This window comes from uncultured Cocleimonas sp. (assembly GCF_947495625.1).
GTDB lineage: Bacteria > Pseudomonadota > Gammaproteobacteria > Thiotrichales > Thiotrichaceae > Cocleimonas.
On record NZ_CANLZW010000021.1, the window covers coordinates 1 to 85,118 of the forward strand.

Genomic DNA, 85,118 nt, shown 5'->3' on the forward strand with positions numbered 1-85,118 from the left:
TATGGAAGCAAATCTATCCCTGTCAAAACGGTTGAATATTATTTTGCAAAAATGGAGGAGACCATATATGGGGGGTGTCATTAAAAGACTTATTGTTTATTAAATCCCTTCGCCAGTGCCTGCGCAATAAAGTCCGGCTTTACTCGGGTGTTTCTTAATTGCAAAGTAGACCAACTAGGTCTGATTTGGTATAATGCACCATATTTGAATTTAAAGGTATCTTATGATTATTAATATCTCCGAAGCTAAAACGAATCTATCCAAGCTTATTGATATGGTGTATCACGGTGAAAAAGTAACCATTGCTAAGAATAATCTTCCTATCGCTGATCTTGTGATTCATAAGTCTTTGGGTAAACGCAAGCTGGGCTTGCTTAAAGGGAAAGTGTCAATACCTGAAGATTTTAATAAGGAAGATGACTCGATTAATGATCTGTTTTATGGCTCTGAAAAATAATGAGAATCATAATTGATACTTACATATTTTTATGGGCGATATCAGATCCGTCTAAGCTTGATGACAAACAAAGATTAGAGATTGAGACGGCGGCAAATATTATTTACGTGAGTTCTGTTTCGATCACTGAGTTAATGATTAAGGCTTCCATAGGTAAATTAGTGGTTAATTATGATCCGATTGCTATAGCAAAAGAGAGTGGGTTTGAATTATTAGACTTTTCAGCAGAGGATGCGCTGGCTCTAAAAGAACTACCGTTTCATCATAAAGACCCTTTTGACAGAATGCTTGTCTCACAAGCACTGAATAGAAAGTATGCGCTAATGACTGATGATGGCAAAATGTCGCAATATGATTGTCGTTTAATTTGATTGTTTAAATCATTTATATTTGATGGTCTTTGCCTTATTGCTAATGAATTATTAGCCACCGAAAGTGAGGCTTTTTAAAAATATCCATCGCATTACACTCTGATGATTTAGCATAAGCTAATAAAGGAGTTGTAAGTAGGGGGGGCATCTAAATAGTTAGTAATTGTTACTAAACCCCTAAGCCAACGCCTGCGCAATATAGTCCGGTTTAACCCGAGTGCCACCAACCTGCTGATTCGTTTTGTCATCAAACCAGAATTGCATGGGCTGTTCGTAACCTAATCCGTGCATATAGTTATACAGCGCTTTCTTTAGTCCTTCTCCTAATAGATCATGATCGACATTTTCAGGGTCACTAAAGGCGACATCGTTATTGGCAAAGGTGATGTTTTTATTCGGGTGTAAGGTTATCTTATATTCATCAGGCTGTAAGCCTACAGGGCTGTGAATAGTGGCTGAGAATCGATGCCAGTATGCCGATTGGAAACAGCCATGAAACATTAACTGTCTGACGACTTCTAATGAGTCTACGGTTTCTTCTGCAGTTTGTGTGGGGAAGCCATACATAAGATAGGCATGAACGAGAATCCCCGCATCGGCAAAACCACGTGTGACGCGTGCGACTTTTTCGATGCTTACGCCTTTTTTCATTAGCGTTAATAGTCTGTCGGATGCGACTTCTAATCCACCACTAATTGCGATGCAGCCTGAGTCTGCCAGTAGCTGACACTTTTCGGGAGTAAAGGTTTTTTCAAAACGGATATTGCCCCACCAGGTAATGATGAGGTTTTTTTCAATCAATTTTTCTGCCATTGCAAACAGCACTTTGGGTGGTGCGGCTTCATCGACAAAGTGAAAGCCTGTTTGACCTGTTTCTGCTATTAACTGTTCGATACGTTCAACAATGATGTCAGCTCCGGCTTCGTCATAGCGACCAATATAATCCAGGCTGATATCGCAAAATGTACATTTGGACCAATAACAACCGTGTGCAACGGTCAGTTTATTCCAGCGACCATCACTCCAGATCCGATGCATGGGGTTGAGCATTTCACACAGTGATAAGTACTTATCTAGCGGTAGGCCGTCATAACATGGGGTACCAATATCTTTGTGGGGCACATCGGGTAATTGCTTATTATTGCTATAAACGAGTTCGCCTTTTTCTAAATGCTTGTTTTTCAGGTGATACGTCCTTACCAAGTCAGCTTCAGTCGCTTCCCCTTGCAAGTAATCAAGCAGACTCAATAATGGCTGTTCGCCATCGTCTAATAAAATGAAGTCGACATATTCAAACAAACGAATGTCTTTTAATGTGCGTAACTCTGTATTGACGTAACCTCCGCCCATCAGCACGGGCATGTCAGGTTTGATTTCTTTGCAGTATTTAGCGATCTGCAAAGCACCCAGCATATTCCCCGGAAATGGCACGGTAATGCCTACGACATCGGGTGATTCCTGCGCCAGATAATCATCCAGCAAGCAGCGGATATGTTCTTCTGTAAAGCTTATGTCGCCGTGCAAGGTTTCATATAAGTCATCGAAACTTGGGTTTGATGCGGCGAGGCGTTCACCGTAACGCGATACTTCAAAGTTAGGGTCTACGCCGTCATGAATAACTGCGACTAAGTCATCAATGTACAAACTTGCCAAATACTTGGCTTTATCTTGCGTGCCTAAATCACCGAAGGCCTGATGCAAAACATTCTCGGAAATCTCCTGCATCTCATTGAGGTTTTCGAATGTGGGCCCTTCAGGTAAAAACTGTCGGGACACTATACGAAGCGCCAAGCTAGGATCTTTACCCTGTAAGAAACGCAGCACAGGTCCTGTACAGCGACGGTAAGCATCCACATGAACGAGAAAATGATAGATCGAGTCAGGTAACTCATCGTCTTCAAAATCAGCGTAATTATCTTCAACTCTATCCAGTATCGTATCTATGCTTTCGGTTGTCAGCATCGACAACAACACCTCGATAGCCATGTCACGCTGAACTACGTCATAGCCTTCTTTACGCAAGAAGCCAGTGATGTAAGCGGTGGCAGGGTAGGCAGTATTCAACTGCGTCATTGGAGGAGTTAGGAAGAGGGATTTCATTTTTAGATTATAACGTGAAAGGCTAGAAGTGCTACAGTGGTACTGGTCTCTGAATAGTTATTTTTGCGAATAGGGTGTAGCTGGTTTGTAGTGCTAATTTCAGATCAAATTTCACCAATAATTTCATCTCCTAATAAGCCAGGAAAAACTGCCTAAAAGTAGGGGGGTGACAGTTGTTTGTTTTTACTTGTTTTTAATTAGAGTCGCAGCGTAGTTTGTTAGAATGTCAGTTCGTTATCTGGCATTATGTTGTCTAATTGCATCCTTTACTTCGTTCTTAACTACACACTTACTTCACTATCTTTCATATCAAAAACGAGCTCCTTAATTATGCCACTTGCTTCTCTGCTGAATACTGCTTTAGCTAAACGTGCTGACCTTATTGCTCAACTAAGTACAGCATCCTCTGATTCATTAAAAACGGATTCATCAAAAACAAATTGTTTTCGCGTATTTCATGGCACGGTTGAAGGTGTAAATGGACTGAATATTGATCGTTATGGTGATGCCTGGTTAATTCAAACGTTTCATCAGACGCTTACCGAAGATGAAATTGAGGTGATTCACAAAGAGTTGCTAGCGGTAGCTGATTTGCCGATTGTGTATAACGACCGTTCCAATAGAAACTCGCGCATTCTTAATGAGCTTGATGCTGAAACTGAAGCTTTTGCTCGATCAGAACAAGTGATTTCTGAGAATGGTATTTTATACACGAGCAAATTACGTCATGAAGGGCAAGACCCACTGCTGTTTTTAGATATGCGTGTTGGTCGAGAGTTTTTTAAAGCAAACAGCCATAAGAAGAGTGTGCTGAATCTATTTGCTTATACGTGTGGTATTGGAACGGCTGCTGCAGTCGGTGGTGCTAAGCGAGTTGTTAATGTTGATTTCTCATCATTTGCTTTAGAAGCTGGGAGAAAGAATGCAGAACTGAATGAGGTTGGATCTGTGTGTCAGTTTATACACAGTGATGCCTTTCCCGCACTGCGCCAATTAGCTGGTCTGAAAGTGACTGGCCGTAACCCTAAAAAACTCCCAAGTTACCCTAAAATGTCGGCATCGCAGTTTGATCTGGTATTTTTAGATCCGCCTCGGTTCGCTAAAAGTGCGTTTGGCACTGTCGATTTAATCAATGATTATCAAAGCTTATTTAAACCTGCGGTATTAGCGACGAAGCCCGGGGGTAAGGTTATCGCCTGTAATAATGTGGCGAAGGTTGATAGAGAAGACTGGTTCAATAGTTTAGTGCGTTGTGTTGAAAAACAGGGGCGCTCAGTCAGTGAGGCGACGTGGTTAGATTGTCACGATGACTTCCCTTCATTTGATGATAATCATCCTTTGAAAATAGTGTCTTTAACCATCGATTGATGAGTTTTAAAATAGATGTTTGAATGAGATAGATTTAAACCCATCTACAAAAGAAAAGAGATAGCCAACCATTATGTCAGACACATCTGAAGCACGATTAAGAATACTCAATAAAATAAGAGAGACTATTCCACTAAGCAACGCGATGCAGTTTTCTATATCGTTATTAGAAGCTGATTCAATCGTAGTGAGAGCACCCTTATCTGAAAATTTTAATCTCCATGGAACAGGCTTTGCAGGTAGCATTTATTCAACAGGAATTCTGGCTGGCTGGGCATTGTGTTACTACAATATGGAATTATTTGAAATGTCGGGTGATCTGGTAGTTGGTAAAGCCGAGATTATGTATAAGTCTCCCGTCACTGACGATATAGTCTGTAGCGCATCAGTTAACAGTGAAGAACGTCAAGCTTTTCATCAAAATTTTAAAGATAAAGGAAAAAGTACCATGCGTTTAACGATTAAGATTGGTGAGTCAGAAAATGCGATCTTAAAAGCACGTTATTTTGCCATTGCATCAAAATCTTAATGTTATCTGTTATCAATTAGGTACTCTTAAGTTGAAAGAAACTTGAAAAAAAAATCATAAGAAATGTGAAAGACAAAAACCTTATAATATTGACTCGTTATATCTATTGAGGCCGACCCCTTTTATTATGATCGTTTCGATTAAAACTCCTTAAGACAATAAGAGCATTTCATGCAGACTCTGGACCCAAGCTACAATCAGCAACCTAGCAACAATCAAAATCCCGCAACAGAAGTAGCGTTCAGTTCGGCTGCCAGTGATGAGAGTTTAAATATAGAAACGCTTAACGATCTTGCAAGTCTGGCAGATTATTCGCTGTTGAATACGCTCGATGCAGATCCTGATGCGAAAACAGACGGAGTCAACCAGTCGCCTCGTCAGGTGTTCTCGGGACACTATGTGCCGGTTACTCCGATGCAAATTGAAAATCCTGAATACGTCACGCATAGTAAAACCTTTTTTCGTGAACTGGGCTTCGCTGACAACATGGCGCAATCAGCTGACTTCAAGAGTATGTTCTCTGGTGATCTTTCAAATCTTCCACACCCGATGCGCAAGATAGGATGGTCAACGGGGTATGCGCTTTCTATTTACGGTAACGAATACACCCAGCAATGTCCTTTTAAAACGGGTAACGGCTACGGCGATGGACGCGCAGCGTCAGTGCTTGAGGCTGTTATTAAAGGCCAACGCTGGGAAATGCAACTCAAAGGAAGCGGACGCACGCCTTATTCTCGCGGTGCAGATGGTCGTGCGGTGTTGCGTTCTAGCGTGCGTGAGTTTTTGGCGCAGGAGCAGATGCATGCGCTGGGCGTTCCCACGTCACGATCTTTAAGTTTGTACGCATCGAAAACAGAAACGGTTAAGCGACCGTGGTATTCGGAAGGATCTCGACAGAAAGATCCGGATATTATGGTTTCCGATGCAGTGGCTATTTCGACTCGCGTTGCCCCATCATATATTCGCGTGGGTCAACTCGAACTCTTCGGACGTCGAGCGCGTGGTAATGAGCATCCACAGGCAATGGCAGAGTTAGAGAAGATTGTGTTGCACTTGATCGATCGTGAGTACGCTGATGTTATAGATCCGCAATTAACTCTTGATGACAAAGTCGTGTTGCTTGCACGCGAGTTTCGCTGTCGCCTGACGACACTGATCGCAAACTGGATTCGCGTCGGCTACTGCCAAGGCAACTTTAACAGTGATAATTGTGCTGCTGGTGGCTTCACGCTTGATTACGGCCCTTATGGATTTTGCGAATTGTTTGATCCACGTTTCCAGCCCTGGACGGGAGGTGGAGAGCACTACTCCTTCCTCAATCAACCAGTAGCAGCGGAAAAGAACTTTGGGAGTTTTTGTTCGGCTTTAAAGCCTTTACTGGCTTCGAATCCAGAGGCTTTGCAACAACTCAATGACATTGACGATGGTTTTGCACTTGAGATGCATACCGAAATGGAAAAGATGTGGGCTGCCAAACTTGGACTTTCAACATTTGACCCTGCGTTATTCAGAGAACTATTCAAAGAGCTGTTCACGTTGATGATGCAAACGTCTGTCGATTACACGATTTTCTTCCGCGAACTTTCAGGGATACCTGACAATATTGACCCACTCAAAAAGAGTTTCTACTCAAATTCGAACTCGAGCGCAAAAGAGTTGGATGAGCGCTGGTCAGCGTGGCTTACAAAGTGGAAAACGTTAATAAACGGTGACTCATCTTCTCAGTCAAATGAGGAAATTTCCAGACAGATGAAACGCGTTAATCCCAAATACATTTTGCGAGAGTGGTTCGTAGTGCCTGCTTATAAAAATGCTGCGATCGGGAACTACGATTTAATTCGTGAGCTACAAGATATCATGACGCAGCCTTACGCAGAACAGTCGAAGGAGATTGAGGAAAAATACTATAGACTGAAACCACCTCAGTTCTTTGAAGCGGGTGGTACGTCGCATTATAGTTGCTCGTCATAGCTTTTTGATTCGCTGGTTTATTCTTCAATGCCATGGGCCAAGAACATAAACGCGTATTCTTCAGCGTAATCTTTTAAACGGCCATAACGACCACTATTAGAAAAATGTCCGGCACCCATATTAATTCGCATCACTAATAGGTTCTCATCCGTTTTTAGTTCGCGCATTTTGGCTGTCCATTTTGCAGGCTCCCAGTAAGTCACTCGAGGGTCGTTAATACCACCACTCACAAACATGGGTGGATATTCACGTTTCTCGATATTGTCGTAAGGGGAATAGCTGGCGATCAAGTCATAATCTTCAGGACTTTCAATTGGATTTCCCCATTCTTTCCATTCCGGTGGCGTTAATGGCAGGCTGGCATCGAGCATGGTATTTAATACATCAACAAACGGCACACCCAGGTTAACTGAGCGCCATAACTCTGGTGCCTGAATGACCGCAGCACCCATTAATTCGCCACCCGCACTGCGTCCTGAAATTGAGATATTGCCAGCGCTTACGTATTTTTCATCCACCAAATGACGGGCGACATCAACAAAATCATTAAATGTGTTGGTGCGCTTCTTTAATTTACCGTCTAAATACCATTGGTAACTCATCATTGAGCCACCGCGAACATGCGCGATTGCATAGACAAAACCACGATCAAGCGCACTGAGTAATCCTGATGAAAACGAAGGTTCGATGGTAGCTGCGTATGCACCATAGCCATAAAGCCACATTGGATGGCTACCGTCTTGTTTGAAGCCTTTTTTATATACCAATGACACGGGAACCATCACGCCATCTCGTGCGGGAGCCATAATGCGCTTGGTTTCGTATTGGGATTTATCGTAACCCGATGGAATCTTTTGTACCTTACGGGTGCTTAATTCACGCTTGGTTAAATCGTAATCGAACACGGTATGCGGTGTGATCATCGACTCATAAGACAGACGAATAAAGCTTTGATCAAATTCAGGGTTAACGCCCAAACCAGCAGTAAATAATGGCTCAGGAAACTCGATAATATGTGCTTCTATATTTTTTGAGCTTGTATTGGACGTGACATCAGGCGAAACATCAGGCGAAACATAGGGCAGAACATGAATTTTTTCTAAACCCAGATCACGGGTTTTAAGCACAAAGAAATCTTTAAAGGTTTGTAGTCCCAATAAATAAGATGCATCAGAACCGTCAATAATCGTTTTCCAATTTTCTTTAACGGGGTTTTTATCACTGACTGTGGCTAAACGAAAGTTTGAGTGTGTATCGTTGGCAAGAATATAAAATTCACCATGCGCATGGTCAACTGACTGGGTAAAGCCTTCACTTCTGTCTACCAAGGTAACAAGCTCCCCAGAAAAATCAGCGCTTAAAACATGCGATTCTTCAACTTCGCCTTGTGAAGATACAATCACCATAAATTCTTCACTGCTGGTTTTATCGAAACCGATGTAAAAGCCATCGTCTTCTTCTGTATAGACGCTTATGTCGTCTTTCTGCTGTTCACCAATTGTGTGTACGTTTATGTTTTTAGAAAGCCAACGACCTTGCTCAAGCAAGGCATACATGAGTTTTGTGCCATCAGTATTGAACTCAAGTTCGCCTTGAACGTCATTCAATACGTCATCTAAATACTCATCAGTCTCAAGATCTTTGATACGAAGCTGATAGCGCTCGTCACCATCAGTATCGAATGTGTACGCTAAATAGCGATTATCAGGGCTGATATCCCAATCCCCAATAACAAAATAATCATGGTCTTTTGCTAAGGCAGTTTCGTCCAAAAATATGGCTTCTTCACCCGTTACTAAATTCTTGCGGGTTCGCGTGCGGTACTCTTCTCCCGCACGAAAATACCACTGATATTCATAACCGTTCGAGACGTATGGCACAGAGGTTTCTTGCTCATCGGTACGCCCTTTAAACTCCTGAAAGATAGTCTCGACTAAAGACTTATTAGGTTTCAAAAACGATTGGTAGTAAGCGTTTTCTTCTTCTAAATATCCGATAATTTTTTTATCATCAACCATTGGATAGTTCTGGTCTTTTAACCAATGATAAGGATCATCCAGGGTGCGAGAATGATGCGTTTCTTGATGTGGAATTTGCGTTGCAATGGGTGCCGCTTGGTCTAGTTGGCGCAAGCGCTGGTATTTATTTTCAGACATTTTAGATTCAAATGATAGCTAGAAGTGGCAGGAGTCTAACACAGTACTTTGTGGTAGATTTCTGTCTTTATTTAATCGAATTAAGAGTGAAAAAAAAGACACTCATTACATGATAATAGAGCTGAATGTAAATTCAGCACATATTCATTGCGGCTATGCCACTATAGATGCTAGATTTTGAATAGATACAATAAAGTTTATGAAAAACTCACTTAAAGCAGCTTTGCTCTCAGCGTTGGTTTTACCTGGCGCAGGTCATTTTATGCTTAAGCGGTATTTGTCTGGTGCTATTTATGCTGTGATTTCAGTGACCGCATTGGCTGTTATCGTAGCGAAAATCATCAAACTGTCTAGTGCAATAATTACTAAAATAAATAGCGGTGCTTTAGATCAGATGAGTAACGGATTGATCGGCATACTCTCTGACAGTATGGTCGAAACTAATACTGGTGTTATGAATACGGCATTTTTGATTTATTTGGCGGTGTGGATTCTGAGTATTCTTGATGCGTATCGTGTTGGTGATATTGCCGATAAAAAGCAGGACAAACAAAATTCGGCTAGTTTTAATTTTTCATAAAGAGATTTTCAATCTACTTATTATTACCAATCTTTATTCTGCCTAAATTAACAATAAAAAAAAACCCCGTACTCTTCGAGTAAAGGGCTTCTAAGGAGAGAGTTTTTTTACTTTTTACTGAGCTTTCGCTAGATCTTATTGACCTTCACCCTGTGGGAAAAGTTCTGCATCTAGTTCTGCACTGATAGTTGATTTATCTGCTGCAGAGTAATTCACTTTTTCCATCATTACTGATTGGCTTTTAGCAGATAATTCTGCGTAAACGCTGCCTTCTATATTTTGTCCAGCGATTGCAGATTGGCCTGCAAATACTGCTGTAAGAAGTGTGCTTGCGATGATTGCTTTAGTGTTCATGTCTTTGTTCCTCTAATTTTGTTTTAAAAATCGTTTTAGGTTATTTTCAAACGTTTTATTTAATGTTTTATCTGTTAAATATTTATTTATTTTCTGCCGCTTACTACAGTTTCTTCCTAATCAAATGTTGATGCGTCGTAGCGAACTTTGTCAGTCATTACTGATTCAGTTACTACAGTATTTGTTGCGAAAACACCTTGGTCATTATCTTGACCAGCGATTGCAGATTGGCCTGCAAAAAGTGCTGTTAAAAGTGTGCTTGCCAAGATTGCTTTTGTTTTAGTGTTCATAATAATTTCCTTTAAAATTTAGTTAATGTTTCCTGTTATTTTGCTTAAGACTTAATCGTCTGTGTCTTGGTTATAGAAACGCAGCATTATTTTTTTTGGATTCATTTATTTTTAAAATAATTATTTTATGAATGCTAAAAATATCTTAAAGAAATAGTTTTTCAAATTACAAAGATGCTATTTATAGAATAGTTAAGTTATTGTTTGTAATAAGAAATATTGATATATTTTTGTGAGTATGTATACGTATTAGAAGAGTAGAATTTTAAGATTAAATTAATTGAATAAAAATTAATTTAATTCATTTTAGCTCGTTTCAATCTATATTTTTGAAGGATTAACAAGCAAAAAACATGCTTAAAGTAGGGGGGTGACATAATATTGAATTTAAAAAGCCACTTGAATCAAAATGATGATCGCTAATACAAGTAATAGTCTTTTGAGTATTTTTTTGTATAGATCGGCCTCGATTCTTTTTTTGATTTTAATGCCAATAAAAAGGGCAAATGATGTGACCAAAATCATGATCAAAGAGTTTGTCAATTCGCTCTGATTAAACAGGCCGTATGATGAGAACAGGATGATCTGGATCAGCTTGCCAAACATAAAGCACAAATTATTTGCCTGAATAATCTGTTTTTTAGTATGGCGTGATTCTAAGGAATAGATGATTAGAACCGGCGCCATAACATTGGTCAAGCCACCGAGAAAGCCAGCAGATGTGCCGAAGATTAGTTTTGATAGTTGGGGTCGTTGCCTTATCCAGGATAAATTGAACTGGACTTTGTCGATGTATAAATAGATTAGGATAGCTATCCCTAATAGCGCTTTGAAAATGTCTGAATTCAGTGATATCAGTAATATCGTACCTAGCGAACTCCCAAGTAAGGCATATAAAGCCAGTGGTACATGTTGTTTTACCGCGGCCAAAGCGTTCCCTTCGCTGATAATGCTAACCAGATTAACTAGTACCGTTGGAATTAACGTTAGAATAATTGCAATCTGAAGGTCTGTAATTAACGCCAGCAGTGGTGTCGCGATCATGGGAAAGCCGGTGCCAATGCTGCCGTGGAATATGCCTGCAACGAAGAAAATAATCGCGGCAATGATTAGAAAATCTGGGCTCATTAGCATTAGGTTTCTAAACCCCTATCTAAATAAATATATCTGGTTTTATCTAAAGTCACCCCCCTACTTATAGCCCTTTTTTATTGCGAATGTATTCTCATTCGTTATTTAGCTCATTTTATTTTATTTATTTGTAATTATATTAACCGTTTATCTGGATTAAGCAATTTTTATGAACGAGGAGTAAAGTTAAGTAGACTGAATAGTGTTAGCTTGGCTTGCTAATTTAAAATCTAGAAATAAACTATTATCAATTAATATTTGTGCGCAATATAACACATTGATTATATTATATTTATTGTCTAATTTATGATAGGCTAAGCAAAAATTATAATAAAAAATAAAATACATAATGTATGGGGAACATTCAATTATGAAATTTACAAAAGTTTTACCTTGTTTATTACTTTCGTGGTCGTTATTCACGCCACAAACTTATGCGGTTGAAGGGCAAGACATCGCAAAAGTACAGAACCTAATAGAGGCTTTCAAAAGTAGAAACACGGCAAGTATTGCTAAACTTGTTTCATATCCATTAATGGCAAAAACAAATAGGCCAGCGATTAATAACGAGTACGAATTTGTCTCTCGCTTCGATGAGGTATTTGATCAAAACCTGTTTGAATCTATTGCCTCATCTGATGCACGTAAGGATTGGAATGCAGTTGGCTGGCGCGGCATTATGTTATTCGATGGCGATGTTTGGCTGGATCACGATGGAAATATTCTTTCACTGAAACAAACGTCTACTTATGTAAGCAATAATAAAAGCTCAAATAAGACATATACTTATCAACCAGTAAAATCACATGTTAAGCCACAAATGAAGCAGCAAGTGAAACCTCAAATATTGGCAAGAGGACGAAGTGCGCTACATAGAAGTGTGAGTAACTACGCACAATCGGTTTTAGAGTGGAAAACTAATCGTTACCATGTTCGTGTAGATGATATTGGAAATGGGCGCTTACGCTATGCTTCCTGGCCTGTAAATGTGAGTACAGCAGTTAAGCCAGATATCGTTTTATCAAACGGTCGTTTGGAAGTGGATAGAACAGGCAGAAATCATCGTTATGTATTCAATAACGGTAATTTCAGTTACCACCTGAATGTCAATGCGAAAGGAGATCAATCACCTGGTTTACTAGAAGTATTTAAAGGTAATCAGAGATTTCTGACAGATAATGTAAAAGAGATAATTAGACGTTAGTAAGTGTTTTTTTATTAGTAAATATGTGGTCTTAAGCGTTTAAAGACTAATCAATTTATAGAGTAGGGAGGTTAGGTCACCCCCCTACTTATGAATGATATTAGGTTTTTGTAGTTTAAAAACCTAAATAGAATTTATGCAGAGCTAAGCCTTTTTTTGTTAAAGACTTATTTTGATTCACCATATTACCTATAATTTTCTATATTGCCTATTTCCTCTATCCCACATAGGTATTTTCAAGCCGACCAATTCCATCAATATTAATTTCAATAGTCTGTCCAATTTGCATATCAATCGCACCGGAAGACGTTCCGCAGGCAATGACATCACCAGGAAGTAGTTTTATATCCTGAGAAATAATGCTGACGATCTCTTGTGGGCTAAAAATCATATCTGACACTGGATAATTCTGTTCTAACTTACCATCCAGTATCGCTTGAATGTTTAGCTTTGATGGATCAATATCGGTTTCTATAAAAGGGCCTAAAGGTCCAAACGTTGGGAAACTTTTTGAGCGACACCAATGTGTGAATCCTTCTTCTTCAAATAGAGTTTCTGGTGCGGTGACATCGTTGACACAGGTATATCCGAAAATATAATCATCAACGTCTTCTGTTGAAACTTGAAAACATTCTTTGCCAATCACTACACCTAGTTCAGCCTCAAATTTAACACGCTGATCATAACCTTTAGGAAGTGATATCTCGCTTTTATGACCCGTAATGCAGCTAGCAAGTTTGACGAAAATAAGCGGTGATTTCGGCATGAAAAGTTTGTCGAGAACACGCCGCTCGTGGAAGTTATTCCACAACCCTAAAAACTGTTTAGGATCACTGGGAGCTAGAAAATTTGCTTCTGCGATTGCAACGGTTAAACCGTTTTCTTGATGGTCAGAAAACAAATCGCCATCGTGCAAATGTAGCGTATCTCCTTTGACTTCAGCTATTGTCGGTTTACCTTGATAATCTATTCGAGCCCATTTTGACATTGATTTATTACCTTATTCATTTTAGATAACTCATCGTATAAGTTAGCAACGAATCAGACAAGTATTGATAGGATCTTTGTTATTAATCTGGCTCTTTGGCTTTCATCAAGAGAGGTAAATAAGTAATGAAAAAGGTGAGAAAAGCTAATATCCATAAGCCCTGAGATATTTCAATCCACAATACATAATGGCTGGAATCAATTAATGGCAAGAATACACGGACTATTGCGCCAAGAATCAGAATGCCAAAGGCAATACCTACCGCTTTAGGCGGGTTACTTACATCTCTACCAGAGTGACCTAAGCCAACTCGAGACATCATTCCTAATGTGATTGCGCCGATACCCGCATAAGAAAGTGCATGAATGGCAACAAATTTAGAAATGCCTAAAAAATAACTTAAACCGAACAGAAGAAATCCAACACAGATAAACCAGATAGCGATATATAAACTCCATAGTAATGGCTTTTTCCAAATGCCTGGTGTGTGCCAATTTACTAAACGAATTGCGTTAACGATAAACAACAAAATTGCACTATAGGCTGAAAACATAGGGCTGATATTGCCAAGTTCTAATACGACAAAAATCAAAAATAACGCGAGGCTAGAAAGGTCGAGATACCTGGAGTTTTTGAGTGTCACGGTTTCATCTACACCACGTTCTATAAAGAATGGGACAACGCGACGAGCCATCATGAGTATCAAGCCTATTACCATATATAGTCCACCATAGATGCCCCAATTGACACCTTGATCAAGTATTCCCATTGCGCCTAAATAGAATAGAGCGTTAGTGACGAGTAATAATAGCAGTTTCACCACAATAGCTAATTGCGACCACTGTTTGGTTTTAACGATTGGCGTGACAATAGCTTGTGAAAGCCACAAGGTAAAAAGTAAATCAAATAAAGCTGCCGCCATTATTTGCCCAGAGAACAGCGCGATACGAGCCGCTATCCATACACATGCAAGCGCAAATAGAGGTTTTCCATTTAATGTTTGGATGCCAGTCCAGTTCTTGGTTGCAGTTAACAAAAAACCAGCGATTACAGCAATGCTATAACCATAAATCATTTCATGGGCATGCCATTGCATACTTGAAATGGGTGATTGCGGCATTTGAAAACCCATCGAGTATACGAGTAACCAAATAAAAATTGATACCACCGCATATAACGCAGCGCCTAAGAAAAATGGTCTGAATCCCAGATCAAAAAAAGAAAATTTAGGCGGGTTACTGGGAGAGCTTAGGTTAAGAACTTGCATGGTCTAGTGAATCCATTGGTTTGTAACAATTTTGAGAAAGAATATCTCAATTAGGATTATTATGGCTTGATCACTATCAAGGAACTTAGAGCAAGTTGTCGATTTCTTTTGGGTAGTCAATGAAGTGGTTTCGAGTGCCCTGTAGGTCTTCGATAATATCGTTGCGGCGCTTTTCTTCTTTGCTGGGTTGGTCAAGTTTATTCCAGTAAGCGAGTGTTTTTGCTTGTTTGGAAAAGATCTTAAGTTTATAAGTTTCTGACATGTGAAACATGGCACGAGCTATTTCACCCTGACTTGCGGGCGCCGGTTCAACCATTCTTCTTTTGTTGTCTACTTTAAAATCGTAAGAGCCGAATAATCTGACTTCGCCTTTTATTGCTTTGTCTATTTTGTCTTGATTTGGCGAGTCTTTATGTTTGATCGAGCCAAAGCGATGACTGGCCCTTAGCATATTCAAATCACGCCTGCTGGGGAATAGGTTGTGCATATCCGATTCGATGAAATTAAATTTGGTCGAGTTACTGCGGCAGTCTCTGCGGTCACGGCATTTTAACGATTTGACTACCCATGCCATTGGAAAAACATGTTCTATATTAATCCAGTCTGGTTTAGTTGGTCCGAAGTGTTGTTGGCTATATAATGTTTTTCCGCCAGTCATGTATAGCTCTTTCCAGAAAAGTCTAATCGCTTGTTGGTAGCTACCCAAATGTGTTTGTGGTCTATTCATTGGCGCTAACTGTAGCATAGTAATTTCTCTGTCACATAAACAAAAACTGCCTTAAATGTGGGGGGGTGACAATAGAAATATAAGATTATTAATTAATTCTCTACTATTAATAGTAGGGTGATTTAGAAGTATTAGTTGGGCTTATAGATATGGATTCATTTTTAACACCTTTTTCTGGTGAATACCTTTACAGCATTGCAGCTGTTTTTAGCTTTGCAGCATATGTTTTTAGTAATATTTTCTGGTTAAGAGTTTTCTTAATTATTGCCGCCTTGTTATATATTGTTGCCGGTATCAGTTTGGGGTTAACCTCTATGGCTGGATGGAATGCGGCTTACTTGGTTATTAATTCATATCATGCAGCAATGATCTTGTTTAATCGAAGTACGGTGATGTTGCCAGATCAGATAAAGGGTATATACAAAGAAGCATTTACAACATTGACAACGCGCGAATTTAAAAAAATTATCACGACTAATCCCTATCATGTTTATAAGGCAGGAGAAAGAATTATGTCTGAAGGTGAGGATACTAATGAATTATTCTTATTATTGAGTGGGACTGCTTCTGTTATTTCTTCATTTAATGAAATTGCATCTATCACCAGTGGTGATTTTATTGGCGAGATGAGTTTTATGAGTAAGCAAACAGCATCCGCTGATGTGTTTGCTAAAAATGATGTGGTGGTTGCGTACTGGACGCATGCTGATTTGTATAAGCTCGAGCAAAAAAATATTAAAATTTATAATAAATTCTTAACGATTGTCGGGCGTGATCTAGTGAAAAAATTAAAAAGAAAGAATCAACAAATAGTCAAATCTGTATAGTTATGAGTATTGCAAAGACTCTATAGTTTGTGTAAGTATTAATAGTAATCGAGTATTACTATTAAAGTAGTATGATAGTAAACTAAAATGGCAAAGTAATAATCTGTATTAAATGTCTGATAGGATTTATACATTTGTAGGTATAAAAAGCTATTAAAAAGCTGGTATACTGTCCTGCCCTTTTTACCCCAAACCCCTAATTTCAAGGGCTTATTTGGGTGAGTCTTTAATTGAAAATAACATAATTAATAGACTTTTCTAGATGGATTTGTCGAGGAATTTTATGCGCACTAAAGCAACATCAGCTTCAAAAGCTAATAAATCGAAGTTAAACCTTAAGAATAATGCTTCAACTAATACGATAATAAAAGAGAGCATGAATATTCTTCCAGCCAAACAAGGTTTGTATGATCCTGCGAATGAGCATGATGCTTGTGGCGTGGGTTTTGTTGCTCATATTAAAGGCGAGAAAAGTCATAACATCGTTGAGCAAGGTCTTACAATACTCGAAAGAGTAACGCATCGTGGAGCTGTAGGTGCAGATTCAAAAGCGGGTGATGGTGCTGGCTTGTTGATGCAGATTCCTGATGAGTTTTTTCAGGGTGATGCGACAGATTTTAATTTACCAGAGTCAGGAAAATATGGCGTTGGTATGCTGTTTATGCCTAAAGATGGGCGTCAACGTGCTGAGCTTAAAGGGCTTGTTCAAAGTGTGATAAAAGAAATTGGCCAACGTTTCATTGGTTGGCGTCAAGTTCCGGTTGATTCTAGAGGCCTTGGTGAATCGGTAAAACCAACCGAACCAGCCGTGTTTCAGGTGTTTATAGCCTGGGGTGATGAAATTAAAGATCAGGACGAATTCGAGCGAAAGCTGTTCGTTATTCACAAAATTCTAACTGCAAGAGTTGATTCTGATGAGGTTGACGGTAGTCGATTCTTCTATATCTGTTCTATGTCTTCTAGAACTATTGTTTATAAAGGCATGCTTTTAGCGGAACAGGTGGGTGAGTACTATAAGGATCTAGTCGAGCCAAATGTTAAATCTGCTTTAGCACTGGTTCATCAACGTTTTTCAACGAATACCTTCCCAACGTGGAATTTGGCTCATCCATTTAGAATGATTGCGCATAATGGCGAAATCAACACTAATCGAGGTAATGTCAATTGGATGGCTGCACGTCAGTCTTCAATGAAATCAACACTATTAGGTGATGATTTAGAGAAAATATGGCCCGTTATTCCAGAAGGTCAATCTGATACAGCCTGTCTCGACAATGCATTAGAGCTTATGGTTGCCGGTGGTTATTCCTTAACTGAAGCCATGACTATGCTTATTCCAGAGGCATGGAAAGACAATGAGCATATGGACAAAGACCGGGTTGCTTATTATGAATATAACGCAGCATTGATGGAGCCATGGGATGGTCCTGCTGCTGTAGCTTTCAGTGATGGACGCCAAATTGGTGCAATGCTGGATCGAAATGGTTTACGACCTGCTCGTTATTTAATTACAGATGACGATCTTGTTGTTATGGCATCTGAAATGGGTGTTTTAGATATTCCCGAAAACAAGATAATTAAAAAGTGGCGTTTAGAGCCTGGCAAAATGTTCTTGATAGACATGGAGCAAGGTAGGATTATTTCTGATGATGAACTAAAAACAGATCTTGCTACATCTCATCCTTACAGTGAATGGCTGGATGAAAATCAGATAAAGGTGTGTGAGATTTTTGGTGATAGTGATATTCCTGAAGACCTGGATTCGGCTGAATTACTAAAACAGCAACAGGCTTTTGGTTATACACAGGAATATATCAAGTTCTTATTAGAACCTATGGTCAAAGATGGTATGGAAGCGACGGGTTCAATGGGTGTAGATAGCCCTGTTGCCGTTCTTTCTCATCGTGCACGACATTTATCAAACTATTTTAAACAGAATTTTGCTCAAGTAACGAATCCACCTATAGATCCGATTCGTGAAGAAATAGTTATGTCTTTAGTAAGTTTGATTGGTCCACGTCCTAATTTATTAGGACACAATAATCGTGGCACCAGTATGCGCCTCGAAATCAATCAACCGATTATGACTAATGAGCAGTTATCAACCGTTCGAAAAATTACTGATCATGCGGGTGATGACTTCAGAACCAAAACTCTTGATATGACTTATGACGCCGCACTAAGAGGCGGTGGCATGAAGGAAGCTCTAAGGTCTTTGTGTGACCAGGCGAAAGAAGCAGTTGATGGCGGACATTACAATATTTTGATTCTTTCAGACAGAAGTATGTCTGCTGAAAGAATGGCTATTCCTTCTTTACTGGCTACCTCTGCAGTACATCATCATTTAATTAAAAACGGTTTACGTACAAAAACAGGACTAGTTATTGAAACTGGTGCGGCACTAGAGATACATCACTTTGCAACACTTGCAGGTTATGGAGCGGAAGCGATTAATCCATGGCTTGCGCTGCAGACTGTTGACGATAACTATAGTAAGTTTGATTCAAAACTGGATAAAGTGACAGCGGAAAAGAATTATATAAAAGCCGTCGGTAAAGGCTTGAAAAAAGTCATGTCTAAAATGGGTATTTGTACTTATCAATCCTATTGTGGTGCGCAAATTTTTGATGCGGTTGGATTGTCGACAGACTTTATTGAGGAATTTTTCACTGGCACTTCTACGACTGTAGAAGGTGTTGGTTTGAAAGAAATATCTAGAGAAGCGCGCCGTTGTCATTCACGAGGTTATGGTGACAAGAAGCTATATGAGAAGCATCTAGATGTGGGTGGTGATTATGCCTATCGCGTTCGTGGTGAAAAGCATATCTGGACACCAGTTACTATTTCAAAGTTACAACATGCTGTTCGCGGAAATGATGCCAGTAGCTTTGCTGAATTCTCAAAAACAATTGATGAGCAGTCAGAAGGTTTGTTAACACTTCGTGGTTTAATGGATTTTAACTATTCAGAAAACCCGATTCCACTAGATGAGGTAGAGTCAGCAAAAGATATCGTAAAACGCTTTGCTACAGGTGCGATGTCATTTGGAAGTATTTCCTATGAAGCGCATTCAACTTTAGCGGTTGCAATGAATCAGATTGGTGGTAAATCAAATACGGGTGAAGGTGGTGAAGAAGCATCGCGTTTCAATCCCTTAGAAGATGGCTCAATGAATCCAGAGCGTTCTGCAATTAAGCAAATTGCATCAGGACGTTTTGGTGTAACGACTGAATACCTGGTTAATGCAGATGATTTGCAAATCAAAATGGCTCAGGGCGCCAAGCCTGGAGAAGGTGGTCAGTTACCGGGTCATAAAGTCAATGAACAAATAGGTCGTGTACGTCATTCTACACCAGGTGTAGGTTTGATCTCTCCACCGCCGCATCACGATATTTACTCAATCGAAGATTTGGCTCAATTAATTCATGATTTGAAGAATGTGAATCCTAAAGCACGTATTTCGGTGAAGTTAGTATCTGAAGTAGGTGTAGGTACAGTTGCTGCAGGTGTAACTAAATCTCATGCGGATCACGTTACAATTTCTGGATATGACGGGGGTACCGGTGCATCACCGCTGACTTCATTGCGTCATGCAGGTTCTCCTTGGGAAATTGGTTTGGCTGAAACCCATCAGACACTCGTTCTTAATAAACTACGTAGTCGCGTTTGTGTGCAGGCTGATGGTGGTTTGCGTACAGGAAGAGATGTTGTTATCGCTGCACTTTTAGGTGCTGACGAGTTCGGTTTTGCTACGGCTCCTTTGATTGCTGAAGGTTGTATTATGATGCGTAAGTGTCATTTAAATACCTGTCCAGTGGGCGTTGCAACTCAAGACCCAGAATTGCGTAAGAAATTTACGGGTAAGCCAGAGCATGTAATTAACTACTTCTTCTTTGTTGCTGAAGAGATGCGCCAACTTATGGCAAAACTTGGCTTCAGAACAATCTCAGAAATGGTTGGTCAGTCTGACAAGTTACGTATGAAATCTGCAATTGATCACTGGAAAGCTAAAGGTCTTGATTACAGCAAAATATTAACTAAACCAGTAGCTGCCACACATGCAGAAGAGCATCACACTATGGGACAAGACCATGGTATTGAAAAAGCTTTGGATAATGAGCTAATTGTTCAAGCAAAACCTGCTTTGGATGGCGGTGAAAAAGTAGTCATCAATATTGATATTCATAACCATAATCGTACTTTCGGTACGATGTTGTCAGGTCGTGTAGCAGAAAAGTATGGTCATGAAGGTTTGCCTGAAGACACTATTAGCATCAATGTGTCTGGTACGGCAGGTCAGTCATTTGGAGCCTGGGTAACTAAAGGTGTAACGATTAAGTTATCTGGTGAAGGAAATGACTATGTCGGTAAAGGTTTGTCTGGTGGCAAGATCATTATCCAGCCTCCGGCTGATTGTAAAATAGATAAGCATCAAGATAATATTATTGTGGGCAACACTGTTCTTTATGGTGCTATTTCTGGTGAAGCTTATTTCAATGGTTCTGGTGGCGAACGTTTCTGCGTACGTAACTCAGGGGCAACTGCTGTAGTAGAAGGTATTGGTGATCATGGTTGTGAATACATGACCGGTGGTGTTGTGGTTTGTTTAGGTAAAACAGGGCGTAACTTTGCAGCAGGTATGTCTGGCGGTATAGCTTATATTTTTGATGAGAATAATGAATTTTCCAGACGATGTAACACCGAAATGGTGGAGCTAGAAAACTTACGCCCAGATGGTGCTAATGTTAATACTGCTGACTTGTTACAAGCAGATGAAACACGTCTGAAGCAACTGGTTGAAAATCATCAAAAATATACGGGCTCTGAATTGGCTCAATCTATTTTGGATAACTGGGCAGAAAACTTACCAAAATTTATTAAAGTGATGCCTGTTGATTACCGCAAGGCGCTTGAAGGTCAAAGCGCTAAGAAAGTAGCGGCTTAAGTCATTCATATAATAGATTATTGAATATAGTTTAAAAAACCATTTCCAATAACCGTAGTAGAAACGATTAGATAGGTAGTTAAGAACCATGGGAAAAATCACAGGATTTAAAGAGTTTGCTCGTCATGATAGATCATACGAACCTGTAGAAGAGCGTATTATCAATTTTCAAGAATTTGTTATTCCACTAGATGATGAGGAATTGCAGACTCAGGGTGCTCGTTGCATGGATTGCGGTATTCCTTTTTGTCATGATGGTCCTGAAGGAGGTTGCCCGGTGAATAACCTGATTCCTGATTGGAATGACCAGGTATATCACGGTGAATGGCAAGATGCGCTTGAAACCTTGCATTCAACAAATAACTTCCCGGAAATAACAGGCAAAATTTGTCCAGCGCCTTGTCAGGAATCCTGTACGCTAAATATCAATGATGATTCTGTAACGATTAAAACAATCGAAGCAGCGATTATCGATAAAGGTTTTGAAAATGGTTGGGTTGTTCCTGAAATAGCCAAGAATAAAACAGGCATGAAAATCGCTGTCGTGGGATCTGGGCCTGCGGGTATGGCTGCTGCACAACAACTGGCCCGTGCGGGTCACGATATCGTCTTATTTGAAAAAGAATCACGTATTGGTGGTTTGATGCGTTTTGGTATTCCGGATTTTAAGCTTGATAAAAAAATCATCGACAGACGTATGAAGCAAATGTCTGCTGAAGGTGTTGAATTCAAAACCAATATTAATATAGGTGTTGATATTCCTGCAAAACAATTACTTGCCGAATTTGATGCCGTTGCATTGACTGGTGGTTCAGAAAAACCACGTGATCTTCCAATTCCCGGACGTGATTTGAAAGGCGTGCACTTTGCAATGGATTACTTAAAAGCAAACACCAAATGGGTTCAAGGTGTGCATGGAGAAGATCAGGTTATATCTTCAAAAGGTAAGCATGTTGTAGTTATCGGTGGTGGTGATACAGGATCTGACTGTATTGGAACCTCAATACGTCATCATGCTGCATCAGTTACTCAAATAGAGATTATGCCGCGTCCTCCTGAGAAAGAAGATAAAGGTCTGGTATGGCCAGATTGGCCAAATAAAATGCGTACTTCTTCTTCACAAGAAGAGGGCTGTGAAAGACTTTTCTCAGTTGCCACTAAAGAGTTTGTTGGTGATGATGAAGGTAATCTTAAAGCAATTAAATGTGTCAAAGTAGCTTGGGATAAAGACGAGAACGGATCTTGGTTAATGTCTGAAGTTGCTGGCTCTGAATTTGAATTAAAAGCCGATATTGCGACTTTGGCAATGGGGTTTGTTCATCCGGTTCACGAAGGTATGCTTGAAGAGCTAGAGTTGGAATTAGATGCTCGCGGCAATGTTAAAGGCGATACGGAAGGCTATCAGGCTTATTCTACATCTCTGGAGAAAGTGTTTGCTGCAGGCGATATGCGTCGTGGACAGTCCTTAGTGGTATGGGCTATCCGGGAAGGGCGACAGTGTGCGGTTTCTATTGATGAATACTTAATGGGTTATACCAGTTTATCCCGATAATTGTTTCTGATTTACAACGTTATTATTGAGCTATAATTAAAGAAACTTAACAAAGCTTTGATTTAAACCTTGCTGAATCTTTGCAAAAACCCCCTATAAGTAGGGGGGTGACTTTTAAATTTAACACATCTGAATATTCTTATTTTAGATGAGTAATCAAGAATCCTGACTATGGCATCTGGGCGTATTCCTCGTGAATTTATTGACGATCTTCTGACGCGTGCAGATATTGTTGATGTAATCAATGCAAGAGTACCACTCAAAAAGAAAGGCCGTGAATTTACTGCATGTTGTCCTTTTCATAATGAAAAAACTCCATCGTTTACCGTAAGCCCAAACAAGCAGTTTTATCACTGTTTCGGTTGTGGTGTACATGGATCTGCAATTTCATTTTTGATGGAGTATGAGCATTTAGATTTTGTTGAAGCCATAGAGTCACTGGCAGATTCAATGGGTGTTGCTGTTCCTCGTGAAAAAGGCGGGAAAGGTGCGCCGACCGAGGCACAACGACAGCGTAGCAAGGATTTGTATACGCTTCTGGATGATGCTAATCAGTATTACCAACTACAACTAAAAGGTTCACCCACTGCTATTGAATACCTAAAAGGTAGAGAACTTAGTGGTGAAATTAGTAAACGATTCAATATCGGTTACTCCTTGAGTGGTTGGGACCATTTACTGAATCATTTTAAAGGCTCGTATCAAGAGCAACAATTAGTAGATTCTGGTTTAGTCATCAAGAAAGACGATGGCAAAATTTACGATAGATATCGCGACCGGATCATGTTTCCAATTCGGAATCGCAAAGGTCAGGTGATTGGGTTTGGTGGGCGCGTTTTAGGTGATGATTTACCTAAATACATTAACTCTCCCGAGACTTCGGTTTTTCATAAAGGACGTGAGTTATATGGATTATACGAAGCCAGAATCAATACGCAAAAGCTCGATAGAATTATCGTTGTTGAAGGCTATATGGATGTCATCGCTTTAGCGCAATTTGGTGTCTCTTATGCAGTTGCGACATTAGGAACTGCCACTACAGAAGAGCATATAAAACAGTTGTTTAGAGCAGTTCCTGAAATTATTTTCTGTTTTGATGGTGATCGTGCTGGTAAAGAAGCGGCATGGCGAGCATTAGAAAATGCGATGCCTGTTATGCAGGATGGCAAAGAGATTAAATTTTTGTTCTTGCCCGACGGTGAGGATCCTGATACGCAGATCAGAAAAATTGGTAAGGATGCGTTTGAAGAAAATTATCAACAAGCAGATTCTCTTACCACTTACTTCGTTGATAATTTGCATTCGCAGTTTAATATTACTTCTGATGAGGGTAAAACACGTTTCTTGAAAGAAGCGGCGAAACTCTTGACCAAAATGCCAGATACTTTAATTAAGGATCAATTAGTGCAGCGTTTATCTGACATGACAAATGTTGATAAGAAAGTGCTATTTCAGCGTGAAATTACATCAAATAATTCTCTGAAAGATAATTCTACGAATGAACTAAACTCTAATAGATCTCGTCTAAATTATCGTAGCGTTAGTCTGACTCCCATACGATATGCTATTAGTTTATTGCTTTCTGAGCCATCATTAGTAAAACTTATTGAAAATATTGAAGAAATTGCGTTATCAAAACTGCCAGGTTCTGATTTATTGACTACACTCATTGAAGCAATCCAAGAGAGCCCAGAGATTAAACCAATAGTGCTGCTGGATAGATGGAAAGATACAGAATTTGAAGCCCCGCTAATACAGCTGATGAAATGGCAGCCAGAGTCTGATGACATAGCAATTCTGAGTGATGAATTTAAGGATTGTTTAAATAAAATATATGATAGGGCAGAGAAAATAAAGTTAGAAAACTTAATACATAAGGCGCAAGTACACGGTATGGACAGTCTTACTGATATGGAATTACAAATATTTCGTTCTATGTATCGTGGATAGTTTTAAGCTTCTGACTTTAAATTTCATTTTTTATCACAATATTTGACTGTAGATGAGTATCAAATAGTAATCATGAATATCCAAACTCTCTCAATATGGGTACATTGAAGAGCGTTTAACTGTGATATAATGTCCGACTGATTTTTTATATGTAATAGTTTTCAATATCAGCATTATAGACATCATTGATGTTTCGTATTGTTACATTAGGAAGAGCGTTAAAGGCGCGATAAAAATATATGAGTAAAGAAGAACTAAATAAAGAAAAACAGGCAGCAGAAGCTAGCAATAAAACTGATCAGTCAGTAGTAGCGCAAAGCCAGTCTGGTTTGAAAATGCTTATCCTTAAAGGTAAGGAGCAGGGCTACTTAACTTATGCAGAAGTCAATGATCACCTTCCAGATTCAATCGTAGACCCAGAGCAAATCGAAGAGATTGTTACAACAATCGGCGATATGGGTATCAAGGTTTACGAAAAAGCGCCAGATGAAGACAGTCTTGTACTAACTGAAGAAGCAACAGACGCTGATGATGATGCCGCTGAAGAAGCAGCTGCAGCACTAACAAGTGTTGATAATGACTTTGGTAGAACCACTGACCCAGTTCGTATGTACATGCGCGAAATGGGCACTGTTGAGCTATTAACACGTGAAGGTGAGATCGAAATTGCGATTCGTATTGAAGAAGGCCTATACGAAGTACTTACTGCATTATCTGAATTCCCGGCATCAACAGAATACTTATTGAATTTCTACAACAAAGTAGAGACTGAAGAGAAACGTCTTACTGATCTTATTTCAGACTTTGTTGATCCAAATGCTGAGCGTCATGTAATACCTGAACCAGCACCAATCGTCACACCAGAATCAAAAGAAGCTGCTGAGAAAAAAGCGGCTGAAGCTGCAGAGGCAGCAGAAGATAGTGATATAGACGATGAAGATGAAGAAGAAGTAGAACCAGAAGATACAGGTCCAGATCCAGAGATCGCTCAGGAGAAATTTACCGCACTTAATGAGCTTTATGTTCAGGCTTGTCAGGCTTGTGAGAATGATGATTACGAAGAGTATGAAAGAGTTCGTCAGGAACAGGCAAAAAAGATGCTGGAGTTTAAATTAACTCAACCAGTCATCGATGAAATCGGTAGTCAATTACACGCCATTATTGAGCGAATTCGTGGATACGAACGCCAGATAATGAAGTTATGTGTACAAAAAGCAGCAATGCCGAAAAAAGACTTCATAACTAGTTTTCCAAAGAGCGAAACAGATACAGATTGGCTTAATAAATATATCGAAAGCAAACCAAAATTTCAGGAGAGCTTAGAGCCATTTAAAGACGATATTATCTTCAATCAAATACAGTTACAGAAGATTGAGAAGGAAACTCGTCTTAGCATCACGCAAATAAAAGACATCAATCGCATTGTATCCGTAGGTGAAGCGAAAGCACGTCGTGCGAAGAAAGAAATGGTCGAAGCTAACTTGCGTTTGGTTATCTCTATTGCTAAAAAGTACACCAACCGTGGCTTACAGTTCCTTGATTTGATTCAGGAAGGTAATATCGGTTTGATGAAAGCGGTTGATAAGTTTGAATACCGTCGTGGTTACAAGTTCTCAACTTATGCTACATGGTGGATACGTCAGGCTATTACGCGTTCGATTGCGGATCAGGCTAGAACTATTCGTATTCCAGTGCATATGATTGAAACGATCAACAAACTTAATCGTATTTCTCGTAAACTTCTACAGGAAAAAGGCCGCGAAGGTACACCTGAAGAATTAGCGGTTGAAATGGAAATGCCTGAAGATAAGGTTCGTAAAGTGATGAAAATTGCTAAAGAGCCTATTTCAATGGAAACCCCTATTGGTGACGATGAAGATTCATCGTTAGGTGATTTTATTGAAGATGGCAATGTGCAATCTCCAATCGAGTCTGCAACATCGACTGGTTTGGGTGAAAGTACACGCGATGTCTTGAGTAGTTTAACCCCTCGTGAAGCTAAAGTACTTCGTATGCGTTTCGGTATTGATATGAATACGGATCACACCTTAGAAGAGGTGGGTAAACAGTTTGATGTAACGCGTGAGCGAATCAGACAAATTGAAGCAAAAGCATTAAGAAAATTGCGTCATCCAAGCCGATCAGATATGCTACGCAGCTTCCTTGAAATGGATAAAGATATAGGCGCATCTTAGCCTGTATCTTGCAGGTGCAAACCTGTTATTCATTGGATTCTTTTAAACTGATTTTTTATATGGATTTTTATAGAAGTTATCAGTAAAATCCTGAATCCACTGGGGGCCTGTAGCTCAGTTGGTTAGAGCAGTAGACTCATAATCTATTGGTCGGAGGTTCGAGTCCTCCCGGGCCCACCATTTACAATAAAAAAAGATCAATTAGTAATTAATTGATCTCTTTTTTCGCCTGCATTAATTAGATATCTAATTAAAAGACTAATTACATGTATAACTATAAAGTTAGTATTTAGGACTTTGGACCTGCAAAGAACCATACGATAAGACCTAGAACTGGTAAAAATACGATTATTAATGTCCATAGTAATTTACCTCCAGTACTTGTTCCGCTATTCATCACTTTTATTATTGCCAGAATATCCAAAATCAGTACGATTAAACCAAATATTCCACCTACTTCGATTCCCATTTGTTGCTCCTTATCATTTATTCAAAATGATTTTATATTTCAAAATTAATTACAGTTCTCGTTAAAGACGTTTTATCTACCAGTCTTTGCGTTTCTGTACTGTCATTTCTTTATCGTAGTCAGAAGCTAGATCAGCTTTTTCTTTGTCGGTGAGTACTTTTCCACCCATTTGAAAAACTTCATGCTCTTCCTCATCTAAGTGATGATGAATTTTATGTTGTAGTTTTTTTGCTTCTACTAACCAGGCAGATGAGCTGTAGTCAGTTTCTTCCAGTTTCTCAATCATTTCATCTATTTCATGGTGTTCTGCGACGCTGTGACGTGATTTTTCCTGGGTTAAGTCATGCTCCATAAGTGGAATATAAAAATGCCTTTCCTCAGCAGCAGCATGGGCTTTAAGTTCTATCTTCAATTTTGAAAACATCTCATCTCGTGACGCGGTATCTCCATGTGTTTGAATGAGTTCTTCTGCAATGTCACGTTGAACATCATGATCCTTTCTTAATGCTTCAAATATATTCATTTCTATACTCCTTAAAAATGTTGCTGATTACATTTTTGTATTTGTAAAAATATAAAATTAATTAATTTTTTTGATTTAAACGTAAGCTATTCGTATTCCCACATGACTGATTGATTCTTCTTTACGGCCATGTTGAGAAGCTCCACTAAGGGGAAGGCTCTGTTTTTAAAAGATACAGAATCATCTTTAGCTTTAGCATCTTCGGCAGTTACTGGCTGAACAGTTGAGATGCTACTTGCATGTTTAATAAGGTTAATGGCTGCAGGAATATCTTCAGGGTTCATTGCTCCTGGTATATTTCCACTCATTTCCATAACTTTGAGCATGCTTTGAGCATCTTTTTCAAACATGGATATTTTTTGTCCATTGATGTAACTGAAATTTACCAACATGATATTTTCCTTTTGTCTTGGAATAAAAACGGGTTACTTTTAGTTTTGTCTTAGTTGCTTTTATCTAGACCTCTAAGAAAATGCTTTTCTCATACGATCATAAGCATCAGTAAAGCCATCTTTTAGTGAATCCCATGCATCATCTGAAGCATCAGCTACTTTATTGAGCCATTCTTTCGCTTCATTTCGTTGCTCTTTTAATTCTTCAACCTTTTCTTTATATTCAATTTCAGCATCCGCTGAAGCCTGGTCTGCTTTAACCTGATATCTTTCAATGTTTGCTTCAAGTTCATCAAGTTGTGCTTTCATTTTATTAATGTATGCATGTTTGGTATCCATTTCAAAACTCCTTTTAATTAGATAATTAGTGACAAATAAAACTGGTTGAATCCACTTGAGCAATTTTTCCAGCCTCTTTCAAATTCACATTGATAGTGTCTATGTATCAACGTTATGAGAATGTTACATCTGTAAATGAATCAGGGAATTCAGTTAACTCTGTTAACACTGTAGGGATTTTGTTGGACTCTATGTAAGTCTTGTCTTACAACAGAAATTCTATCTGTCGCTGCTGCACATTGTGTAAGACGACACTTACATTTTTTACCGCATGTTCTGATTTTCGATGAAGCACTAAGGCTTTAAGGTTGAGATAGGCTAGGAATCAAGACTAGTCGTTTTTGATGCTCTAAATAAGATTGAAAGTTGAAGTACTTTTAATTGTTGCTGTCTCTTAACAGAAGATGTCTCTGAGTCGATATATTTGAGCAATAACCGAAAAAAATAAGGTAATCAATCACAAAAATTATGAAATATTATTCAATTACATATGCCGTACTTGCTATAGCATTTGGCTTGCTTGGGTTCTTCTTTCTGGAGAGTGGTAGCATGAAATATATCTTCAAAACCCTAGGTATTATTTTTACCATAATCGCAGTTATTGGCTTTGCTCTTGAGCATTATTTTTCTGATAGAGATAATTCTGAGTAATTGAGATTGGATTTTAAGTAGTATGAATCGATATAAAATTTTAAAAAACACAAAAGGAAAAGCGACTATAAAGTCGCTTTTCCTTTTTCGGGGTTATTCTAATTGGGTTGATTAATGTGGTCTTCGACCTGTAACAAACATTATCAATGACACAATTAAACCAACAACAAAAAGAATCCATGCAATGTTAGTCGCAGTACCTGCTATTCCACTAAGTCCCAGAAGGCCTGCGATAATTGCTACTATTAAAAATATTACGGCTAGATTAATCATGACTATCTCCTTTATTATATGAACAGATAAGTTCTATGACATCGTAAAGACTGACAATCGAACAACTTGTAAAATAAGTCGTATTTCCTGATACGCTTAAGACATATTATGAGAGTTTCTAAAAATGAAATATGTCAGCCAAGTCATAAGGTTTTGTAGTCTTTGTCTGGCAAACATAAGTGATATTCCACAAATGAATGTGATATCAGCAATCAAATATTTCCCAGAACGAATTTATAAATGGATAAGATGAAAAAGAATTTTCTACAAGACATGAGTCGCAACCGCCTTCATATATTGTTTAGTATTTTCAGTGCGATAATCATCATCCTATTCGTTTTCTTTTTAAAATTCGTATATGACTCAAAAGCCTCAATAAACTCGACGCGTATTAATGCACTGCATCTTGATTACAGTGATCGACTTTTGATTAATATGTTGAATATTCAAACGGGTGCAAGAGGGTATTTGTTATCAGATGACCCCGAATTCTTAGAGCCCTATAACGAAGGTATTAAAAACCTGGAAAACACCTTTGATTCAGTTGAAAAACATTGGCCAGATTATTTGAGTCAGCGAGAGATAGACGCCTTAGAATCAGAAGTGAAAAAAACCATTGTTCAGATATCTGATTTGGTGAGCCAAAAAGCACTTGATCAGAAAACCAGAATTTCAGAATTTGATGTTACAAAAAAACTGATGGATAGTTTACGCGACAGAATTTCTGAAATTAGGCAAACGATAAAAGAGAGTAATGCCAAGAATACTCAAGATAATTTAAATTCCTTAAATCTAATAAAGTGGTTATTGATACTACTCATTCTGATTGCATTTGGGTTGTTGTTTTTGTCTTTTGCGTTAACCGAACGCCAACAAAAAATGTTAAAAAATCACGCTGATGATATCGCTTTACGAAATAAAGAATTAGAAAAAACTGTCAATCAGAGGACTACAGATCTGGTTGATCTTGCGTCACATGTGACGACAACCAGTGAAAATGAAAAACAACGCCTTGCCAGAGAATTGCATGATGAATTGGGCGCACTTCTAACTGCTGCTCGTATGGACAGTACCTGGATCAGTCGCTCTATTAATGAAGACCAAAAAGAAAAATTTGAAACCCGATTTACACGATTGATTGATTCGATTGATAAAAGTATTGCGCTAAAACGTCATATAACAACCAGTCTGGTTCCCCCTTTACTTAGGGAGATGGGCTTACATGAAGCAATCATTGCGATGACAGAAAATGATCCTAATCAGCCGCCAGCCACCTACCATGTCAAAATTGAAGACTCTCTCCCTGAGCTAGATAAAGACAGAGAACTCGCACTGTACCGTATCTGTCAGGAATCAATTAATAATATCTGGAAATATGCGAATGCTACCGAGGTATTCATCGAACTTAGCGTAGAAGATGATTTTTACTATTTAACCATTAAGGATAATGGCGAAGGTTTTGATCAAGCTCAAATAAAGAAAGGAACCCATGGGCTAGCTGGAATTCGGGCACGAGCAGCAATGTTTAAAGGAACTATGGAAATTGAATCAGCACCGGGAAAAGGGACGATCGTTAAGAGTAAATTAACAGTTAGTTAAATTACTTTTTAGCCGCTTCTTCTATCCAGTCCATCATTTCGAATAACTGATAGGACTTATCGTAGAAGCCCTGAATATCTTGTTCCAGACACTTTTTCTTTAAATGCTTGGATGTATGATTGGTTAAAACCAGTTTCTCTGGTGTGCCATAAAGTTCCGGGTGATTATTGATTTCATTCAATACACCCAGACCATTGCCTTCATTTAATTCAAGATCGGCAATAACCAGATTGGGTTTATGCTCTTCAATCTCATTAAGTGCCTGAATTTGCCGGTCAGCTGTTGCGACTACATTCACTTGTTCAATACTGTCCAGATTCTCCAGGACAATATCTCTGAGTAATGGGTTGTCCTCGACAAGGACAATGGATAATTTTTCTGTGTTTAAAGCCATAATATTGCCAATGTATTCATGGGTTAATTTTATTTTTATAGGTCTAGTTCATTTTCTATTAAGCCGTGGTTTACGGCATAAATAGCTAATTCTGCGTTACTGTTCACACCCATTTTTTCCAGTAAACGCGAACGATAGGTACTGACGGTTTTAACGCTCAGATCGAGAATGTTAGCAATGTCAGAGACACTGGCACCTTCGCTGATACGCATAAATACCTGTAGCTCACGTTCTGATAAGTTTTTATGTGGTTCAGAGTCGTTTTCATTAAAGACCTCTCCAGCAAGTAATTCTGCTGTTTTGGAAGAGAGATAACGACGTCCCAGGGAAACGGTTCTTATTGCTTTGATTAAATCTTCCTGTTCGCAGTCCTTGCATAAATAACCATTTGCGCCATTTTTGATCATGGGTAGGGCGTATTGTTCTTCAGGGTGCCCGCTTAGTATAAGTACAGCTAGTTTTTCATAACGTTGACGAAGGTGTCTTAGTACATCCACGCCACTTTTATTTGGTAGTGAAATATCAAGCAACACAACATCGCAGGGATTATCTTTAAGATAATTAATGATATCTTCACCCGATGAAGCTTCGTACACAACATTAAAATCAACTTCATCTTGTAACATTTCATTGAAGCCACGTCTTACGATTTCATGATCATCAACAATTGCAATTTTTACCACATTATTTACCTACACCTCTGATTAATATCAAAAACTATTAACTGTACTTCATTCTGCTTACTTTTATTTATACCAGTTTTTAAATAGATTTCTAAAAGTTTCTATTTAAGTAGTTGTATATAAGTAGTCAAAAAAACAGCCTTAAAGTAGGGGGGTGTATTCCCTAATAATAAGATATTCCGTTTAACAGTTTTTAACAATAGGACAATTGAACATTTCATGTAGGACATGTCCTACAGTTCATTTTTGATAATTATACTCCATCGTCATCCTTTTATCGTTGTATCCAGTTGTGTAAGTCAAAGACTACATTCGAATGTGATTCTGCTGACAGCCAGCAATTGATAATTTTTAGAAGATAGATTCCAAGATGAAGTTTGAAAAAAGCTTCTCGTTTATTTTATAACTTTCTCGTTACTTTATCTGAACAAAAAAGTTAACGAAAAATTAAACAAAGAAAATTTAAACACCATCTATTAATTTTTTATCAAAAAAGGAAAATGTTATGACAAGGCAATCACTACTAAAAATAGCTATTTCAACGGCAATCGTTTCTGCAAGTTCAACAGCGGTTATGGCTGAACCATTGATTACAGATTATGAAAAAGCCACCTCAGCATACGAAGATGCTTATTTCTCAGGTAACTTGAATCTAGACAGTGGTAATCAGGATCAGACCAGCTACGATCTGGACTTATCTATCGATTATGAAAAAGTATTTAGCTCTAAGAACCGTAATACGAAATTGGACTTTTTAGGAACGGGAACGGTATCGAGAGGATCTAGTAGTGGTGATGATAGAGAAAGTACCTATCAGGCACTGGGTTCAGCAACTGTCGATAATTACTTTAATGCTGATAAGAGCAATGCATTCTGGTATGGCAAAGGTGAAGTAGGTGTTAAAAAAGGACAGGAAGATCCATTCACTAAAGCAACAGCTGGTGTTGGTTATGGTCGAGTAGTCAATGTCACTCCAATGGCGCGATCAATTCGTATCGTCCAGGAATTACGTGAAAATGGGTTTATAACGTCAGACCCTTCTAATGCGACCTATCAAAAGATTGCTCAAATCATCGAACGTGAAGCTGAGTATCGTTCTAAATACGGCTATGAGGATTATGAGCAATACTGGGTTCAGGATATTGAAACCGAACTTAAAGCTAGCGGTTTGACAAATGGTGCCACTGGTTTGAACGCTAGAGCAATATTAAAGTCGTATGATGTTCTAGTGAATGAGCGAATCTCAACACGTAAGAGCGGCTGGTTAGTGCGCGCAGGTGTTGGTGCGGTATTATCAGATTATGATGGCGAAGATGGCAAGCCAGCATTAGAAATAGGTGCTGAATACCACAAGCCTCTAAGTAATCGTACGCAGTTTTCTAACGAAGCTATTGCTACCGCAACACTTAAAGATGGCGATGACAGCTTTAACTTCAATAACGCTATGTCATTAACGCACGAATTAACTGACAAAATAGATTGGGAAAACAAGTGGACGCTGGATCATAATGAATCAGATACAGGTCCAGAACTTACAACCAACACGGTGGGTTCTACTTTCCTATATAGCTTGACTAACAAACTAGACTTTAGTGTTGAAGCAAGGTTGACTGACACTGATGATAGAATTGCCAATAACGGCAATGATGAATTGGATAAAAGTCTGACTATGGGTGTTAGATACCGTCTTAAGTAAAATCAATATAAGCGTCTAATGAGATGATGCTATTTATAATTATTAGATGCGAGTATTAGATCTATACATTAGATATATAAAGCACAACAATAAGGGCCTGTTATTAGCAGGTCTTTATTGTTTTTATTATTAAGCTTATTACTTTCATTGTTTATTTCAACAAGCATTAAGCGATATCAAATCAATTACTATAAATATGCGATAAGGTTATTTAGTCTATGAAAACACGAATACTTCATTTTCTTGGCAATATCAGCGCGAATTTCTGGATGATTCCGTTGTTTTCACTTTTTATCGGTGCTGGTTTGGCATTCCTTAATTTTTATCTCGATAAGACCTTGTTAGCCCGTCACATTGAATATCCTGACTTATATCTTTACTTCAATAATTCACAAAATATTCGCTCTTTGTTGAGCGTATCGGCAACCTCTTTTCTAGGAGTAGCCGGGGTTTCTTTTTCCATTACCATTGCTTCTCTTACACTAGCTTCACAACAATTTGGCCCACGCTTATTGCGCAACTTTATGTTAGATCGCTTCAATCAATTGGTGCTTGGTTGTTTCATTGGTACATTTTTATATTGTATTTTGCTTTTACAATTTACCAGTTCTATGGACCTTGAGAAAACTACCCCATTTGTATCGATGATTTTTTTATTGGTACTTATATTCATAAACTTACTAGTACTGGTTTTTTTCATTCATCACGTAGCCGTTGCCATACAAGCAGATACCGTTATCAGCGATGTAGATAAAGAATTGGTTGCTCAATTACTAAAACTTTTCCCTGATAAGGTGGAAACAGATGAGCAACCAATAAAATTAAAAGTACCTTCAAATATCGATCAGAAATTTGAGAAGCAAGGCAAAGAGGTTTTTGCCTATAACTCTGGATATCTACAGGCATTAGATATCGATGCGTTAATAAAATGTGGCAGTGATAATAAAATCGCATTAAAAATTATCGTGAAGCCCGGTGAGTTTATTATCAAAGACTCGTTGATCGGTTACTTTTTAAATAGGGATGAGTCTGATAACGAAGATGCCGTTAAAGATCAAATCAATTCTCAACTTATCATGGGTGTAAAACCAACGCCGGAGCAAGACCCTGAATTTGCTATCCGGCAATTAGTCGAAGTAGCGGTAAGAGCATTGTCGCCAGGAATCAATGATCCCTTTACTGCTATCAGTTGTATTGATAGATTAGCTGACAATATTGCGCTGTTAATGGGTAGACAATTCCCCAGCGATCAGCATGTAGATGATAGCGGTCATCTAGTATTGCAATTAAAGCCATTTACCATAAACGGCATCATCGAAGCGTCTTTTAACCAGATACGCCAACATGGCAAAAATGATATTGCAGTAACTATCCATTTACTACAAACACTGCATAAGTTGGCATTAATCAGCAATACATCCGAACAAGCGAAAGCCATCAACAAGCAAACCAGAGCCATCGTTTCAGAACAAAAAACGAAAGGACTTTCAGAATATGACAGTGAAGATATTAAGCACTGGGGAGACAAAGTCGAATCAGTATTGAAAGAGAAAATTTGAGCACTATATTTTTATTATAGTGATTTAATCAAACAATCAGTTTTTATATACAGTAATAAATAAATAGAAAGCAATCAATCAATAACAACGAGTAAAGGTGATATCGTGATTTTTAAACAACTATATGAACAAGATTCCAGCACTTACACATATCTCATTGCCTGTGAAGAAACGGGACAGTCAGTATTAATAGACCCTGTTATAGATACGGTTGAACGTGATATGTTGACTCTTAAAGAACTCGGATTGGGTTTAACCTACACGCTTGAAACTCACATGCATGCGGACCACCTCACCGGTGCGAAAAAATTAAAACAGTTTGCAGGGAGTAAAATTGTGGTTCCGGCAATGGAGCAATTAGCGTGTGCCGATTTAGGTGTTTCAGAAGGCACTCCATTTATGGTGGGTAATATTAAGTTAGAACCACTATTCACACCGGGTCATACCGGAAAACATCATGCCTATTTATTAGATAATGGCATGCAGAAAATTTTGTTTACCGGTGATGCTCTGTTGATTGAAGCCTGCGGCAGAACAGATTTCCAGTCAGGAGATCCCGTCAAATTATACGAAAGTATTACCCAGAAGTTTTTCACCTTGCCAGACGAGACTATTGTTTATCCTGCGCACGATTATGAAGGACGCCAGATAACAACCATTGGTCAGGAAAAGAACAGGAATCCACGTTTAGGCAATAATAAATCCCAAGACGAATTTGTGGATATCATGAATGGCCTTGATTTGCCTTACCCACGCAAGATTGATTTTGCCGTGCCTGGCAATGAAGCCTGTGGAGAATGTCCGGGTGATATTCCTGAAGAATATCGTGGTCCTTGCGATATCGTAGATTTACCGCAAGATTTGATACGCGCAGTTCGCGCAGGTGATCAGGGTTAAATTAACTATTATCGCTAGCAATATAAATGCTAGCGATAATAAAACACAATCCTACATTGTGAAGTTTAAGTTCTTTTAGTCATTTCAACTAACTAAATGAAAAAAGGCCTAAAAGTAGGGGGGGTGACCTAAATTAAAGATAATAGTCGTTAATTATCTTTGGCAGATAACACCCACAACCAAATTACCCCTAAGATGCCAGCTAATGCGGTCGCTAGCATAATACTCAGCTTCGCCTGAGTTAGCATTTCAGGATGGTTAGGAAAACTCAGTGATGCGATAAAAATCGACATCGTGAAGCCCATTCCCGCAAGTAATCCAACTCCAGTAATATGCTTCAGTGTTACATTCTCTGGTAGCTGTCCCCAATTCAGCTTTATAGCTATCCAGCTCATCAACACGATACCGATGGGTTTACCTAATACTAAACCAGCAATAATTCCCCAGCTGATGGTGGCGGGTATCATCGCATTAATGGTATCAAGTGAAATCACAATACCGGCGTTAAGAAACGCGAAAATGGGTATCACGAATAAACTCACAGGCCTTTCTAAGGTGGTTTCCCAGCTTCTTAAAGGTGTTTTCGTTTCTTTGGCACGTTCTTCAACTGATTCGACAACTTCATGATTGCTGGCCTCTGCCAGCATTTCAGTTTCTGGATTTTTATCTATTTGATCCATCTGTTTCGCGGCACTTCTCAGTTTTTTCGCTAAATTACGCGGATGAAGTCTAGGACGAGCAGGAATTGCGAAGGCAGCAAGCACACCAGCAACCGTAGCATGCACTCCAGATAATAACGTTGCGTACCACAGCAGAATGCTGACCAGCAAATAAGGCAGTGGTTTGCGAATACCTAAACGATTCATAATCAATAACAAAGCAAACAAACCGGCAGCGACAAACACCAATTGCAAATTAAGTTGCTCGGTATAGAACACCGCAATAACAATGATCGCGCCAATATCATCGACAATCGCTAGTGCAACCAGAAAGACTTTCAAACCACTGGGTACTCGTGAGCCGAGCAGAACTAAAGCACCCAACGCAAATGCAGCATCCGTCGCCATCGGTATTCCCCAGCCTGCAGCGCTTTCGCTATCGTAATTAAATGCAGCAAAGATTAAGGCAGGAACAATCATTCCACCAAACGCTGCCATAATTACCGTACTAGACTGGCTAAAAGATTGTAATTCACCCGCTATAAATTCGCGTTTGATCTCCAGACCCAGCAAAAAGAAAAACAGCACCATCAAACCATCATTGACCCAATGATGTAATGATTTACGAATTTCGTAGTCATTAAATACGAGGCCAAATTCAATATGTTCAAGCGCGTAGTAATAATCTTTCAGTGGACTGTTGACCACAATTAACGCCGCAAACGTTGCAAGGACCAGCAATAGCGCCCCGGATATCTGGTTACTTACAAAACGATTAAAAGGCTCGGTGAGTTTTTCAAACTGTATTTCAATGGGATTAGCAAGATCAGCTTTAGGCTGCTTATCACTCATTATTTAACGCTCCGTTTCTTATTTATTTGAGTTAATCGTTTGGTTTTGAATATCAATGGCAGATATGCCTTCTCATTAATTTAGTTCCATTAATTTAGGACTATTAATATAAAAAGACACTAAGAGAAATGCGTTCTAAATACAAACTAACACACTGTGAATATTGTTAATATATGTATAAAAAAATGCTGATTAAATTTGAGGTATTTTGTTGTAAATATTTAAAAATTAAGGACTATTTCCATAATACATACAACGCCAAAACTACTTCATTGAAAGCAGTTACGCCATGAATATCATTGGGGTGATTATAGATAACATCACCCGGCACTAATTTTTTGAAAACTTCTGAACCACCATAACGCCAGTCGGCCTCGCCAGATAAAACCAAATAAAGTTCCTGAGGTTGATGTTGGTGAAGAGGGTAGCTCTGATGCTTATCAAGCAATAATAATCCAACTACGATATCACCTAATTCAAACAATTCATTGAAAATGCCTAGTGCCATTTGTTCTCCTTTTTCGTCAGTTCGGGGAGAAGGTTTCCATACCAGTTCTGTCGCTATCTGTTGAAAATTAAAGGTAAAAGGTGTCGGTTTTATATGTTTTATTTGCTCTATAACAGGCAATAGCTGAGGGCTAAATTGCTTTACCCCGGGGGATTTGATTCTTTGACTAAAGGTTTCAGCGCCTTCTAATAAAATAGGATCACTAGTCTGCTTGCTTATAGCGTCAGCGCATTGTCTTAAAAAAGACAGGATTTGTTCAGATGTATTCATAGTTTCCGGTATTTTCTTCATCATATTTTTTAAGCCATTTTCAAACCAGTTCCAGACTATTGCACTCACTTAGGGCTAAGAGTTAACGGCTAACTAGTATGGTTAAGCAATTATTTCTAACATAATGATTATAGGTTTAACTTCTTACTTTTGTGTTCGAATGTTTGTTTGACCTTTATCAATAGTTACTTCAATTTTTCGTTTTTTAGTTCCAATTCTTGCATGACTATTGTTAGAAAGTAGTACTCTGTAGTGAGAAAAGGAATTGTTAGGTAAATTTACTGAGATGAGGAGCTTAATACCTAAATCAATAAATGCCGTTAGCAAAATGTTTATAACAAGGGAGAGTTTATTATGCTAAATCTACAAGATATTATTGGTATGTGTGATTGTACCGAAGAAGAAATTGCAGCAGTTGCTATGCACGAACATGTGCCGGATGCAGTAGCCTCTGAACTTGCTAATTACATTATTCATGGAGAGGATGGTATTCCTAAGCTACGAAGAATTATTAAAGATGATATCGAAGAAGCTAAAAGAAAAGGTCATGATGAACAAGCAGCTCATCTGAGAGAAGTGTTAAAGCACTTTATTGCTAACCATCCACTTTATCTGGAAAAAGGTAAAGGATAGAACGATAGAAATCATATCATCTGTCACTTCCTGCTTTGAGCTAAAAAAGTGGCTTAAAGTAGGGGGGTGACTAATAAAGTGGATTTACTTATCTAGGAATACGACGCTCATATTGGCTTGCGACCAGATCTTCCATTCACCATTTTCCTGTTTGAAAATCTGTAGCATATCTAGCTCATTGTTTTTAAATGCAGGTCCAGATACTTTCTTGGTAATTTGCTTTACTCGAACATAAGCAAGTTCTTCGTCGTGTGCGATAAATTTGATACTTTTTATATCGTAATCGAGTTCGTAAATATCGAATAGACGAGCAATCAAATTTTTACTACTTGCGTACAATGTTGATTGGCTATGGATAGTAGCCATTGTTCCTTCTATATTTTCAGCTTTCATTTGCTTGGCATTTTCTTGAATGACCTGGTACAAAGCTTTAGTAATTTCAGTATTTTCTGGAATCTTCACTTCCGCATTTGCGGTTGAACTTAGAACTAGTAGTGAAGAAAAGCTTAGATAGATAATTAGTAAGAATGATTTCATGATAAATCCTGTTGGATGGCTATTTAGATGATTATATAGCTGCTTTTATTTATAGTTTTATAATCACTTATATAAAAGTAGGATTAAATGACGCTTTAAGCAAAGAGAAAAGATGCTTAATCACAATACTATCGATTCTTAGAGTTATTCAACTTTAGTTGTGTCTTGCAGGGTGTCTTGCTCTTGCAGCTTTGCTTGTTCGGCTGCCTTCTTAAACCATTTAAGGGCCTGCTTTAAGTCTTTTTTTACACCTTGCCCACTTTCATAAAGTGAAGCCAGATTAAATTGAGCTTTGGGGTTACCTTGTTCTGCCGCTCTACGGTACCACTTCGCAGCTTGCTCCAGATTTTTCTCTACACCTGTTCCATTTTCGTATCGTAATCCAATTTCAAATTGTCTCGTTGCACTTACTTGTTGTTCTTTAGTAGGAACTATAAAGGGAGCTATAAATACTTTGTTTGTGGATGCTGGCTTTATCAAAGATTGAGTCTTTTGTTTCAGAATTTGTTTTTTTCTAACAGGAGACTTCTTTTTGACAGTAGTTTTCTTTCTGATAGTCGCTTTAGGGCGCTTCACTTTTTTGGTTTTTGCCTGTTTTTTGCCTGTTTTGACTCTGTTTTTAGTCTTACTTTTGTTTTTAACTGTTTTTATTTTTTTGGATAACGATAATTGTCTGGCAACCTCTTCAATAGTTAACTCTGGTTTCTTTAGTGCTGTCGCTGCAGGGCTTAGCAAGTAGTCATCATCATTTTGATCAAAAGGCGTTGTTGCAGGTTCTGCCGGCGTTGATGATGGAGATTTCATACCATGAGAATGATTAACCCCATTCACAGGGTAAGGATGCGTATGCGTTCTTCCATCATGTTTGTGACGATGAGGATGATTTAATCCAGAAGGAGGCAAAGGATGACTATGCCATCTACCACCGTGTTGATGTTTTACACTGTTAGGGTCAGGTTTCGTTTGTGGACTGTTGTGCGTATGTTTAAAACCAATTTCAGCAGAATAAGGATGAATATGACTGCGTCCATTATGCGAATGTCTGTGGAAGTGTTTGATGACAGAAGCAGGGAGAATGTGACTATGCACTCGGCCATTGTGAGAATGACTGATAGCTTTCCCTGATGCAGAGTTTGATGCAGTTGATATTGAGCCAGTTGAATTTGAACTTGCAGAAAATACAGGACTCGCTATCAATGAAAGAAATAGTAATGATAGCACTGTAATCGCCCGCATATCCCAACCTTAAATAAGTGTTCGTTGTTGAGTGTAAACTATTTTGCCAGTTCTGTTTATAGTCTCTTCAGTGATTCAGACTGTTTATTAAATGCTTTATTAAATAGTTTATTTAAAAAGGTGCTCTAAAGTAGGGGGGTGACTTAAAACCACCTACTTTATAAACAATTACTATTATCTTACTTCACAATCTCATAACACGGCGTATAAGCCACATCACTCGGTAATTTCATACGATCCTGTTTGATAAATGATTTAAGTAAATCATCCATCTTTTGCATGATTTCTGGATCGCCACTCAACTGAAACAGGCCGTGTTTCTCAATTGCACGAATTCCATCATCTTTTACATTACCCGCTACGATCCCGGAAAAAGCTCGTCGTAAATTAGCCGCGAGTACATGAGTTTCCAGGTCTTTGCTTAATTCAAGATTCGCCATATTTTCATGCGTTGGTATAAAGGTTTGCTGGAATTCATTATCAATTTTTAAACGCCAGTTAAAGTAATAGGCATCACTGTGCTGACGGCGGAAATCCCTAACTCTTTTAGTTCCTTTCTTGATTTTCTTCGCTACTTTGGCAGGATTATTGATAATTATTTCATACTGTTCCTGAGCTTTTTTACCCAGCGTTGCACCTATAAAATCATCTATTTTCTGAAAATAATCACGCGAACTTTCTGGTGCGGTAAAAATTAATGGAAACGGTAAAGGCTCGTTGTCTGGGTGTAATAATATACCGAGAATATACAGAATTTCTTCGGTCGTGCCTGCGCCTCCGGGAAACACAATAATCGCATGTCCGGTTCGTACAAACGCTTCCAGACGCTTTTCGATATCTGGCAGAATAACTAAATCATTCACTATGGGGTTTGGCGATTCGGCCGCGATTATTCCTGGCTCGGTAATACCTAAATATTGACCATCATTAATACGTTGCTTCGCGTGTCCGTATGTTGCACCTTTCATTGGGCCTTTCATGGCGCCAGGTCCACAGCCAGTGCAGATATCCATGCCGCGCAAACCTAATTCATAACCTGTTTCTTTGGTGTAATCATATTCAGTACGGGAGATGGAATGTCCGCCCCAGCAGACCACCAGCTGAGGTCTGGAACGTGGACGAAGATTGCCCGAGTTACGCATTATATGAAACACAGCATTGGTAATGCCGTCGCTATCAGTCAGGTCAAACTTTGGGTTGTCGATGATATCGTCGTGGGTATAGAGGATGTCTCGCATCACCGCGAATAAGTGTTCATTAATACCCTGAATCATTCTGCCATCAACAAAAGCTTCCGCGGGTGCGCCTTTTACCTCGAGCTTTATGCCGCGGTCTTGCTGGATAATGCGGATTTGAAACGCTTTGTGGCGCTCTAAAAGCTCCTTTGCGTCATCGGTATAATTACCGTGGGTTAGTACCGCTAATGCACATTGGCGAAATACCGGGTAAATTCCGGTATTTGAGGCGTCTAGTAATCTAGAAACTTCGAGTTGAGATAAAATATTGAGGTGTTGCGTAGGCGTAATACGCGCGCTTACTAATTGTTCAGACATGTATGTTTAATTCCATTGGATGTATTCAAAGGTCGCAATCAGATTGGATGTGTCATTTCTTATTGTGCCCATGATTGTTTTTGTTATTTAACTAACTAACTACTTAGATATAAATTTAGACGAGTTTAGATAAATTTAGACGAAATAGTGTAATAAGCCAATATTACACTATTATGAATTCCCCTCAAAAAATGCCTTAAAAGTAGGGGGGTGACTTAATTTATAATCAGTTTGCACATTTACCCTTAGTTAATCTTAAAACTATGAAGTGATAATGCGATAAATGGCTTCGAGTCCTTTTCTCAAGGTCGCTTCATCTTTCGCATAATTGATTCGGATACATTGATGTTTATGCGCCCAGTCATCTTCAATGCCAATAAAGAAGTTATGTCCGGGGATGATATAAACGTCTTCGCGTTTCAGGCGGGTATAAATTTCTTCACCTGTTATATCCATATCTTTAAACCACAGCCACATGAAAAAGGCACCTTCCAGCTTGTGCAGATAGACCGGCTGATCAGCAAAAACTTCATTGAATAAGCGCACAGCTGTCGCTGCTTTATCTTCATAAAACGGTCTGATTACATTACGGCATAGATTCAGTAATTCCTTGTCCTTAATCATTCGAGTCATTAAGGTTGGGCCAACACTGTTCGGCGCTAGAATCATAATGCCATTGATACGACTCAGAGAGCTGATGATTTCATGGTTGGCAATCACGATACCGGTTCTTAAACCCGGTAAACCCAATTTGGATAGCGACATGCACAGTATCGTATTCGGATTCCAGGTAAGTTCAGCATCGATGTAAATCGCCCCGGGAAAAGGATGACCATAAGCATTATCAATAATTAAAGGTATATTATATTGCTGCGCAAGCGTGTCGAGTCGCGATAATTCATCATCGGTAATGACATTGCCGGTAGGATTGGTAGGGCGGGAAACACAGATTGCACCAACGTTATTATGCGTTTCTGCCAATGTTTCTTCCAAGGCATCAAAATCTATTTCGTATTTAAACTGCTTAGCGTCATCCGCCGAATACTCTTCGAGTATATTGATGTTCGGCTTGATTGAGATGAACATATCATCGCTTAAACCCTGATCAGCATAACCGACATATTCGGGTGCTAGCGGGAATAGGATTTTGTTATTACTGCCGTCAGTCATCTCACCGGCAAGTAGATTAAACAAGCTAAAGAAGTTGCTTTGGCTACCATTACTCAGGGCAATATTATTCGCATCAAGTCCCCAGCCGTAACGGTCATTGAGCATATCCGCCAAGGCTTCTCTAAATTCGTCAAAACCCAACGGACCATCGTATAAACCTAGCATAGAATCGACTTTAGAACTGGAGATGAGCGCTTGCAACTCTTTAACAAAAAGCGCATTGGATTCTGGTATTAATGCAGGGTTGCCACCACCCAGCATAACGATATCAGGATTGCCGCTGTTATTCGCATTGCCAAGGTCTTCCATTAACTGGGTAATTCCAGTAGGTTGGGTAAATTTTTTGCCGAATTTAGATAAGTTCATCACAGTATTTGAGTAATTATATTTAGGTTAGCGTTACGTTAGTTTGGGCTAGGATATTAGTATGAAAGTTTGAATAAAATTGTGCTTAGGTCTAAAAAAGTTGTAATTATAACGCTTGTTAGAAATGCTGTGATGTTTAATTTTTGATGATAGTTTTCAATGTCACTTTAGGTTAAGTCTTTAAAAAGTGCCTAATCTCTGTATAAATTTTCATTTAAATAAATGATGTATCTTATTTAATTGATGTAAATTAAGAATTGTTAAATCTTCAAAATAATAAATCATTAATAATGTTAAGTTAATTACATAAAAGATACTTCTAAAACAAGCTGTCATTTCAAATGGCCATCATTTCTGATGAAGATTTACTAATAATGAATAACTCAAAAAATACACATGTTACGTCCACTTAAAGCGTTATTTTTCTCCTTATTGGGTAGCTTGCGTGATCTTTTTCCCATTATTATCGTCATCGGTTTTTTTCAACTCGTGGTTTTACAACAACCCATTCCTGATCTGGTGAGTCTACTCACTGGAATTCTGTTCGTGTTACTCGGCTTAACCTTTTTTATGTTCGGACTAGAAATGGGCCTGTTTCCGATTGGAGAATCGATGGCGCATGCCTTTGCGCAAAAAGGCAGTGTTGTGTGGTTATTGATATTCGCTTTTGCACTAGGTTTTGGCACGACAATCGCTGAACCTGCCTTAATAGCAGTGGCAGCAGAATCGGCACAGATAGCCGCAGAAGGTGGCGTGATTGATAAGACAGAAGCAGCCATGAAAAGTTATGCAACCGGCTTACGCTTGACGGTTGCCGTATCAGTCGGGTTAGCAATTCTAGTCGGAGTTCTTCGCATATTAAAAGGCTGGCCAATACATTATTTAATTATCGGGGGTTACATAGGGGTAATGATTATGACAACAATGGCGCCTAAATCGATTATCGGCATTGCCTATGATTCGGGTGGGGTAACCACATCAACAATAACCGTGCCGTTAGTGGCAGCTTTGGGTGTGGGACTCGCAAGTAGTATCAAAGGGCGTAACCCAATGGTGGATGGATTTGGTTTGATTGCATTCGCATCACTTACGCCGATGATTTTTGTCATGGCCTACGGCATGGTCATCAACTGATGGCGGGCTTATTACAATGGTTTAGTGATTTCGGTGGCGTGCTGCTTTCTACCGTAAGAGACGTATTGCCGATTATAGTCATCTTGCTTGGTTTTCAGATATTCGTCTTAAGAAAGGCAATACCTAATCTACGTCGTGTCATTATCGGTTTCGCCTATGTCATTGTGGGTCTGGCACTTTTTTTACAAGGCTTAGAACAGGCATTGTTCCCGCTAGGGAGATTGATGGCAGAACAGTTAACCAATCCAGAGTTTATATATAACGGTCTTGAAAACTTCAGTGGAACCATTCACTGGCAAGATTATAAATGGGTCTATGTATTTGCTGTCGCTATTGGTTTTAGTACCACGATTGCAGAACCTTCGCTGATGGCAGTTGCGATTAAAGCCAATGAAGTTTCAGGCGGAAGCATTGGTGTTTGGGGACTTCGTATTGCTGTTGCGATTGGTGTTGCTATCGGTATTGGTCTTGGCGCATTTCGTATTGTTACGGGTTATCCCTTGCACTGGTTTATTATCAGCGGCTATTTTGTGGTGGTGATTCAAACCTTTTTCGCACCGAAAATGATTGTGCCTTTGGCATATGATTCCGGTGGTGTAACTACATCCACAGTCACCGTTCCATTGGTAGCTGCATTGGGCTTGGGTCTGGCAGAAACTGTTCCGGGACGTAACCCATTAATGGACGGTTTTGGTCTTATCGCTTTTGCCAGTTTATTCCCAATTATCGCCGTGATGGCATACGCTCAGATTTCAGCATTTATGAGTAAACGAAAAGCCGCAAGAATCGACACTAGATCGGCCGAATTAAGCACCGCAAAAATTAATTTAAAGAGGTAAACCATGCATTTCAAATTGATTATCGCATTGGTAGAAGATGCTAAAACAAACACTATTCTCAATGCTGCCCGCGAGGCTGGGGCAACCGGTACCACTGTGATTAAAAGTGCCAGTGGCGAAGGAGCGGAAGAAAGCAAAACGTTTTTTGGACTAACCTTAGAAGCGCAGCGCGATGTGTTGTTGTTATTGGTAGAAGAACACTTGAGTCGCCACATTCTGGAAACGATTAAAACTGCCGGCGAATTTGAAACGCAAAAAGGCGCGGGTATCGCTTTCCAGATAGATGTGGAAGATGTGGTTGGCATTACTCATCAAATAGAAAAATTATCCGAAACGGTTGAGGAGAAGCTTTAATGGTAGATCAAACTAAACATCAATCAACCCTGAAAAAGCAGAAAATTCGCGTGAAGGAAGTGATGAAAAGTGACTTTAACCTTGCCGATGGACTAGATACGGTAAAATCTGCATTGCAGGAAATGGAGCATCACGAAAGTCATACACTGATTATTAATAAGCGCGATGAAGATGACGAGTACGGGATTGTATTACTCGCTGATATCGCAAAAAAAGTGATTGCTAAAGATCGTTCTCCAGAGCGGGTTAATCTGTATGAGATCATGTCTAAACCAGTAATCTGCGTACGAGCAAATATGGATATTCGCTATTGCGCGCGTTTGTTTAGTAACTTCGGTTTGAAGCTTGCGCCTGTAGTCGATGAAAAAACAGGCGAACTCGTTGGCACTGTGAGTTATAACGATATTGTTTTAAAAGGTCTGGTTAAATTGATGGATTAATATCAATTCAAACTTGTTTTATTTATAGCGAAATAGGTGCCTATAGCTAAAAAAAGTGCCCATAAGTAGGGGGGTGTGTTTCAAAATAGCATTCCCCACTACTAATTAATTTTTTACTTTAGAAAGCTATTTAGATACAGATCAATCAAATCAATGCCATCTCTTTCAAGATCTATCAGCTTAGTGGGTTCAAGATGCGAGTTTACCAAGCCATATAAATAAGAGAGTAATCCCGCTGCAATAGTATCTGCCGAGAGCTCTACTTTAAGCATGGATTGGTTTTTAAGATACCCTAAAGCTATAGCCATACTGCTGAAATAAGACGCATATTTATCCTGTAGATATGCGCGCAAGGGGGTTTCTTCATCGGTAATTTCAACACAATTCATTATAATCTTGAGCGACTGACTGAGCTTGGGATCATTCAATACAGCGGCAATCATGCTGTGTAATATTTCCCTAAACGCTACATCAGGTTTTTCAACATCGCTTAAGTGTTCTAGCGCATGCGTGATTTCTTGATTAAAGCCACCCGCGCCGTCTTCCCATAATGCGAGTATCAATGCATCTTTGTTTTCGAAATGCCAATATAACGCGCCCCGCGTCATGCCCGCTTCTTTAGCTATATGGTTCAAGGTCGTGTTAGCGATGCCTTGTTTAATAAAGAGACGCTGTGCTGCTTCAAGCAATGCCTGATAAGTTTTTTGTGCCTCTTCTTTGGTTTTTCTTGCCATTAATTAATCCCTAATTTTTGCGCATGCTATCATAAAATAAACTATACATACATGAATGTATGTATATAATATGCAACTTTATTTAATTTCTGAGTAATCGTGTTATGAACATCGATGCAAAAACAGGGAAAACCTTTTCTCTTTTCTTTATCTTTTTTTTGCTAAGTACTTTGGCAGCCTGTAAAGGTGAAGAAAAAGCAATGGCGGATGATGTCGTAAAAGAAGAGCTTGTTCGTCCTGCTATTATCTCGGAGGTTCTTGGTTTCGAAGGTACCAGTATTCGTACCTTTCCTGCATTGATTGAGGCTAATAAAAAATCTGATTTAGCCTTTAGAGTTCCCGGACAACTGGAAAAAGTAACCGTAAAGTCCGGCTCGCAAGTAAAGAAAGGGCAGTTGTTAGCGCAGATAGACAGCACTGATTATCAGAATGCTTATGATGATCGCATTGCAAAATTGAATCTCGCAAAGACCAAATACAAACAAACTACGACACTTTTCAAGAAACGTTATGCCTCTCAAGCTGAGGTTGATGCTGTGACGGCAGAGCTTAAAGCCGCTCAAGTTGCGGTAAAGCAGGCTAAAACCGATTTAACCTATACCAAGTTACGTGCACCTTTTACTGGCGCGATCTCACACGTCAATATCGAAAACTTTCAGTTTATTCAGCCACAGCAAACCATTGTTCAACTACAAAATACCAATCAACTGGATGTGCAGTTTGATATCCCCGAAACATTGATCAAAAGCTTGAAAAAGTCGGATAAATACAAGTCGATGTGCGGCAAGGTGAAGCTAGCTTCTGACAATAAAAATGAAATCAAAGCGTGCTACAAAGAACATGATTCTGTGCCAGACCAGGCGACACGTTCATATCCGGTTTTATTCAGCTTAAAAAATCCTGAAGACTACAACGTACTTCCCGGTATGAGTGTAGATATCGAATTGGATTTTGCCGCACTGGAGTTGGCTAATGACAACAAAGGCCTTTTGATTCCCGTAGAAGCAGTGTTTGATGAAAATGATAAGCAATGGGTATGGAAAGTCACCAATGATATGCGCGTCACTAAAACCGCTGTGAAAGTGATGGGAATCGTCAAAGATAATATTCAAATCATAGAGGGTTTGAGTGTTGGAGATAAAGTTATATCGGCTGGTGTAAGTTATCTTAAGGAAGGACAAAAGATACGTCCATTAACCAAAGAACGTGGTTTATAGAGCAGAATCTCGGGATAAAAATTTATGAATATCGCAGAACGTTCTATACGCCAAAAAACAGTGAGCTGGATGGTCATTGTGTTGTTAATTGCTGGTGGCATTTTAGCCTTTAATGGCCTGGGTCGTCTGGAAGATCCAAATTTCACTATTAAACAGGCGATGATAGTCACCTATTATCCGGGTGCGTCAGCCACAGAGGTAGAAGAAGAAATTACCCTGCCACTGGAAACGACACTGCAAACCTTATCGTATCTGGATAATGTGACGTCGACATCGAGTAATGGCATGTCGCAGATTATGGTGGAAATGAAAAGCACCTATCGTAAGGACGACTTAGCGCAAATCTGGGATGAGATGCGCAGTAAAATTTCAGACTTGACGTCACAGTTACCGGTGGGTTCAAATGCTCCGATTGTGAACACTGAATTTGGCGATGTATTTGGTTACTTCATGGCATTCACAGGTAAAGATTATAACTACGCCGACTTAAAAGACTATGTCGATTATCTCAAACGTGAGTTAGTGGTTGTCGATGGCGTAGGTAAAGTACAAGTAGGCGGCACTAGAAACGAAGAGTTGATTATCGAAATTAATCGTTCGCGGATGACGGCATTAGGATTAAACATCACTTCACTACAAGGCTTGTTACAAACTCAGAATCTGGTGAGTAATGCGGGCAAAATTAAAATCGGTTCTGAGTATGTTCGCATCAGTTCGACGGGTACGGTTTCATCGATTGAAGCAATGAAGAACTTAACGGTTGGACGTAATGGCGATCAATTAGTCTACCTTTCTGACATCGCAACAATCAGCAAACAGTTCGTTGATCCTGCCAGTCACATCTATCATTTCAATGGTGAAAATGCTTTAACCCTGGCGGTATCATTTGCATCGGGTGTTAACGTTGTTGAGGTAGGAAACGCGATTAAAGCACGTTTAGAAGAATTGGAATTCGCGCGTCCAGTGGGTATTGAGATCGGCGTCATTTACGATCAGCCAGGGCAGGTTGATGCATCGGTTAAGAATTTTGTCGTAAGTCTGGCGCAAGCGGTCGGCATTGTTATTGCCGTACTATTGATTGCGATGGGATTACGCCCAGGTATTCTGATGAGTATCGTATTGCTTCTGACGATTCTTGGTACGTTTATTATCATGAACATTCAGGGGATTGAGCTACATCGTATTTCTTTGGGTGCCTTGATTATTGCTCTCGGAATGTTGGTAGATAACGCCATCGTCATAACCGAGGGAATTATGATCGGTTTGAAACGCGGTTTGACCCGAATTGAAGCCGCAAACCGCATTGTTAAAAACACGGTCTGGCCATTATTGGGTGCTACGGTCATTGCGATTACCGCATTTGCGCCGATTGGATTATCGCCTGATGCCAGCGGCGAGTTCACGGGTAGCTTGTTCTGGGTGTTATTTATCTCGTTATTTTTAAGCTGGGTCTTAGCAATTACGATTACGCCATTTCTCTGCTATCTGATGTTCAAAGAAGAAATTATTGCGCAACACGATATGGCAGCTGATCCTTATAAAGGTGTTTTTTATGGTACATATCGCTGGTTGTTGCACGTTTTCTTGCGTTTCCGTTGGTTAACCCTTTTCGGCATTATTGGGTTGTTTGTATTTTCCATGATGAACTTTTCGAACGTTAAGCAGGCTTTCTTTCCTGCGAGTTCATTGCCGGTATTCATACTGGATTACTGGTTACCAGAAGGCAGTGATATTCGTGCGACTGAAAAAGATATCCGTGGCTTAGAAAACTACATCAAAGAGCAAGATGGCGTTGAGCAAGTAACGGCAACCATCGGCCGTGGTGCAGAACGATTCATGCTGACATATAGCCCAGAATTTAACTATCCCAGTTATGCCCAATTACTGGTACGTGCAGAGAGTTTTGAGCGCGTAGGAAGTCTTATGGGTGAAATTAAAACCTATACCGATGCCAATTATCCGCAGGCATTCACCAAATACGACCGTATGGCTATTGGCCCGAGTACCAAAGCTAAAATAGAAGCGCGATTTATTGGCCCTGATCCAAAAGTGTTGAGAAAACTAGGGGCACAAGCCGAGGAAATATTCCTCGCCGAAGAAGATGCAATCAATATTAAACAGGATTGGAGAGAACGCACAAAGCTGGTTCGACCTATATTTGATGATAATGCGGCACGACGTTTAGGGATTAGTAAGAAGGATCTTGATGATGCGATTGCATTAAATGTTTCTGGTTCAACCATTGGTATTTTCAGAAATGGATCGCAAATTTTACCGATTAAATTACGCCCACCAGAATCTGAGCGAAGCAGTTTTGATGAGTTAAAGAATATTGAAATATTCAGCCCGGCTAAGCAGGCGTATGTAAATATTGAGCAAGCTACCAATGGTATCAAAGTAGAGTGGGAAGACCCGCTGATTAAACGCCGTGACAGAAAGCGAACGCTTACCGTACTCGCTGATCCAAATCCTGCCACAGGCAGTATGCCAGTGCCGCTATTAGCTAAATTGCGTCCTTTAATTGAGGAAATAGAACTCCCGATAGGATATAGCTTAAAGTGGGGGGGTGAGTATGAAGCCCAGCAAAAAGCCAATAAAGCGGTGTTTGCGTTTGTTCCATTAGGTGCTTTGGTAATGCTGGTTATTACGATCTTTATGTTTAATTCGATTAAGCAAACATTAGCTGTCTGGATTACGGTGCCGTTAGCGATGATTGGTGTGACCTGGGGTTTACTCGTTACTGGCGCACCTTTCAGTTTCATGGCGTTACTGGCTATTTTGAGTTTAACCGGGATGCTGATAAAAAATGGCATAGTGCTGGTCGAGGAAATCAAACGCCTCAATGAAGAAGAGGGCGATGAAATGCTGCATGCGATTTCAAATGCATCGGTAAGTCGCTTGCGACCTGTAACCATGGCGATGATTACCACCGTATTGGGAATGATACCGTTGCTTTCTGATGTGTTCTTCCAGCCTATGGCGGTTACTATTATGTTTGGTTTGAGTTTCGCGACGGTGCTGACTTTGATTTTAGTGCCTGTACTATACGCTTTATTTTACGGTGTTAAATACAAGAGCTAGAATTTCAGTTTGGTTTGAGTATCGTAAAATTAAAAATCGATATCGAGTCTGATTAATATCAACTATAAGTAACCTGAATTAGTTGATAATGAGAGTATGGAACCCTTCTCATTTATATTGCTAGAGCTCGCTGTCATTATCGGCATGGCTTCTATTGGCCGTGGTCTGGCGTTACGTTTTAATCAGGCTTCAGTGCTCGGCGAATTGATGATCGGAGTGCTGTTGGGCAATATAGCCTATTGGTTGGGTAACCCATTAGCGACCGTGATTATGCACCTGGATGATGCGCAGAAATTGCTTGAAGAAGTGTGGCGCAGTGGTTCCAGTATCAATGATGCCGCACTGCATGTTTTTAACGGCAATGAATTAGCAGAAGGCGGAATCTCTCAGGAATTAATTTCCATAATAGTAGGTCCTCATGCAATGGATACATTGCTGATGACCATGACGCTTTGGTTATTCTCCAACCTTGGTGTGATCTTGCTGCTATTTATGATTGGTTTGGAAAACTCAGTCACCGATATGATCAAGGTCGGTACTCGTTCTTTGCTCGTTTCCATCATTGGTGTGGTCGCACCATTTTCACTGGGTTTTATTGCCAGTAGTTGGTTTTTACCGGATGCCTCAACGCCTGCTCATTTGTTTATCGGGGCTACATTAAGCGCAACCAGTGTCGGTATTACCGCGCGTGTATTAAAAGATTTAAACAGATTTAAAAGCAAAGAAGCGCGTGTCATTCTAGGTGCCGCGGTAATCGATGATATTTTAGGCCTGATCATCCTCGCAATCGTTATTGGTATTGTCTCTACAGGCAGTGTGCAAATAGCCGATGTGTCACAAATTCTCTTGTTATCGATTGGTTTCATAGCCTTGGTGTTGCTCTATGGTGAAAAATCCGTCGGCTGGTTGGTGAGTAAGTTTTATCAGGTATTTAGTAAAATTCAGGTAAAACTATTATTCCCATTAGCCCTGGCTTTTCTAATGGCAGCCTTTACAAATTTTATTGGCCTGGCATCAATTGTGGGTGCTTTTGCCGCGGGCTTAATTGTAAATGATGAACACTTTGGTGATAGTAAAAAAAGAAGCCAGCACTGTGATGAAAATGGGAGATTTGATTATTCGCCGACCACTCAGGAACTGATTAATCCGATTGAAAGTCTGTTTGCTCCGGTATTTTTTGTATTGATGGGAATGCAGGTTAATCTAAAAACCTTTCTCGAAACGCAAACTATCTGGCTGGCTGTTATGTTTACTGTGGTGGCAATCATAGGAAAGCTGTTATCTGGGCTTGCTGCTGGTAAAGGCGTGAATCGTTTTGTGATTGGTGTCGGTATGATTCCTCGTGGTGAAGTGGGTTTAATATTTGCCAGTATCGGAAAAGGGCTGGGTGTTATTGGTGATGATGTCTTCAGTGCTATTGTGATTATGGTGATTATAACGACACTGATTACACCGATTGTTCTGAAATGGTCTATTGATAGAAGCATGGTTAAAAAGATCTAAGTATTTATTACATAGCAATTAGAAAAAAGTGCACAAAAGTAGGGGGGTGACCTTTTACCGTATATGCATTGTTCTGGCATAATATCGATATGCTAAAAATTGTAAAAAAACACTCAGAATCAAATAACAATATTAATAAAGGTTTTTTAGAAAGTGCGCGGGTTTGCCCTTCGCCAAATCATGATGATCGTCCAGACAGCGATGATATTTCTTTAATCGTGATTCACAATATCAGCCTGCCACCGAATCAGTTTGGCGGCGAAGGTATCGATCAGCTATTTACCAATACGCTGAATAAGGATGAGCATCCTTTTTACGAAGAAATTGATCACTTGCGAGTATCAAGCCATTTATTGATCAGACGTGATGGTGAAGTTGTACAGTACGTACCGTTTGAAAAACGTGCATGGCATGCGGGTGAATCCAGCTATTTAGGTCGAAGCGTGTGTAATGATTTTTCTATCGGTATTGAAATGGAAGGGACAGATTTCGAACCCTTTACGGATATTCAATATCAGGTGTTAGAAACGACCATCCATTCCTTACTGGAACGTTATCCTACATTGTCGAAGCAGAATATTACTGGTCATGAACATATTGCGCCAGGTCGCAAAACCGATCCGGGCCCATATTTTAAATGGGAAAAACTAGCAAAGTCCTTAGATACAAAACTGCCTGCAGATGCTTGTAATGAGAGCAATGAGGTTAACAAAGATGACTGAGCAAACGACTACGATAATCGATATTCTCCGCCATGGTGAGCCTGAGGGTGGCAGTATGTATCGAGGTGGTGGTACAGACCATCATTTGAGCGATGTCGGTTGGAAGCAAATGCATAGAAGCGTTGAGCGAAATACAGCTGATTGGTCGTCAATAATCACTTCACCAATGCTGCGTTGTAGCGAGTTTGCTCAGCAATTAGCGGATAGTAAAGATATACCGATTGAAGAGGTAGAAAACTTTCGTGAAGCGGGTTATGGCAAATGGGAAGGACGCACTGCAACAGAAATCATGCGAGAGTCAGAAAAGGAATATTGGAATTTCTTCGATGATCCTGTCAAACATCGTCCAGAGAATGCAGAGTTATTAGAGTTTTTCACACCAAGAGTAAACGATGCATTTGGTAAATTATTGTCAGATCATCAGGGGCAGCATGTGTTATTGGTAACACACCTTGGAGTTACACGCGCCATTCTAGGTATTATTCTGGGGATGCCATTAGCAAGTCAGCAGTTAATAGATATGCCTTTTGCGGGAATGGTGAGAATCATTAATGACCGAAAAGGTCTTAGATTATTGTTGCGATAATTAGCTGAGAAAATACGCTGAGGTAATACAACTTGCATAAGGATTAGCATAAGTAAGATATGCAGAAACTCTAGGTATCTTTCATCGCTTTTTTAATTTCAGTCATCATCTCTTTTTTTGCCTGCGCTGCTTCTCTCGTTTCTACACGACACTTCCAGCGGTGTTTAATGTTCTTACGCCATATCGTGTTTATCGTAAAGTATCCCACTGCTGATGAAACAATCGCTAGAATCAAACAACCAAATAATAATGGCTGCCAGATTTGATGAAGAGTTGAGGTAAACCATTCCCAGCTTAGGTCCATCGGCACCGATTCTAATTCCACACCGAGCATCACGCTGCCTAATTTATAGGCGAAGTAGAACATCGGTGGAATCGTGATTGGGTTGGTAACAAAAACTAGCGCTACGGATATTGGTAAGTGTGCGCGATAATATATGGCGAGTATTGCAGCAATAACGGTTTGCAAGGGAAAAGGTATCCAGGTGCAAAATAAACCAATGGCAAAAGCCTTGGAAACCGAGCTACGATTCATGTGCCATAAACTAGGGCGATGAAGATCTTCACCTAAATAAGATAATGCCTTGTTCTCCCGAATGGTTTTCGGGCTTGGAGAATAGCGTTTCAAGAACTTACGTGGCATATGTTATATTTTATCTAAATACACAATTTAAATCATAATAAACAGACGAATAATACAAATAATATTTTAATGAGATTTTATTCAATTCTATTTTTATTGGGGACAGTATCGCTCCAATTGTTTCAAACCTTACCTAATAATCGTGATTTATTCCCGGTTTGCTTAGCAATGAGCTTGACGCTAATCATTGTACTATTAGCCTTTCATTTCAAGGCTAATAAAGCGTTTAATCAGATAAAATCTCAACAATTATTGATAACTGTCCTGAAATCTTTAAGTATTTTCTTATTTGGTTTTGCTTTGGCAATGTTTGCTGCAAAAAAACAAATCGATAATCGTTTGTCAAATCAGTATGAAGGCAAAGAGTTACTGCTTCAGGGTAAAATTCAGAATATACCCAATGCGACTGAAGAGGGCGTGCGTTTTATATTAAACGTTGATAAAGCAGAGCTGATTAATGATGTAGCAAATGATAAAGACAATAACAGCGTCAATAATGACGTCAACAATGCCGACAGCAAAAACACTCAAAATATTCCTATCGATCTTAAAGGTAAGGTCAGGCTTGGCTGGTTTAGACACCAGCAGTTAGTCAATGCAGGTGAGAAATGGCAATTTAAAGTCCGTTTAAAAAGACCGTCTGGTTTCATGAATCCAGGTAGCTTTGATTACGAGAAATGGTTGTTTACAGAACGGATAATAGCCACCGGCTATGTCCGAAAATCACAAACGTCTAATAAGCGCCTAGAAGAATCCAAGTGGTATTCAATTAACCGTTTACGTCAGACTATCCATGAAACCATTCAACAGAATGTTGAAAATAAATCTTCGGCAGCGGTACTTAGTGCCTTAACCGTTGCTGTTAGAACCCAACTGGACGATAGGCAATGGGCATTGCTGCAACAGTCCGGTACTAGTCACTTGATTGCGATATCAGGCCTGCATATCGCGCTACTGGCAAGCTTTGCATTTTTACCTATCATGCTGCTTTGGAAACTGTTTCCACGTTTGAATGAACGTGTGCCTGTTCGTATAGCAGGTTCAATCATGGGTGTTGTCTTTGCTTTAATTTATGCCATGTTGGCGGGTTTCACTTTACCCACACAGCGTGCTTTGTTGATGGTGGTGATTGGTGTTTGGGGGCTTAATAGCCGCAAAAATCATGACTCAACTACGGTGTTAGCCATTGCTTTGATTCTGGTGTTATTGCTTGATCCTCTGGCTGCAATGACAATAAGTTTCTGGTTATCATTTTTAGCAGTGGCAATTATTCTGTTTTTCATCAAACGCCAGCACCAAAAGCCACGCTGGATGATGGTTAAATTACAATTACTGATTTCTTTGGCAATGCTGCCGCTGACTATTTTATTTTTTGGAACAGCGTCTTTGACCTCTCCAGTGGCTAACTTAGTCGCTATTCCCTGGGTGTCTTTGGTGGTGGTTCCCTTGAGTTTATTGGCTTTGATAGTGATGCCGGTATCTACTGCTTTATCAGACCTACTGTTTAAAATAGCCGCCGTAGCGATTGATTATTTATTTGAGGGATTGGAATTAATTGATGGGACAATGCTGTCTAAATTCTATCCCGCAGAAATTCCCATCAGTTTTTTGGTTTTGGCATTTGTTGGTCTGCTTTACCTGTTTGCACCAAAAGGTTTTCCTGCGCGTTGGCTTGGTGCGGTATTAATGCTACCTGCGGTGTTATTTTCACCCGATAAAATCAATCATGGCGAATTCACTTATACCATGCTCGATGCTGGACAGGGCATGGCGTCAGTCGTTCAAACATCATCGCATACCTTGATTTACGACACCGGTACCAAAGCCAGTGAAAGCTTTGATGTGGGTAAGCTTGTAGTCATTCCTTATTTGCGATCTAAAGGTATCTCTAACGTTGATACGTTGTTGGTTTCTCATGAGGATATTGATCACCGCGGTGGCGCAAAATACATCCACGATAATATTCCTGTGACAGAAGTCATCAGCAGTGATCCGAGTGTCTTAGAAAATGCAAAAGTGAATGCCTGTGAAGGGAGTAAGAAATGGCAGTGGGATAATGTTGATTTTGAAATACTCTCACCACCCGCTGTATATCCGCAAAATGATAATAATCGTTCTTGTGTATTGAAGGTGTCGAATGGCTATCATTCATTGATGCTTACAGGAGATATCCAGAAATTGGCTGAGAATGATATGCTTGATAATTATCTGGAGACTAATCCAGAAAAACTCAAAACAGAAGTTATCACTGTGCCGCATCATGGCAGTAAAACTTCATCGACTGTTGAATTTATCGAAGCAGTATCACCGAAAATTGGATTGATTACCGCAGGCTACCGAAGTCGATTTGGTCATCCTAAACCAGAAGTTAAAAAACGCTATGAAAGTAGGGGGGTGACCTTAATGAATACGGCGCATCATGGTGCGATTTCACTTCACTTTCCAGCTAAGGATAAGGCTATTGAAACAAAGTCCTATCGACTCACAAACCATGGGTTCTGGAGTCGATAGGTATTATAAACGAATTAGACAATTCTTAAGAAATACCCCCACCTCCGCATAAACTCTATTTACGTTTTAAAGAGCATAAGTGAAATGAAAAACTCACTAAAAGTACGGGGGTGACTTAACATACGGTTGTTAAGTAAAATTCATCGTCACCCACAAGAAGGAACATCCCGTTAACGCCAGCATCGGTCCATCATTGGTATGCGGGCTAAATGCTTCAGCGACGGTCATAATGATCGGCAAGAAGATCAATGAAATGATTAACTGAGTGCTGGTGAATAAATCGCTATACATCAGTAATACCACGATTGAAATGATATACACCATGGCGCTGCCTTCGAGGCTTCGTTGAAAATCGCCGTTCCAGAATTTACCGTTGTACCACAATGATCGCGTGCGGTACTTATGGCGCCCAAATCGAATCCCGATCGGTTCTGCCAAACCATCCCCAAATTCGTTAATCAGGTTAGGAATCATAATGATGATGGATGCCTTGCCGAAGATGATGATGAAAGGTAAATAAACAATGAATCTAAGGATATCTTCAAGCATGTCATAGCGCAGTGTATAAGGTCTATCTTCAATTCGATCCCAGGATACAAACGCATAGGCCAATATAGGAACTTTTCGCCTAATAACATTCCATTCGGTAAAGATGGTTTTGAGTTGATCCATAAAAAACAACATACAGATAATATGTACTGCATCTTTACCCTCAATAACGAAGAATAGGGTAATGACATATATCTTTAATTTTCGCCAGGGTCTTATTGCCAACTTTCTAATATAGTTGATCTTTATTTTAAAGCGATGGATGCTCCATGAAAAAACCACTTTTCCCAATAATTCAATGAATACTGCAAAAATAAAAGCGAAATAAATATTGGGGTTTATTTCTGGAAGGATGCCCTTAGCTTCCAGTCCCAACAGTGTGGCAATGCCAATTCCGTAAACGAGTAAAGAAAAATAGACAAATGTGTTTTCCCCTCCCCAATCATATTTTTTATTTTTTAAGCCGTAAGGGTCAGCAAATAAAGTTTTAAAGTAAATGTCACGAGATTCGTGAGCTGACATTGTTGCTGATTTTAAGCTGCGCATGTTTGCTAGCATCGTGCTGATTTTTTCCATTCATCCTCCATGATGTTGAAAAACTCAGTTTAAGACTAGCAATATTTCACGCTAATATCTTACATGTTATGCAATATGGTTAAAATTTAAGCACAAGCAAATAAAAGTCCTAAATAAAAAAGGCCTAAAACCAGGGGGGTGTGAATGTACAGGAAGGCTATGCAGGGTGACTGTTAAAAGTGATTACATTCAAGCAGATATAATAGCTCTCCATTGGCGAAGTTATAGCTCTCCTAATGCTACTTTTTTAGAGGTGGCGAAATCAGTCTTGCCACTACCTAATTTAGGTACGGCATTGACATTGATAAAGGCAGAAGGAATCATCAACGGATTCATGTCGGCATCAATCAACGCTTTTTTAAGCTCTCTACTCGACATTTCATTAACAATTAATAGTGTTACTTTCTCGCCTTTTTTATCATCAGGTAAATTAACAGCAACTAACTCAAGCTCTGGGTCACCGAGTGCGGTTCTGATTTTCTCTTCTACCGCGGAAAGGCTGACCATTTCACCGCCAAGTTTTGCAAACCTCGAATAACGATCGACGATGGTACAGAATCCATCTGAATCTAGATGACCTTTGTCTCCACTTTTGTACCAACGATGATTATCCATCTCTACAATAACGTCATCCGTTTTATCTGCTTGATTGAGATAGCCTTTCATCACCTGCGGCCCTCCAATCAAAATTAAACCATCTTCACCCGTCGCAAGTTCCTCAAGAGTGTCTGGGTCAACAATGCGAAAACTTGTCCCAGGTAAAGGCATACCTACTGTTCCTTGCTTATTACCTAGTTGTGGCTTCCAGTAATTGGTATCCAGTTCATCCGGGATATTCACCGCAGCAACTGGGGATGTTTCAGTGGCGCCATAACCTTCTAACAGTTGTTTGTTAAATTTAAGGGTAAAAGCATCACGAGTATCCGGGTTTAATCGCTCGGCACCTGCAATTACTAAACGCAAAGGTCTGAGCATTAGCGGGTGCACCTTTTTATTCATGCTGTATAAGCGTAAGAAGGTCGATGTGCCAAAGAGCAAGGTAGCTTGATGTGTGGCAACACCTTTAGCGATAGTGACAACATCAGTAGGGTCGGGATGACAAATTATCGGAATGCCTTCTGATAAAGGCATAAAGGTTGTCGCTAATAGGCCGAATGCATGAAAAGTGGGAAGCGTAGACATAACGATATCGTTTTCACGAGTATTCAATACATCTGCCACCTGGCGTGAATTTGCCGCCAGATTTAAGTGGCTTAATTCCACACCCTTGGGAACACCTTCACTGCCACTCGAAAATAATATCGCTGCGGTATTTTCCAATTTGATTGGTTTAATAAACATCCATTGAAGAATTTTGGTTGGTAGCAGCATCACAGAGATCAAAGTGAATAACATTCTTGCTTTGGATAATTCTGCTTTAAACTCTTCTAAATAGATCAGTTTCGTTTCTGGCAGTATCTCTTTGATTTTTATGCCACGTTGTTCCAGTTTATGAAGGAATTTTTTCGAAGTGTAAACAGTTTGAATGTCCGCACTTTTTATTGCCCCTTGAATAGCTTCTGGACTAGCGGTGAAGTTTAGATTAACCGCTGTTTTGCCAGCCGATAAAACTGCCATATTTGTGATGGCACCGCCAACACTTGCTGGTACTAAAATACCAATATTTTGTTCAGGGCTCTTCTTTTTAATCAAGCTAGAAAAAGCGAATACACCCGTAATAAATTTATGATGACTAACAGGGTCTCCGGTAATATCGGTAGCCGCCATTTGAAAGCTCATGCGCTTCGCTGTTTTTAACCAGGACACAGGAATAGGGTCGAGTGTTTTGGAATATTTTTGCCAGGAAGTAAAAGATAAGTCGAAAACTCGACGCTTTAACTGGTCCGGAGTGGTATCTGCAGGTAACGGTTTACCAAAGGCGACGATCACATCCCGTTTAAAACCTGATTGGCGGGAATCTTTCAGGAATCCGCTTGAGCGGGAGAAACGACTGCCCCAGAGTCCATGCAGGTAGAAGGGCACGATTCTCGCTTTAGTGCCCTCAATAGCGCGTTGATAACCACGTTTGAATTCAGAAAGCTGACCCGTACGACTAATCGTTCCTTCAGGGAAAAGACAGACTGCTTTACCATCTTTGAGTAATTGTTTTATTTTATCGATAGAACCCGAACTGTCGCCACTATTAATCGGAATCGCGCCAAACATTTTTAGTACGCCTGTAAGGTACCAGCGTTCATAATAACCACGCTCAATCACAAAATTAAGCTGTCGCGGACTGGCTATTTGAACCAATGCCCAATCAACAAAACTGATGTGGTTACCCAGCAGCAACATGCCACCAGAATGGGGTAAATTCTCAAACCCGATAACTTTCATGCGATAGCGTGCTGCAAATATTCTGGCAACGATAAAGCGCAATAAGGACTCTGGTATTTTAAAGATGGCATAAAGAGTCCCTAGAAAAGCAATCAGTGCCAGACCCCAGAGTATTCCGGTGCTTCCAAATTTGTAGTAACTAAGAATCGTGGTTGTAGCCAGAAATAACAACATCACACTGAACTGGATGAGGTTGTTAGTGGCTAACATTCTACCTAATTGATTATTTTGTGCGTGATACTGTAATAGTGCATTGAGTGGAACAACAATAAAGCCGCCCATAACCCCAAGGAACATAAAGTTTAAGGCTTGTAACACACTCGAATCAAACGCTCTAATGAGGATTAAAGAGATGGTGATGCCAATCGCACCTACAGGCACTAAACCCGTTTCGATATGATCTCTTGATACTCTGCCAGCGATTAAAGAACCAACCATCACACCGATACCGGCAAATGCCATCAAGCCTTGGACAACCGCAGTATTGGTAATACCCAAGAATTCTTTAGCGTAAGCAGGGTAAGTGGCTAAAACAACTTGTGAAATTGCCCAAAAGATTGAAAGTCCTAAGATCGATAACCAGATATAAGGATGGCGTTTTGCTAAGCGGATATTTCTCGCTTGAGTTCTGCCGTGAAAATAATCATCCCAACGAAAAGACATTTTGCTATTGGTTTCATTGGTTTTTGGTAATCGGTAGGCTAAGACTAATTCAATCGAGGTTAAAGCAACCAGCACCCAGCCAAGCGGTGCCATCATTTGAATCAGGGAATCTTTATCGGTAATTTCAAAGCCAGCAATTATATTTTCGAATAGGATCGAGAAGAAAAATGTTCCCAATAAAATACCAGTAGTGGTAACTGCTTGTAGTAGTCCATTTGCCTGAGCTAATCGTCGACTGCCCACCAGGCCTTTCACATAACCATATTTAGCAGGCGAGTAGAACGCGCTTTGCATGGCGAGCATAAAGGTCATGGCAAATGCTACCCAAAACCAGCCTTGATAATAACTAAAGGTTATTAGTAGCGTTATCCCTAAAGCGACCCAGGCACTGACTCGCATTACGGAGTTCTTTGCATATTTGTCGGAGATATAACCTGTCGGCGTGAAGAGTAGAATAAACGGCAATAAAATCAGTGCATTAACAATAGAAGTTAAAACGATTAATTCTGGACCATCGTAGTTTTTAAAGATGGTGTTCTGGATGATTATTTTATGTCCTAGATCTACAAATGCATTCAAAAAAGCAACTGCTAAAAATGTAAATAATCCGGTAACTTTCAGGGCATTCTTCATGCCTTGTCTCCTAGGGTCATGCTTTTTTCCTATTTTGGTATTTATTATTAATATTTTATTTTTATGTCATTAAATTATGCGAATCAGTTTAGCATGAGAAAGTGTCACTGATACCAGTCTAATAACTTCCTATAAGAAAGTATTAAAAAGAGTAACGAAAGGTCTAAATTTTTAATGCTAATTGCTGTTTTACGTCATTTATCATGCTCTTGGAAATGACATTTGGAAACAATAGACATGAGCTAGATCAAGGTCATTAACAGCAGAAATAGTAAAATGAAGCTAATTAAAGTGCTTTTTTGAGGAGCGGTTTAAATGAAAGAGAATGATATAAAGTTAATCGTTAAGATTTTAATGTTTATTGGTTTTTTATTAATTGTGATTGGCGTAGGTTTAATATTTTTTACCAATATGCAAATTACCATTACTGGCGTATTAGTCATTACCAGTATTCTCGGTATCGGTATATTCATTGCCATACCATCAAAAATTTATCTGACTATTCAGGCATTAAAAAAGAATGCCTAAAGTATCTTTGTATTAACTAGAGCATTAACTGGTTTAACAGCTAGTACAATTAAAAAAGCATCTGTTAAATAGGCAGTTACAAGTTATTTTAAAAACATGATACAGATCAAAGTGAATAAGAATGATTAACGTTATTCTTTAGCCCATATTTTAAAAAGTACATCTCAGAGTAATACTATGAAAATTGAATTCGATATCGAAAAAATCAAAAGCTATGACACAGCAGGCCCGCGATATACCTCATATCCTACTGCAGTAGCTTTTACACCATCGTTCACTGAAGTTGATTTTCGTAAACATGCCGAGCTTAGCAATACCGAGCAGGACAATGGTCCGATTTCGCTTTATTTTCATATTCCTTTCTGTGACACGGTTTGTTTTTATTGTGCCTGTAACAAGATAGCGACCAAAGATTATTCAAAAGCAGATACGTATCTTGAATATTTGTATCGAGAAATCGATATGCAAGCCAAGTTATATAATACCGATCGCGTCGTTGAGCAACTTCATTGGGGCGGAGGTACACCTACATTTCTGAATCATCAGCAAATTAAAGATTTAATGGCTTATACGCGTAAGTCTTTCAATCTACTAGATAACGATACTGGTGATTATTCAATTGAGATTGATCCACGCAGTGTTAGTGAAGAAACAATTAAAGTATTACGCGAAGTTGGTTTCAATCGTTTTAGTCTTGGCGTTCAAGATATTGATGATGAAGTACAAAAGGCCGTTAATAGAATTCAGCCTTTTCATCAAACTAAAGGAATTATCGAAGCGTGTAGAGCTAATAATGCTAAATCGATCAGTATTGATTTGATTTACGGCTTGCCTCTACAAACCATTGAAGGTTTTGCCAACACACTAAAACATATTATTGAGGTTTCTCCGGACAGAATTTCACTCTTTAACTATGCGCATATGCCACATTTATTCAAACCTCAGCGCCGCATAGACGAAGCGCAGTTACCAAAATCTGAAGATAAGTTGGAAATACTGCAACACAGTATCGAAACCTTAGTGAACGCTGGTTACAACTATATTGGTATGGATCATTTTGCAAAGCCTGAAGATGAATTATCAATCGCTCAGGAGCAGGGTCAGTTGCATCGGAATTTCCAGGGTTATACAACTCATGCTGAATGTGATTTAGTTGCAATGGGCGTAAGTGCTATTAGTAGCGTGTATTACAGTTATAGTCAGAATGAGAAAGCCTTAGAGAAATACTATCAGCGTATCGATAAAGGTGAGTTACCTATCATACGCGGCCTAAGCATGATCGACGACGATATCGTAAGACATAAAGTTATTCAGCAACTTAGTTGCCATTTCTCATTAAACTTCAAACAGATAGAAGAAGAATTTAATATCGACTTTAAAGATTATTTCAAATCAGAACTAAAAGAGCTGATCAAGTTTGAAGAAGACGAATTACTTACCATGGGTGCCAATCAAGTCAAGGTAACGCCCAGAGGACGTTTATTGATTCGCAATATCTGTATGGTATTTGATGTGTATTTAAAAGAACAAGTGAGCCAGCAGCGATTTTCTAAAGTTATCTAGTTTTTGTGGCTTTATTGCTTGGTTTCACAATTCTAAAATGATGTTTCTACCTATTAATAGGTATGTTAGGGTTGTTTATGAATAAAGCAGATTAAGATTTTTTAGCAGGTAAATCTTGCTAAACACGCAAAAAACTCATAATCTTTCGGCTATGAAGCCACCAATAAATATTATCGCGGAAAAAACCATTAAGTGCGAAGCATGCAGTTTAAGCCAAATTTGCATTCCTAATGGTCTGACCGATTCAGAGATCGAAGAATTAGAAACGTCGATTGATAAATCTATCAAAGTTAAAAAGAAAGCTTTGGTTTTTCGATCTAATGAAAAAGCCAATGGAATTTACGCGGTCAAATCGGGTGCAGTCAAAACCTCAATTGCGAATAAAGATGGATTAGAACAGGTTGTCGAATTTCACTTACCCGGCGATTTGCTTGGTTTCGATGCTTTTGATACTGGCGAACATAAATGTAACGCAACGGCCTTAGAAGATACTTTACTCTGCAGAATTAGTTTGGAAGAGTTCGATGGCTTATGCGATCGTTTATCTGGGGTGCGTAAAGTCATGTTCCATCAAGTGGGCAAAGAAATTACTCACAATCAGAACCTGCTTCTATCTTTAGGTCAGCAACAAACGGATGAGCGTTTCGCCGTATTCTTATTAAAAGTTGCAGCCCATTACCAGTCACGAGGCTTTTCAAGCAAAGAATTTACCTTGCCAATGCCACGACAGGATTTATCCAACTACCTTGGTATGGCTGTAGAAACTCTAAGCCGAATCATTACGCGTATGTCCGAGAGTGGTATCCTGGAAACCAATCGCCGTATGATCACTATCAAAGATTTGGCTAAATTAGAAAAAATTGCACACGTTACGTGCAGTACTGATCATCTTTCTTAAATAACTTTAATCCAAGAAACAACTGACTCAGTGTCTTTTCCACTGAGTCTATAATGGCTTGATACTATTTCTTTTCAGATAAACGCATCACTTTATAAACAAAGTAGCCCATTAAAATAATAATAAAAGCTAGTGTGAATACAGTCCAAAATCCCATTGGGGTAAATAGTAAGTCTTTCATCTCAATCACTCCTCAATATGTGTATCTTGTGAATGTGCTTATTATTAATAATCTCATAATTTGAAGTAATGACTTAAGTCATGAATTCGCATTTTGTTAAGCTTCAGTTTAGGTTATGTAAGTTATTGTCCCTGTGTGTTTTAATCAGAATAACGAACAAAAACAAAAAATTAATCGCTAAGGGGAATATTTAACATGGATACATTTGTACAAGCAGGAGGGTGGTTAATGATTCCTCTTGTTCTGAGTTCATTAGTGGCTATAGCCGTCATACTTGCTTTATTCATGACGCTTAAAAAGGACAAAGTTATTCCTGATGGTCTTGCTGATAAAGCACAGAAACTCGCAAAATCAGGCAAAATGACTCAAGGTCATATCGATCAGATTGAACATGGTTCATTACTGGGTGGAGTGCTAGCAACAGGTTTACAAAGCCTGGGTCAGCCACGTCATGTCATGAAAGAGAATATTGAAGAAGCTGGTCGTCACGCTATTCATAAAATGGATAAGTACATGACCACACTTGGCACAATTGCCGCAATCGCTCCTTTGTTAGGTTTACTTGGAACTGTTGTTGGTATGATTGTTGTGTTTAATGAAATGCTACAACAAGGCGGTGTAGGAAATCCTGCGGATCTTGCTGGCGGTATCTCACAAGCGTTGGTTACAACGGCATTTGGTATCACTATTGCTGTTCCTGCGTTGATTTTCCATCGTTACTTTCGCGGAAAGATAAATGATTACGCGATCGAAATGGAACAACAAGCGATCAGGTTACTTGAAGTCGTAAACGTTCAAAACCGTCGTGCTACAGATATGACACAAAAGCCTATACAAAGAAAAAGACCCGCTCAAGCGGTAAGTGCAGGTAGAGTAGCATGAACTTCCGCAAAAACATGAGCGATGACGTTGAGGTTAACTTAACGCCATTAATCGATGTGGTGTTTTTGTTGCTGATCTTCTTTATGGTAACCACCACATTCGATAAAGACGCTAAAATTAAAATCAATTTACCAACAACGACCAATGCTATGACTACTGCGTCTAAAGCGCCGATGGAAGTTATTATCGATGGTAGTGGCAAGTTTTTTGTTGATGGTAGAGAAGTGTTAAACAACAAGCCAGAAACGTTATTCAGAGCGATGACGCAAGCGCTGAATGAGCGTGGCGAGAAAACGCCTCCATTGGTTATCAGTGCTGATGCCAGCACCAACTATCAGGCAGTGGTGACCGCTATGGATATTGCTGGTCGATTAGGAATAACTAATTTCTCAATGGCAACATCTCAATCGCAACGAAAAAAATAATCTAACATTTTCTGATTATTGAAGTAATTAAAATACACCTCCCTACTTATGGGCATTTTTTCAAAAAAGTTGCACAAAAGTAGGGGGGGGGGGTATTTGTTTATGGCTTCCTAAATAACATCAAAATTTATCAATAACTAACGACAGCTATAGATTGTTCAAGGCGCTATTCTGCGTTAAAGTCTGCGCTCTCCTTCTGTATCCAGGTGCAATTTGTCAAAAACATCCATACTTACGCCACCAGCCCCTAACGAAAGCGGTTATGCCATTTATAAACGCCTCGCCGTGTATGCAATTAAACACTGGAAATACCTGATAGTTGCCATAGTCGGATTGGTACTGGGTGGATTAACGATCCCATTATTTGCGGTGTATATGCAGCCGCTGTTAGATGGAACGTTCATGGATAAAGACCCTGAAATTATCAAATGGGCACCGTTTGCATTGCTCCTGATTTTTTTGCTGCGGGGAATTTCTGGTTTTATGTCGAGCTATGCGATGGAATGGATTGGTCGTTCGGTGGTCAAAGAAATTCGTTCTGAATTATTTTCCAGGCTGCTTCGTTTACCCGTTTCATTCTACGATAAAAACAATTCTGGTCAGTTAGTTACACGACTTATCTATCATGTAGAGCAGGTGTCTATAGCTGCCACAAAGGGTCTGACCACCTTAGTACAAGACTCTGTGGTTGTGATTGGTTCGATTGCTGTAATGCTTTATTACAGCTGGCAACTCACCCTTATTATCTTCTTCGTTGGGCCGATTATTGCGGCTTTGATTTCATATATCTCTAAACGCTTTAGAAGACTCAGTGGGCAAATTCAAGAGCAGGTCAGTGAAGTCACTCAGATTAGTCATGAAGTGATTAATGCGAATCGTGAGATACGTATTTACGATGGACAAGATTACGAATCCAGGCGCTTTGAAGATGTAAATGAAAAGAACCATCGCTCCTATATGAAGCGTATCGTTACTGAAAAAACCAGCATGCCAATCGTACAATTTATTATGGCGATTGCACTATCGGTTGTGTTGTACACGGCAACGCATGGTGATTTATTAGAGTCATTTACACCTGGTCGCTTTATGGCGTTCTTGTCAGCCATGATCGCATTGTTTGATCCGGTTAAACGACTCACTCAAGTGAATGCGATATTACAAGGTGGTATCGCAGCCGGTGAAAGTATTTTCTCTTTACTCGATGAAAACACCGAGAAAAATACAGGCACACTTAAAGTTGATACAGTCAAAGGTGATTTTGAATTTAATCATGTGAATTTCGGTTATAACGAAGGCTCTGATTTAGTGTTAAATGACATTGATTTTTCCGTAAAATCCGGTGAAAAAATCGCCTTGGTTGGTCAGTCCGGAAGTGGTAAAACGACGCTGGTAAATCTACTGCCTCGCTTTTACGATTTAACCGAAAAAGATAAAGGTAATATCACTTTAGATGGTCATTCATTAAGCGAATTCTCGCTTGAAAATCTACGTAAACATTTTGCCTACGTCGGCCAAGACGTGACTATGTTTAACGATACCATTCGTAATAATATTGCCTATGGCCATATGCGAAACGCGAGCGATGAGCAAATCAGGGATGCAGCGGAAGCGGCTTTTGCGCTAGAGTTTATAGAAAAGCTACCCTTGGGTTTTGATACTGAAGTTGGCGAAAACGGTACCTTATTATCAGGCGGGCAAAAACAGCGTGTAGCGATCGCCAGAGCGATTTTGTCTGATGCGCCGATACTGATTCTTGATGAAGCCACATCAGCTTTAGACACGAAATCAGAACGCCATATACAGGCAGCACTAGAAACGCTGTTAGAAAATCGCACTACCTTTATGATTGCACATCGTTTGTCGACTATCGAAAAAGCCGATAAGATTCTGATGATGGAAGCAGGCAAGATTATAGAAACCGGCACGCATGATGAACTATTGGCGAAAAAGGGTGCTTACGCGAATTTGCATCAGCTGCAATTTTTGAAATAGAACTCAATAACTTCATTTCTAACAAATAGCAATGTCACAGCAAAGCCCAGATACAAGCCAAAACCAAACTACTAAACTGCAACAATGGTTAGAACGTGTTTGGTATAAAAATGGTAAAGGTCGTTTTTTGCTGATGCCGTTAAGCGCTTTGTATTGTGCAGCCAATGCCTATCAGAGAAAAACTCAACTCAAAGCACTCAGCCAAAATCCACCCATTATCAATGTGCCCATTATTGTCGTTGGCAATATCACCGTCGGCGGCACCGGTAAAACTCCCGTCACAGTGCATATCGTAAATCTGTTGAAAAAATCCGGATATAAACCTGCAATCATAACCCGTGGCTATGGTGGCAAAGCGCAAAGCTGGCCGCAAAAGGTAACAGCTGATAGTGATGCGGAACTGATAGGTGATGAAGCCGTGTTAATGGCCACTCGCACTGGGGTTCCTGTTTATGCGGGGGCCAATCGCCTGGAATCTATTCAAAGCATACAGGCAGACACAGATTGTGATGTCATCGTTTCAGATGACGGCATGCAACATTACAAAATGCCTCGAGATATTCAAATCGCAGTGGTTGATGGAGAAAGAGGGTTTGGTAACCAACACTGTATTCCGGCCGGTCCGCTAAGGGAGAAGCTCAGTCGTTTAGATAGCTGTGATTTACTGGTGTTAAACGGCGAAAATAAAACGCAGAATACACTTTTAAATCAATTCTATATGATGTCATTATCAGGTAATACACTGGTTAATCTAGCCACTGAAGCGCAGCTACCTTTAACTGAGTTTTCGCAGCAAAAAGTAGATGCCGTGACTGGCATTGGTAATCCGAAACGTTTTTACTCAACACTCGAAGATGCAGGTTTAGTGGTAAATCAGCATAGCTTTCCCGATCATTATGCATTTACAAAAAATGATCTATTATTTGCTAATGATTCCAAGGTTATAATGACCGAGAAAGATGCGGTAAAATGCAAAAATCTAGTAGGTGATCATAAGCATTTTTGGTACCTGCCGATTAGTGCGGTATTGCCTCAAGATTTTGATGATAAGTTACTTGTGCTCTTGTCGGCTAAGGGTTTCCTTAATAGCTAAAGGCTTCGTTAATTGCTAAAGACTTCATTAATAGCTAATGGCATCATTTTCGTTCAAGTGCTTTACAAAATATAAGATACTCAAAAAAAGCCTCCAAAGTAGGGGGGTGACTTTGAATAAAGATAAACAAATGGAACAATCTAATGGATAAAAAATTACTCGATATACTCGTTTGCCCAGTGACTAAAGGTCCGCTGATTTACGATAAGAAAAATAACGAGTTAATCTCACGATCTGCGCGACTAGCCTATCCGATTAAAGACGGAATTCCCGTGATGCTGGAAGAAGAAGCACGTGCGCTTACCGCTGAAGAAGTCGAAAGGAAATAAGGAAGCAAAAGCCAATGACAGCCAAAGTTTTAGTAATTCCAGCGCGTTATGCGTCTACTCGTCTTCCCGGAAAGCCACTTCGAGATTTAGCTGGTAAGCCGATGATTCAACACGTTTACGAACGTGCGCAAGAGGCGGCTGTCGAAGTAGGATTTGAAGCGATTATCGTCGCAACGGATGACGAGCGCATCAAAGACGCCTGCGAAAGTTTTGGTGCAGAAGTGTGCATGACTTCAAACGATCACGAAACAGGCAGTGATCGTTTGGCGGAAGTGGTTGCGCTGAAACAATGGGCTGATGATACCATCGTGGTGAATCTGCAAGGTGATGAGCCACTTACACCGATTACCAGCCTCAAGCAGGTTGCGACGAATCTCTCAAACAATACTGAATCAGCCATTGCAACGCTGTCTACGCCGATTCAGACAGAAGCTGAATACAATGACCCTAATGTTGTTAAAGTCGTCACAGATAAGCAAGGCTTGGCATTATATTTCAGTCGTTCACCCATTCCGATGCAGCGAGATGCTGGCATAGAAATCAGTCAGTTTGCGCAACGTCATATTGGTATTTATGCCTATCGCGCCAGCTACCTCAAAAGCTTTGCCTCTATGGAACCTTGTCAGATAGAAAATCTGGAGAAATTAGAACAGTTACGTGCCATGTGGCACGGCGCTCGTATTCATGTTGAAGTGGCTGAACAAGTCCCGGGACATGGAGTAGACACCGAAGACGATTTAAAAGCCGTTGAGAAAATTCTATTAGCCCAATAATTAGATAAATACATAGCTCAATATATCGCCCAGTAAATAGATTTACGCAGTAACAATAATTTCTATAATGCGTTCATGCTCTAATTTACCGCGAAAAATTCGCTGTGTAGTAATCGTAGTGCTCCCTGCTTTATTTGCTTTAAAAACATAGGTCCTATGCCCGCCGTCACCGCCGGGCTTTATGGGAATCGTAGCATTAGAATATTCAAAGTTAGACGTTACATAACTAATGATAGATTCATCATTGGTTATCGCTTTTGATTTAATACCCACAGAACCATGTTCTTTTAACGTAATCGTTACTCTTTCACCAAGAAATATATGGTTTGTTTCTTGTGGGTTGAGTTCAAGCATTGCTTTCAAGGCAAATTGACAAACCTAGTCTTTTTTATCGATGGTGATTTCAATATTTTTACAACTACCTGCAAACCACTTCTGAACATACAAAGAACCCACTATAGGAGGCGTTCCTTCTTCAGGAACTTCTTTGTAACGAATGCTATTTTTTGTTTCTTTCTCGTATTCAAACTTTACTACTTTTTTTGACATAAAAATTCCACCTTAGATTCTAAACTTGTTTAATACACATTCAATTCAACCGAATAATACTTAATTTGCTGAATAATAAAATCAAGATTTTTTGTTTGAGACGCTAAACGTTCCATACCTAACAATTAGCAAAATCTTCCAGCGTTTTGCCAGACAATCGATAACCAATCCACTCATCTTTTGGCTGTGCGCCAATCGATTGATAGAATTGAATGGCTGGCTCATTCCAGTCGAGTACGCTCCACTCAACTCGTTCGCAGTTTTTAGAAACCGCAATTTTTGCAAGGTGCTTCAGTAATGCTTTACCCGCACCCGCACCTCTGGCTTCAGGAGAGACGTATAAGTCTTCCAGATACAAACCGTGTTTACCCAGCCAGGTAGAATAATTAAAAAAGTAGACGGCAAAACCAACAGCTTCGCCATTTAACTGGCAGATAAGCGCTTTGGTTTTCGTTTCAGGGCCGAATAAAGATTCCTCGATATCATCCTGAGTGGCAATCACTTCATGCTCTGCTTTTTCATAGATAGCGAGTTCAGTGACAAACCTCAATATCAATGCAGCATCCTCAATGCTTGCGTCACGAATTTCAATAGCCGACATGTGCTTCTCCGAATGTTTTTATGATGACTGAGCCTACCAAGAAAGAACCTATCAAGAAAGAACTTGCCTCTCTTTGAAAACTTTAACAAGGCATCGATTGATAGGGTGAATGTACAATGTTTTTGCTGTGTATCTGTAGTGAACAATTCTTACCGAGTAGAAGAGAATTATTCATAAAGCGAAGCATCGAGTAATCGTAGCTTTCTAAATTCTAAGTAAAGCCGCCCTAAATAAAGCTGCCCTAAAAAAAGTCGCCTTAAAAAAGTGCTTATAAGTAGGGGGGTGACTTATTCTAAATGTTATAACGAAATCACCTAAGAATCACTCAATGTAAGACAAGCCTTACATCATTTGTGGATTTGTCCGAGTTCATTCCGCTCCTGTTTTCTGTAAATTAGAATCTGTTGACTAGTTAAACAGTCAGCCTATTCAAAATTTCATTCAATCATTAATAACAGGAGTAAGTCATGGCTGCGACTAAAAAAGCAATTAGCAATAAAGAGATCAACGAAGAGTTAAAAGAACTTCAGGATAAATACAACGATCTTGTTGAATTGTTAAAAGCGAAGGGTTCAGAAAAAAAGGACGACATTAAAAGCGAAATGGCAAACAAGCTCGAAGGTCTGCAAAACACGACTGAAGAAGGTTTGAAAGAAGTGTATGAGAAAGGCACAGAGGGCGTTGAAGCCGTGAGTGGCCGCATTAAGCAAAATCCGGTTGCGAGCATTCTGGTTGCATTTGGTGTGGGTTATGTGTTGTCGAAAGTGTCTTCAAATAAATAATTTTTACTTAATATTTTATTACAAGCAACTAACGTAACTAGCAGGTTAACTCCATGAAAGCACTAACCGAAACCACCATAAGTCTATTTGAACTGGCTGAAGCGGAAGGACGTTTGCTTCGACAAAAAATCATCAAAACAACCAGTATTGCTTTTATGATACTGGTTGTGGCGATCATGTCGCTCATCGCTATAGGCCTGTTACTTGCGTCTGTATATCACGCTTTACTGATGGTTGCGGTACCTGCTTTAGCGTATCTTGTTACCAGTCTGGTTTGTTTATTGTTTATAGGAGGATTAGTATGGCTAGCGTATCGTCTAAATCAACAGGCATAGATATAACAAAGTCTGATCTTACGTCAACAATTGATGTAGCCACTCAAAATGCATCAATTCACTACAAATCTTCTTCAAACACGTCAACAGATGGCGAATCGTCACAAAAAACATTAAGCACCAAAACACCGCTTTCAGTTGCTGAAGCGAAACAACAACTACGCCATAATGCAGCTACTATCGATTATTTAGCACCAGTAAAAGAGAATCCAATTCAAAGCGTTGGTATTTCATTTTTTGCAGGATTGCTTGCAGGCGCTGAAAAAACATCTGCACTGGCAACCTCTAAAGTTACATCTCTGGTCGCTAAGTCTTTAATCCAATTGTAAGCCATTAAAAATAACGGGTTGTAATACGCATGCAAACGAAAGACTTCAAAGCACTATCAGAATCGATAAAAATCCCGTTATGGGGGCTTTTTATTATCGGTGTTTTGTTTGTCTTGCACGTCGGTCAAAGCCTGTTAATCCCGGTGTTTCTGGCGATTTTAATCTCCTTTATGCTGACACCCGTTGTACTGTTTTTAATGAAACTTCGTATTCCTCGCGCTATGGCGAGTTTTCTGGTGTTGTTGATATCATCCTCGCTGATCGTACTTTCGTTTAATAGTTTGTCTACGCCTGCAGGTGAATGGCTGGAAAAATTACCCAAAGAAATACGCAATATAGATAGACGTTTAAAGGTGTTTAAAAGCTCTGTTGATAACGTCAAAGAAGCCACGAAAAAAATAGATGACTTAACCGAAATGGCAACGGGTGATTCAAGTTCAGGGCAAACGGTACAAACAAAACCAGGTATTGTTGCCAAGATGCTGGATAGCACCCAATCGTTTATTGGGGGCTTCCTGATTTTCATCGTGTTACTGTTTTTTATACTGGCGTTCGGCCATTCCCTGGTCAGGCAACTGGGGCGTTACTGGAAGCGGCTAGAGTATGAAACCAATATCATCAAAGCCATCAGCGATACGCAACAAACCATCAGTCGTTATTTATTCTTGATTACTGCGATTAATATTGTCCTTGGGCTTATTGTTGCAGGTGTCATGTGGTGGCTGGGTATGCCGAATCCACTGGTGTGGGGCGCGAGTGCTGCGTTACTCAATTACATTCCCTACGTTGGCCCGCTAATTAATATCAGCATCGTCGCGGTTGTGTCTTTATCGACCTTCAATACACCGTTTAATATTCTGATGCCACCCTTGGCTTTATTGGGTTTGAATCTGCTGGAAGGCCAATTTATTCAGCCATTTTTTGTTGGCAAAATGTTAACCGTCAATCCCGTGATAGTGTTCTTGTTCATCCTGTTTTGGGGGTGGATCTGGGGAGTGTTGGGTATATTTATGGCAGTGCCGATACTGGTCAGCATAAAAATTATTCTGGATCAGAAGATTGAAAACCAAAATGCCAAGGCAGAAAGTGAGGAGTCTTAGACTTTATTCTGATCAATCAGCTCTAATCTAAAAAGCACACTATGAAAAAGTGAGGTGGTCAAGGTATTTAATACAACCCAGTTAAGCCACATTCAGTTGCTTCTCATACTCATTAGGACAGAGATAGTCCAATGTTGAATGTAAGCGGTAGCTGTTATAAAACATAGAAATGTACTGTACTATATCCTGTCTTGCTTCTACCGAGTTCGGTAGTCATACCATTGAACTCGTTCCTGTTTCAAGCTTCCAAAGAAGCTTTCAGCAACCGCATTATCCCAACAGTTACCTTTGCGGCTCATGCTCCCTATGATTTTGTTATCCTTTAATAACTTCCTAAAAGCATTACTGGCATATTGAGAGCCGCGATACGAATGATGGATTAAACCTGGCTCGGGTCTCCGTCTCCACAGTGCCATTTTTAGGGCCTCACAGACTAGATTAGATGTCATTCTTTTATGAGTACTCCAGCCAATAACTTTGCGCGAACACAGATCAATCACCACCGCCAGATATAACCAGCCCTCGCGGGTATGGATGTAAGTGATGTCTGGGACATAGGCCTGATCTATTTTTGATACGCTAAATTCTCGCTGAAGTACATTAGGAAACACAGGGTTTTGATGCTTACTATCCGTAGTAACCTTATACTTCTTTTTTCGCCGAACGCTGATCCCCGCTTCTCGCATCAACTTGATGACCTTGTGTCGACTAACACCATAACTCAGGGTATTTAATGCCCGCGTCATCCGACGGCTACCATAAGTAAAGTCCGTTTTCAGGGCGAGTTCTTTAATCCATTCGAGCATCTCTTGATGCTTTGTCGTCTTCTGCTTATTAGCGGTTACCTTGATGTAATGGTAATACGCTTGACGACTGACACCCAAAACCTGACATTGCAGGCTGATTGGATAGGTATTTTTATGCAGGGTGATGAAACCGTATTTCACTTCGTTTTGTTGGCAAAAAATACCGTCGCTTTTTTTAGGATATCCCTCTTCATTTCAAGACGTTTGATACGGGCTTTGAGTTTGCGGTTCTCTGCTTGCTCTGGACTCAGTTTGCCTTTGCCAACAAAAGCATGCTTATCCTTCGCTTCATATTCTTTCACCCAGCGACTAAGCGCATTGATACCCACTTCAAGGCTGAGTGTTGCCTCTGCTCTTGAGTAACCTTGATCTACTACAAGACTGACTGCATCTCGTTTAAATTTTTTTGAATAACTTTTTCGTTTTGTCATAATATTTACCTCAGTTAAGTTTATGTGCTTAACTGGGTTGTATCAAATAGTAGACCACGTCAAGCTGATGTTGACGTAGATCGACAACCAGCCCCTGATTAGTGTAAATGTAGTAAACGGCCATTAGATTCCCTCTCTTAAGTACCTTACTTATAACACGATAATTAATCTACCTGATTTCTTGAATGTAAAAAGGGGCTATAAGTAGGGGGGGGGCTAAACGCTCAAAATCGTAGAGATGTAACGTATCTTTAGATGGATAAGGCGATATTGGCACACCTACTTACTTATTAAAATGAGTAATTGCGGCGAAAATCATTAGCTGAATAAAAGCAACCGCCCAAAAATATACGCCACCAAATAACAATTTTACCGGCCAGCCTTCTGCATTTTTATTGCGCATGCTTAAAATCGTCGCTACTACTAGAGAGATAGCTATCCCAATATACATATAGGTTAGCCATGATATTTTTTCTGATGCAGCTGAAGCAGCTAATGCTAACGGACTAATTAACACAAGCGCGCTAGCTGGAAGTATTTTAAGAAAATAGGTATACCAGAGTTTCATTATCGAATTCACTTTACTGTTTAATCTGCCATTAAGGCGAGATTTTCATTCTTGGTACACAAAATATCATAAAAGCCGATTTATTACGCCGCTAGGGCGAATAAATCGTCTTGAAAAATTCTATTGGCTAACACCTATCTGCTGTAAATACTCAACTACGTCATCTAATCCAGCATTTTTTTGCATAATCAAAACCTTAATCGTTAATTTTTTACGTGTTCGGTTTGTTTGAATGGAGGAGGGTAAAAACGGATGATGAATTAAAAAGTGCCAGCCGAACACATCGAAACAACAGCTTTGGTGTTTAAAGCTGACCGGCAGAGGGAGTGTTTTAAAAAGTCACCCCCTCCTCGTACATGCTTTTTATAGAGTAGCGCTTTATTTGCGAGGTCAGCATAAATATAAACAACACGCTAATGCTTCTCTGAAGTTAGGTATATTTCATGATTATTACTTCATTACTATTCCATTACGACTTCATTACCATGTCAATAGTTGCCGTTCAATGATGTGAGACTCGAACGTCTTGCAACGTCGTTGTATCTCTGGGGATATCTCCATCAGCAATCATCGATAAATAGCGTGAGCAACAGACACGCAAAAATGACGTAAAGTTACCCATATCATGTTCTGCATCTAAGGATTCTAAATATAATTTAGTGATTAATTGATTACAGGTCATATCATCACGAAAGGATATTTCTTCAAGAATTTGCCAAAAAAAGTTTTCCAATCGGATGGAACTTACAACGCCGTCAATCCGTAGCGATTTAGTATGACTCGCCCATAGATTACTATCGGCATTAATGAATAATTGACACATAGTGGTCACTCCTCAATCTAGGTAGTTTTTTTCGATTTCTCGAACTTATTCTTTTTTCTACCTATGATAATAGCGCATTAAATTGTTTTAGCATGGCTGGGTGTGCAGGCCAGGCAGGGCTTGTCACCAAATTGCCATCAGTAACCGCACCGTCTATATCAATATTCATGTATTCGCCACCCGCACTTTCTACTTCTGGCTGACAAGCAGGGTATGCTGAACACTTGCGGTTTTCTAGCACACCTGCAGCTGTTAACAATTGTGCACCATGACAAATTGCCGCAACGGGTTTATTCGTATCAAAGAAATGTTTGATATGATTTAACACTTCAGGATTGAGTCTTAAATACTCAGGTGCTCTGCCACCAGGAATGTACAAAGCGTCATAGCTCGTCACATCAATCGCAGCAAAATCAGCGTTTAAAGTAAAATTGTGACCTGGTTTTTCAGTGTAGGTTTGATCTCCTTCAAAATCATGAATTGCAGTGGCAATAGTGTCGCCTGCTTTTTTATCAGGGCAAACGGCATCAACTTCATGTCCCATCGCCTGTAGCGCCTGAAAAGGAACCATGTTTTCGTAATCTTCAACAAAGTCACCGGTAATCATCAATACTTTAGCCATCATTATCTCCTCAAGTTCTTTGGTTTGTGTTTTTTTTATCGCTTCATTGTTTGTGTACATTGTTTGTATACACGAAGCTAAAAAATGCTTCTGCATTTTCTTAAGAGGAAGTAAGCCATAGTAAGGGGTTAAACGGGTAATATGATGTTACTACATACGAAAAAACATCAGTAAATAAAGAATGCCTATTCTCTAAAAGCAGGAGGGGTAACAATTAGTGTCTGCCGTGTAACACTTTGTTTTTCAAGCTATTATTTACAGTCACATACAATGTGGGATCAGTTTCGAAAAAGTGCCTCAAAGTAGGGGGGTGACAATATTGATAAAAAAGAACCCAACTGATTGCTCACTGAGCAACGCATTTGTTCGTCATAGTCCCGATACCAGGAACAGTCGTAGTAATGGTTTCACCTTCCGTTAAATAACGTCGCGGATCACGCACAGAGCCAACGCCAGCGGGTGTCCCGGTAAAAATGAGATCACCAGGGTTTAGTTCTGTCCACTTCGATAAAAAGGAAACTATCTGCGAGACAGAGAAGATCAGTTGCGCAGTATTACCCGATTGTACTTGCTCGCCATCTAGCTCACAGCTAAATGAAATGGCGTCGGGGTTATCAAACGCATCTGCCGTCACCACAACAGGACCAATTGGGCCGTAGTTTTTAGATGACTTTCCCAGGCTGAATTGCGGTGGGCGATCAGAAAACTGCTGTCTACGATCAGAAATATCCTGCCCAGCGGTAAACCCGGCGATATATTTGTGAGCATCACTTTCGTCTATGTTTCTGCCACCGCGACTAATAACGATGACAAGCTCAGCTTCCCAGTCAACGCGATTGGACGTCAATGGAATATCAGCGGTAGGTCCGGCAATGCAGCTAGGAAATTTAGTAAATACCATGGGTTGCTTCGGTATATCTAACTTAGCTTCCTCTGCGTGATCCGTATAGTTCAGCCCAATTGCGTACACTGCACTTGGTTGTGGAACAGGGCATTGCAAATCGGTATCAACGACTGGTGACTCATCCCCATTAAGCACTTGCTTACCAGCCCAATCGGAAAATGTGTCCCAATGCTCGTAAATCTTCATCGGGTCGGCAGAAAACTGACCACCAGAACGGTTTTCGATATCAATCGCATGCTCATCAACAACGAGTACTGACCGACCAGCTATCATCCCGAGACGTATTGCAGCCATAAAATTCTCCCTTGCTTATATGTATCTTTTGAAATTTGTATTTTCTTAGTTTTATTATTTAACTTTTAGACTATCTGAACAACCCTTAACTGAAGATACGTCTTTCTTAATAATTAGCACATTCATAATTATTACAATATGCAATTGATTATTGTTCTTAAAATAATGACCAGCTCTGCATAAATTCTATTTACGTTTTAAAAAAATAAAACGAGCCGAGATTTATCGAGACAAAAGCATTGTTGTTTAATGCTTACCCAAAGGGAAGGCGTAGCCGCATAAATATCATTTCGCAAAGCATAAGTTCCTTTAGTCATTTCAAACTACGAAACGAAAAGTCACTTAAAAGTAGGGGGGTGACCTAATTAATGTAGGTCGTATAAGCGCAGCGCCATACGACATTACCATCGTTAAGATTAAAAGAAGTCGGATGACGTTACCTTAATCCGACCTACGTATGAGGTGTACCGCGTTTATGTTTTGCGAGGCATATTTTACAAAAAATGGTTAAAAGGTGGGTGGTGGGTATTTATTTGCAATTAGCTACGAAACCTAATCTACAGCCCCCATGATTTATGTCACAAGCTACATTTCGTAACTATGTTAGGTTGTAATTGACTATTCAGGTTTACTACTCACTGGAGGAAAACATGCAATCGGTCAAATTACCTAAAATCACTTTGAATGCCGCAGTAATGATGGGTTTGGTCACTGTATTGAGCATTATATTGAGCACTAGCAACGTTAATGCGCTGGATAAAAAAACGCAACTTAAACTGGGTGAAATGGAATACCTGAGTAATTGTGCTTCCTGTCACGGTAGAGACGCCAAAGGCAATGGCCCGGTTGCGAGTGTGCTCACCACCAAACCTTCAGATCTGACGACGATTACGAAAAGATTTAGCGGTAAATTTCCTGAAGAACACATTTACAAGGTTATCGACGGCAGGGATATGATCAAACCACACGGTAATTCGCTGATGCCTATCTGGGGCCATCGCTTTACCATGATGGAGTATAACGCCGCTGATGCTATTGCCTACCCTCCAACCGATCTGGATACACAGGCGCTGGTTTTTGGTCGAATTTTATCGCTGGTAGGCTATCTGGAATCGATTCAGGTGGAGTGATTTATTAGTTTTGGTTTTTGGTTATTTTCAACAGTCAAAACGAATTGTGGGGCGGGATTAATTATGGGAACAATTATCGCTTTAAGTATCATCGCAATAATCATTGCAGCCATTGTCTGGTACAAAGCCAAAGTCTTTATTGCTGAACATGATGAAACATACAATCGCTATCTGCACTATATCGATTTTCATTTATTAAAAGAGCTGAAAAAACACGATGAATCGGTGATTTCTGATAAGGCGGAAAAGCATCACAGAAACGTCAAAATTGCAGCGTTTGTCATCATCGCAGCGTTGCTGGTAATTTTATCGCAAAGCGTTTATTAAACTCATCTGATAAGGAAAAAGACAATATTACGTCAGGCTCAAAAACTGGCAAACAAGGGAGATTTAAATCATGAATAAGCTGTTTCGTTTGTTGTTTATTGCAGTGTCGCTGATAGTAGCGGACATCGCGTACACTAAAGAGATGAGCGTGACCGTGTCAGATTTTAAGGGACGCGGCGGTCGCGTTGGCTGGGCGCCCAATGGAGCATTCGCTGTATTTGATCGTAAGGGATGGGATGGTGGTCATGATGTTTACCTGACACGTGATTTTAAAACCGAGAAATGCCTAACTTGTAACCACCCCGATTTACCCAACAAGAAACGTAAATATGGTCAACCTGCGGTACATCCGAGTGGACGCTATATTGTATTCCAGGCGGAAAAACAGGAGCATGGTTTCGTAATACCCATTGTGACAAATCCCGGCGCGGGTGTTTTCAATGATATCTGGATTTATGATTTACATACAAACCGGGCAAAACCTTTGTGGGTAGTCCCTAACAGCAAGCATCATGGAGTTCTGCATCCGCAATTTTCCAGAGATGGCAAAAAACTCAGCTGGTCCGAGTTGTATAGAGGTTTAGATTTTAAACATCCAGGCAAAGGTGCTGGATCGTGGGTATTAAAAGTAGCTGACTTTACTCCCAACGGTTTAAAGAATGTCAAACAATACCAGCCCGGAGATGAAGTGATTTTTGAGAACCATGGTTTCAGCCATGACGGCGAATGGCTTTTCTTCAGTAGTAATATGAAGCTTAATCAACCCGTGAATACCGGCACTGATATTTACAAGATCCATCTTAAGACACGCAAACTGGTGCGTCTGACGAATAAGGGTTATAACGAACACGCACATTTGTCGCCGGACGGAAAATACATCGTCTGGATGTCATCAGTCGGCAATGGCAACACCTATGATTATTATCAGGTAGGAACGGATTATTGGGTGATGAATGCTGATGGTAGCAACAAAAGACGCCTGACCTACTTCAATAAACCGGATCATCCCCATTTTCGGGGGCGTTATGTGATTGTCGCCGATTTTGCCTGGGACCCTGCGAGCTCGGCAAGAAATGGCTACCGCATATTTGCTTATCTGTTCGAGATGGTGACCAAGAATATCGGGCTTCCTGGTGGAGACTGGAAAGCACGGGGTGAATATACGTTTTTTGTAAAGTTTAGACCGTAACTGCTGATATAAATATATTGATCATATTTCGGCCTAAGACAATAATGTGAGCCCATGATTTTTGTCACAAAATAAATCACAATAAATAGGAAAACACAATAAATAGGACACCCATAATTTTAACAAGCAGATCAAATAAAAACTGTGATCTTCAACATCAATTGAAAAAGTGCCAGCGAAGCGCAGCGGAGACAACAGCTTTAGCTGACCGAAGGGCGAGTAAAACGAGTCATAAGTAGGGGGGTGACTTAAGAATACGGTTAATAAGCTAGATTTCTTATAGTGAGGCGCATCGTAACGTCTCTAATTTCTTAGAAGAGCTTTGTATTACTGGTTTGATTTAAAACTAAGAGGGGAGTGGTTTAAACGCTTTACCCATACCCTTAATCCAGTGCCGTGATGATTGTTCGGCTAGTTTTTTGAGTTTATCTATGTTGCCAGCAACGGTAGGAAATTGTTTTTCAAAATAATGAATATGATTGATCCAATCTTTCTCCTCAATACCTAACCTGAATAGAATAGGAGGAGTATTGTGGGGTATAAAGCCCCGCTTGTTTTCAAGAATTGCTCGCCCAGACCAATCTACCAATGCCAAATATTCGTTCAATTCAAACGGAATTGCTTTTTCTTTGTTTTTAGAATTTATATCTTTTTCATCGTGAAAAGGCAGCAGAGAAGCTGTTGTTTTATTCATAGCCTGATGAATCCGCTCTTGTATAGATGTGAAGTCAGAATTCTCCGGTGTATTAGCCATATCAGCCCTAATTGGATTCAAGTCGACATAGGCCATACACGTAATAAGCGCTTGTTCATCAAGTAAAGCCTGACTTTTAAAACGACCCTCCCAGAATCGTCCTGTTACGTTATCTTCCTTGTTAGATTCTCGTGCAATATACTCATTCAAAAGGCGCATAAACCAACTAATGTCGTGTAATCGAATTCGCCATGTTTCGATGATTTCATCCACCACTTTCAGCTCGGCTGAGGTCGTGCATTCACCTTTTAAAAAGCGCGAAATCATCACAGGGTAAGAAAATAACTCACCCCAGCGTTCAATCACCTCAAGTGAATTCCATGCTTCAGCACCTTTCTGATCTACCTGTAATACAACATGATAATGGTTACTCATCACCGCATAAGCCGCCACATCAATAGCAAAAACTTTCGTAAGAGATTTGATTTTATTCGCTATCCACTCACGTCTATGTTCATAGCTGTTTCCCGTTAAAGAATCTTCACCACAAAGGAATGCCCGCCTCACACAACGGTTAACGCAGTGATAATAAGGGGTAATAGAAAGATCAATTTGTTGGGAGCGAGCAATAGTCATGTTTTGATTATGACTGTTTAGCGAAGCTTTGCTAAAAGCTAGCGATTAGTGGTTTGAAAAGGCCGATTAAATTATGGGTGTCCAATTTATTCCCAGCTGTTTGAATAAGCCTAAAGTCATCAATGATGTAAGAACAAATTTCATGATTATTAGATGCTACGGATAGTTTTTTAAATATGTTTTCTTCTTTTTCTAAGGCTTCATCTTCTCCAAGTAATTCATAAGCAGAAACCCATTTATTATCGAATGCTGGCTGATCTCTATTATCAAGAATTTCATCTAAGGCAGTATGGTTTGAGCTTTCTAGATTTTTTATAAGTAATTCTATTTCCATATTTTTTTGATTTAATGTATGAGGTTCCTAAGACTATTATTTTAATTCAGTATATATATGCTTTTGCGTCGCAGACTAGCTAACGCCCCACTAATGGGACGCCGATTAATTAATTTGCATGCCATCATAAGCTAGGATAACCCAGAACTGCAAACGGCAATAAAAAACCCTGCTTAGGCGTTCCAAATTAAGTGGCTTGTTATGTTAAGTTGTCACTGCTCATTCAATAAGTACAAGCTGTTCACCAGTTTGAGGGTCATAAGCAGACAACTTTAGTTTTTTTGCGATATCGATTGCTTGTAATTGCGAGCAACCTCGTAATGAAATTATATTATTACTTTTTTGGACACTTATTTCGAATCCGTGGTCTGTAAAACAACCCTGTGACCAATAATTACCATCTTCTGATTCATTCCATTTAAGCTTGCCTAATATGTTTTCGAACATAGCTTTAATTACATCTTTATCGCCAATAGGCAATGAAAGGTCAGTAGTCCATTCATTTATAGACGGTGTTTCTGGATTGCATTTATAAAGAAATTGATCGTAACTCATATATTTATTTTAAAAAGTGCCCAAAAGTAGGGGGTGTTAAAATTAACTACTTAAACGTTCCAATATGGTTTTAGCGTCGCAGACACATAACGCCTTGCTCAGCGGAAAAATGCGAGCGCGAGCGAGTAGTTTTTCCGATGAAGCAACTTGTTATACGCTTGGATCTTTAACCATAACTGTCACTTTTTTAACACCACCATTATCTAGTTCGTGCTCAATATGAATATAGTAATTGTCTCTTTCATATTTCTCCATAGCACCGTATTTACCTAATAGAGCGTGAGTGCTTTCATCTTTTTGGAACATTGGGTCACCGAACATATCAAGTATGTTTTCACGTTTTAAGTTACTTGTGATACCTAGAAAACCTGGGTAGCCATTATTAATATAAAGAAAAATAGTTTCTATACGATTATTCTCACCCAGTAATATTTCCCATGTTGAGTCTAAGGCGCTCACATAGTAAGACGGTTCTTCTCCTTCATATTCTTTGTTGATATCTTGTATGGCAGAACACTCCAAGCCACTTAAAACATCTTCAAGATTTTTTCCTATCATTTGTTCTGGATTCATTATTCATCCTTCGTATAACGCCTTGCTCAGCGGAAAAATGCGAGCGCGAGCGAGTAGTTTTTCCGATGAAGCAACTTATAGTAACTCTGC

The 85,118-nt window shown here is 39.6% G+C and carries 79 protein-coding genes, 1 tRNA gene and 1 pseudogene; 44 read left to right on the forward strand and 37 right to left on the reverse strand.

Annotated features, from left to right (window positions below):
- The first annotated feature begins 223 nt into the window (after positions 1–223).
- A complete protein-coding gene (locus Q1A31_RS12445) occupies positions 224–457 on the forward strand; it encodes a type II toxin-antitoxin system Phd/YefM family antitoxin (protein ID WP_299876925.1) in 234 nt (77 codons plus the stop codon).
- Positions 457–828, forward strand: a complete 372-nt coding sequence (locus Q1A31_RS12450) for a type II toxin-antitoxin system VapC family toxin (protein WP_299876928.1) — start codon at positions 457–459, stop codon at positions 826–828. The genes Q1A31_RS12445 and Q1A31_RS12450 overlap by 1 nt, the downstream gene beginning before the upstream one ends.
- A 177-nt stretch (positions 829–1,005) precedes the next feature.
- Here Q1A31_RS12450 and Q1A31_RS12455 read toward each other — a convergent pair whose 3' ends face one another.
- Positions 1,006–2,928 carry a radical SAM protein gene (locus Q1A31_RS12455; RefSeq protein ID WP_299876931.1) on the reverse strand — a complete coding sequence of 641 codons (1,923 nt, stop codon included), beginning with the start codon at positions 2,926–2,928 and terminating at the stop codon, positions 1,006–1,008.
- A gap of 330 nt (positions 2,929–3,258) precedes the next feature.
- Here Q1A31_RS12455 and Q1A31_RS12460 point away from each other — a divergent pair, with 330 nt between their 5' ends.
- The 3 genes from Q1A31_RS12460 to Q1A31_RS12470 all read left to right on the forward strand — a co-directional run bounded on the left by Q1A31_RS12460 (position 3,259) and on the right by Q1A31_RS12470 (position 6,796).
- Positions 3,259–4,296, forward strand: a complete 1,038-nt coding sequence (locus tag Q1A31_RS12460) for a class I SAM-dependent rRNA methyltransferase (RefSeq protein ID WP_299876934.1) — start codon at positions 3,259–3,261, stop codon at positions 4,294–4,296.
- Between the two features lie 73 nt (positions 4,297–4,369).
- The gene (locus tag Q1A31_RS12465) at positions 4,370–4,825 is read left to right on the forward strand and encodes a YiiD C-terminal domain-containing protein (protein WP_299876937.1); all 456 of its coding nucleotides are present in this window, start codon (positions 4,370–4,372) and stop codon (positions 4,823–4,825) included.
- Positions 4,826–4,996: 171 nt separating this feature from the next.
- On the forward strand, positions 4,997–6,796 hold the full coding sequence (locus Q1A31_RS12470) for a YdiU family protein (RefSeq protein ID WP_299876940.1): 1,800 nt from the start codon (positions 4,997–4,999) through the stop codon (positions 6,794–6,796).
- Positions 6,797–6,813: 17 nt separating this feature from the next.
- Here the strand turns inward: Q1A31_RS12470 and Q1A31_RS12475 are convergent, their stop codons facing one another.
- Positions 6,814–8,952, reverse strand: a complete 2,139-nt coding sequence (locus Q1A31_RS12475; protein ID WP_299876943.1) for a S9 family peptidase — start codon at positions 8,950–8,952, stop codon at positions 6,814–6,816.
- Between the two features lie 199 nt (positions 8,953–9,151).
- On the opposite strand from Q1A31_RS12475, the gene Q1A31_RS12480 reads away from it, so the two are divergent.
- A complete protein-coding gene (locus tag Q1A31_RS12480; RefSeq protein WP_299876945.1) occupies positions 9,152–9,532 on the forward strand; it encodes a hypothetical protein in 381 nt (126 codons plus the stop codon).
- A gap of 135 nt (positions 9,533–9,667) precedes the next feature.
- On the opposite strand, the gene Q1A31_RS12485 is transcribed toward Q1A31_RS12480, so the two are convergent.
- The 3 genes from Q1A31_RS12485 to Q1A31_RS12495 form a co-directional block, all read right to left on the reverse strand.
- Positions 9,668–9,886, reverse strand: coding sequence for a hypothetical protein (locus tag Q1A31_RS12485; protein ID WP_299876948.1), 219 nt, complete (start codon positions 9,884–9,886; stop codon positions 9,668–9,670).
- Between the two features lie 116 nt (positions 9,887–10,002).
- Positions 10,003–10,176: a hypothetical protein gene (locus Q1A31_RS12490; protein ID WP_299876951.1), complete on the reverse strand. Its 174-nt coding sequence runs from the start codon at positions 10,174–10,176 to the stop codon at positions 10,003–10,005.
- 387 nt (positions 10,177–10,563) lie between these two features.
- Positions 10,564–11,304 carry a sulfite exporter TauE/SafE family protein gene (locus tag Q1A31_RS12495; RefSeq protein WP_299876954.1) on the reverse strand — a complete coding sequence of 247 codons (741 nt, stop codon included), beginning with the start codon at positions 11,302–11,304 and terminating at the stop codon, positions 10,564–10,566.
- A gap of 373 nt (positions 11,305–11,677) precedes the next feature.
- Between Q1A31_RS12495 and Q1A31_RS12500 the strand changes: the two genes are divergently transcribed.
- The gene (locus tag Q1A31_RS12500) at positions 11,678–12,511 is read left to right on the forward strand and encodes a hypothetical protein (protein ID WP_299876957.1); all 834 of its coding nucleotides are present in this window, start codon (positions 11,678–11,680) and stop codon (positions 12,509–12,511) included.
- A gap of 217 nt (positions 12,512–12,728) precedes the next feature.
- Here Q1A31_RS12500 and Q1A31_RS12505 read toward each other — a convergent pair whose 3' ends face one another.
- The 3 genes from Q1A31_RS12505 to Q1A31_RS12515 form a co-directional block, all read right to left on the reverse strand.
- A complete protein-coding gene (locus Q1A31_RS12505; protein WP_299876960.1) occupies positions 12,729–13,499 on the reverse strand; it encodes a fumarylacetoacetate hydrolase family protein in 771 nt (256 codons plus the stop codon).
- Positions 13,500–13,581: 82 nt separating this feature from the next.
- Positions 13,582–14,766: an NnrS family protein gene (locus Q1A31_RS12510; protein WP_299876963.1), complete on the reverse strand. Its 1,185-nt coding sequence runs from the start codon at positions 14,764–14,766 to the stop codon at positions 13,582–13,584.
- Positions 14,767–14,851: 85 nt separating this feature from the next.
- Positions 14,852–15,511: an endonuclease gene (locus Q1A31_RS12515; RefSeq protein ID WP_299876966.1), complete on the reverse strand. Its 660-nt coding sequence runs from the start codon at positions 15,509–15,511 to the stop codon at positions 14,852–14,854.
- Between the two features lie 131 nt (positions 15,512–15,642).
- Between Q1A31_RS12515 and Q1A31_RS12520 the strand changes: the two genes are divergently transcribed.
- The 6 genes from Q1A31_RS12520 (at position 15,643) to Q1A31_RS12545 (ending at position 27,142) form a co-directional block, all read left to right on the forward strand.
- The gene (locus Q1A31_RS12520; RefSeq protein WP_299876969.1) at positions 15,643–16,320 is read left to right on the forward strand and encodes a cyclic nucleotide-binding domain-containing protein; all 678 of its coding nucleotides are present in this window, start codon (positions 15,643–15,645) and stop codon (positions 16,318–16,320) included.
- 283 nt (positions 16,321–16,603) lie between these two features.
- Positions 16,604–21,265: a glutamate synthase large subunit gene (gene gltB / locus Q1A31_RS12525; RefSeq protein ID WP_299876972.1), complete on the forward strand. Its 4,662-nt coding sequence runs from the start codon at positions 16,604–16,606 to the stop codon at positions 21,263–21,265.
- A gap of 88 nt (positions 21,266–21,353) precedes the next feature.
- Positions 21,354–22,817 carry a glutamate synthase subunit beta gene (locus tag Q1A31_RS12530; protein WP_299876975.1) on the forward strand — a complete coding sequence of 488 codons (1,464 nt, stop codon included), beginning with the start codon at positions 21,354–21,356 and terminating at the stop codon, positions 22,815–22,817.
- A 171-nt stretch (positions 22,818–22,988) separates the two neighbouring features.
- Complete coding sequence (gene dnaG, locus Q1A31_RS12535) at positions 22,989–24,767, forward strand: DNA primase (RefSeq protein ID WP_299876978.1); 1,779 nt, start codon at positions 22,989–22,991, stop codon at positions 24,765–24,767.
- Positions 24,768–25,006: 239 nt separating this feature from the next.
- Complete coding sequence (rpoD, locus tag Q1A31_RS12540) at positions 25,007–26,962, forward strand: RNA polymerase sigma factor RpoD (RefSeq protein ID WP_299876981.1); 1,956 nt, start codon at positions 25,007–25,009, stop codon at positions 26,960–26,962.
- 103 nt (positions 26,963–27,065) lie between these two features.
- A tRNA-Ile gene (locus Q1A31_RS12545) sits at positions 27,066–27,142 on the forward strand.
- Positions 27,143–27,251: 109 nt separating this feature from the next.
- On the opposite strand, the gene Q1A31_RS12550 is transcribed toward Q1A31_RS12545, so the two are convergent.
- The 5 genes from Q1A31_RS12550 to Q1A31_RS12570 form a co-directional block, all read right to left on the reverse strand.
- On the reverse strand, positions 27,252–27,431 hold the full coding sequence (locus tag Q1A31_RS12550) for a PLD nuclease N-terminal domain-containing protein (RefSeq protein ID WP_299876984.1): 180 nt from the start codon (positions 27,429–27,431) through the stop codon (positions 27,252–27,254).
- Positions 27,432–27,507: 76 nt separating this feature from the next.
- Positions 27,508–27,954, reverse strand: coding sequence for a hemerythrin domain-containing protein (locus tag Q1A31_RS12555; RefSeq protein ID WP_299876987.1), 447 nt, complete (start codon positions 27,952–27,954; stop codon positions 27,508–27,510).
- 86 nt (positions 27,955–28,040) lie between these two features.
- Positions 28,041–28,346 (reverse strand): DUF1840 domain-containing protein, encoded by a 306-nt coding sequence (locus tag Q1A31_RS12560; RefSeq protein ID WP_299876990.1) that lies wholly within the window; start codon positions 28,344–28,346, stop codon positions 28,041–28,043.
- Positions 28,347–28,418: 72 nt separating this feature from the next.
- Positions 28,419–28,685 carry a coiled coil domain-containing protein gene (locus Q1A31_RS12565; protein ID WP_299876993.1) on the reverse strand — a complete coding sequence of 89 codons (267 nt, stop codon included), beginning with the start codon at positions 28,683–28,685 and terminating at the stop codon, positions 28,419–28,421.
- Between the two features lie 762 nt (positions 28,686–29,447).
- Positions 29,448–29,609, reverse strand: a complete 162-nt coding sequence (locus Q1A31_RS12570; RefSeq protein WP_299876996.1) for a DUF1328 domain-containing protein — start codon at positions 29,607–29,609, stop codon at positions 29,448–29,450.
- A 240-nt stretch (positions 29,610–29,849) separates the two neighbouring features.
- Here Q1A31_RS12570 and Q1A31_RS12575 point away from each other — a divergent pair, with 240 nt between their 5' ends.
- Positions 29,850–31,208, forward strand: coding sequence for a CHASE3 domain-containing protein (locus tag Q1A31_RS12575; protein ID WP_299876999.1), 1,359 nt, complete (start codon positions 29,850–29,852; stop codon positions 31,206–31,208).
- A gap of 1 nt (position 31,209) precedes the next feature.
- Here the strand turns inward: Q1A31_RS12575 and Q1A31_RS12580 are convergent, their stop codons facing one another.
- Complete coding sequence (locus Q1A31_RS12580; RefSeq protein WP_299877001.1) at positions 31,210–31,602, reverse strand: response regulator; 393 nt, start codon at positions 31,600–31,602, stop codon at positions 31,210–31,212.
- Positions 31,603–31,637: 35 nt separating this feature from the next.
- A complete protein-coding gene (locus Q1A31_RS12585; RefSeq protein ID WP_299877004.1) occupies positions 31,638–32,285 on the reverse strand; it encodes a response regulator transcription factor in 648 nt (215 codons plus the stop codon).
- Positions 32,286–32,790: 505 nt separating this feature from the next.
- Here Q1A31_RS12585 and Q1A31_RS12590 point away from each other — a divergent pair.
- From Q1A31_RS12590 to Q1A31_RS12600, 3 genes are all read left to right on the forward strand, one after another.
- A complete protein-coding gene (locus Q1A31_RS12590; RefSeq protein WP_299877007.1) occupies positions 32,791–33,981 on the forward strand; it encodes a hypothetical protein in 1,191 nt (396 codons plus the stop codon).
- A 218-nt stretch (positions 33,982–34,199) separates the two neighbouring features.
- Positions 34,200–35,540, forward strand: a complete 1,341-nt coding sequence (locus Q1A31_RS12595) for a DUF2254 domain-containing protein (RefSeq protein WP_299877010.1) — start codon at positions 34,200–34,202, stop codon at positions 35,538–35,540.
- Positions 35,541–35,645: 105 nt separating this feature from the next.
- Positions 35,646–36,437, forward strand: coding sequence for an MBL fold metallo-hydrolase (locus Q1A31_RS12600; RefSeq protein ID WP_299877013.1), 792 nt, complete (start codon positions 35,646–35,648; stop codon positions 36,435–36,437).
- Positions 36,438–36,586: 149 nt separating this feature from the next.
- On the opposite strand, the gene nhaA is transcribed toward Q1A31_RS12600, so the two are convergent.
- Together nhaA and Q1A31_RS12610 are read right to left on the reverse strand one after the other, a co-directional pair.
- Complete coding sequence (gene nhaA / locus Q1A31_RS12605; protein WP_299877016.1) at positions 36,587–37,948, reverse strand: Na+/H+ antiporter NhaA; 1,362 nt, start codon at positions 37,946–37,948, stop codon at positions 36,587–36,589.
- 235 nt (positions 37,949–38,183) lie between these two features.
- Positions 38,184–38,750 (reverse strand): dimethylsulfonioproprionate lyase family protein, encoded by a 567-nt coding sequence (locus Q1A31_RS12610; RefSeq protein ID WP_299877019.1) that lies wholly within the window; start codon positions 38,748–38,750, stop codon positions 38,184–38,186.
- 330 nt (positions 38,751–39,080) lie between these two features.
- On the opposite strand from Q1A31_RS12610, the gene Q1A31_RS12615 reads away from it, so the two are divergent.
- A complete protein-coding gene (locus tag Q1A31_RS12615; RefSeq protein ID WP_299877022.1) occupies positions 39,081–39,359 on the forward strand; it encodes a hypothetical protein in 279 nt (92 codons plus the stop codon).
- A gap of 84 nt (positions 39,360–39,443) precedes the next feature.
- On the opposite strand, the gene Q1A31_RS12620 is transcribed toward Q1A31_RS12615, so the two are convergent.
- The 4 genes from Q1A31_RS12620 to Q1A31_RS12635 all read right to left on the reverse strand — a co-directional run bounded on the left by Q1A31_RS12620 (position 39,444) and on the right by Q1A31_RS12635 (position 44,221).
- Positions 39,444–39,896, reverse strand: coding sequence for a hypothetical protein (locus tag Q1A31_RS12620; RefSeq protein WP_299877026.1), 453 nt, complete (start codon positions 39,894–39,896; stop codon positions 39,444–39,446).
- Between the two features lie 144 nt (positions 39,897–40,040).
- Positions 40,041–41,132 carry a tetratricopeptide repeat protein gene (locus Q1A31_RS12625; protein ID WP_299877029.1) on the reverse strand — a complete coding sequence of 364 codons (1,092 nt, stop codon included), beginning with the start codon at positions 41,130–41,132 and terminating at the stop codon, positions 40,041–40,043.
- A 179-nt stretch (positions 41,133–41,311) separates the two neighbouring features.
- On the reverse strand, positions 41,312–42,685 hold the full coding sequence (gene ppnN / locus Q1A31_RS12630; protein WP_299877032.1) for a nucleotide 5'-monophosphate nucleosidase PpnN: 1,374 nt from the start codon (positions 42,683–42,685) through the stop codon (positions 41,312–41,314).
- A 261-nt stretch (positions 42,686–42,946) separates the two neighbouring features.
- The gene (locus Q1A31_RS12635; protein ID WP_299877035.1) at positions 42,947–44,221 is read right to left on the reverse strand and encodes a valine--pyruvate transaminase; all 1,275 of its coding nucleotides are present in this window, start codon (positions 44,219–44,221) and stop codon (positions 42,947–42,949) included.
- A gap of 396 nt (positions 44,222–44,617) precedes the next feature.
- Between Q1A31_RS12635 and Q1A31_RS12640 the strand changes: the two genes are divergently transcribed.
- From Q1A31_RS12640 to Q1A31_RS12655, 4 genes are read left to right on the forward strand one after another with little or no spacing between them, the layout of a single operon-like run.
- On the forward strand, positions 44,618–45,355 hold the full coding sequence (locus tag Q1A31_RS12640; RefSeq protein WP_299877038.1) for a DUF1538 domain-containing protein: 738 nt from the start codon (positions 44,618–44,620) through the stop codon (positions 45,353–45,355).
- A complete protein-coding gene (locus Q1A31_RS12645) occupies positions 45,355–46,194 on the forward strand; it encodes a DUF1538 domain-containing protein (protein WP_299877042.1) in 840 nt (279 codons plus the stop codon). Before Q1A31_RS12640 ends, Q1A31_RS12645 begins: the two co-directional genes overlap by 1 nt.
- 3 nt (positions 46,195–46,197) lie before the next feature.
- Positions 46,198–46,548 (forward strand): P-II family nitrogen regulator, encoded by a 351-nt coding sequence (locus Q1A31_RS12650; RefSeq protein WP_299877045.1) that lies wholly within the window; start codon positions 46,198–46,200, stop codon positions 46,546–46,548.
- Complete coding sequence (locus Q1A31_RS12655) at positions 46,548–46,988, forward strand: CBS domain-containing protein (RefSeq protein ID WP_299877048.1); 441 nt, start codon at positions 46,548–46,550, stop codon at positions 46,986–46,988. Before Q1A31_RS12650 ends, Q1A31_RS12655 begins: the two co-directional genes overlap by 1 nt.
- Positions 46,989–47,101: 113 nt before the next feature.
- Here the strand turns inward: Q1A31_RS12655 and Q1A31_RS12660 are convergent, their stop codons facing one another.
- Positions 47,102–47,722: a TetR family transcriptional regulator gene (locus Q1A31_RS12660; protein WP_299877051.1), complete on the reverse strand. Its 621-nt coding sequence runs from the start codon at positions 47,720–47,722 to the stop codon at positions 47,102–47,104.
- 104 nt (positions 47,723–47,826) lie between these two features.
- On the opposite strand from Q1A31_RS12660, the gene Q1A31_RS12665 reads away from it, so the two are divergent.
- The 5 genes from Q1A31_RS12665 to Q1A31_RS12685 all read left to right on the forward strand — a co-directional run bounded on the left by Q1A31_RS12665 (position 47,827) and on the right by Q1A31_RS12685 (position 54,831).
- Positions 47,827–48,939 (forward strand): efflux RND transporter periplasmic adaptor subunit, encoded by a 1,113-nt coding sequence (locus tag Q1A31_RS12665; protein ID WP_299877054.1) that lies wholly within the window; start codon positions 47,827–47,829, stop codon positions 48,937–48,939.
- Between the two features lie 24 nt (positions 48,940–48,963).
- Positions 48,964–52,020 carry an efflux RND transporter permease subunit gene (locus Q1A31_RS12670; RefSeq protein ID WP_299877057.1) on the forward strand — a complete coding sequence of 1,019 codons (3,057 nt, stop codon included), beginning with the start codon at positions 48,964–48,966 and terminating at the stop codon, positions 52,018–52,020.
- Positions 52,021–52,116: 96 nt separating this feature from the next.
- On the forward strand, positions 52,117–53,523 hold the full coding sequence (locus Q1A31_RS12675) for a cation:proton antiporter (RefSeq protein ID WP_299877060.1): 1,407 nt from the start codon (positions 52,117–52,119) through the stop codon (positions 53,521–53,523).
- Positions 53,524–53,612: 89 nt separating this feature from the next.
- Positions 53,613–54,245, forward strand: a complete 633-nt coding sequence (gene ampD / locus Q1A31_RS12680) for a 1,6-anhydro-N-acetylmuramyl-L-alanine amidase AmpD (RefSeq protein WP_299877064.1) — start codon at positions 53,613–53,615, stop codon at positions 54,243–54,245.
- A complete protein-coding gene (locus tag Q1A31_RS12685) occupies positions 54,238–54,831 on the forward strand; it encodes a histidine phosphatase family protein (RefSeq protein ID WP_299877068.1) in 594 nt (197 codons plus the stop codon). Before ampD ends, Q1A31_RS12685 begins: the two co-directional genes overlap by 8 nt.
- Before the next feature lie 70 nt (positions 54,832–54,901).
- Here Q1A31_RS12685 and Q1A31_RS12690 read toward each other — a convergent pair whose 3' ends face one another.
- Entirely contained in the window at positions 54,902–55,474 is a 573-nt protein-coding gene (locus Q1A31_RS12690) for a DUF2062 domain-containing protein (RefSeq protein WP_299877070.1), read from the reverse strand.
- Between the two features lie 117 nt (positions 55,475–55,591).
- Between Q1A31_RS12690 and Q1A31_RS12695 the strand changes: the two genes are divergently transcribed.
- On the forward strand, positions 55,592–57,985 hold the full coding sequence (locus Q1A31_RS12695; RefSeq protein WP_299877073.1) for a DNA internalization-related competence protein ComEC/Rec2: 2,394 nt from the start codon (positions 55,592–55,594) through the stop codon (positions 57,983–57,985).
- 129 nt (positions 57,986–58,114) lie between these two features.
- Here Q1A31_RS12695 and Q1A31_RS12700 read toward each other — a convergent pair whose 3' ends face one another.
- Together Q1A31_RS12700 and Q1A31_RS12705 are read right to left on the reverse strand one after the other, a co-directional pair.
- Complete coding sequence (locus Q1A31_RS12700) at positions 58,115–59,110, reverse strand: hypothetical protein (protein ID WP_299877076.1); 996 nt, start codon at positions 59,108–59,110, stop codon at positions 58,115–58,117.
- A gap of 222 nt (positions 59,111–59,332) precedes the next feature.
- Positions 59,333–62,782, reverse strand: a complete 3,450-nt coding sequence (locus tag Q1A31_RS12705; RefSeq protein ID WP_299877079.1) for an acyl-[ACP]--phospholipid O-acyltransferase — start codon at positions 62,780–62,782, stop codon at positions 59,333–59,335.
- A gap of 315 nt (positions 62,783–63,097) precedes the next feature.
- Between Q1A31_RS12705 and Q1A31_RS12710 the strand changes: the two genes are divergently transcribed.
- The 9 genes from Q1A31_RS12710 to kdsB all read left to right on the forward strand — a co-directional run bounded on the left by Q1A31_RS12710 (position 63,098) and on the right by kdsB (position 71,446).
- A complete protein-coding gene (locus Q1A31_RS12710; RefSeq protein WP_299877081.1) occupies positions 63,098–63,310 on the forward strand; it encodes a hypothetical protein in 213 nt (70 codons plus the stop codon).
- 177 nt (positions 63,311–63,487) lie between these two features.
- A complete protein-coding gene (hemN, locus tag Q1A31_RS12715) occupies positions 63,488–64,873 on the forward strand; it encodes an oxygen-independent coproporphyrinogen III oxidase (RefSeq protein ID WP_299877084.1) in 1,386 nt (461 codons plus the stop codon).
- Between the two features lie 151 nt (positions 64,874–65,024).
- Positions 65,025–65,771, forward strand: a complete 747-nt coding sequence (locus Q1A31_RS12720) for a helix-turn-helix domain-containing protein (protein ID WP_299877087.1) — start codon at positions 65,025–65,027, stop codon at positions 65,769–65,771.
- A gap of 376 nt (positions 65,772–66,147) precedes the next feature.
- On the forward strand, positions 66,148–66,834 hold the full coding sequence (locus tag Q1A31_RS12725; RefSeq protein WP_299877090.1) for a MotA/TolQ/ExbB proton channel family protein: 687 nt from the start codon (positions 66,148–66,150) through the stop codon (positions 66,832–66,834).
- Positions 66,831–67,259 carry a biopolymer transporter ExbD gene (locus tag Q1A31_RS12730; RefSeq protein ID WP_299877093.1) on the forward strand — a complete coding sequence of 143 codons (429 nt, stop codon included), beginning with the start codon at positions 66,831–66,833 and terminating at the stop codon, positions 67,257–67,259. The genes Q1A31_RS12725 and Q1A31_RS12730 overlap by 4 nt, the downstream gene beginning before the upstream one ends.
- Positions 67,260–67,472: 213 nt before the next feature.
- On the forward strand, positions 67,473–69,251 hold the full coding sequence (gene msbA, locus Q1A31_RS12735) for a lipid A export permease/ATP-binding protein MsbA (protein ID WP_299877096.1): 1,779 nt from the start codon (positions 67,473–67,475) through the stop codon (positions 69,249–69,251).
- A 31-nt stretch (positions 69,252–69,282) separates the two neighbouring features.
- Positions 69,283–70,344 carry a tetraacyldisaccharide 4'-kinase gene (gene lpxK, locus Q1A31_RS12740; RefSeq protein WP_299877099.1) on the forward strand — a complete coding sequence of 354 codons (1,062 nt, stop codon included), beginning with the start codon at positions 69,283–69,285 and terminating at the stop codon, positions 70,342–70,344.
- A gap of 143 nt (positions 70,345–70,487) precedes the next feature.
- Positions 70,488–70,673, forward strand: coding sequence for a Trm112 family protein (locus Q1A31_RS12745; protein ID WP_131905577.1), 186 nt, complete (start codon positions 70,488–70,490; stop codon positions 70,671–70,673).
- A 14-nt stretch (positions 70,674–70,687) separates the two neighbouring features.
- Positions 70,688–71,446 (forward strand): 3-deoxy-manno-octulosonate cytidylyltransferase, encoded by a 759-nt coding sequence (kdsB, locus tag Q1A31_RS12750; RefSeq protein ID WP_299877105.1) that lies wholly within the window; start codon positions 70,688–70,690, stop codon positions 71,444–71,446.
- A 42-nt stretch (positions 71,447–71,488) separates the two neighbouring features.
- Here kdsB and Q1A31_RS12755 read toward each other — a convergent pair whose 3' ends face one another.
- From Q1A31_RS12755 to Q1A31_RS12765, 3 genes are all read right to left on the reverse strand, one after another.
- Positions 71,489–71,800 (reverse strand): protease inhibitor I42 family protein, encoded by a 312-nt coding sequence (locus Q1A31_RS12755; protein ID WP_299877108.1) that lies wholly within the window; start codon positions 71,798–71,800, stop codon positions 71,489–71,491.
- A 24-nt stretch (positions 71,801–71,824) separates the two neighbouring features.
- A complete protein-coding gene (locus Q1A31_RS12760; RefSeq protein ID WP_299877111.1) occupies positions 71,825–71,995 on the reverse strand; it encodes a hypothetical protein in 171 nt (56 codons plus the stop codon).
- 118 nt (positions 71,996–72,113) lie between these two features.
- Positions 72,114–72,596 carry a GNAT family N-acetyltransferase gene (locus Q1A31_RS12765; protein WP_299877114.1) on the reverse strand — a complete coding sequence of 161 codons (483 nt, stop codon included), beginning with the start codon at positions 72,594–72,596 and terminating at the stop codon, positions 72,114–72,116.
- 467 nt (positions 72,597–73,063) lie between these two features.
- Between Q1A31_RS12765 and Q1A31_RS12770 the strand changes: the two genes are divergently transcribed.
- The 4 genes from Q1A31_RS12770 to Q1A31_RS12785 are packed head-to-tail and all read left to right on the forward strand — an operon-like array spanning position 73,064 to position 75,142.
- On the forward strand, positions 73,064–73,378 hold the full coding sequence (locus Q1A31_RS12770) for a YqjD family protein (RefSeq protein ID WP_299877117.1): 315 nt from the start codon (positions 73,064–73,066) through the stop codon (positions 73,376–73,378).
- A 53-nt stretch (positions 73,379–73,431) separates the two neighbouring features.
- On the forward strand, positions 73,432–73,713 hold the full coding sequence (locus Q1A31_RS12775; RefSeq protein WP_299877120.1) for a hypothetical protein: 282 nt from the start codon (positions 73,432–73,434) through the stop codon (positions 73,711–73,713).
- Positions 73,680–74,042, forward strand: coding sequence for a hypothetical protein (locus Q1A31_RS12780; RefSeq protein ID WP_299877123.1), 363 nt, complete (start codon positions 73,680–73,682; stop codon positions 74,040–74,042). Before Q1A31_RS12775 ends, Q1A31_RS12780 begins: the two co-directional genes overlap by 34 nt.
- Positions 74,043–74,071: 29 nt before the next feature.
- Entirely contained in the window at positions 74,072–75,142 is a 1,071-nt protein-coding gene (locus Q1A31_RS12785) for an AI-2E family transporter (RefSeq protein ID WP_299877126.1), read from the forward strand.
- Between the two features lie 81 nt (positions 75,143–75,223).
- Here the strand turns inward: Q1A31_RS12785 and Q1A31_RS12790 are convergent.
- The 5 genes and pseudogenes from Q1A31_RS12790 to Q1A31_RS12810 form a co-directional block, all read right to left on the reverse strand.
- Positions 75,224–76,379: pseudogene (locus Q1A31_RS12790) on the reverse strand (IS3 family transposase).
- Positions 76,380–76,662: 283 nt separating this feature from the next.
- A complete protein-coding gene (locus Q1A31_RS12795) occupies positions 76,663–76,947 on the reverse strand; it encodes a hypothetical protein (protein WP_299877129.1) in 285 nt (94 codons plus the stop codon).
- A 502-nt stretch (positions 76,948–77,449) separates the two neighbouring features.
- A complete protein-coding gene (locus Q1A31_RS12800) occupies positions 77,450–77,770 on the reverse strand; it encodes a ribbon-helix-helix domain-containing protein (RefSeq protein ID WP_131906548.1) in 321 nt (106 codons plus the stop codon).
- A gap of 61 nt (positions 77,771–77,831) precedes the next feature.
- Positions 77,832–78,452, reverse strand: a complete 621-nt coding sequence (locus Q1A31_RS12805; RefSeq protein ID WP_299877137.1) for a DJ-1/PfpI family protein — start codon at positions 78,450–78,452, stop codon at positions 77,832–77,834.
- 286 nt (positions 78,453–78,738) lie between these two features.
- Positions 78,739–79,590, reverse strand: a complete 852-nt coding sequence (locus Q1A31_RS12810) for a fumarylacetoacetate hydrolase family protein (protein WP_299877141.1) — start codon at positions 79,588–79,590, stop codon at positions 78,739–78,741.
- Positions 79,591–80,240: 650 nt separating this feature from the next.
- On the opposite strand from Q1A31_RS12810, the gene Q1A31_RS12815 reads away from it, so the two are divergent.
- The 3 genes from Q1A31_RS12815 to Q1A31_RS12825 all read left to right on the forward strand — a co-directional run bounded on the left by Q1A31_RS12815 (position 80,241) and on the right by Q1A31_RS12825 (position 82,236).
- Positions 80,241–80,720 (forward strand): cytochrome c, encoded by a 480-nt coding sequence (locus Q1A31_RS12815; protein ID WP_299877144.1) that lies wholly within the window; start codon positions 80,241–80,243, stop codon positions 80,718–80,720.
- Positions 80,721–80,783: 63 nt separating this feature from the next.
- A complete protein-coding gene (locus Q1A31_RS12820) occupies positions 80,784–81,047 on the forward strand; it encodes a hypothetical protein (RefSeq protein ID WP_299877147.1) in 264 nt (87 codons plus the stop codon).
- 70 nt (positions 81,048–81,117) lie between these two features.
- Positions 81,118–82,236, forward strand: coding sequence for a hypothetical protein (locus tag Q1A31_RS12825; protein ID WP_299877150.1), 1,119 nt, complete (start codon positions 81,118–81,120; stop codon positions 82,234–82,236).
- Between the two features lie 346 nt (positions 82,237–82,582).
- Here the strand turns inward: Q1A31_RS12825 and Q1A31_RS12830 are convergent, their stop codons facing one another.
- From Q1A31_RS12830 to Q1A31_RS12845, 4 genes are all read right to left on the reverse strand, one after another.
- Positions 82,583–83,566: a transposase gene (locus Q1A31_RS12830; RefSeq protein ID WP_299877153.1), complete on the reverse strand. Its 984-nt coding sequence runs from the start codon at positions 83,564–83,566 to the stop codon at positions 82,583–82,585.
- Positions 83,567–83,597: 31 nt separating this feature from the next.
- Positions 83,598–83,900: a hypothetical protein gene (locus tag Q1A31_RS12835; protein ID WP_299877156.1), complete on the reverse strand. Its 303-nt coding sequence runs from the start codon at positions 83,898–83,900 to the stop codon at positions 83,598–83,600.
- A gap of 219 nt (positions 83,901–84,119) precedes the next feature.
- Positions 84,120–84,455 carry a hypothetical protein gene (locus Q1A31_RS12840; protein ID WP_299877159.1) on the reverse strand — a complete coding sequence of 112 codons (336 nt, stop codon included), beginning with the start codon at positions 84,453–84,455 and terminating at the stop codon, positions 84,120–84,122.
- Positions 84,456–84,605: 150 nt separating this feature from the next.
- On the reverse strand, positions 84,606–85,028 hold the full coding sequence (locus Q1A31_RS12845) for a hypothetical protein (protein ID WP_299877162.1): 423 nt from the start codon (positions 85,026–85,028) through the stop codon (positions 84,606–84,608).
- Positions 85,029–85,118: the final 90 nt, after the last annotated feature.

Bases quoted from the DNA above. Each gene is read 5' to 3' on its own strand.
- Q1A31_RS12445 (WP_299876925.1), top strand. From the start codon at position 224: ATGATTATTAATATCTCCGAAGCTAAAACGAATCTATCCAAGCTTATT.
- Q1A31_RS12450 (WP_299876928.1), top strand. From the start codon at position 457: ATGAGAATCATAATTGATACTTACATATTTTTATGGGCGATATCAGAT.
- Q1A31_RS12455 (WP_299876931.1), bottom strand. From the start codon at position 2,928: ATGAAATCCCTCTTCCTAACTCCTCCAATGACGCAGTTGAATACTGCC.
- Q1A31_RS12460 (WP_299876934.1), top strand. From the start codon at position 3,259: ATGCCACTTGCTTCTCTGCTGAATACTGCTTTAGCTAAACGTGCTGAC.
- Q1A31_RS12465 (WP_299876937.1), top strand. From the start codon at position 4,370: ATGTCAGACACATCTGAAGCACGATTAAGAATACTCAATAAAATAAGA.
- Q1A31_RS12470 (WP_299876940.1), top strand. From the start codon at position 4,997: ATGCAGACTCTGGACCCAAGCTACAATCAGCAACCTAGCAACAATCAA.
- Q1A31_RS12475 (WP_299876943.1), bottom strand. From the start codon at position 8,952: ATGTCTGAAAATAAATACCAGCGCTTGCGCCAACTAGACCAAGCGGCA.
- Q1A31_RS12480 (WP_299876945.1), top strand. From the start codon at position 9,152: ATGAAAAACTCACTTAAAGCAGCTTTGCTCTCAGCGTTGGTTTTACCT.
- Q1A31_RS12485 (WP_299876948.1), bottom strand. From the start codon at position 9,886: ATGAACACTAAAGCAATCATCGCAAGCACACTTCTTACAGCAGTATTT.
- Q1A31_RS12490 (WP_299876951.1), bottom strand. From the start codon at position 10,176: ATGAACACTAAAACAAAAGCAATCTTGGCAAGCACACTTTTAACAGCA.
- Q1A31_RS12495 (WP_299876954.1), bottom strand. From the start codon at position 11,304: ATGAGCCCAGATTTTCTAATCATTGCCGCGATTATTTTCTTCGTTGCA.
- Q1A31_RS12500 (WP_299876957.1), top strand. From the start codon at position 11,678: ATGAAATTTACAAAAGTTTTACCTTGTTTATTACTTTCGTGGTCGTTA.
- Q1A31_RS12505 (WP_299876960.1), bottom strand. From the start codon at position 13,499: ATGTCAAAATGGGCTCGAATAGATTATCAAGGTAAACCGACAATAGCT.
- Q1A31_RS12510 (WP_299876963.1), bottom strand. From the start codon at position 14,766: ATGCAAGTTCTTAACCTAAGCTCTCCCAGTAACCCGCCTAAATTTTCT.
- Q1A31_RS12515 (WP_299876966.1), bottom strand. From the start codon at position 15,511: ATGCTACAGTTAGCGCCAATGAATAGACCACAAACACATTTGGGTAGC.
- Q1A31_RS12520 (WP_299876969.1), top strand. From the start codon at position 15,643: ATGGATTCATTTTTAACACCTTTTTCTGGTGAATACCTTTACAGCATT.
- gltB (WP_299876972.1), top strand. From the start codon at position 16,604: ATGCGCACTAAAGCAACATCAGCTTCAAAAGCTAATAAATCGAAGTTA.
- Q1A31_RS12530 (WP_299876975.1), top strand. From the start codon at position 21,354: ATGGGAAAAATCACAGGATTTAAAGAGTTTGCTCGTCATGATAGATCA.
- dnaG (WP_299876978.1), top strand. From the start codon at position 22,989: ATGGCATCTGGGCGTATTCCTCGTGAATTTATTGACGATCTTCTGACG.
- rpoD (WP_299876981.1), top strand. From the start codon at position 25,007: ATGAGTAAAGAAGAACTAAATAAAGAAAAACAGGCAGCAGAAGCTAGC.
- Q1A31_RS12550 (WP_299876984.1), bottom strand. From the start codon at position 27,431: ATGGGAATCGAAGTAGGTGGAATATTTGGTTTAATCGTACTGATTTTG.
- Q1A31_RS12555 (WP_299876987.1), bottom strand. From the start codon at position 27,954: ATGAATATATTTGAAGCATTAAGAAAGGATCATGATGTTCAACGTGAC.
- Q1A31_RS12560 (WP_299876990.1), bottom strand. From the start codon at position 28,346: ATGTTGGTAAATTTCAGTTACATCAATGGACAAAAAATATCCATGTTT.
- Q1A31_RS12565 (WP_299876993.1), bottom strand. From the start codon at position 28,685: ATGGATACCAAACATGCATACATTAATAAAATGAAAGCACAACTTGAT.
- Q1A31_RS12570 (WP_299876996.1), bottom strand. From the start codon at position 29,609: ATGATTAATCTAGCCGTAATATTTTTAATAGTAGCAATTATCGCAGGC.
- Q1A31_RS12575 (WP_299876999.1), top strand. From the start codon at position 29,850: ATGGATAAGATGAAAAAGAATTTTCTACAAGACATGAGTCGCAACCGC.
- Q1A31_RS12580 (WP_299877001.1), bottom strand. From the start codon at position 31,602: ATGGCTTTAAACACAGAAAAATTATCCATTGTCCTTGTCGAGGACAAC.
- Q1A31_RS12590 (WP_299877007.1), top strand. From the start codon at position 32,791: ATGACAAGGCAATCACTACTAAAAATAGCTATTTCAACGGCAATCGTT.
- Q1A31_RS12595 (WP_299877010.1), top strand. From the start codon at position 34,200: ATGAAAACACGAATACTTCATTTTCTTGGCAATATCAGCGCGAATTTC.
- nhaA (WP_299877016.1), bottom strand. From the start codon at position 37,948: ATGAGTGATAAGCAGCCTAAAGCTGATCTTGCTAATCCCATTGAAATA.
- Q1A31_RS12610 (WP_299877019.1), bottom strand. From the start codon at position 38,750: ATGATGAAGAAAATACCGGAAACTATGAATACATCTGAACAAATCCTG.
- Q1A31_RS12615 (WP_299877022.1), top strand. From the start codon at position 39,081: ATGCTAAATCTACAAGATATTATTGGTATGTGTGATTGTACCGAAGAA.
- Q1A31_RS12620 (WP_299877026.1), bottom strand. From the start codon at position 39,896: ATGAAATCATTCTTACTAATTATCTATCTAAGCTTTTCTTCACTACTA.
- Q1A31_RS12625 (WP_299877029.1), bottom strand. From the start codon at position 41,132: ATGCGGGCGATTACAGTGCTATCATTACTATTTCTTTCATTGATAGCG.
- ppnN (WP_299877032.1), bottom strand. From the start codon at position 42,685: ATGTCTGAACAATTAGTAAGCGCGCGTATTACGCCTACGCAACACCTC.
- Q1A31_RS12635 (WP_299877035.1), bottom strand. From the start codon at position 44,221: ATGAACTTATCTAAATTCGGCAAAAAATTTACCCAACCTACTGGAATT.
- Q1A31_RS12640 (WP_299877038.1), top strand. From the start codon at position 44,618: ATGTTACGTCCACTTAAAGCGTTATTTTTCTCCTTATTGGGTAGCTTG.
- Q1A31_RS12645 (WP_299877042.1), top strand. From the start codon at position 45,355: ATGGCGGGCTTATTACAATGGTTTAGTGATTTCGGTGGCGTGCTGCTT.
- Q1A31_RS12650 (WP_299877045.1), top strand. From the start codon at position 46,198: ATGCATTTCAAATTGATTATCGCATTGGTAGAAGATGCTAAAACAAAC.
- Q1A31_RS12655 (WP_299877048.1), top strand. From the start codon at position 46,548: ATGGTAGATCAAACTAAACATCAATCAACCCTGAAAAAGCAGAAAATT.
- Q1A31_RS12660 (WP_299877051.1), bottom strand. From the start codon at position 47,722: ATGGCAAGAAAAACCAAAGAAGAGGCACAAAAAACTTATCAGGCATTG.
- Q1A31_RS12665 (WP_299877054.1), top strand. From the start codon at position 47,827: ATGAACATCGATGCAAAAACAGGGAAAACCTTTTCTCTTTTCTTTATC.
- Q1A31_RS12670 (WP_299877057.1), top strand. From the start codon at position 48,964: ATGAATATCGCAGAACGTTCTATACGCCAAAAAACAGTGAGCTGGATG.
- Q1A31_RS12675 (WP_299877060.1), top strand. From the start codon at position 52,117: ATGGAACCCTTCTCATTTATATTGCTAGAGCTCGCTGTCATTATCGGC.
- ampD (WP_299877064.1), top strand. From the start codon at position 53,613: ATGCTAAAAATTGTAAAAAAACACTCAGAATCAAATAACAATATTAAT.
- Q1A31_RS12685 (WP_299877068.1), top strand. From the start codon at position 54,238: ATGACTGAGCAAACGACTACGATAATCGATATTCTCCGCCATGGTGAG.
- Q1A31_RS12690 (WP_299877070.1), bottom strand. From the start codon at position 55,474: ATGCCACGTAAGTTCTTGAAACGCTATTCTCCAAGCCCGAAAACCATT.
- Q1A31_RS12700 (WP_299877076.1), bottom strand. From the start codon at position 59,110: ATGGAAAAAATCAGCACGATGCTAGCAAACATGCGCAGCTTAAAATCA.
- Q1A31_RS12705 (WP_299877079.1), bottom strand. From the start codon at position 62,782: ATGAAGAATGCCCTGAAAGTTACCGGATTATTTACATTTTTAGCAGTT.
- Q1A31_RS12710 (WP_299877081.1), top strand. From the start codon at position 63,098: ATGAAAGAGAATGATATAAAGTTAATCGTTAAGATTTTAATGTTTATT.
- hemN (WP_299877084.1), top strand. From the start codon at position 63,488: ATGAAAATTGAATTCGATATCGAAAAAATCAAAAGCTATGACACAGCA.
- Q1A31_RS12720 (WP_299877087.1), top strand. From the start codon at position 65,025: ATGAAGCCACCAATAAATATTATCGCGGAAAAAACCATTAAGTGCGAA.
- Q1A31_RS12725 (WP_299877090.1), top strand. From the start codon at position 66,148: ATGGATACATTTGTACAAGCAGGAGGGTGGTTAATGATTCCTCTTGTT.
- Q1A31_RS12730 (WP_299877093.1), top strand. From the start codon at position 66,831: ATGAACTTCCGCAAAAACATGAGCGATGACGTTGAGGTTAACTTAACG.
- lpxK (WP_299877099.1), top strand. From the start codon at position 69,283: ATGTCACAGCAAAGCCCAGATACAAGCCAAAACCAAACTACTAAACTG.
- Q1A31_RS12745 (WP_131905577.1), top strand. From the start codon at position 70,488: ATGGATAAAAAATTACTCGATATACTCGTTTGCCCAGTGACTAAAGGT.
- kdsB (WP_299877105.1), top strand. From the start codon at position 70,688: ATGACAGCCAAAGTTTTAGTAATTCCAGCGCGTTATGCGTCTACTCGT.
- Q1A31_RS12755 (WP_299877108.1), bottom strand. From the start codon at position 71,800: ATGCTTGAACTCAACCCACAAGAAACAAACCATATATTTCTTGGTGAA.
- Q1A31_RS12760 (WP_299877111.1), bottom strand. From the start codon at position 71,995: ATGTCAAAAAAAGTAGTAAAGTTTGAATACGAGAAAGAAACAAAAAAT.
- Q1A31_RS12765 (WP_299877114.1), bottom strand. From the start codon at position 72,596: ATGTCGGCTATTGAAATTCGTGACGCAAGCATTGAGGATGCTGCATTG.
- Q1A31_RS12770 (WP_299877117.1), top strand. From the start codon at position 73,064: ATGGCTGCGACTAAAAAAGCAATTAGCAATAAAGAGATCAACGAAGAG.
- Q1A31_RS12775 (WP_299877120.1), top strand. From the start codon at position 73,432: ATGAAAGCACTAACCGAAACCACCATAAGTCTATTTGAACTGGCTGAA.
- Q1A31_RS12780 (WP_299877123.1), top strand. From the start codon at position 73,680: ATGGCTAGCGTATCGTCTAAATCAACAGGCATAGATATAACAAAGTCT.
- Q1A31_RS12785 (WP_299877126.1), top strand. From the start codon at position 74,072: ATGCAAACGAAAGACTTCAAAGCACTATCAGAATCGATAAAAATCCCG.
- Q1A31_RS12795 (WP_299877129.1), bottom strand. From the start codon at position 76,947: ATGAAACTCTGGTATACCTATTTTCTTAAAATACTTCCAGCTAGCGCG.
- Q1A31_RS12800 (WP_131906548.1), bottom strand. From the start codon at position 77,770: ATGTGTCAATTATTCATTAATGCCGATAGTAATCTATGGGCGAGTCAT.
- Q1A31_RS12805 (WP_299877137.1), bottom strand. From the start codon at position 78,452: ATGTACACAAACAATGAAGCGATAAAAAAAACACAAACCAAAGAACTT.
- Q1A31_RS12810 (WP_299877141.1), bottom strand. From the start codon at position 79,590: ATGGCTGCAATACGTCTCGGGATGATAGCTGGTCGGTCAGTACTCGTT.
- Q1A31_RS12815 (WP_299877144.1), top strand. From the start codon at position 80,241: ATGCAATCGGTCAAATTACCTAAAATCACTTTGAATGCCGCAGTAATG.
- Q1A31_RS12820 (WP_299877147.1), top strand. From the start codon at position 80,784: ATGGGAACAATTATCGCTTTAAGTATCATCGCAATAATCATTGCAGCC.
- Q1A31_RS12825 (WP_299877150.1), top strand. From the start codon at position 81,118: ATGAATAAGCTGTTTCGTTTGTTGTTTATTGCAGTGTCGCTGATAGTA.
- Q1A31_RS12830 (WP_299877153.1), bottom strand. From the start codon at position 83,566: ATGACTATTGCTCGCTCCCAACAAATTGATCTTTCTATTACCCCTTAT.
- Q1A31_RS12835 (WP_299877156.1), bottom strand. From the start codon at position 83,900: ATGGAAATAGAATTACTTATAAAAAATCTAGAAAGCTCAAACCATACT.
- Q1A31_RS12840 (WP_299877159.1), bottom strand. From the start codon at position 84,455: ATGAGTTACGATCAATTTCTTTATAAATGCAATCCAGAAACACCGTCT.
- Q1A31_RS12845 (WP_299877162.1), bottom strand. From the start codon at position 85,028: ATGAATCCAGAACAAATGATAGGAAAAAATCTTGAAGATGTTTTAAGT.